Origin of the sequence: Draconibacterium mangrovi, assembly GCF_010586825.1 — a bacterium.
GTDB lineage: Bacteria > Bacteroidota > Bacteroidia > Bacteroidales > Prolixibacteraceae > Draconibacterium > Draconibacterium mangrovi.
The window spans coordinates 57,672-173,014 of record NZ_JAAAGB010000003.1; the positions used below are offsets into that span (position 1 = coordinate 57,672).

At 40.7% G+C, this 115,343-nt stretch carries 92 protein-coding genes (1 of these 92 only partly in view); 29 read left to right on the forward strand and 63 right to left on the reverse strand.

The features are described from left to right. Positions 1–195 precede the first annotated feature (195 nt). The gene (locus G4420_RS09700; RefSeq protein WP_163323454.1) at positions 196–792 is read left to right on the forward strand and encodes a c-type cytochrome; all 597 of its coding nucleotides are present in this window, start codon (positions 196–198) and stop codon (positions 790–792) included. Positions 793–889: 97 nt separating this feature from the next. Here the strand turns inward: G4420_RS09700 and G4420_RS09705 are convergent, their stop codons facing one another. After that, positions 890–2,947, reverse strand: coding sequence for an acetate--CoA ligase family protein (locus tag G4420_RS09705; RefSeq protein ID WP_163323455.1), 2,058 nt, complete (start codon positions 2,945–2,947; stop codon positions 890–892). A gap of 113 nt (positions 2,948–3,060) precedes the next feature. Here G4420_RS09705 and G4420_RS09710 point away from each other — a divergent pair, with 113 nt between their 5' ends. Both G4420_RS09710 and G4420_RS09715 read left to right on the forward strand, forming a co-directional pair. Beyond that, complete coding sequence (locus G4420_RS09710) at positions 3,061–3,873, forward strand: hypothetical protein (protein WP_163323456.1); 813 nt, start codon at positions 3,061–3,063, stop codon at positions 3,871–3,873. Between the two features lie 127 nt (positions 3,874–4,000). Then, positions 4,001–4,978: a hypothetical protein gene (locus G4420_RS09715; RefSeq protein ID WP_163323457.1), complete on the forward strand. Its 978-nt coding sequence runs from the start codon at positions 4,001–4,003 to the stop codon at positions 4,976–4,978. A gap of 28 nt (positions 4,979–5,006) precedes the next feature. Here the strand turns inward: G4420_RS09715 and G4420_RS09720 are convergent, their stop codons facing one another. Both G4420_RS09720 and G4420_RS09725 read right to left on the reverse strand, forming a co-directional pair. After that, positions 5,007–8,366, reverse strand: coding sequence for a sensor histidine kinase (locus tag G4420_RS09720; protein ID WP_163323458.1), 3,360 nt, complete (start codon positions 8,364–8,366; stop codon positions 5,007–5,009). Positions 8,367–8,608: 242 nt separating this feature from the next. Next, entirely contained in the window at positions 8,609–10,756 is a 2,148-nt protein-coding gene (locus G4420_RS09725) for a S46 family peptidase (RefSeq protein ID WP_163323459.1), read from the reverse strand. A gap of 183 nt (positions 10,757–10,939) precedes the next feature. On the opposite strand from G4420_RS09725, the gene G4420_RS09730 reads away from it, so the two are divergent. Further along, the gene (locus G4420_RS09730) at positions 10,940–12,736 is read left to right on the forward strand and encodes a histidine kinase N-terminal 7TM domain-containing protein (protein ID WP_163323460.1); all 1,797 of its coding nucleotides are present in this window, start codon (positions 10,940–10,942) and stop codon (positions 12,734–12,736) included. A gap of 73 nt (positions 12,737–12,809) precedes the next feature. On the opposite strand, the gene G4420_RS09735 is transcribed toward G4420_RS09730, so the two are convergent. Next, complete coding sequence (locus G4420_RS09735) at positions 12,810–13,541, reverse strand: DUF6261 family protein (RefSeq protein ID WP_163323461.1); 732 nt, start codon at positions 13,539–13,541, stop codon at positions 12,810–12,812. A 740-nt stretch (positions 13,542–14,281) separates the two neighbouring features. On the opposite strand from G4420_RS09735, the gene G4420_RS09740 reads away from it, so the two are divergent. After that, complete coding sequence (locus G4420_RS09740; RefSeq protein ID WP_163323462.1) at positions 14,282–15,433, forward strand: hypothetical protein; 1,152 nt, start codon at positions 14,282–14,284, stop codon at positions 15,431–15,433. Positions 15,434–15,553: 120 nt separating this feature from the next. Here the strand turns inward: G4420_RS09740 and G4420_RS09745 are convergent, their stop codons facing one another. The 8 genes from G4420_RS09745 to G4420_RS09780 all read right to left on the reverse strand — a co-directional run bounded on the left by G4420_RS09745 (position 15,554) and on the right by G4420_RS09780 (position 27,429). Next, the gene (locus G4420_RS09745) at positions 15,554–16,789 is read right to left on the reverse strand and encodes a glycerate kinase (protein WP_204273649.1); all 1,236 of its coding nucleotides are present in this window, start codon (positions 16,787–16,789) and stop codon (positions 15,554–15,556) included. A 202-nt stretch (positions 16,790–16,991) separates the two neighbouring features. Continuing rightward, positions 16,992–18,302, reverse strand: coding sequence for a Gfo/Idh/MocA family protein (locus G4420_RS09750; RefSeq protein WP_163323463.1), 1,311 nt, complete (start codon positions 18,300–18,302; stop codon positions 16,992–16,994). 38 nt (positions 18,303–18,340) lie between these two features. Then, on the reverse strand, positions 18,341–19,264 hold the full coding sequence (locus G4420_RS09755) for a DUF6807 domain-containing protein (protein WP_163323464.1): 924 nt from the start codon (positions 19,262–19,264) through the stop codon (positions 18,341–18,343). Continuing rightward, positions 19,261–20,196: an FAD:protein FMN transferase gene (locus G4420_RS09760; RefSeq protein ID WP_163323465.1), complete on the reverse strand. Its 936-nt coding sequence runs from the start codon at positions 20,194–20,196 to the stop codon at positions 19,261–19,263. The genes G4420_RS09755 and G4420_RS09760 overlap by 4 nt, the downstream gene beginning before the upstream one ends. Before the next feature lie 170 nt (positions 20,197–20,366). Further along, complete coding sequence (locus G4420_RS09765) at positions 20,367–21,710, reverse strand: Gfo/Idh/MocA family protein (protein WP_163323466.1); 1,344 nt, start codon at positions 21,708–21,710, stop codon at positions 20,367–20,369. A gap of 3 nt (positions 21,711–21,713) precedes the next feature. After that, positions 21,714–23,060 (reverse strand): 3-keto-disaccharide hydrolase, encoded by a 1,347-nt coding sequence (locus tag G4420_RS09770; RefSeq protein ID WP_163323467.1) that lies wholly within the window; start codon positions 23,058–23,060, stop codon positions 21,714–21,716. A 174-nt stretch (positions 23,061–23,234) separates the two neighbouring features. Beyond that, positions 23,235–25,340 (reverse strand): S9 family peptidase, encoded by a 2,106-nt coding sequence (locus tag G4420_RS09775; protein WP_163323468.1) that lies wholly within the window; start codon positions 25,338–25,340, stop codon positions 23,235–23,237. A gap of 127 nt (positions 25,341–25,467) precedes the next feature. Continuing rightward, complete coding sequence (locus tag G4420_RS09780) at positions 25,468–27,429, reverse strand: GNAT family N-acetyltransferase (protein ID WP_163323469.1); 1,962 nt, start codon at positions 27,427–27,429, stop codon at positions 25,468–25,470. A gap of 186 nt (positions 27,430–27,615) precedes the next feature. Between G4420_RS09780 and G4420_RS09785 the strand changes: the two genes are divergently transcribed. The 4 genes from G4420_RS09785 to G4420_RS09800 all read left to right on the forward strand — a co-directional run bounded on the left by G4420_RS09785 (position 27,616) and on the right by G4420_RS09800 (position 32,154). Then, entirely contained in the window at positions 27,616–28,965 is a 1,350-nt protein-coding gene (locus G4420_RS09785; RefSeq protein WP_163323470.1) for a sodium:solute symporter family protein, read from the forward strand. A 179-nt stretch (positions 28,966–29,144) separates the two neighbouring features. Beyond that, the gene (locus G4420_RS09790; protein ID WP_163323471.1) at positions 29,145–30,557 is read left to right on the forward strand and encodes a PAS domain-containing sensor histidine kinase; all 1,413 of its coding nucleotides are present in this window, start codon (positions 29,145–29,147) and stop codon (positions 30,555–30,557) included. Positions 30,558–30,564: 7 nt separating this feature from the next. Next, entirely contained in the window at positions 30,565–30,972 is a 408-nt protein-coding gene (locus G4420_RS09795) for a response regulator (protein WP_163323472.1), read from the forward strand. Further along, on the forward strand, positions 30,973–32,154 hold the full coding sequence (locus G4420_RS09800; RefSeq protein ID WP_163323473.1) for a hybrid sensor histidine kinase/response regulator: 1,182 nt from the start codon (positions 30,973–30,975) through the stop codon (positions 32,152–32,154). 161 nt (positions 32,155–32,315) lie between these two features. On the opposite strand, the gene G4420_RS09805 is transcribed toward G4420_RS09800, so the two are convergent. The 5 genes from G4420_RS09805 to G4420_RS09825 all read right to left on the reverse strand — a co-directional run bounded on the left by G4420_RS09805 (position 32,316) and on the right by G4420_RS09825 (position 38,758). Next, positions 32,316–34,097: an aminopeptidase P family protein gene (locus tag G4420_RS09805; protein WP_163323474.1), complete on the reverse strand. Its 1,782-nt coding sequence runs from the start codon at positions 34,095–34,097 to the stop codon at positions 32,316–32,318. A gap of 3 nt (positions 34,098–34,100) precedes the next feature. Continuing rightward, the gene (locus G4420_RS09810) at positions 34,101–34,631 is read right to left on the reverse strand and encodes an NUDIX domain-containing protein (RefSeq protein ID WP_163323475.1); all 531 of its coding nucleotides are present in this window, start codon (positions 34,629–34,631) and stop codon (positions 34,101–34,103) included. A 90-nt stretch (positions 34,632–34,721) separates the two neighbouring features. After that, on the reverse strand, positions 34,722–35,624 hold the full coding sequence (locus G4420_RS09815) for an alpha/beta hydrolase (protein ID WP_163323476.1): 903 nt from the start codon (positions 35,622–35,624) through the stop codon (positions 34,722–34,724). Positions 35,625–35,727: 103 nt separating this feature from the next. After that, positions 35,728–36,261: a hypothetical protein gene (locus tag G4420_RS09820; protein WP_163323477.1), complete on the reverse strand. Its 534-nt coding sequence runs from the start codon at positions 36,259–36,261 to the stop codon at positions 35,728–35,730. Between the two features lie 73 nt (positions 36,262–36,334). After that, positions 36,335–38,758 (reverse strand): LysM peptidoglycan-binding domain-containing protein, encoded by a 2,424-nt coding sequence (locus G4420_RS09825; RefSeq protein ID WP_163323478.1) that lies wholly within the window; start codon positions 38,756–38,758, stop codon positions 36,335–36,337. Positions 38,759–38,960: 202 nt separating this feature from the next. Here G4420_RS09825 and guaA point away from each other — a divergent pair, with 202 nt between their 5' ends. From guaA to G4420_RS09855, 6 genes are all read left to right on the forward strand, one after another. After that, positions 38,961–40,490, forward strand: coding sequence for a glutamine-hydrolyzing GMP synthase (gene guaA, locus G4420_RS09830; RefSeq protein ID WP_163323479.1), 1,530 nt, complete (start codon positions 38,961–38,963; stop codon positions 40,488–40,490). A gap of 77 nt (positions 40,491–40,567) precedes the next feature. Further along, complete coding sequence (locus G4420_RS09835; RefSeq protein WP_163323480.1) at positions 40,568–42,193, forward strand: S41 family peptidase; 1,626 nt, start codon at positions 40,568–40,570, stop codon at positions 42,191–42,193. A 4-nt stretch (positions 42,194–42,197) separates the two neighbouring features. Next, positions 42,198–42,803 carry a nicotinamide riboside transporter PnuC gene (gene pnuC / locus G4420_RS09840; RefSeq protein ID WP_163323481.1) on the forward strand — a complete coding sequence of 202 codons (606 nt, stop codon included), beginning with the start codon at positions 42,198–42,200 and terminating at the stop codon, positions 42,801–42,803. Continuing rightward, positions 42,787–43,311, forward strand: coding sequence for an AAA family ATPase (locus G4420_RS09845; protein ID WP_163323482.1), 525 nt, complete (start codon positions 42,787–42,789; stop codon positions 43,309–43,311). The genes pnuC and G4420_RS09845 overlap by 17 nt, the downstream gene beginning before the upstream one ends. A gap of 85 nt (positions 43,312–43,396) precedes the next feature. Next, on the forward strand, positions 43,397–44,323 hold the full coding sequence (epsC, locus tag G4420_RS09850; RefSeq protein WP_163323483.1) for a serine O-acetyltransferase EpsC: 927 nt from the start codon (positions 43,397–43,399) through the stop codon (positions 44,321–44,323). Between the two features lie 19 nt (positions 44,324–44,342). Continuing rightward, on the forward strand, positions 44,343–45,479 hold the full coding sequence (locus G4420_RS09855) for a THUMP domain-containing class I SAM-dependent RNA methyltransferase (RefSeq protein ID WP_163323484.1): 1,137 nt from the start codon (positions 44,343–44,345) through the stop codon (positions 45,477–45,479). A gap of 74 nt (positions 45,480–45,553) precedes the next feature. On the opposite strand, the gene G4420_RS09860 is transcribed toward G4420_RS09855, so the two are convergent. Genes G4420_RS09860 through G4420_RS09870 form a run of 3 tightly spaced genes read right to left on the reverse strand, consistent with a single transcriptional unit; the run spans position 45,554 to position 46,034 of the window. Next, a complete protein-coding gene (locus G4420_RS09860) occupies positions 45,554–45,697 on the reverse strand; it encodes a hypothetical protein (RefSeq protein ID WP_163323485.1) in 144 nt (47 codons plus the stop codon). 18 nt (positions 45,698–45,715) lie between these two features. Next, a complete protein-coding gene (locus G4420_RS09865; protein ID WP_163323486.1) occupies positions 45,716–45,853 on the reverse strand; it encodes a hypothetical protein in 138 nt (45 codons plus the stop codon). A 37-nt stretch (positions 45,854–45,890) separates the two neighbouring features. After that, positions 45,891–46,034 carry a hypothetical protein gene (locus tag G4420_RS09870; RefSeq protein ID WP_163323487.1) on the reverse strand — a complete coding sequence of 48 codons (144 nt, stop codon included), beginning with the start codon at positions 46,032–46,034 and terminating at the stop codon, positions 45,891–45,893. Positions 46,035–46,298: 264 nt separating this feature from the next. Here G4420_RS09870 and G4420_RS09875 point away from each other — a divergent pair, with 264 nt between their 5' ends. Then, a complete protein-coding gene (locus G4420_RS09875; RefSeq protein WP_163323488.1) occupies positions 46,299–49,061 on the forward strand; it encodes a CHAT domain-containing protein in 2,763 nt (920 codons plus the stop codon). 47 nt (positions 49,062–49,108) lie between these two features. On the opposite strand, the gene G4420_RS09880 is transcribed toward G4420_RS09875, so the two are convergent. From G4420_RS09880 to G4420_RS09925, 10 genes are all read right to left on the reverse strand, one after another. Continuing rightward, positions 49,109–50,611: a tetratricopeptide repeat protein gene (locus tag G4420_RS09880; protein ID WP_163323489.1), complete on the reverse strand. Its 1,503-nt coding sequence runs from the start codon at positions 50,609–50,611 to the stop codon at positions 49,109–49,111. Further along, positions 50,601–51,188, reverse strand: coding sequence for an RNA polymerase sigma factor (locus G4420_RS09885; RefSeq protein WP_163323490.1), 588 nt, complete (start codon positions 51,186–51,188; stop codon positions 50,601–50,603). Before G4420_RS09885 ends, G4420_RS09880 begins: the two co-directional genes overlap by 11 nt. Before the next feature lie 364 nt (positions 51,189–51,552). Further along, positions 51,553–52,293, reverse strand: coding sequence for a hypothetical protein (locus tag G4420_RS09890; protein ID WP_163323491.1), 741 nt, complete (start codon positions 52,291–52,293; stop codon positions 51,553–51,555). A 147-nt stretch (positions 52,294–52,440) separates the two neighbouring features. Continuing rightward, positions 52,441–53,277, reverse strand: a complete 837-nt coding sequence (locus G4420_RS09895) for a sugar phosphate isomerase/epimerase family protein (protein ID WP_163323492.1) — start codon at positions 53,275–53,277, stop codon at positions 52,441–52,443. A gap of 176 nt (positions 53,278–53,453) precedes the next feature. Beyond that, positions 53,454–53,654: a hypothetical protein gene (locus tag G4420_RS09900; protein ID WP_163323493.1), complete on the reverse strand. Its 201-nt coding sequence runs from the start codon at positions 53,652–53,654 to the stop codon at positions 53,454–53,456. A gap of 17 nt (positions 53,655–53,671) precedes the next feature. Further along, the gene (locus G4420_RS09905) at positions 53,672–54,337 is read right to left on the reverse strand and encodes a redox-sensing transcriptional repressor Rex (RefSeq protein WP_163323494.1); all 666 of its coding nucleotides are present in this window, start codon (positions 54,335–54,337) and stop codon (positions 53,672–53,674) included. Positions 54,338–54,580: 243 nt separating this feature from the next. Beyond that, on the reverse strand, positions 54,581–55,585 hold the full coding sequence (locus tag G4420_RS09910) for a Gfo/Idh/MocA family protein (RefSeq protein ID WP_163323495.1): 1,005 nt from the start codon (positions 55,583–55,585) through the stop codon (positions 54,581–54,583). A gap of 70 nt (positions 55,586–55,655) precedes the next feature. After that, the gene (locus tag G4420_RS09915) at positions 55,656–56,885 is read right to left on the reverse strand and encodes a hypothetical protein (RefSeq protein ID WP_163323496.1); all 1,230 of its coding nucleotides are present in this window, start codon (positions 56,883–56,885) and stop codon (positions 55,656–55,658) included. A 161-nt stretch (positions 56,886–57,046) separates the two neighbouring features. Beyond that, positions 57,047–57,757 (reverse strand): YebC/PmpR family DNA-binding transcriptional regulator, encoded by a 711-nt coding sequence (locus G4420_RS09920; RefSeq protein ID WP_045029645.1) that lies wholly within the window; start codon positions 57,755–57,757, stop codon positions 57,047–57,049. A 273-nt stretch (positions 57,758–58,030) separates the two neighbouring features. Beyond that, positions 58,031–59,464, reverse strand: coding sequence for a RapZ C-terminal domain-containing protein (locus tag G4420_RS09925; protein ID WP_163323497.1), 1,434 nt, complete (start codon positions 59,462–59,464; stop codon positions 58,031–58,033). Between the two features lie 82 nt (positions 59,465–59,546). On the opposite strand from G4420_RS09925, the gene G4420_RS09930 reads away from it, so the two are divergent. Further along, positions 59,547–60,236 (forward strand): YdcF family protein, encoded by a 690-nt coding sequence (locus G4420_RS09930; protein ID WP_163323498.1) that lies wholly within the window; start codon positions 59,547–59,549, stop codon positions 60,234–60,236. 3 nt (positions 60,237–60,239) lie between these two features. Here G4420_RS09930 and G4420_RS09935 read toward each other — a convergent pair whose 3' ends face one another. Further along, complete coding sequence (locus tag G4420_RS09935; RefSeq protein WP_163323499.1) at positions 60,240–62,003, reverse strand: M28 family peptidase; 1,764 nt, start codon at positions 62,001–62,003, stop codon at positions 60,240–60,242. Between the two features lie 165 nt (positions 62,004–62,168). On the opposite strand from G4420_RS09935, the gene G4420_RS09940 reads away from it, so the two are divergent. From G4420_RS09940 to G4420_RS09955, 4 genes are read left to right on the forward strand one after another with little or no spacing between them, the layout of a single operon-like run. After that, entirely contained in the window at positions 62,169–64,256 is a 2,088-nt protein-coding gene (locus G4420_RS09940; protein ID WP_163323500.1) for a hypothetical protein, read from the forward strand. 17 nt (positions 64,257–64,273) lie between these two features. Further along, the gene (locus G4420_RS09945) at positions 64,274–65,326 is read left to right on the forward strand and encodes a DUF6340 family protein (RefSeq protein ID WP_163323501.1); all 1,053 of its coding nucleotides are present in this window, start codon (positions 64,274–64,276) and stop codon (positions 65,324–65,326) included. Continuing rightward, positions 65,323–66,342, forward strand: a complete 1,020-nt coding sequence (locus G4420_RS09950) for a DUF6340 family protein (protein WP_163323502.1) — start codon at positions 65,323–65,325, stop codon at positions 66,340–66,342. Before G4420_RS09945 ends, G4420_RS09950 begins: the two co-directional genes overlap by 4 nt. A 3-nt stretch (positions 66,343–66,345) precedes the next feature. Next, positions 66,346–67,533 carry a DUF6340 family protein gene (locus G4420_RS09955; protein ID WP_163323503.1) on the forward strand — a complete coding sequence of 396 codons (1,188 nt, stop codon included), beginning with the start codon at positions 66,346–66,348 and terminating at the stop codon, positions 67,531–67,533. A 603-nt stretch (positions 67,534–68,136) separates the two neighbouring features. On the opposite strand, the gene G4420_RS09960 is transcribed toward G4420_RS09955, so the two are convergent. The 6 genes from G4420_RS09960 to G4420_RS09985 form a co-directional block, all read right to left on the reverse strand. Next, positions 68,137–68,973 (reverse strand): CvfB family protein, encoded by an 837-nt coding sequence (locus tag G4420_RS09960; RefSeq protein ID WP_163323504.1) that lies wholly within the window; start codon positions 68,971–68,973, stop codon positions 68,137–68,139. 11 nt (positions 68,974–68,984) lie between these two features. After that, entirely contained in the window at positions 68,985–70,640 is a 1,656-nt protein-coding gene (recN, locus tag G4420_RS09965; protein WP_163323505.1) for a DNA repair protein RecN, read from the reverse strand. A gap of 94 nt (positions 70,641–70,734) precedes the next feature. Then, positions 70,735–71,646: a type IX secretion system protein PorD gene (gene porD / locus G4420_RS09970; RefSeq protein WP_163323506.1), complete on the reverse strand. Its 912-nt coding sequence runs from the start codon at positions 71,644–71,646 to the stop codon at positions 70,735–70,737. Between the two features lie 3 nt (positions 71,647–71,649). Next, positions 71,650–72,852: a bifunctional phosphopantothenoylcysteine decarboxylase/phosphopantothenate--cysteine ligase CoaBC gene (gene coaBC, locus G4420_RS09975; protein ID WP_163323507.1), complete on the reverse strand. Its 1,203-nt coding sequence runs from the start codon at positions 72,850–72,852 to the stop codon at positions 71,650–71,652. 17 nt (positions 72,853–72,869) lie between these two features. Then, positions 72,870–73,205, reverse strand: a complete 336-nt coding sequence (locus G4420_RS09980; RefSeq protein WP_163323508.1) for a DNA-directed RNA polymerase subunit omega — start codon at positions 73,203–73,205, stop codon at positions 72,870–72,872. Between the two features lie 3 nt (positions 73,206–73,208). Then, positions 73,209–74,015, reverse strand: a complete 807-nt coding sequence (locus G4420_RS09985) for an outer membrane protein assembly factor BamD (RefSeq protein WP_394351195.1) — start codon at positions 74,013–74,015, stop codon at positions 73,209–73,211. A gap of 275 nt (positions 74,016–74,290) precedes the next feature. On the opposite strand from G4420_RS09985, the gene G4420_RS09990 reads away from it, so the two are divergent. Next, a complete protein-coding gene (locus G4420_RS09990) occupies positions 74,291–75,553 on the forward strand; it encodes an aminotransferase class I/II-fold pyridoxal phosphate-dependent enzyme (RefSeq protein ID WP_045029674.1) in 1,263 nt (420 codons plus the stop codon). 55 nt (positions 75,554–75,608) lie between these two features. Here the strand turns inward: G4420_RS09990 and G4420_RS09995 are convergent, their stop codons facing one another. The 19 genes from G4420_RS09995 to dacB all read right to left on the reverse strand — a co-directional run bounded on the left by G4420_RS09995 (position 75,609) and on the right by dacB (position 102,459). Continuing rightward, positions 75,609–76,307, reverse strand: coding sequence for a 3-keto-disaccharide hydrolase (locus tag G4420_RS09995; RefSeq protein ID WP_163323509.1), 699 nt, complete (start codon positions 76,305–76,307; stop codon positions 75,609–75,611). 37 nt (positions 76,308–76,344) lie between these two features. Continuing rightward, positions 76,345–77,610: an alpha/beta hydrolase family protein gene (locus tag G4420_RS10000; RefSeq protein ID WP_163323510.1), complete on the reverse strand. Its 1,266-nt coding sequence runs from the start codon at positions 77,608–77,610 to the stop codon at positions 76,345–76,347. Between the two features lie 137 nt (positions 77,611–77,747). Beyond that, entirely contained in the window at positions 77,748–79,061 is a 1,314-nt protein-coding gene (locus G4420_RS10005) for an ATP-binding protein (protein WP_163323511.1), read from the reverse strand. A gap of 20 nt (positions 79,062–79,081) precedes the next feature. Then, the gene (locus tag G4420_RS10010) at positions 79,082–81,079 is read right to left on the reverse strand and encodes an eCIS core domain-containing protein (RefSeq protein ID WP_163323512.1); all 1,998 of its coding nucleotides are present in this window, start codon (positions 81,077–81,079) and stop codon (positions 79,082–79,084) included. A gap of 4 nt (positions 81,080–81,083) precedes the next feature. Further along, positions 81,084–82,595 (reverse strand): contractile injection system tape measure protein, encoded by a 1,512-nt coding sequence (locus G4420_RS10015; RefSeq protein WP_163323513.1) that lies wholly within the window; start codon positions 82,593–82,595, stop codon positions 81,084–81,086. 2 nt (positions 82,596–82,597) lie between these two features. Next, positions 82,598–86,863: a PKD domain-containing protein gene (locus tag G4420_RS10020; RefSeq protein ID WP_163323514.1), complete on the reverse strand. Its 4,266-nt coding sequence runs from the start codon at positions 86,861–86,863 to the stop codon at positions 82,598–82,600. A gap of 11 nt (positions 86,864–86,874) precedes the next feature. Then, complete coding sequence (locus G4420_RS10025) at positions 86,875–89,634, reverse strand: hypothetical protein (protein WP_163323515.1); 2,760 nt, start codon at positions 89,632–89,634, stop codon at positions 86,875–86,877. Further along, positions 89,622–92,906 carry a baseplate J/gp47 family protein gene (locus tag G4420_RS10030; protein ID WP_163323516.1) on the reverse strand — a complete coding sequence of 1,095 codons (3,285 nt, stop codon included), beginning with the start codon at positions 92,904–92,906 and terminating at the stop codon, positions 89,622–89,624. The genes G4420_RS10025 and G4420_RS10030 overlap by 13 nt, the downstream gene beginning before the upstream one ends. An 11-nt stretch (positions 92,907–92,917) precedes the next feature. Beyond that, positions 92,918–93,328: a GPW/gp25 family protein gene (locus G4420_RS10035; RefSeq protein ID WP_163323517.1), complete on the reverse strand. Its 411-nt coding sequence runs from the start codon at positions 93,326–93,328 to the stop codon at positions 92,918–92,920. Between the two features lies 1 nt (position 93,329). After that, positions 93,330–93,623 (reverse strand): PAAR domain-containing protein, encoded by a 294-nt coding sequence (locus G4420_RS10040; RefSeq protein ID WP_163323518.1) that lies wholly within the window; start codon positions 93,621–93,623, stop codon positions 93,330–93,332. Between the two features lies 1 nt (position 93,624). Further along, a complete protein-coding gene (vgrG, locus tag G4420_RS10045; RefSeq protein WP_163323519.1) occupies positions 93,625–95,370 on the reverse strand; it encodes a type VI secretion system tip protein VgrG in 1,746 nt (581 codons plus the stop codon). Positions 95,371–95,372: 2 nt separating this feature from the next. Beyond that, on the reverse strand, positions 95,373–96,092 hold the full coding sequence (locus G4420_RS10050; RefSeq protein ID WP_163323520.1) for a CIS tube protein: 720 nt from the start codon (positions 96,090–96,092) through the stop codon (positions 95,373–95,375). 1 nt (position 96,093) lies between these two features. After that, positions 96,094–96,255 carry a DUF5908 family protein gene (locus G4420_RS23245; RefSeq protein WP_204273650.1) on the reverse strand — a complete coding sequence of 54 codons (162 nt, stop codon included), beginning with the start codon at positions 96,253–96,255 and terminating at the stop codon, positions 96,094–96,096. A gap of 5 nt (positions 96,256–96,260) precedes the next feature. Then, positions 96,261–96,701 (reverse strand): phage tail protein, encoded by a 441-nt coding sequence (locus tag G4420_RS10055; RefSeq protein WP_163323521.1) that lies wholly within the window; start codon positions 96,699–96,701, stop codon positions 96,261–96,263. Beyond that, on the reverse strand, positions 96,698–97,144 hold the full coding sequence (locus tag G4420_RS10060) for a phage tail protein (RefSeq protein ID WP_045029701.1): 447 nt from the start codon (positions 97,142–97,144) through the stop codon (positions 96,698–96,700). The genes G4420_RS10055 and G4420_RS10060 overlap by 4 nt, the downstream gene beginning before the upstream one ends. A gap of 27 nt (positions 97,145–97,171) precedes the next feature. Then, positions 97,172–99,259: a phage tail sheath family protein gene (locus G4420_RS10065; RefSeq protein ID WP_163323522.1), complete on the reverse strand. Its 2,088-nt coding sequence runs from the start codon at positions 99,257–99,259 to the stop codon at positions 97,172–97,174. A 20-nt stretch (positions 99,260–99,279) separates the two neighbouring features. After that, on the reverse strand, positions 99,280–100,155 hold the full coding sequence (locus tag G4420_RS10070) for a hypothetical protein (RefSeq protein WP_163323523.1): 876 nt from the start codon (positions 100,153–100,155) through the stop codon (positions 99,280–99,282). Further along, the gene (locus G4420_RS10075; protein WP_163323524.1) at positions 100,155–100,748 is read right to left on the reverse strand and encodes a DUF4255 domain-containing protein; all 594 of its coding nucleotides are present in this window, start codon (positions 100,746–100,748) and stop codon (positions 100,155–100,157) included. Before G4420_RS10075 ends, G4420_RS10070 begins: the two co-directional genes overlap by 1 nt. A gap of 283 nt (positions 100,749–101,031) precedes the next feature. Then, on the reverse strand, positions 101,032–102,459 hold the full coding sequence (gene dacB / locus G4420_RS10080; RefSeq protein ID WP_163323525.1) for a D-alanyl-D-alanine carboxypeptidase/D-alanyl-D-alanine endopeptidase: 1,428 nt from the start codon (positions 102,457–102,459) through the stop codon (positions 101,032–101,034). 110 nt (positions 102,460–102,569) lie between these two features. On the opposite strand from dacB, the gene crcB reads away from it, so the two are divergent. Beyond that, positions 102,570–102,953 carry a fluoride efflux transporter CrcB gene (gene crcB / locus G4420_RS10085; RefSeq protein WP_163323526.1) on the forward strand — a complete coding sequence of 128 codons (384 nt, stop codon included), beginning with the start codon at positions 102,570–102,572 and terminating at the stop codon, positions 102,951–102,953. A 62-nt stretch (positions 102,954–103,015) separates the two neighbouring features. Here the strand turns inward: crcB and G4420_RS10090 are convergent, their stop codons facing one another. Continuing rightward, positions 103,016–103,885 carry an SDR family oxidoreductase gene (locus G4420_RS10090; protein WP_045029717.1) on the reverse strand — a complete coding sequence of 290 codons (870 nt, stop codon included), beginning with the start codon at positions 103,883–103,885 and terminating at the stop codon, positions 103,016–103,018. Between the two features lie 212 nt (positions 103,886–104,097). Here G4420_RS10090 and G4420_RS10095 point away from each other — a divergent pair, with 212 nt between their 5' ends. From G4420_RS10095 to G4420_RS10120, 6 genes are all read left to right on the forward strand, one after another. Continuing rightward, the gene (locus tag G4420_RS10095; RefSeq protein ID WP_163323527.1) at positions 104,098–104,466 is read left to right on the forward strand and encodes a DUF190 domain-containing protein; all 369 of its coding nucleotides are present in this window, start codon (positions 104,098–104,100) and stop codon (positions 104,464–104,466) included. Between the two features lie 312 nt (positions 104,467–104,778). Further along, complete coding sequence (locus G4420_RS10100; RefSeq protein WP_163323528.1) at positions 104,779–105,471, forward strand: iron-sulfur cluster assembly scaffold protein; 693 nt, start codon at positions 104,779–104,781, stop codon at positions 105,469–105,471. 12 nt (positions 105,472–105,483) lie between these two features. Further along, entirely contained in the window at positions 105,484–106,476 is a 993-nt protein-coding gene (locus tag G4420_RS10105; RefSeq protein ID WP_163323529.1) for a GGGtGRT protein, read from the forward strand. A 99-nt stretch (positions 106,477–106,575) separates the two neighbouring features. Next, positions 106,576–107,043 carry a C-GCAxxG-C-C family protein gene (locus G4420_RS10110; RefSeq protein WP_163323530.1) on the forward strand — a complete coding sequence of 156 codons (468 nt, stop codon included), beginning with the start codon at positions 106,576–106,578 and terminating at the stop codon, positions 107,041–107,043. A gap of 270 nt (positions 107,044–107,313) precedes the next feature. Beyond that, positions 107,314–108,612 carry a phosphopyruvate hydratase gene (gene eno / locus G4420_RS10115; RefSeq protein WP_163323531.1) on the forward strand — a complete coding sequence of 433 codons (1,299 nt, stop codon included), beginning with the start codon at positions 107,314–107,316 and terminating at the stop codon, positions 108,610–108,612. A gap of 158 nt (positions 108,613–108,770) precedes the next feature. Continuing rightward, complete coding sequence (locus G4420_RS10120; protein ID WP_163323532.1) at positions 108,771–108,965, forward strand: adenylosuccinate synthetase; 195 nt, start codon at positions 108,771–108,773, stop codon at positions 108,963–108,965. A gap of 9 nt (positions 108,966–108,974) precedes the next feature. On the opposite strand, the gene G4420_RS10125 is transcribed toward G4420_RS10120, so the two are convergent. The 6 genes from G4420_RS10125 to G4420_RS10150 form a co-directional block, all read right to left on the reverse strand. Further along, positions 108,975–109,742, reverse strand: a complete 768-nt coding sequence (locus G4420_RS10125) for a Mut7-C RNAse domain-containing protein (protein ID WP_204273651.1) — start codon at positions 109,740–109,742, stop codon at positions 108,975–108,977. 374 nt (positions 109,743–110,116) lie between these two features. After that, positions 110,117–112,081, reverse strand: a complete 1,965-nt coding sequence (locus G4420_RS10130; RefSeq protein WP_163323533.1) for a BamA/TamA family outer membrane protein — start codon at positions 112,079–112,081, stop codon at positions 110,117–110,119. A gap of 91 nt (positions 112,082–112,172) precedes the next feature. After that, positions 112,173–113,324 carry a BamA/TamA family outer membrane protein gene (locus G4420_RS10135; RefSeq protein ID WP_163323534.1) on the reverse strand — a complete coding sequence of 384 codons (1,152 nt, stop codon included), beginning with the start codon at positions 113,322–113,324 and terminating at the stop codon, positions 112,173–112,175. A gap of 103 nt (positions 113,325–113,427) precedes the next feature. Further along, positions 113,428–114,024 carry a CDP-alcohol phosphatidyltransferase family protein gene (locus G4420_RS10140; RefSeq protein ID WP_163323535.1) on the reverse strand — a complete coding sequence of 199 codons (597 nt, stop codon included), beginning with the start codon at positions 114,022–114,024 and terminating at the stop codon, positions 113,428–113,430. 60 nt (positions 114,025–114,084) lie between these two features. Continuing rightward, a complete protein-coding gene (locus G4420_RS10145; RefSeq protein WP_163323536.1) occupies positions 114,085–115,194 on the reverse strand; it encodes an SDR family oxidoreductase in 1,110 nt (369 codons plus the stop codon). Between the two features lie 134 nt (positions 115,195–115,328). After that, positions 115,329–115,343 carry the end of a diacylglycerol/polyprenol kinase family protein gene (locus G4420_RS10150; RefSeq protein ID WP_163323537.1) on the reverse strand. Its footprint extends 660 nt past the window's final position, so 15 of the gene's 675 nt are visible here — the last part of the coding sequence; its start codon lies off the right edge, out of view — the gene reads right to left on this strand; it ends in the stop codon at positions 115,329–115,331.

Sequence of the window (115,343 nt, forward strand, 5' to 3'; positions counted from 1 at the left end):
CTGATCAATTTCAAGGATGGACTACCCACATTCCAGTAAATCCTTTTTAACATTTTATTTTGAATTAATCTTAATAAGGTGTAAATTGATTTCCATTATCCCACTACACATTTTTTAAACCAAAAAAACATCCAAAATCAGCTTGCTTTAGTGGAATGGGAAGTTATTTATGAAATATAATTTAAAGTAAGAACTATGAAAAAAAACAACTTTGTCTTGCTGATTTTTGGAGCCATGTGCCTGGCCCTTGTTAATTTTTCGTGCACCAACGGATCGAAACCGGCGGCAGCTGAAGCTCACCCCGCCGAATTATCGGGCGAAGAGTTGGTGGTTCGCGGCGAGTATCTGGTAACAATTATGGGTTGTAACGATTGCCACTCGCCCAAACAAATGGGTGCCAACGGGCCGGAGCTGATTCCCGAGCTGCTATTATCGGGCTACCCCGGAGACCGCCCAATACTTGATTTACAATCAGAAATGACCGGGCAGGGATTTGCCACTTTTTATCCCGACTTAACCGGTAGCGCAGGCCCATGGGGGATGTCGTTTGCCGCCAACCTTACACCCGATGCAACAGGTATTGGTACATGGACGGAAGAACAGTTTAAAAAAGCGATGAAAGAGGGGAAATTTAAAGGCCTTGACGGAACAAGAAAGCTTTTACCACCAATGCCGATAGAGAATTTCAGGGACATAAAAGACGAAGATGTCTCGGCTATTTTTGCCTATCTGAAAAGTCTGCCTCCGGTTAAAAACGTAGTTCCGGCGGCTATTCCTCCCGGTGAGCTATAGACGTATTTAAACTTACATTATAAACCACGAAGTCACGAAGAACACTACGATTTTGCAAAACCTGTTTTTCGTGACTTTGTTTTTTAGTGGCTAAAAACTAATATTCTATCCGGATACGGGCATCAACTGCCATAATTTCCTGTTCGTTACCCAGCAGTGGATTAATGTCGATCTCTTTTATCTCGGTGGCAAAACGCAGTAGCCACGACAGGCGCACAATAATATCAACATACTTATCGATATTCACACCTGCCTGTTTGCGAAATCCCTTTAGTATTTTGTATGATTTCAGACTGGTAACCATCGAACGTGCTTCGCTGTGTGTAAGCGGCGCCAGGCCCGATGCAACATCTTTCATCACTTCCACATAAATACCGCCCATTCCGCACAAAACAACGTGCCCGAAAGTTTCTTCGTAGGTAGCTCCCAAAAACAGTTCGGTTCCTGCTGCCATCTGGGCGATCAAAACTCCTTCGGTTCCTTCAATCTGAAACAGGTGATGAAACTCTTTGCGAACCTGGGTAACATTCCGAACATTCAGGATTACGCCGCCAACTTCGGTTTTATGCACCGGCCCAACTACTTTCATTACCACCGGAAAACCGATGTTCATGCCGGCCAGCACTGCTTCCGACTCCGATTTAGCCACCATTTCTTTCACCCGTGGAATGCCTGCCAAATCAAACAGTTTATGAATTACTTCCGGTGGCTGGTAGCCATTTTTCGTCCCGGCAATTACGGCCTTAACTGCCTCCGGATCAATACCCTGCGGATCTTCTCTTTCCGCAACAGGCTGTGGCGTATTCATAACCTTTGTTAGCGCTCGTCCCAGCAACACTTCGTCGGGAAAATTTACATTGCCGCGCGATAAAAAGTGTGCAACATCGTCTTTTACGTTTATAATCGATGGAAGAATCGGGTAAATTGGTTTTTTGCAAACCTTCATTTTTTCGGAAAGCACATCGTAAACATCGCCAATCGGAAATAATCCGGGGCTTCCGAAAATCACCGCCATTCCGTCAACATCAAAATCATTCTCGCAGGCATCGATAATATGTCCCAGCTGTTCTGCGGTTCCTGTTGCCAGAAAATCGATGGGATTTTCCACCGATGATCCGGGAAACAATTTTTGCAGCAAAGCAGTTTTTGCTTCCGAATCAGCTATCTCCGGAATTTTTAATCCACCGTCTTCCAAGGCATCGGTAAGCATAACACCGGGTCCACCGGCATGTGTTATAATCGCCAGTTTCTCGCCCTGCAACTCTTTGCACATAAACACACTGGCAACGGTTGTTAATTCCTCACGACCATAACAACGCACAATTCCGGCTTTGCGGAACAAGGCCTCCACTGCGGCATCCGAACTCGTAAGTGCACCGGTATGCGATGATGCTGCACGGCTTCCGGCCGATGAACTTCCGGCCTTAATCGCTGCTATTTTGCATCCTTTTTTAATAAGCGAAGTAGCATGATACAACAACTTATCGGGATCGTTTATATTTTCGATATAGAGCAATTTAACGCGCGGACTTTCTCCATCTACATAGTGTTCATCGAGGTAGGCTAAAACATCTTCAACGCCGGTTTGTGCGCTATTCCCGACAGAAAAAACACTGGCAAAACGCAAACCTTTCGGGATTCCCGATTCCATGATAAAAACAGCTGTGGCTCCCGATCCGGAAATAAAATCGCAACCTTCGGAAGTCAGCTCCGGAATAGGCGTAGTGAATACGCTGGCATGCCAGGGCGTCATCACGCCAATACAGTTTGGCCCTATCAAACAAGCATCGTGCTCCTCAACAACCTTTACAATTTGCTGTTCGAGTTCTTTACCCGCTTCACTGGTTTCGCCAAAACCCGCCGAAATGATGATAAATGCTTTGGTGTTGTTTTGCTCCGCCAGGTCGGTAATGGTTTGCAAACAATATTTGGCGGGAATGGCCAAAATAGCCAAATCAACCTCCGGTAGATCCGCCACATCGGGAAAAGCCGGAATTCCCTGAATTTTTGATTCGTTGGGATTGATAGCAAAAAGATCGCCTGCAAAATGGTTATCCAGCAGGTTTTTAATAATCTTTCCACCGGGTTTTGCAATATTGTTTGATGCACCAACCACCACAATACTGTTGGGGCGGAGCAGTTTTTCGTTAATCATAGTTCGCGCTTTAGCAGCATAAAAGTAGGTAAATACATGTTAACCTTTCCTGATTTTTTTCAACATCAAATAAAAGCATGGCTTAAAACCTTATTTTTACGTGAAAAACAAGAATGACCGTTAGCAAAGAGCAGAAAATAGTTGTGTTTACCGAGCTGAAAGATTCGGATCAGGGCCTGATCGTTCATGGATTAAAACTGGCTTCTATTTTCAAAAAAGAGCTTTGTTTACTCTATAACTACCGCCCCAAACAAAAAAAGCAGCACGATGAGTTTAAGCAAAAATTGCAGAATTATGCAGCCATTGTAAAACAGGAAGTAGCGAAACAGAAAGTTTCAACACTTTTGTTATCCGAGAGTCAAACGCAGCTACCCGATCTGCTTGCTGAAGATTATGAAGCGATAATCGTGGTAGTAAATTCGCTGAATTTTAAAGACTATTCAACCGCGCTTGCAGAGACTTCAATTCCATTTTTGTTTGTTCACCCCGAGTCGAAAATTATAGATTACAACCACCTGCTACAACCCATTGACCTGCGCAAAGAAATAAGCGACAGTTCGCTGTGGTGCTCGTATTTTGGCCGGTTTAATGCTGCCCAAATTGTTACCATTTCGGCAAACGACAAAACCCGGGAAGCCAAACAAAATGTATTAAAGAATACAGAACTGACGCGTAAATTGTACGAAAAATTCAAGATCGTACATAAACGTTTTAGAGGAAGCAGATCGAGTTTACGCAATGTTTTTGAAGCACTTGAGCTGGCCCTTGCTTCCGATTGTAACTTGCTGGTAATTTTGGGAAGCTCGAATATTACCCCGCTTGACTTGCTGATTGGATTGCCCGAAAGAAAGGTGATCAAAGCGGCAGGTAAACTTCCGGTAATGGTTATCAATCCACGCAAAGACAACTATATTTTGTGTGACTGAGCTTAGTTAGCAGTCGCAGTTTCCAGTCTCAGATTACAGTTCTTCAGCGAACAGTTTAACAATTTAACCGTTTTTCAATTTATCAATTGACGAAGCTTTTATTACTTTCGCAAACAAACATTTCAGAATGAAAAAAACGCTACTCTTACTACTGATATTTATGGGGTTTTTAGCCCACGCTCAGGAATTTAAATACCAGCTATTATTTGAAGGCATTGGCGATAACCGCGAGTTTTCGCCGCCTTATGCCTACCCGCAAACCATAATGGGAAGCCGCGGTGCCTTTGAGGTAGGTGTTGATATCGACAACCATCAGTTGCGCGGAGGATTAAGCCACTTGCTGGAATTTGGCAGCGATTTGGATGCGCAAAAAACAAAACTGACTTTGTATTACCAGTTTAAAGATCAAAACAAATTGTTTGCATTTGGAGCCTTTCCGCGCCGCGATAAAATTGATTTTCCGCTGGCCATGCTAACGGATACTTTACAATATTATCAACCCAATATCGAAGGTCTGTATGGAAAAATTAGCTGGGACTGGGGCCATCAGAATGGTTTTGTTGACTGGGTTGGCCGCCAAACCGAAACTCAACGCGAGCAGTTTATGGCCGGATTTTCTGGCGAGATCTTTTTTAAAAACCTGTTTTTACAGAATTACCTGTTGATGTTTCACAATGCCCACACACTGCACAACGATCCGCCATTACATATTGAAGATTATATGGGATTTGCCCTTCAGGCAGGAATCCGCACTCCTGAAACCATTGCTGTTCAGGGAGATTTAAAAATGGGAATGCTTACATCGCAATATCGCGAGCGAAATGTTACCGATGGTTACGAAACAGCCACCAGCTTTTTTGCCGAAGCCAATATGCGTTATAAAAACCTTGGAGTAAAATCGGTGATGAGTTTGGGTGCCGGACATAAATTTGCTTATGGCGATCCGTATTACCGGGCAAAAAACTATTCGCGTACCGACCTAATCTGGTATTTTATCAATCACGAAAAGATAAAAGGAAAATTCAACGTGTCGATGCATTTTGTTGACTGGGATACACTTGATCAACAGCAGCAACTTTCCATTATATACATTTTTGGCAATTAACTTACACAAGGAATTCGCAGACTTGATTTTACTGTTCCCCCTTAATTGTAAAAAAGAAGGTACTTCCTTTTCCGGGTGCGCTTTCAACCCAAATGTCGCCGTTATAGTTGGTTATAAAATCTTTACATAAAGAAAGTCCGAGCCCAACCCCTATCTCGCCGTTTGTGCCTTCTGCAACGTTTATATTCATGTCATCACTAAAAATTGCGGCTGCATAGTCGGGCTGCATTCCAACACCAAAATCTTTTACCGAGAACTGTACTGTATTCTTCGCTGTTTGAACCGCATTTATAATTATACTGCTTTCTTTATTGCTAAATTTTATGGCATTCATCAACAGGTTTCGCAAAATAAGCATAATCATGTTCCTGTCGAAGTATATTGCCAGCTCCTGATTCTCAAGCTTATTTTCAACTTTTATTTGTTTTTTCAATGCCGTTGACGAAACTTCAACCATAACATTTGAAAAGATTTCGGCTATGTTTAAACGCTCCGGTTTAAATTCAATTTTTTTGTCCTGGCTTCTGGCCCAGTGCAGCAAACTTTTCAGCAAATCAAAAGCATTGTGCGACGATTCGTGTATATGCTTTATTATCTCCATTCTGTTTTCCTCATCCATGCTTTGGTGCCCTTCTTTTAACACATCCGAGAAACCTAAAATTGCATTAAACGGGTTTATAAGATCATGGGCAATTATGGAGAAAAGTTTGTCTTTTGTAGCATTCGCCGTGGTTAGCTCAGTATTTAATTGAGAGAGGTTTGCTGCCACTTCAGCAATTTTATTTGCCTGTGTTTCAATTTGCTGTTTTTGCTGATTTAGTAAGGTGTTTTTTTCGTGGAGTTTCTCTTTCTGAAGCTCAAGCAAACGGTTTTTATCGTTTAGTACCTTGGTTCTGTTTTGCACTAATTCTTCCAGTTTGTGTTTTTCAGCCTTAAGCATAGCCACTCGATACCTGAAAATTACAATCACCAGAAAAACAAGAAATATAATTACGCCTGAAATAAACCACCAGGAAAACCACCATGGCGGTTGAATTTCCACTTTCACCGATGCTCCCTCGTTATTCCATACACCGTCGTTATTTTCCGCTATAACCCTAAACACATAATTTCCATGTGGCAGGTAATTGTATGTTACATCAGGATGATTGGTTTCAATCCAATCATCTTCAAGACCCTCAAGTTTGTACTTAAATTTATTTTTTACGTTATCCACGTAGTTGGTCGATGAAAATTCAAAACCAATGGTGTTTTGGTTGTGTTTCAGATTTATTTCATCGATGAACAAGGGGCTCTTTTCCAGCATTTCATTTTCTCCAAACTTGTCCACTTTCTTATGCTGAAGGAAAATTCCACTGATATATACATCGGGCACCTCTGTATTTAGTATCAGTTTCTCCGGATCAAAAGCGGCGATTCCTTCATCTCCTCCAAAAAACAGCACATTATCTGCATTTTTGGCACTACACCCCGGTTTAAATCTACCGGGAGGAAGTCCGTCCGCTTCATCAAGGTTGGTGATTAATTTTTCGGTATCAGGATTAAAACCAGTTACTCCGGTAACTGAACCCACCCATAAATTTCCTTTTCTGTCTTCTTCTACAGAACAAATATTCTGAACCGGAAACCCGGGATCGATCAGATAAAAATCGTCAGCTTCCGGGTTGTATTTGCACAATCCCGAGAATGTACCAATCCAGATACGCTTTTTTGAATCTTCGAACAAACAATTGATGTAATCGTTGGGAATTGTATTGGAATTTTCCGCTTCATAATAATAGACTGTAAATTTCTGTGCCCCTTTTTTCAAAACACTAATTCCACTGGGTGTTGCTACCCACAGATTTTCATCCGAATCAAGCAAAAGCTGGAATGGCCAGTCACTCGACAGTCCGTTTTTTCTAACGTTGTAATTATAGAATTTTTGCTCCTTATAATTAAAATAATCAATTCCCTTTCCATGCGTTATCACCCAGAAATTACCATCGGCATCTTCCTGTAGTCCCCTGATGTCGTTATTCGAAATTGACAATGAATCAGACGGATCGTTCATATAAGTGATAAAATTGTCGTTCTCCGGGTCGCAGCACTGCAGGCCTCCGAGGTTGGTACCCACCCACATTCTGTTTTTACTGTCGTTGTATAAACACAGAACGGCTCCCAGCCCCAGGCTGTTGGCATAATTCAGGTTGGAATGATAAACCCTGTGCTGTTTATTCTTAAAATCAAAAACATCAACACCATCATTTCCATTTCCAATCCAGCACATGTTATTCGCATCGAAAGCGATCACAGAAATATTATTATTGATCGTATGCCAGAAATTCGCCCGGTTTTCATCATAAACGCTTATCCCCTTCGCCGGATATCTTAGTCCTACACCGCTGAGCGCATTTACCGTCCAGTAATTTCCCTGTTTGTCCTGAAGTATCTGAGAAGGAAATTCTTCAATCAGTTCTCCTGAACTATTAAGGCTTTCTATTCTCACAAAAGTATCGGATGTTTTATCATACTTTCGCAATCCACCTAAATCGCAAACCCAAACATTTTTTTGATTGTCGATATAGGCCGACAACACATAATCAGAATAGGTATTATCTGTTCCATAACGCTTTATTTCAAGGGTTTTGGTGTTTAAAACATTAATACCGCCTTCATAGGTCGCTATCCACAGTTTCGAAGTTCGATCGTAAGAAATATCGTGAATACTGTTGTTACTTATACTTCTGCTATCTGTTTTTTCGGCAACAAAACTTTTACTTGTCCCATCCGTGGTGTTAAAATAAATCAAACCCCGGTTTTCTGAAGCAATCCAGATGTTATTGTTTTCGTCGAAAAGAAAGTCTGTAATCCTGAGTTCAGGGTTGTGGTATATAATTTTGTGTGTATTTTGCTGCTGATCGATACTGTAAATTGATCTTTCTACTGCTATATAAATCGTGTTCTTTTGATCCTGGTTTATAACCGAAATTTGATGAAACTCATCATCCTCCAATTCAAATCCATTCAGAATTCGGTTAAAGTTATCCAGGTACGGATTGTAAGTACAGACTCCCCTCATTGATATCACCCAAAGCAAACCTGACTGATCGATAAACAGTTTCTGAATACGGTTATCGTATAAACTGGTACTATCAGTTCCTCCCGATAAATAGCTGGTTAAATTGTTTCCTTTAAGGCAATACAATCCGTCGTTGGTTCCAATCCAGATAAAACCATTATCATCCTGCACAATACATGTACTGTTTTTGCTCTTAAATTCTTTATCCGGAATCGGATCTGCAAATATCAGGTCGATGTTTTCGGCAAACGAAACCACAGAAATAATGATTGTACAAAACAGAAGGAGAATTTTAGCCCAATATTTTTTCTTAATCAGTTTTATCATATAAACCCCACTCTTAGCAATGTAAAAGTTAGCTGGTTTCGGCTTCTTTGTTGAAAGTCCCCTTCAAACATCCCGGTAATTTTTATCCCTTCCCGATTGAATAAAAATTTACCATCGATGTACACACAGGTCGAACACAAAAATATTCCATTTTTTAAAAGTCAGGAGGCTAAAACGGATGATATTGCCTTCAAAAAAGATTAAAAATTGGTGTTAGAGTCTAATCCAAAACGACTATTTATTTATTTCACAATCTCCATTTCATCCAGTAAATAACCCGCTCCGGCGAACTTATCGATAATAAAAAGAGCATACCGAATGTCGATTGAAATATTACGGCAGCGCTCCGGGTCGTACATGATGTCGCTCATGGTTCCTTCCCAGCAACGATCGAAGTTCACTCCGATCAACTCGCCATTACCATTTACAACAGGGCTGCCCGAGTTACCACCGGTGGTATGATTTGAGGCTGTAAAACAAACCGGCACATCGCCGTTTACTTCATACTGGCCAAAGTCTTTTGTCTGATAAAGCTCTTTTAAACGATCCGGTACATCGTAGTCGTAAATCTCCGGATTGTCTTTTTCCATTATCCCGGTCAGCGTTGTATAGTATTTGTATTTCACGCCGTCTTTTGGCTCGTAACCTTCCACTTGTCCGTAGGCAACACGCAAGGTAAGGTTGGCATCCGGATAAAAGGCCTGTCCCTTTTTCATTTCCATCAATCCGGCCATGTACACTTTCATGTTGTCGTCGATTGATTTGCTGATCTTCCGCACCTCGGGAATGATATCCTTTTCGTAAATAAAGTTCAGTTGATTGTACATCGCAATCAACGGATCCTTGCGCAATTTCAACAATTGTTTTTCCGATCCGTTTTTCAGCAGGTCTTCCAGCTTTTCGCGATCGGTTAATATCGATTTCTGATAAACTTTTTTAATTAGTTTCTCCCGGTCGTTCTGCTTAATTGTTTCCACCACTTCGGCAGGTAAAAACGAGGCGTCGAGGCCATTAATCAGCTCGGGCATAAGTGCCGCAAACAAATCTTCGTCGGTTGGCTGGTTAAAATCCTTATAAAATCCGGGAAGCCCGTTAAGCATAGCCGAACGAATACTTTCGGCTCTTTCACCCTGGTCGTTCTCAATATTATTAATGATAGAATTGACGGTGCGCGCCTGCTTAAACACCTCTACTCCGCTCATTACGATTTCGCGGTAGTAATCGTATGCTTTTATGTAGGTTGCATAGTCGGTGTACAGCTCTTCAAATGCATTAAAAACCGGTTCGTATGTGTTATCCCAGGTGTTGTTGTGCTGTGCCCATTTTTTGAATTCTTCTTCGTAAGCCAGCTTTTTATTTACGGCATCGAGGCGTTTTAAACCTTTAATTTCGCCCTGCCATTTTTTCCACGAATTGCTTATCGACTGATATTTTGCCGCGTACTGAATACGAATTTTCGGATCCGATTCCATATCGCCGCCAATAATATCAAGCTTTATGTCGCGCAACATTATGCGGTCCGGATCGCGTTGGTTCATGGTTACATCAACCGCCTGGTGTGGCCAGTATTGCATGGTGGTTCCGGGGTTACCAAAAACCATTGTAAAATCGCCGGGCTGGATACCTTTCATCGAAACCGGGAACGATTTTTTGGGTTTAAACGGCACATTATCGGGCGAGTACTCTGCCGGTTCGTTGTTTTCATCGGCATAAATACGGAACAACGAAAAGTCGCCGGTATGGCGCGGCCACGTCCAGTTGTCGGTATCGCCACCAAACTTGCCAATGGCCGATGGTGGTGCACCTACCAAACGCACATCTTTATAAACTTTGTACACGTAAAGGAAATACTGGTTGCCATAAAAAAGCGGCTTTACCGACGCGGTAAATTTCCCGTCGTTGCGGGCTTCTTTAATAATACGATCGGTATTTTCATTTATCTTTTTGTCTGCTGCTTCGCCTTCCAGGTTTTCGGTTCCGGCCAGAACTTTGTCCGTTACATCTTCCATATACTCAAGAAAACTTACCGTTAATCGTTCGTTGGGCAGTTCTTCGTCGCGGCTCATGGCCCAAAAACCGTTGGTAAGGTAATCGTGTTCCACCGTACTGTGCGACTGAATCTGGCGGTATCCGCAGTGATGGTTGGTAATCAGCAAGCCTTCATCCGATATCAGTTCTCCGGTACATCCGCCGCCAAAAATTACTACGGCATCTTTCATGCTCGAGTGGTTTACATCGTAAATATCGTTGGCAGTTAATTTAAAACCCATTTCCTGCATTTCTGCCAGGTTGTATTTTTCCAGCAGAATAGGAATCCACATTCCTTCTTTCGCCGAAAGTTGAAACAGACTTAAACCAAGTATTACAAGCAAAAAACTCTTCTTTATCATTCTTAAAAAATTTTAAAGCGCTAAAGAGAATAAAACCGCAGAAATAAAACAATGATTAATTACATTTTGACCGATGGATTTTTATGAACTTTTCATGGGCAATCCTGTTTGCATAAAGAACCAAAATACCTGCACAATTTATAGAATTTTATAAATTTGTACTACAAGCAACAGACGCTACCTATGATTGACTTTATACCGAGTATCAGCAGTATTCAACTAATAACCGCCTTTACTGCAATCGGAACATGTATCCTTTTATGGAAATTCAGAAAAGCCACTGAGGTGCGCTTCCTTATTTTACTGGAAGTTTTTGTTGCTATCTGGGCTTTTAGTTACGCACTGGAGTTTGGTACTCCCCTGTTGGAAGAAAAAGTTTTCTACTCGCAAATGTCCTATTTAGGCATCGCATTTATCCCGGTTTCGTACTTCTTTTTTACCACCGCTTTTAGTCAGAAATTTCGTTTGGTAAATAAACGTAATATTCTTTTCACGCTGATTGTTCCGATAATTACGCTGTTTCTGGTATTTACCAACGAAAAACACGGACTGATATGGAAAAATTACACTCTAAACAGCAGCACCAACATACTGCATTACCAACATGGTATTTGGTTTTGGATTTTCGACATCTATACTTTTACGCTAATCGCATGGGGGATTTTTAACCTGATTAGTTCGATTTCGACTTTTACCAGTTTTTACAAAAAACAAATTCGCTTATTAATCATTGCCTCGCTTATTCCGGTAATGGCTAACCTGATGTACATTTTTAACATCAATCCGGTTCCGGGATTTGACTGGACTACCGTTTCGTTTGTTTTAACCGGTCTGATCATTGTGTTTGGCATATTCCGATACAAAATATTTGAGCTGATTCCGCTTGCCCGACAGAAACTGCTTGACACCATGAATGAAGGTGTTTTGGTAATAAATACAAATGGGGTAATAGAGGAAGCGAATCCGGCCCTGATAAATACGTTTAGCCTCGATGCAACAACGACCATTCATTCCAACGTTTTTGATACACTTGAGAAATTTCCGAATATTATTGAGTTGCTTCAGTCGGCCGACGACAGTTTTACCGACTTTGAACTTCAAAACAACAAACAAACCGACTATTACCAGATCAGGGTTTCAACACTTTACGACCAGCTGGGAAAACTTAGCGGAAAACTGATGGTTTTAAGCGATGTTTCGTCGATACGCCGAACAAAAAATCAGCTTACCAAAAAGAACGACCTGCTAAAGGAACAAAACAAACGTAACGAGAAACTGATCGACGACCTGGATGCCTATGCCCATACGCTTGCTCACGATCTGAAAAATTCGTTAGGCGTGATCTATTCATCAAGCGACATTATTCTGGAAGCGATTGAAGAGGGTGATATGGATACGATTAAGGAATTTTCGGCGGTAATAAAAGAATCGTCGTCGAAAACCATAAGCGTAACCAACGAGCTGCTTAAAATGGCCACTGCAGGGCACGAAGATGTTGAAATCGCACCGATTGAAATGCAGCAGGTTTATGCGGCGGCTATGGCGCAAATTACAGATATTGTTAGCGATTACAAGGCTACAATTGAAGTAGAAAACGGCTGGATAAATGCGCAGGCCTACGCACCGTGGATTGAGGAAATTTGGATAAACCTGTTATCGAATGCCATGAAATACGGTGGCGTTCCGCCACAAATTAAAGTGGGTTGCGAGCTTAGCGGAAACGGGATGGTGAAATATTGGGTGAAAGACAATGGCGATGGTATTCCGAAAGATCAGCACATAAACGTATTCCGGAAACATACGCGTTTGCAACCCGATAAAGCCGGCGGCTACGGACTTGGGCTATCGATTGTAAAACGTATTATCGAAAAGCTGGGTGGTAAAGTAGGTGTTGAAAGTAGCGGCGAAAAAGGCGGAGGCTCGCTGTTCTATTTTAAACTTCCGGTTGTACGGGTTGAAGCACTTAACGAGGTGCGTTAAAAAACCGGCCCACCCCAAAAAGGGCAGGCCTGAAAACCTCACAAATATCTGCCCACAGGCATTATAGTTTTATTTATTCCGTGTCGTCGTTATTTTCGTCGGCACTGTTATTACTCTGGCTTTGTTTCGCAGCTGCATTGGCTTCGGCAATGTATTGCGACACTTCGGCCACTACCTCGTCGATACCACGTGGGTCTTGCATGGCCTGCATTGTATTCAGAATATTTTGCAATAGTTCGAGCGTTGTTTTCAGCGCTTTAAAAGCCTCGGCGTCGCGTAGGGTATCGTCGCTCGAGCGTTCAGCACTGCGTTGTGCCGATGCCGTTACATATGCCTGGTTATCGTTATACAGCTCGGTAACCCAATCAGCAGTATGAGTAGTTGCCAGGTGCGGGGCGTTTTCAGGTTTGCGCAGGTCGGCCAGCAAACTCTCAGTAGCCGCAGTTTGTTTATCACGAGCGAGATAATACAGCTCCAGGTTGTTTTTTTCAAATTCGGGCCAAAGTGCTTCGCAGGCACTACGATACGCTTCGTTTTGTCGGCGCAACCCTGCTTTAATTGTGTCGCGCAACGAACGAAATGTATTATCCCTTCGTAAATCGGCTGCTGTAACAGTTTGGGTAAGCGGAGTTTTTCTGGAGCTTCCAATAGCCTGAAGAGCTGTTTCAATCTGTGGCTGAATACGGTTAAGCAGTGAAATAACCATTGCATTTTCAGGGAGTTTTGCAGTTAAAAGAGCTACAATTTTTTGAACCAACGCAGTTAAAGCTGCAAGTGTGAAATAGGAGAAAATAATTTTTTTCATGATTAAATATTTTATTGGTGATTAAAATTAGAAATACAAGTTAAGGTCATTTGTTCAAAAAGTCAATAGCTAACATAAATTTATCCAGAAGGATTCGCTAAAGTTTCCACCGCTTTAAATCTGCTAGAACGGCGAAAAACCTTTTTGTTTCTGTTCTCCGGTTTTTCGGAGTTCTGAATTGGAAGCTAATTTTTGGCTCCGGTTTTTCGGAAATAAAAACTGGAGCTTGTTTTTCATCTCCGATTTTTCGGAAGTATAAATCAGCGCCTTTTATTGCCCTCCGGTTTTTCGGAAATCTGAATTGGAAACTAATTTTTATCTCCGGTTTTTCGGAAACAAAAACTAGAGCTTGTTTTTGGTCTCCGGTTTTTCGGAGGTATAAACCAAAGCCGATTTTTGCCTTCCGGTTTTCCGGAGAAACAAATTACCGGTTATTTTAATCATATAATTTATGATGAATTGATTTCCTGTGTTTGTTACCTGAAACATAAAAAATATGTTTAGTTTTAACACCCTAAAACCGGTATTCGTGATGACGCGCCACGAAATAGCCACAATAAAAAGCATTTACAATTTTGAATATTATACGCCTAACTCTGCTCGTGCCGATTTGCAATTGGTGTGCAATTCGATTGAATTGAAATGAGCTTGCAGTCCTGTGTCCGGGGTATGGGTTATCTGCGCCGGCGGTACAAAAATGAACCATTAATAATTAATTATAGCGAATAAATTTTTACATCATGAAAAAACCATTGTTACTAACCATTTTAACCTTTGTTTCACTGTTAACCCTACAGGCTCAAAACGTAGATAAGGAAAAGATCAGTTATACCTATTTGCGTAACCCCATTGAGAAATTGGATGCTTCAATAAAAAAATATAACGTTGAGGTTGATATTTTATGGATACAACACGAACAAGATAAGCTGGCCGAATATGAAATGGAGTTGGCCAAGGCAGAAGAAGAGTACCAGGCAGAGATGGAAACCTACAACAACAAATCGCTGGGAAAAGTATTGGCAGAACGTGCATTGATTGGAGAAGGTAAAAAACCGGAAAAACGTCATGTTAAAAAGCCTGAAACATTAGCTATTCCTGAGCTTAGCATTTTAGAGTCGAAAATCGCGTTAGATGGGTATGATAAAGGAAATGACGATGCGGTTTTAATAAAAGTAACCTATAAAGAAATTGCCTGCAGCGCACCTATTGATGCCCCCAAAGAGAAGAACGGAGAGAACTATAAGTTACGTAAAGTTAAGGTTCAGCAGCCTGTTGAAGTATCGCTTATCACTTCTGATGGAAACGTTCTGTTTACTGAAGTCATAAAAAAGTCGAATTACGAACATGAAATTCTGGCTCCGCAAGGAATTAAAGATTCGGAATGGGATAAATATGTTGAAAATACCTGGCCAGCTTATTTTAATTCGCAACTAAGTGCTTATCTGGAGAGTTTGGCTACGGAAGTGAATGAGCTAATCAATTACAAGTTTGGTTACTCGAATGTAAAGCGCTATACCGAGCTTTACAAAGGTGACGGCAAAAAATATTCTTATGATACACACCTGTTAACCTTAAGAAAAGCTCAGCGTTCCTACGAAGGGCTACTCACCGATAGTCAGGAATCAGTTAACCAACTGAAAGAGTCGATAGCAGAATGGAGTGAGGAATTAAAAGGCGCAGATCAATCGGATAAAAAAGCCCGGATAAACAGCGAGGTCGAACAAGCCTTATTGATCAACATTATTGAAGCGTATATAATGACAGGGAATTATAATGAAGCTACTGATATTTGCGACAAAATTGAGCTAATGCCCGATGCAAAGAAAAAGTATTTAAAGGATGTAGAAAATCTGAGGGATTTTATAAAAGATGAGAAATTAAGAAATAGCTAAACTACACCAGACTTTGTATAAGTAGTGGCAGGTTTTATAATCTGCCATTACTTATACAATTGTTATTTTTACTAAAGTTAACCTTCGGCACAATTCAGGACAACAACAATACTCCGAAAATTATTTAGTTGATTTAATTCTTGCTGCAAATTGAGCTGCGGCTATTTCCAGGTATTCACCCGCATTTTTTATTGAATCTTCAACATCGGCAGCTTGCTCCATCATTTCAGCCAGATAATCGATTTTATGCGCTTTTATTTGTTGTTCGTTTAACTCACTTAAGCCGCAAAAAACAGCCAGTTGCTGGTTGGTTCTTGAATCGAGAACGCCTTTAATTACTTTCCCCGAAAATGTCTGTTCATCAAATTTGCCTTCGCCGGTAACAATCCACTCGGCATCTTTTACCTGCTCATCAAAATCAGCAATTGCTTTTATGAGCTCGGTTCCCGATTTTAATTCGGCATTCAGAAACAACACACAACCTGCTCCCAGTCCACCGGCAGCACCAGCCCCGGCAATGTTTTGCAGGATTTTACCAAATTGTGTTTCTACTTTTTTATTAAAATTTCTCAGACCGGCATCCAGCTCTTCCACTACCCGCTTCGATGCTCCTTTTTGCGGCGCGTAAATATGTGCGGCACCATTTGGCCCATATAAGGGATTATCCACATCGCAGGCCACTTCAAATTTTATATTTCGCAACTCCGCGTTTACCATCGAAGTATCGATGCGCGCCAGCTGGTTTAAATCCTTTCCTTTCCCCTCCAGCAGAATGTCTTTGGCATCAAAAAAACGAAACCCGAGCGCACTGGCCATTCCCATTCCGGCATCGTTGGTTGAGCTGCCGCCAATTCCTAAAAGAATATGTTGGGCACCACGTTTTACGGCATCCAGTATCAATTCACCGGTTCCGTATGTTGAGGTTTCCAGCGGATTCATCTCATCGTTTTCCAGTAAGCGAATTCCTGACGCTTCGGCCATTTCAATAAAAGCCAGCTTTTCTTTTTCGGCATACAAATAATTGGCTTTTATGGGGCGTAGTAAGGGATCGTGCACCTCTGCAGAAATCAACTTCCCACCGGTATAAAATTTCAGGGCATCAACTGTTCCGTCTCCTCCATCGGCAAGCGGCAGTTTTACTATCGTCACATTTTCGATGTGCTTTTTTATGCCACGTTCAACGGCATCGCAAAATTCAATTCCGGTTAACGATCCTTTAAACTTGTCGGGTGCGATTACAATCTTCTTCATTTCCTGATTAATGGTTGATCCCATACAACTTATTGCTGTTAGTTTGCTTACTACAAAACTTATTACCACTAAGAACACAAAGACACAAAGTTGAATCATGTCCATCTTGTGCAAGCTTTGGATCTCTGTAGGTTTTCCTGCGAAATTAATTCGCTTTTTTACTTCTGGATTTTCAGTCCAAAGGTCTTAAGTTCTCTAAAATAAGAATATTTATCAGGAATTGGCAGATAACAAAAAACGGGAAGCCCAAATTGGCCTCCCGCTTTAATTAAATATATAATCAGAAATCGTATCAATTGTATCCCCACTAAACTTTTGGTAATTGCCAGTTTTTATTGTAATTCAACTTCATCAGATCGTTGGCTGCTGCCTCGTTAAACAACTGCGTATCATTATTCCAGTGAATACGCTGCCCCACGCGATAAGCCATGTTTCCCATCTCGGAAACGATAGCCGTTTTTGCGCCAACTTCAACCGGAGCATTTAAGGTGCCGCCTTTTCGGATACACGACAGCAGGTTTTGCACGTGCTCATCCAAACCATCGCCGTAATTTTTCTGGGCCTTAGCTTCAAAGAAAGGACCTTTTAATTCCAGGCTGTGATCGGGTAATATTTCGTAACCGCTTCGTGTAACCACCAAAGTTCCTTTTTGCCCGACAAAAGCAATACCGTGTGCTTTTTGGTACGGTCCGATTCCCGGATTTAAACCACATTCCCAAATCATGGTATGCTTTGGGTATTGATAAATGGCCTGCTGAATGTCGGGTGTTTCAATGGCTCCCGGCTGGTGGTAAAAAATACCGCCACCCGGAGAAATCGACTCGGGCATACCGGCATCCATGGCGTACAATGCAAAATCGAGCAGGTGAACGCCCCAATCAGTCATTGCACCACCTGCATAATCCCACCACCAACGGAAATTATAATGAAAACGATTCATATTAAACGGACGTTTTGGAGCTGGTCCCAGCCACATATCATAATCGACATAATCCGGTGCTGCAGAATCTTCCATTACCGGATACGCCGTATCGTAACCTTTATAAATCCAGGCTTTTACCAGGTGAACTTCACCCAGCATTCCTGACTTTACAATCTCAGACGCTTCAAACCAATGTTTTGAGCTGCGTTGCCACATGCCTACCTGGCAATAAAGTTCAGGGTGTTTTGCCTGGGCAGCCACCATTGCATTACACTCTTCAATGCTATGCCCCATTGGTTTTTCCACGTACACGTGTTTTCCCGCATCCAGCGCCATCATCATCATTAAAGCGTGCCAGTGGTCGGGTGTACCTATAATTACCGCATGTACATCTTTGTTGTCCAGCACATCTCTGAAATCGGCGTAAGTGAGTGGCCGTTTTCCCGTCATTTTTTCAACTTCGGCAGCTTTATCCTCCAATACTCTACTGTCAACATCGCAAAGCGCCACACAGGCTACATTATTTTCCTTGCGCAAAAAACTACGGAGGTTGTTAAATCCCATCGAACGACAACCGATGAGCGCCACATTAACCTGCTCGGCAGGTGATGCACAAGCGTTTAAAAGCCCCGGTGCAACACCAACTGCTGCTGTGGCGATAGCCGATTGTTTTATAAAATTTCTTCGATCAGTCATTGTATTAAAATCTTATGTATTCTGTTTTTACAATCGTTTTATTCATTAATCACTTTTGAAATTCTTTTTGCATTCATTTTGCCGGAATAAACAATAAGCGAATATTTTAAAATCAAAGGTTCGGTAGTTGACAACGCAACCGTTTCAGAGCCCGGCCAGGCGATATTTTGCATGCTGTTCTTTTCTCGTAAGATCAGATTCTGCGGATAACCGGGATTTTCCTTATTATCAAGGATTACAATACCGGCCTGTGAATTTCCTTTTCCCAGCGATCCTGATATGTTAACAAATCCGTGCGACTCAACTGCAGTTTCCATAGGTTTTATATTGCCATTTTTTCCAGAGAACTGAACATCGTCGGGTAAAATCATTCTAACAGAAAAACCACCGTAACCTTTTTCATCTTCGGAGCCTCCAAGTCTTAAATTCTCTTCCAGTGCCAGCAGGCTGATTTCAAAATCAATTCTTCGGTATTTTAGCGCGCTTTTGTGTATGTGAATGGAAACGTTCTCCTGAATATAGGGCTTTGGTTTGCCATTCTTTTTCCACTTGTCGGACGACCAAAGCACCTCACTTTTTAGCCACACCGTTTCATCGGGTTCTTTCACAAATTCGATCTCCGTAACTTCCTGGTCAAAATCCTTTATTTCCCACGGATCGCCAATACGTTCATCGCCAATCCAAACCTGGTGCCAGGCCCAGAAAACGCCGCGATGATGTAAATGATCGGCAGGAAAATCTTCGGTAAGCACCTTGCCGTTAAGTCCCCAAAGCGGGTGAATATAGTTGCAACGCTCGTAAGCGCCATCTTTGTTCAGCGGATGCATCCGGTAAAACAAAACGTTTGAAGAACCATCAACGATTTTAATTCCATCCTGCTGCTTTTTCATGGTTAATTGTCCCCAAACCAATCCGTTGGTTAGCAGAACCAGGAGTAGCGATATTACAAAAGATCTTTTCATGAAAGATCCTCCTTTTCTATTATCGTTGTCTTTGTTTTTACATCATCGTGGGTATATTCAACTTCCAGAATTTCAACATTACTCAGTTGGTTAGAGATGATGGCTTTATCGTTCTCCGGCAGGATGAGCCAAATATTGGCAATAAAGGCCCCCATGGTTGCGGAATCGGCTTTTACCGAAACAGTTCGTTTGCCTTTAACAGGAAGACCGGTGGCCGGACTGATGATCTTTCGGGTTTTCATTCCTTCGCCATCGTCGCGAATGTAAACGGTTCCGGTTGTATAAACGCTTTGCCCCGATACCTCAAAAACATGTGCAAATTCGTTTGGCTGCTGCTGATTCCGGATTCCCAAAGGCCAGTCTGTTCCGGCCGGATGGTTTCCGAGTGCCAACACCACATCTTCCTCAAAACTGATTATGGCATTTTTAACACCCAGATCGAGTAACAGAGGTTTAACCAAATCAAGTGCAAATCCTTTTTCAATGGCACCAAAATCCAACTCAACACCATCCTCTTTAAAACGAAGTCGTTTGTTATCAAGGTCGAGTTCTATTTTATCAAAACCACAATTTTGTCGTGCCTCCTCCAGTTCGTTTTTTTCAACATTTTCCTTTTCAACCCAAAGCGATTGCACCGGAAACATCGTTACATCGAAAGCGCCCTGACTCATTTGGTTAAAATCGTCTGCAATAGTCAGAATTTCCCACAACTCGGCAGGAACTTCTATCCAAACGTCTTTTCCGGTTTGATTGAGCTCATGGATATCAGACAATAAACTGAAACGGCTGATCGTACTTTCCAGCTGTTCAATATCGGCTTTAATCTGTTGAAATATGTTTTTTGCGGTACCGGCCTCAAGGTTTGGCAGCACTACGTCGCAATGACTGCCAAAGGCCAGAAAAGTATCACTAAAAATAGTAGGTTCCGTCATTCTCTTAGTTTTATGGTTCCAGTAGAGCACTAAATTAAAAAAGTAAGTGATATTTACAGGCCTTCGCGCCTACAAATACAAACCCATGGTTAATTTATACTCCTTCTTTTTAAAAAAACGGAAACAAAAAAAGGCAGGGAAATCCCCGCCTTTTCAATATTGTTGTATTTCTATAGTTTTGGCTCCCAATTTTTATCGTACTCTCTGCCCCACAATTTCATGGCGTCGCGGTCGTACATAATTCCGGTTTTATCGCAAATATCAAAACCGTGTCCGATTCGGTATGCAACATTTGAGTAATGCACCATTGTCTGGCTAATTGCGCCTTCCATAATGTGTGAATTCAGTTTGCCCACACCACGAATTGCGCTAAACCAGTTTTGAACGTGAGCGGTTGACGTATCGCCACCACCACCAAGTGCGGTACCGGCTTCCTGCGAACCTGTTACGCTGTCTTTTACAACTTTTCCGTTACGATCGTACACAATATATTTTCCACGGTCGACAAAAACAGTTCCTTCGCTACCGTAAATAATTGTTCCGCGGCCTCCCAAACCATACGTATCCTGACCGGAGCGGCTACGGCCGTCCCATTTAATTACTTTGTCTCCTCCGAAAAGGAAAGTTGCATCCATGGTATCGTACATTTCCCAGCCATCCTCGAAGAAATGACGTTTACCGGCTTCAACATGCACATTGTTTGGTAAACCTACCTGCAGTGCCCAACGCGCTACATCCAGCTCGTGAGTTGCATTGTTTCCGGTTTCTCCGGTTCCGTAATTCCAACCGTACCAGTGCCAGTTGTAATCCCATGTTTCTTCGGTATAGTCGCGGTGAATTGCAGGTCCCTGCCAGATTTCCCAGTCAAGGCCGGCAGGTACTGCAGCTTTTTTCTGCACAGGCACCTCACCTCTGTTGTTGATATAAAAGGCCACTGCCCGATAAGGCACACCAATAATTCCGTTATGAATTTCTTTTATAATCTCGATGGTATGCTCCGACGAACGTTGCTGATTACCCATTTGAACAACCTTGTTGTATTTCTCGGCGGCTTTAACGATCATCTCATTTTCGGCCATGTTATGGCTGCATGGTTTCTCCACATAAACATGTTTTCCGGCCTGCATAGCCATTACCGAACCCGGAGTATGCCAGTGGTCGGGAGTGGCATTGATAATACAATCCACATCCTTGTCATCGAGAATTTTTCGGAAATCGTTCTCAAGTTTAGGTTTGTAATCAATGTGTTTTGCAAACCTCTCGGCAGCACGATTACGCTGATGCTCCATTACATCGCACAGGTATTTTAGCTCAACGTTGCTTTCCTTTTCAGCAATTGGCTCGTAGTAAGCACCCAAACGGCGGCCCAGCCCCATAATGGCGACATTTAGCTTGTCGTTGGCACCTAAAATTTTACTGTAACTCTTTGCCGACATACCCATGGCAGTTCCGCCAACTGCAACACCGGCTGCACCTGCCGACACCTTTTTTAAAAAATCTCTTCTGTTAGTCATTGGTTATAAATTTCTTATTTTTAAACTTCTAAAGTGAACAGTATCGTTGTGATCCTGCAATAAAACAGGCCCCTTTTCAGCCATTCCAAAACCTTCAAACCCGGCATATTTACTGCGTGCCACAAGCGCTTTATAAATATTACTGCCACGCGTGTATTCCACAACTTTTCTTCCGTTTAACCAATGTTGCACTTTTCCGTCTGGGAAAACCACAATCCGACCACGATTCCATTCGTTAGGTCCATTTGAAAAACGTCTTTCTTTGCTTGATGGAATGAGATCGTACAACGATGACATGGTGCGGTTACCTACAACTCCTTGTTTGGCATCAGGATGCTTTTCATCGTCCAGAATCTGATATTCCAAACCGATACCCGGGCCGTTGTTGCCAATTCCGTATTTAACACCACTGTTTGCTCCTTCGGTGTACATAAAATCAAACTTGAACTCAAATGGCCCAAACTCCTCTTTTGTAATAATATCGCCACCTCTTTTACCAGGATCATTTTGACTTGACAATACCGATAAAATTCCATCTTTTACCTGCCAGCCTTTCTCCGGGAATTCACCTGTTTTTGCACTTTTCCAATTGTTGGTTGACTCACCATCAAAAAGCAACCTAAAACCTTGTTTTCTTTCCAGTTCGCTCAAATCGTTAGCCACTAAATTTTCAACATGAATGTCGGTATAGATTGCCGGTTCCAAGTTATCAGTTTTTATGCGGATATTGCGCCATTTAATTTGCTCACCTTCTTTTTCCTTGTTGTTGCCAATTCCATGTACCTGAAGAGCAATAAAACCTTCAGCGGTCATATCGTCGAATACATGAGCAACCGGAATATCATTTAACCATGTACGAATTGAGTTTCCGATACATTCGATGCGGTACTTATTCCACTGCCCCATTTTCAAGGCTTTTCGCGCTTCGGGATTAAGGTCGAGCGGGTACAGCCAGCCGCGTCTTGCTTCATCGTAGATACCGCCGCTCCAGGCTCTTTCCGACGGGTCAACCTCGCACTGGTAGCCATGTACGCGTCCGTTGTTGTATTCGGGCACACTTAAGCTTCTGAACTGAATACCCGAATTCATATTAGGCTCAACCAGCAATTCAACTTCAAAAACAAAATCGCTGTAATTTTTTTCGGTACACAAAAAGGAATTTGGTGTTCCGGCAACCGTTGTTCCAACAATTACCCCATCAACCACGTCGTATTTTGCTTCACCATTACGTTGTATCCACCCATCAAGGTTTTCACCATTAAAAAGGTTTACCCAGCCATCCTGGGCATTTACATTTGTTACTAAACTTAAAGAGATAGTAAGAAATAAGATTGAAATAAAGTTTTTCACTGTATTAGATTTACGTTTTAATTGGTTTATTTTCGACCGTGTACGAACACGGCACCAACAAAATTAATCAAATTTTGGATTTTGCAAGGAAATAATGGTAGAATTCAAAAATAAATTTGAAGGAATAAAAAAGCCCCGGCAAACTAATGCCGGGGCCGATTATTTAGTGCTTCTCTATTCTATTCCTAACTGGTCGAAAATAAATGCATATTCCAATGCCGTTTCTTTTATCCACTCGAAGCGGCCGGATGCCCCTCCATGGCCGTATTCCATATTAATATGGAAGAGTAGCGGATTATCGTCGGTTTTTAACTCGCGCAATTTGGCTACCCACTTGGCGGGCTCCCAATACTGTACCTGCGAATCGTGCAGTCCGGTTGTAACCAGCAATGCCGGGTAATCTTTCGCTTCCACATTATCGTATGGCGAATAGGAAAGCATGTAATGATAATACTTTTCGATTTTTGGATTTCCCCATTCGTCAAATTCGCTCGTGGTAAGCGGAATACTCTCGTCGAGCATTGTAGTTACCACATCAACAAAAGGTACGGCTGCGATTACTCCTTTATACAAGTCGGGGCGAAGATTGATGCAGGCGCCCATTAAAAGTCCGCCGGCACTTCCGCCCATCGCAAATAATTTTTCTGAGTTGGTGTATCCGTCGTCGATCAGGAATTGCGCACAGTCGTTAAAATCGGTAAATGTGTTCATCTTTTTCAAGAGTTTACCGTCTTCGTACCACTGGCGACCATTGATCTGGCTTCCGCGAATGTGTGCAATTGCATACACAAAACCACGATCGAGCAAAGGCAAACGAGCTAACGAAAAGCCTGGATTGTAAGTAATTCCGTATGAACCATAACCGTACAACAAAGTAGGATTATCGCCATTCTTTTCCATTCCTTTTTTGTAAACGATCGATATAGGAATTTTTGTTCCGTCGCTGGCAGTTGCATAAATACGCTTGGTTTCGTAATCGTCTTTGTTAAAACCACCCAACACTTCATCCTGTTTCAATAAGATGCGTTCCTTTGTTTTCAGATTGTAATCAAAAATTGAATTAGGCGTAGTTAGCGAGGTATAGCTAAAACGGAAAACTTCGGTATCAAAATCGAGGTTTACATTCGGATTAACCGTATATACCTCTTCATCAAAATCGATGTAATATTCACCACCATTCCACGAAATAACGCGAAGTTGATTTATACCCTCTATACGTTCGGTAACAACCAGGTAATCTTTTAAAATTTCAAAATTATCGAAGAAAACATCGCTGCGATGTGGAATCACTTCCGTCCAGTTTTCTTTCTCGGTAGCTGTTACCGGAGTTTTCATTAAACGGAAGTTTAATGCATCAAGGTTGGTACGAATATAAAAGTCGTTACCAAAATGATCAACCGAATATTCCAATCCTCTTACACGGGGCTGAATGATCTTAAATTCACCCTCCGGATTATTGGCATCCAGAAACCGATATTCTGAAGTCAGTGTACTTTCACTTCCAATGATCAGATATTCTTGCGACTTGGTTTTAAAGATAAACACTGAGAATGTTTCATCGTCTTCATAAAACACTTCAACATCATCTTCAACCGGTGTTCCCACTACGTGCTTCATAATTTTTTCTGAGCGCAGCGTAACATCGTCTTTCAAAGTATAATACACCGTTTTATTGTCGTTGGCCCAAACTGCACTTCCTGTGGTTAAAGGAATGGCATCTTCCAGTATTTCGCCGGTTTCCAGGTTTTTAAAATGAATGGTGTATTTTCTGCGGCTAACGGTATCAACACCATATGCTATTAGTTTGTTATCGGGGCTTACCGACAGGCCGCCAAGCATAAAGAAATCCTGACCTTCTGCCAACACATTTTCGTCGAGCATAACTTCTTCTTCGGCATCGAGACTTCCCTTTTTCCGGCAATTTACATCGTATTCTTTACCGGGTAGTTGTTTGTAGTAATAGTAGTACCCATTCTTTTTGTACGGAACCGACTTATTTTCCGGCTTAATTTTCGATTTAATCTCCTCAAACAACTTTTCCTGAAGCGGTTCGGTATGTTTCATCACAGCATCTTTGTAGGCATTTTCTGCCTCCAAATGTGCGATCACTTCAGGATTTTCGCGCTCGTTCATCCAGTAATAATTATCAACGCGCGTATGACCATGTATCGTAAGTTCTTTCATTATCTTTTTTGCAACAGGTGGCTCTATCTTCTCTTTCGAAGTACATGCCACTAAAAATAATCCCCAAATAAAACTCAAATAAATTAACTTCTTCATGCTTTTGGTAATTAGTTGATATTCTTAATATTTTTTTCAGGAAGTTTTGAAATTACATTTAAACAACCAGCTTTCAAAATGAAAGTTCATTCTATTATGATCAATCTTATAACCCCAATCAGGCGTTTTACTTATTTCTGAAATTTATCTTCTGAATATTTTTCGAAATTTCAATCCGGTTATAAATCGATTCGATAACCTGATCATACAATTTATCTTTTAAAATGTAATCCTCAATATCCACATCGATGTTCGGATTATCATTCACTTCAACCACATAAACCTTATCGTTTACCAGCTTCAGGTCAACACCATACAATCCGTCGCCAATTAAAGCTGCTGCTTTTAAAGCTGTTTTTACCACTTCTTCAGGCACATCTTCGATGTTTACTGTTTCCGAATCGCCCGAATACTCTTCAGCTTCTCCGGTCCAGTTGTAAATTTGCCAGTGCCCTTTCGACATGTAATATTTGCAGGCAAAAAGCGGCCGGTTATCAAGTATCCCGATTCTCCAGTCGAATTCAGAATAAAGAAACTCCTGGCATACGATCATATCCGATTTTTTGAACAGCTGGTTAATGGCATCAAAAGCTTCTTCCTTATTTTCCACTTTTGTTATTCCCAACGAAAATGCACTGTCGGGTTGTTTTAGCACGAGCGGAAAATTCATATCGTCAAGGTCTTTCTTTTCAAAAATGTTTTTGGTGAAAACAACCGTTTGCGGAGTTAGTATTTTGTGTTTTCTGAAAATCTCGTTCTGAAATATTTTATTGGAGCAACGAAGTATCGACCACGGATCGTCAATAACCACCAACCCTTCGGCGTAGGCCATACGTGAAAATTCATAGGTATGGTCGTTTACATTTGTGGTTTCGCGGATAAAAAGTGCATCGAATTCGTTTATTCTATCAAAATCGTTTTTGGTTATAAACTCGGCATACAAACCTTTACGGTTGGCCGCCGATTTAAACTTTTGAAGCGCCCGTTTGCACGATGGTGGCGTTTCTTCTTCAGGGTCAACCAAAATGGCAATGTCGTATTTATAATTGATAAGCGTGGTTTTATTAAAACGCCTTTTGCTAAAATATTTACGTGCAAACTCGTAAATAACCTCAATTTCACTTTCGGGTAATTTATTTAGAGTTAGAACTTTTATTCCCTTAATGATCCATTTCTCCTGTTTTACAAATTCAATCTCGAAAAGCGGCGTTTCAAACAGCAGGTAAAGCCGGTTGGCAATTGCGTTAAACCCTTTTGTGGCTGTCTGTCCAAAATAGATTTTCAACTGAAATTTATCGTCTTTTACTTTTTGCAGCGCTTTGTTTATCAATTCATCAATATCGTACGATGTGGAATGGATTACCTTCAGCATTTTAAAATCGCGCAGTGTAACCGAACTGGGAATTACACGGTGCCCGCGAGCCGCTGCCAGCAACGACACATAATAACCGTAACTCTGGTATTTGTAAGAACTGCAGAGATTAAAAACACGTATGTCGGCACTGTTCTGGTAAACCGGGTTGCTAATGTATTCTTTTACCGAAATAACTTTAGCGTTTACATCGGTAAAAGTCCATTTGTGCGGTTGGTTGATTACGATAATATTTGTGGTCTTTTTCCGAACCTCTTCCGCTTCCAAACTCAATTCCATTTTTACAGCATCTTCCCCACTCGCGTAATAATCAGCAATGGTATGCGACTCCTTAAATCCCTTTTTTTTATACCACTCAATCAGCTCGTTGTTTTTCGACTGAACCTCGATCAATATTTTTTGAAAATGATTTTCGATTGCCAGGTTCTTCACATAATTCAACATGAAAGTACCTAAACCGAAATTTCGGTATTCTCCCACCACTGCAATCGAATAAATTCGTAATGCATGTTTATACTTAAACAAAGTGAGTGCCCCGGCGGGAGTTACTTTTTTGCCTTCTTTCAACTCTACAATTAAAACATCCTGAAACGCGCTATCCAGGCTGTGTTTGATACTTTTGCGAGAACTTTTTTGAAACTGCGGAAAAGATTCGTTTTCCAGCTTTTCAAGGAAATTAAAATCACCAGGCTGTGATTTTCTGATATTCAAATCCATTTATTGCGTTATAAATCAAAACTAATTGAAACCTAATTAACACTTCAACCCCGTTAAGTTTTTTGTAGCATTAAATGCTATAACTTATTTTCGGGATCAATAAAATGAATACGCTTTCCTATTTTATTTTATTGACAAGCAAAAATACAATATTGAAACATTAATTGCGATATTTGTCTGCGAATTATGCAAACAGAAATAACCATACTTATTTATTTTGTTTTTATAGTTGGGATTGGCGTTTATTCGGCCTTTCGGATCAAAAATCCATCAGATTATTATGTGGCCGGAAAGAAGGCCGGGTTACTGCCTGTATCAGGTAGTTTACTCGCCACAATTCTTGGCGGATCGGCATTAATGGGAACCATTGAATTAAGCCAAACCAGAGGTTGGGCAGCATTGTGGTTTTTGTTCTCGGCAGCAATTGGCTTGTTTCTTCTGGCACCAATTTCAAAATATGTAAGCCGTTACGGAAATTATACTCTCCCTGAATTGTTGGGAAAGTTCTTTGGCCGTAAAGCCGAACGATTTTCAACAATTATCATTCCGTTGGCGTGGTTAGGAATTGTAGCAGCTCAAATAATTGCAGCAGCTCAAATATTGCAGGGGCTTGGCTTTATTTCGTATCAGAACGCGGCCATTTTATCCGGACTGGTTTTTATTGCCTACACCTTATTGGGCGGCCAGTTAAGCATTCTGAAAACAGATACTTTGCAAGCCGTTTTAATTATCAGCGGCTTGGTGGCTCTACTGTTTTTTGCTATTCAGTCACCGGAACATACGCAGGTGGAACCTCTAAAATTTTCAGCGTTGTTTAATTCCAAATTTTCGCTTGTTGATCTGATCGTTCTGTTAATGACTTATTCGGTAACATTTGTTGTGGGGCCTGATATTTACTCGCGCCTGTTTTGTGCCGAAAGTGAAAAAACAGCACGAAGAAGTATAATAATAGTGGCATCAATATTAATCCCTGTTTCATTAGCCCTCACCTATTTAGGTGTTTATTCAGGAAAAGAAAACGAAGGAATTATGGCATTTGCCGGCCACCTGCTTCCGAACTGGGCCTATGGTTTGTTTATTGCTGCATTGCTGTCTGCGGTAATGTCATCGGCCGATACTACATTGCTCACATCAAGTATGATTTTAAGCGAATTATTCAGCGGAAACCTTGAGAAAAAACAGGCGCTTCCTCTCACCCGCTGGCTGGTTGTTGTAATTGGGATTCTTAGTTTACTTATTGCATTGTACATCACCTCGGTAATTCAGGCTTTACTTCTGGCTCTCAGCTTTTTCTCAGGTGCTTTTGTAGTTCCTGTTTTATGCGGATTGCTGGGATTTAAAGTGAACAACAAAAACGTAATTTGGGCTATTGTTTTTGGAGGAGTTACCGCTTTGGCAGGCAAACTGTTAACCTTATTTGATAATCAAAGCCTGGGAAACGGTGTTATTATTCTTAGCTATTTTGTAAACGGCCTTTTTTTGTTTATCGGACGTAAATCAGGAAACACATCCGTATCAACATATCTTAAAGTTTAGCAGATTTTAAATTCTTTATAATTTGATCTGAAATTGCTAATCTATATTCAATCTTCTTACAATTGTTTTTATTTTGTTGCCCATAAATAATTATCGTTACCATACGAAATTATTGTTTTAAACTGTCGGGAGGGGACATTCGACAATTTAAAGATGCTGGACTAAACAAGAGGGGGACTATGAAATACAAGCAGCTTATTGAAAGCCTGGGAAACGAATATTTCTTTTATTCACATAACATAAATGGTGATTACCTTTATATTAGCCCATCGGTTAAAACCATTTTGGGTTACGAAGTTGAAGAGGCAAAACTTGGTCTTGTAAAACACATGACCGACAGCGAATTAAATAAAAAAACCATTGAAGTACTAAAAAAAAGTGCCACTGGTGAAAAGCAAAAAACATTTCAATTTGAATTGTTCACAAAAAGTGGCTCGATTAAAGTAATTGAAATTACCGAATCGCCCTTATACAATGAAAAGGGTGAGCTTATTTCGATTGAAGGCGTTGCCCACGATATTACAAGGCGTATTGAGCGCGAAAAAACCATTAAAGAACAAAACGAAAAACTTAAACAACAAACCGAGGAACTGGAGGCGACCATTGCCGATTTGAAACAAACCCAGTCGCAATTGGTACAGTCGGAAAAAATGCGCGCGCTCGGAAATCTGATTGCAGGTGTGGCACATGAAATAAACACGCCTATTGGAGCGATAAATGCCTCAATCGATAATATTTCGCGTTCTTTGGACGATATTTTGGCGAACATATATACTTTGTTTACACAAATATCGGAGCAACAATTATTGGCATTTCTTACCCTTTTGAAAATGATCCGCCGCGACAAACCACCACTCATTTCGAAAGAAAAACGCTATTATAAAAAACTGGTTAAAGAAAAGCTTGATAACGCCGGTTTTGAAGACACATACACCATTACCGATCACTTGATCTACCTGAACCTTTATGAAGACGCAGACCAGGTTATTCCGATATTACAGATTGAAGATCCCGTATTTATTCTAAAATCGCTTCACAATATCTATTCGGTCAGAAAAAATTCGGAGAACATAAAGATGGCTGTCGAAAAGGCGTCGAAAGTTGTATATGCCCTGAAACGTTTTACGCATAAAGATCAGGGAATGGCAAAAGAACTGAGCAACCTGAAAGAGAATATCGACATGGTGCTAACCTTGCATCATAATCGCATAAAACAAGGTATTGAGGTGGTGCAGAACTACGACGACAATATTCCGTTGATTAACTGTTATCCCGACGAACTGGTTCAGGTGTGGACCAATCTGATATCCAACGCCATCCAGGCAATGGATAACACAGGACAACTTACCATTACCATTAGAAACCTGCAGGAACGTATTCAGGTATCCATTGCCGACACGGGCTGTGGAATTCCTGAAGAGATTCACGAAAAGATTTTTGAACCATTTTTCACCACTAAAAAAGCAGGAGAAGGTACCGGAATTGGACTTGAGCTTGTTTTAAAGATTATTGAAAAACACCAGGGTAATTTAGAGTTCGAAAGCAAAGTTGGAGAAGGAACGACCTTTACCATTACATTACCTGTTAACTAATTCAGTTATGAAAAAGAAGGCAATAGTTTGTGTTGATGATGAAAGCATAATTCTCGACAGTTTAGGCGAGCAGATAAAAAACATTTTCGGAGATGAATATCTGTATGAATCGGCAGAAAATGCAGAGGAAGGGCTGGAAGTAATTGAAGAACTGACGAAGGAAGAAATTGACGTACTTGTAATTGTTTCCGACTGGCTAATGCCAGGTAAAAAAGGCGACGAATTTTTAATAGAGGTCCACAAGAAATTCCCCAGAATAATAAAAGTAATGTTAACCGGACAAGCTGATGAAGTGGCCATTAACAATGCAATTAAAAATGCCGAATTGCATGCTTATATTTCAAAACCATGGTCATCTGAAGATTTAGAAAGAGTAATAAAAACAGGTTTGTCTAAAATTGAAAATAAGGGGTAGATGAAAAAACAAACAATCATTTGTGTTGACGATGAAGAGATAATCCTTGAGGCAATACAGGAACAACTTCAGTCAACTTTTGGTGAAGAATACAATATTGAAACATCAGACAGCGGCGAGGATGCACTGGAATTTTTTAAAGAACTACTGGACGAAGGCCAGCAAATTCCGGTAATTATATCCGACTATATTATGCCGGGAATGAAGGGCGACGAATTATTGAAGGAAATACACAAACTTTCGCCCGAGTCGTTAAAAATACTGTTAACCGGTCAGGCCAGTATCGAAGGAATTAGCAATGCAATAAACAATGCACAACTTTATCGCTACATTGCAAAACCCTGGGATAAAGATGACCTGGTATTAACCGTAAAAGAAGCGGTAAAAAGCTTTCTTCAGGAGATTAAAATTCGTAAGCAAAACAAAGAACTGTTGGAGCTGAATGCTTCGTTAGAGGAGCAGGTTGCCCAGCGAACCGAAGAATTAAGAGAGGCCAATGCCGCCAAAGATAAGTTCTTCTCTATCATAGCTCACGATTTGAAAAGCCCGTTTAATGCACTATTGGGTTTAACAGATGCTATGCTCGAAAACTGGGAGGTATTTGAAGATGAAAACAAGCGCGAGTTTGTTCAGGATATTCACGATACTTCGAAAAATACCTATGCATTGTTGCAAAACCTTTTGGAATGGTCGCGTTCGCAGATCGGATGTTTAAAAATTAATCCTGAAGTTTTTAACCCCGAGAAGTTGGTTAGTGTAAATGTTGAGGTTTTAAAACAACATGCCGATACAAAACAGATCTCCATTACAAATAAAGTAGCTAATGAAGTTCTTTGTCATGCCGACAAAAACATGATTTCAACGGTTTTCCGTAACCTTATTTCAAATGCCATTAAGTTTACTAATATTCAGGGAAATATCGAGATAACCTGTTGTACTCAAAAAGAATTTCATGAATTCTGTATTACCGACAATGGTATTGGTATGAATGAAAAAACAAAGAATGAGCTGTTCAATCTGAATAGTAAAACGCAGCGCGCCGGTACGTCGAAAGAAAGCGGAACAGGCCTGGGGCTTCTTCTTTGTAAAGAATTCGTGGAAAAAAACGGCGGCGAAATATCGGTTACCAGTAAGGAAAATGAAGGCAGTACCTTCTGTTTTACCTTACCGGTAGCAAAATGAACTACCTCCTGACAAGCTACCAAGGTATTAAAAAGGGAATTCTTAAAATTGATCAAGCATCGGAGGATTAACTCATTTATCCCGATACGCCCCTGCTATCGGGATTAGTTCGACTATCTCATTACAGTTCGTTTCTCTCCGGTAATGAGAGTCTCACTGAACTAAATTTCGGCTGTTAATTCATCCAGAAATTTGTGATACTTATCCTCCATCAGTGGCTTTAACTCAGCGTTTACCCACTGATGGTAACCGTTTAGCCATTTGCGTTCCTTATCGCTCAGCAAATCAAATTTTATCAACGAAGTGTCGATAGGGCAAAGTGTAAGCGTATCAAAACCAAGGAAACGCCCGAATTCTGTGGTTTCACGTTCTACACAAACCATCATATTTTCGGTTCGAAGTCCGTATTGCCCTTCGCGGTAAAACGCCGGTTCATTCGATAACACCTGACCGGGCAGCATCAGGTTTTCGTTGTATTCAAGGCGGATTGACATTGGCCCTTCGTGTACATTCAGAAAATGACCAACACCATGTCCGGTACCGTGGTCGTAATTCATTCCGTTTTCCCATAATGCCTGTCGCGCCAGAATATCGAGGTGACAACCCTTTACTCCGTAAGGGAATTTGGCTTGTGTCAAGCCAATCATTCCTTTCAGGGTAAGTGTAAAATCAGTTTTAAACTGATCAGAAACTGCTCCTAAAGCAACTGTGCGGGTAATATCGGTAGTTCCATCGATGTACTGACCACCGGAATCAAAAAGCACTACCCCATCGGCTTCCAACGGCAAAGCATCTTCGGCTCCAATATGAAGGTGAACAAGTGCTCCACGGCTTTTGTATCCAACGATAGGTGGAAAACTTTCGCCTTTAAAATCCTCTTGTTTAGCTCTGAATTCGGCCAGCTTTTTCCCGAATTCGTAATCTGTTATCGTTTCTTTTCCAATTGTCTGTTTTAGCCAGTGCAAACACTCTACCAATGCCACGCCATCTTTTTTCATAGCGCTTCTGAAACCTTCCAGCTCTGTTTCATTTTTTATGGCTTTTTGAATGGCCACCAGCGAAGTCCCTTCAACAAGCTCGTTTTTACCTGACAAGGCACTGTAAGCTGCAAAATTTAAAGTTGACGGATCGATATAAATCGTCTTCCCATTAATTTCGGATAGGTAGTTGTAAAAAGTAGTATAATCTTTCACCTCAACACCATCGGCTTCAAGTTTCGATTTCAGCTCTGAATCGATTTTGGCAGGATCGACAAAAAGAACACTTTCATTCTCGCCAATAACGGCAAAAGCAGTAAAAACCGGATTGTAAGGCACATCCGAACCACGCAAGTTATATAACCATGCCAGTTCGTCTAACATTGAAACGATATGAAAATCTGCGCCAAATTTCGCTAACTCAGCAGCAATTTTTTGTTGTTTTTCAGATCGTGCAACTCCGGCATATTTTACGTCCAACTCAAAAACTTTATCGTTTGGAACAGCTGGACGGTCTTCCCAAATGCCTTCCAATAAATCGGGTGTTTCCACCAGTTCGATATCTTTTTTCAAAAAGCCTTTTTGCAAACTCCTGAAAGCGTCAACTGTCAACGATTGCGCATCGAGCCCCACTTTGCTCCCGGCTGGCAAATTAAGGCTCAGCCAGCTGTCGGGCGATACAGCATCCGTAACGCGCAACTTCTGCATTTCAATGCCGGTACCTTCCAACTCTTCCTTAGCCTGTAAGAAATAACGTGAATCGGTCCATAAAGCTGCTTTGTCAAGCGTTACTGCTACCAAACCATACGAGCCTGTAAATCCCGAAATGTACTCGCGTGTCTCCCATCGTTTGGGTAAATATTCGCTCGAATGCGGATCGGTACCTGAAATGTACCACGCATCAACATCATGCTTTTTCATTTCGGCGCGTAAGGCCGCCAGTCGTTGTTTTATTTCTGTCTTCATTGTTTATGCCTTTGCGCCTTGAAAATAGTCTTTTACAAATTTCTTTATTGAGGGGGCAGGAATATCATCATAATTCAAATCTTCTTCAGCGTAAAACTTATAATCGAGAATATCGTCCATCGGTTTCAGTTCCTCAACCGAATCGGCTGTAACCTGAAATGCCATATCGAGCGTAAATACGCTGTACGCCGAAAAAACATATTCGTTTGGCGCTGAGCCCAGGTATTTTAACGCTTTTACTTTTAAACCCAGCTCCTCTTTTAGTTCGCGTTTTACAGCATCTTCTGCCGATTCCATTGGGTCGATAAATCCGCCTGGCAGATCGAGTTTACCGTAATTAGGTTCAACACCTCGTGTTACCAACATTAATTTTCCTTTATCATCGGTAACTAAAGCAGCCACAGCAGCCGCAGAGTTTATGAAGAAATGAAACCCACAGCCAGCACATTTTAATGAACGCTCGCCTGATTTGTTAAACTCCGCCGAACCACATTTCGGACAATATTCTAAAACTTTTAAAGGATGGGTATTCATTTAATTCGATTTGCGAATGATGATTAACGATTTATGATTTAAGATCTTTCCTTCGTAAATCGTTAATCGTCATTCTACATTCATCATTCATCATTCTATTATTTCTCTTGCTTTCAGCCAGTCGACAAATAAATTTGGCCAGTTATCAGCCGGAATTCCGTTTTTGCGAATACCAAAGCCGTGACCTCCTTTTTGAAAAATATGCATTTCTGCAGGTACGTCAAATTCTTTCAGTTTTGAATAAAAACTGATCGAATTTTTTGGCACCACACCTTTATCGTCGTCGGCCAAAACCAGAAATGTTGGAGGCGTTTCAGCACTTACATTTAACTCGTTCGAATATTTCCGGATCAACTCTTTATCATGTCCTTTGCCGATTAGGTTTCCGCGAGATCCCAAATGAGTAAATTCTTCATCCATGGTAATTACGGGATACAACAACAACATAAAATCGGGCCGACAACTTTGCTGTTCAACCTTATCTGAACTTTCTTTATTTCCATAATCGAAAACGGTTCCGGCAGTTGACGCCAGGTGACCACCCGCGGAAGAACCTGCAATGCCAATCTTTTCGGGATTGATGCCCCACTCATTTGCATTGGCGCGCACAATTCGAATGGCTTGCCGAGCATCGCTCGACGGAACTTCGTGGTTTCCGTAAGGCAGGCGGTATTTTAAAACGATTCCGGTAATTCCTTTGGTCTGCAGAAAACGTGCAATGTCGTATCCCTCGTGGTCCATTGCTTCAACCCAATAACCACCGCCCGGACAAATTACCACGGCAGCGCCGGTATTAATTTCGTCTTCCGGAGAGAAAACATACATTTCTGCTACCGACACTTTTCGTACACGCACTCCGTCGTATTTCTCTTCGGGCTCGGTCATCCCGTTGTCGTTTGGTGCGCCATTTGGCCACACTTTTAATGTTTTATTTTGTGCAATAACAATCACGGTTAGTAATGAAAATAGTAGGATTAGGTTGATTTTTTTCATTTCATTAAAATTGTTTAGTTCATTTGTATTCGATGTAACTCCCGATAAATTTTAATTCTTTCTGTTTGCGATTTGAAGAATTAAATTCATGTTCGTTTCATAATTATTTAGTTTTTGCTCCGACAAAATAATGCTCCTTTTCGCCAAACAATACATTAAAAGTTGTTAGCGAACCATAGGCACGCGTTATATATTGCTGGATATTTACTTTTTCTTCGTCGGTAAGAGATTTGCTGCTGTTGATATTTTGCTCCAAAACACGCAGCCTGTCGCGCAACATTACAATTTTGTGAAAGAATATTTCAATAGGAATTTCTTTTGGCTTAAGCTCAGGATTGGCAGGTTGTAACAATAGGGTTCCACCTTCCCATTTTTCGCCTAAGGGAACTACTTCGTTCAGCGCGGCATGTTTATCCAAAACATAGCTCAAAACCTTTTCAATTTCTCTGATTGATAGTCCTGATTTTGGAGCAGTTTCATTTGCTTTCAAAACGGTAAGGTCGGTATTACGTTTTGTGATTTCTATTTTACCGCCTCGTTCAAAAAATATTTCGTAAGCAGTAAGGTTGTCTTTACTAATTATTCCTTCTCCGTACCGCGGATGTTCAACCCTTGTTCCAACAGTTAAATCTTCCATTTCAGTTTAATTTATTGATCGGTTAAGATAAAATATTTTCAGGTATCAGTTTATGAGAAATGCCACCAACTTATTAATATTCTGAGGCCATAATCAAACGTGGCTGCCCTTTCACACGTTTACGTTTAACTTCGTAATCGCGGGTATACGAAATTACAGAAACCCCTTCGTTCATATAACCACCGAACTGCGTAAGTTGCCCGAAATGATAATTCCCCTGCATCTGGAATGTATGCATGTAAGGCAGACAGCCGGCAAAATCGTTACCGTAAGTTATTAATGCGGTTAAAAAATACATTGTTACATCATAACCCTGAAAACCAAAATTATCAGGTTCCGTTCCGAAGTTGCTCTTATATTTCTCAACGAAATTAATGGTTTGCTGATTCGTATAATCGGTATAATATGGTGCGATGTATTTCAGTTTCAGATTATGAAACTGCTCCAACTGAATGCTCGAATAATTCGGATAACGACTTGACCCAATCAGCGTAATCGAATACTCGTCAGAAAGGTTGTTTAAATTGGAAATGGCCACACTTAACTCACCCTCGTTTTCCGAAGGAATGTAAACCACATTTTCTTTGGTTTTCGACATAATTCGACGTAACCCGAAGCTTCCTTCGTTTTCGAAATCGTAGATCGTAAAGCTAACGCCCTCGCTACTGCTTAACATCCCTGAATTGAAGAATTTTTCGCGCAAAAGTTCGACCAATTCTCCTTCAGGAGTACCCGAATAATCCGAGGTTTTTACAATTATAAAGTTACTGTTGAAATGCTCTTCAGCCACCATTTCTGCCGTTTGACGAGTCAGGTAATCGCGCGACGGATTTACCTGGAAGTAATTGGAATTCGATTGTGTAATCGAAGTCTGCGAAGCCAATGGGGAAACTATCGGAATCCTATTCTTCGCTGCGTATGCTGCAATTTCCTGCTGCACCCTGGGGAAAATTGGTCCGATGATTAAATCCGTCATGAAAAAATCGTTAGCCATAAAATACTGGCGAATCGAATCTTTGTTTCGCTGTGTATCAAAAACATTGAGTTTTACATTAAAACCAATATTCTGCAAGGAATCGACAGCTAAAAGTACACCTTCATAAAACTGCACGAAGTTTTCACTTCCGCCGTAAAACTGTTTAAACAATTCCTTACGCTCTTCCAGTTCAATGGTTGTATCCTGAGCAATTTCTGTTTCCTCACTTGTAAAAAGTGCTGTTGAATCAATTACCAGATCTTCACGGTTCAGCGTATCATTTGCTTCGTAATAAAATGGCAAAAACAGGGCTACGTTGTATGTTTTCCCCGAAAACGAACCTGAAAAATCAGGCACACACGACTCGGGAATTTCTACCGGCATTTCTACCGCATAAAAATCTTCCAGCATATTCGCCGAATCAATGTCTTCAAATACAATATTGTCACTTTCCGGCTGGGCAAAAACTTCCTCAGGCTTTTTAGGAATTAAAATGATTTCGCCGTAAGCCAGATTTCGACGATCGAGTATCGGGTTATATTTTATAATATCGGGAATACTTACATTGTATTTTTTCGATAAACCGTATAAAGTCTCGCCCTTTTCCACCAAATGCTGATCAAAAGCTTCATCGTTTACCGGTTTAGCCATTGGTTCGCTGGCTTCAGCAACCGGAATTTTAATTACTGCTCCTGCCGGAAATCCCGTATTCAAAATCGGGTTAATCACTTTAAGTTCCTCTTCCGAAACATTGTATTTGCGCGTTAATCCCCACATGGTTTCACCCGATTCAATAATGTGTTCAATGTAATTTCGGTTACCTGCAAATTCAATTGGCTGAGGCTTATTTACATCCCCCTCCGATGCGCCGGTTTTTATTTTCAGGGTCATTCCTGTTTTTAGCTGCCTTGCTTCGGGATTTAAAGCGAGAATCTCCTGCTCGGTTGTTCCATATTTCCGGGCAAGCGAATACAAAGTTTCTCCTGAAACCACCTGATGTAATATTGTCTGTTCCCCCGTTCCGGTTTTATTAGCTAAATCACCGGCTTCCGAAGATATCTCTTTTTCCCAGTATGGAATATTCAGTTCTGTCCGCTTTTTAAATTTCCTAACAGTTGGGTTGTAAGCATAAAGTTCCTCCACGGTTATTCCAAACTTTTTGGCAACGGAATAAGCCGTTTCTTTTTTCGATTCGATTTTGTATTTAGTAAATCCTGAGGGGTCTCCCTTTTGGTCTGTTGTTGAATTCGGCATTATAATGCCTTCAACATAAGGAATTTTCAACATCTGCCCTATTGTTAGTCCTTTATCAATTCCCGGATTGTTTTCCTCAAGTGCAGCTTGAGTTACGCCAAACTTCTTGCTCAACGAGTAAATTGTTTCGCCTGTGCGCACCTGGTGCATAACGAACTTTTTGCCTTGAACAACAACAACCTCATTATCAGCAAAATTCTGCCCGAAAACCTGTTCGCTTGGTAACAACAGTAAAAATGCCATGCATAGCAGCAAAAGACTTCTCATTAAAAGTGGATTTAAAAATTCGCTCAAATTTAGTAATTCTGAAAGAACACTTAAATCTTAACGCATAGTTTCGGAATTAATTTTAATATTTTGGGGTAAACACAATCCTAATATTAACACGAACCTTAATTTCATTCACATTTGAAAAGATTTTGACACGTTATTAGTACTTTTGTGCTTTCATTAACAAAAGAAATTTTTCATGCAGGAAAAGATTTTAATCCTTGATTTTGGTTCTCAATACACACAATTGATTGGACGTAAGGTCCGCGAACTAAATGTTTATTGCGAAATTCATCCGTTCAACCACTTTCCGGAAATTGATGAAAGTGTAAAAGGAGTGATACTTTCGGGTAGTCCTTTTTCGGTTCGCGACGAAGATGCACCACGTCCTGATCTATCAGAAATTAAAGGCAAACTTCCGGTATTGGGTGTTTGTTACGGAGCACAGTATATGGCTCATTTTTATGGTGGAGAAGTGGCTCCTTCGAATACACGCGAATACGGAAGAGCAAATCTGGGATTTATCGATCACGATAGTATTCTGTTTGAAAACATCAGTCTGCACTCGCAGGTTTGGATGTCGCATGGTGATACCATCGTAAAACTTCCGAAAAATTATAAGGTAATTGCATCAACCGAAGATGTAAACTTTGCAGCTTACAAAGTTGATGACGAAAAAACCTGGGCAATACAGTTCCACCCCGAGGTTTACCACACCACAGAAGGAAAGCAGTTGCTGCAGAATTTTGTTACCACAATTTGTGGATGCGAACAAAACTGGACTCCGGATTCGTTTGTTGAAACAACGGTTCAGGAATTAAAGGATCAACTGGGTAACGACAAAGTTGTGCTTGGTCTTTCAGGTGGTGTTGATTCATCGGTTGCCGGCGTATTATTACATAAAGCCATTGGAAAAAATCTTACCTGCATTTTTGTTGACAACGGTCTGCTTCGCAAAAACGAATTTGAGGATGTTTTGCATTCGTACGAAGACATGGGACTAAATGTAATTGGTGTTGATGCCCGCAAAAAATTCTGGGACGATTTGGCCGGAGTTACTGATCCGGAACAAAAACGAAAAATTATCGGTCGCAACTTTATCGAAGTTTTTGATGAAGAAGCGCACAAAATACAAGATGTAAAATGGTTGGCGCAAGGAACAATTTATCCCGATGTAATTGAATCGGTATCGGTAAACGGACCTTCTGCAACTATCAAATCACACCACAATGTTGGCGGACTTCCTGAAAAAATGAAGTTAAAAGTGGTTGAGCCGCTTAAGCTTTTATTTAAAGATGAAGTGCGTCGAGTAGGTGCTGCTTTAAACATTAAAAAAGAATTGCTGGGCCGTCACCCATTCCCGGGACCAGGATTGGGAATTCGTATTCTTGGCGATGTAACTCCTGAAAAAGTTAGTATGCTACAGGAAGCTGATGCCATTTTTATTAACGGCCTAAAAAGCTGGGGGTTGTACGACGAAGTTTGGCAGGCTGGCGTAATGTTGCTTCCCGTTCAATCGGTAGGCGTTATGGGCGACGAACGTACCTATGAAAACACTGTTGCATTACGTGCGGTTACTTCAACCGATGGAATGACAGCCGACTGGGTACACCTTCCCTACGATTTTATGGCAAAAATGTCGAACGAAATCATAAATAAAGTTCGTGGAATTAACCGGGTAGTTTACGATATTAGTTCGAAGCCACCTGCAACAATTGAGTGGGAATAGTTGTTGCAGAATGTAACGAAATCAAATTTGGCAGACTTATTGCGTGATTGTTTCGTTATTAATCAAAAATGAGAATTATGGCTGTAACAAAAATTCAACATATTAAAACAATTGGGTTAGGTATCTTTTTAGCATTCTTCCTGATTGAACCAGTTGCTACGCAGGCACAAAACGATGTGCAGGAAAATCAGGTAAAATTTGCCCGTTTACTGCGTTTAGTTGATGGTTACTATGTAGACTCATCGGATATTAGCGACTTAACAGAAAAAGCGATTGTGCATTTGCTTGAGGAGCTTGATCCGCACTCTACATATATTTCAAAGGAGGAAGTGGATAAAATGAACGAACCGCTTAAAGGAAACTTTGAGGGGATCGGCATTTCATTCAATATTTATAAAGATACCTTGCTGGTGACTACGATAATTGCCGAAGGTCCTTCTGAAAAAGTTGGGTTACGTGCCGGTGACCGGATTATTGAGGTTGACGGTGAAAACATAGCCGGAATTGGTTTAAAAAATTCGGATGTTTTTGATTTGTTACGGGGCGAAAAAGGAAGTAAAGTCGATTTAACAGTTGCAAGAAAAGGTGAAACCGATCCCCTGGATTTTACAATTGAAAGAGATAAAATTCCAATTTTCAGTCTGGATGCATCGTACATGTTAGATGAATCTACTGGTTATATCAAGCTAAATAAATTTTCGGCAACAACAACCGATGAGTTTTTAGAGGCCATGTCGGATTTAAAAAAGGAAGGAATACAAAACCTGGTTCTCGATTTACGAAACAATGGTGGCGGTTATCTAAAATCGGCCATTGAGTTAGCCGACCAATTTTTAACTGATGACCAGTTGATTGTTTACACCGATGGCACCAACGATCCGAAAAGAGACTATAAAGCAACAGCAAAAGGTTCCTTTGAAGACGGGAAAGTGGTTGTTTTGGTAAACGAAGGTTCAGCCTCTGCAAGTGAAATTGTTTCGGGTGCCGTTCAGGATTGGGACCGTGGAGTAATAATTGGCCGTCGCTCGTTTGGAAAAGGGTTAGTCCAAAAACCATTCTTCCTGAATGATGGGTCGATGATTCGTTTGACAACGGCACACTATTACACGCCAAGTGGCAGATGTATTCAAAAACCTTATGAGGAAGGCATTAGCGAATACCGTAAAGATTACTCCAACAGAATTAGTAATGGGGAGATGTTTAGTGCCGACAGCATTCATTTTGATGATGAGTTAAAACACAAAACACTGGTTAGCGGCCGCGATGTTTATGGTGGTGGCGGTGTAATGCCTGATATTTTTGTTCCCATGGACACCTCTTCGCATTATGCCTACATCAATAAACTAAGAAGAAAGCAGGTTACCTATAATTTTGTTTTGGATTATGTTGATCTTCACCGTGAAGACATCGCGAAACAATATCCGAAATTTGAAAAATTCAATGAGAAATTTGAGATTTCGGATGAGAATATTGAGCAGGTAGTTGCCAAAGGTATTGAAGAAGGTATTGAAAAAGACGAAGAAAGTTTGTCAATACTAAAAGATGACCTTAAACGGGAACTTAAAGCTTTGATAGCCCGAGACGTGTACTCACGTAACGACATGTACAAAGTTTTAAACGAAAATGACGATGCCATTTTAAAAGCTCTTGAAGTTTTTGATAATCAAGACAAATATGCAGCGCTTTTAGTTACAACTGATTAATTTTATGACTGATATAGTTTCGGAATGGCTCTTAGGTAATTATATTGAAATACTGGGAGCCATTCTTGGTTTAGCCTACATTTTCTTATCCATTAAACAACACATCTTAACGTGGCCAACAGGTTTATTAACCTCGGCACTTTATGTGCTTGTATTTTTCAATACCCGGTTATATGCCGACATGGGGCTTCAGGTCTATTATGTGGTAATTAGTATTTATGGCTGGTATTTCTGGATTACCGGAAAAAAACAAAACGAAAAGAAAGTTGCCGTAAAAACCACCCGAAAAATATTGTGGCTAAAACTGGCAGTGGTTTCAATTGCTCTTTATGCCCTGATCCTTTTTATCCTGAGGAATTATACCAATTCCGACGTTCCGCACATGGATTCAGTAACAACAGCACTCAGCATTGTTGCCACATGGATGCTTGCAAGAAAATACATAGAACACTGGCTGCTATGGATATTTATCGATGCATTTAGCGCAGGTTTGTATGTATACAAAGGTTTATGGGCAACCGTAATTTTATTTATCGTTTACACCGTTATGGCTTTATTGGGCTATATTGAGTGGAAAAAAGATCTGAAAAGTATTGAAACAAACAACTAAAATAATTGCCATTACCGGAGCCGAATCAACCGGAAAAAGTACACTTGCCAAAGCCTTGGCAACGCATTATAAGGTACCGTTCGTACCCGAATTCGCAAGAAATTACGTAGAACAACTACATCGTTCGTACACTTATAACGATGTTATTCTGATAGCACAAAAGCAAGTTGAACAATACAACGAAATGGTTTTGCAGCAACCACCTCTGATTATTTTAGATACCTGGCTTCTCATTACAAAAATCTGGCTGGATGTTGTTTTCGGGAAAGTTCCTGCATGGATTGAAGAAACAATCAAAGAAACTCGTATTGACACTTTTTTGGTTTGTGATACTGATTTGCCCTGGGTCCCTGATAATGTTCGTGAGAATGGTGGAACTAATCGCGAAAAACTTCAGAAAACTTACATAGAGGAAATAAAAAATTACCGATTCTCCTATCATTTAATAAAAGGGAATTACGAAGAGCGAAAAAAAGCTGCAATTCAAGTCATCTCAAGTTTAGATTAAAACCTTCAACAAGAAACTTCTTTTATATGTTATATGTTACAATTCTTAAATGAATGTAATTAGTTTTGTAATATAAATCAACGATATGACAAATAATACCGTAGACCAAAAAATTTTAGATACAGTAAGCAAACTGAGTAACCCTGAATCATACAAATTAGTTTGTCATAAACATATGATGGGAGATCCATTGCCATCAAATAAACAATTGAAACGAATTATTAATCTGGTTCGCGAGATTCTTTTCCCCGGCTATTTTGGAACAACTACTTTAAAAACCACCATAACTCCACATTATATGGGAGTTTATGTTGATGAGTTGCTTGAAATGCTTACCCGTGAGATTTTGGCCGGACTGTGTTTTGAGTGTACCGACGAATCGGAACAAAGAGTTGAAAAACACAGAACAGGAGCCCAGGAAAAAGCGGTTGCTTTTATAGAGTTTCTGCCGGAGATCAGGCGCAGATTAGGTGCTGATGTTGAGGCTACATTTTTGAATGATCCGGCAGCAAAAAACTTTGGCGAAGTTATTTTTAGTTATCCGGGAATCCGGGCTATTACAAATTACCGTATTGCCCACAAACTTCTGGAACTGGATGTTCCTCTTATCCCGCGTTTTATTACCGAAATGGCGCACAGCGAAACCGGAATAGATATCCATCCGCGTGCTCAAATTGGCGAAAGTTTTACAATCGACCACGGTACTGGAGTTGTTATTGGATCGACATGTATTATTGGCGACAATGTAAAAATATACCAGGGCGTTACCTTAGGGGCAAAAAGTTTTCCTCTTGATGATAATGGCAACCCAATTAAAGGAATTCCACGCCACCCGATTTTGGAAAACAACGTAGTTATTTATGCAGGTGCAACTATTCTTGGCCGCGTAACAATTGGCGAAAACTCCGTTATTGGAGGTAATGTTTGGGTAACCAACGATCTTCCCGCCAATTCTCGTGTGGTGCAAAAACGCCCGAGAGATATTCCGTTTATGGACGGAGCAGGTATTTAAGAAACAAAAAATCAAATCATTGAAAGAGTATAAATTGATCGCTAAAACCTTTTCCGGTTTGGAAGATGTTTTGGCCAAAGAAGTGAAGCGTATTGGTGGTAAAAACGTACGACGCGGAAAACGTGCTGTATTTTATGACGGTGACCTTGAAATCATCTATAAGTCAAACTATAACCTTCGTACAGCTTTACGTATTTTAAAAGAGATTGAACATTTTAATTTTAAAACTGTCGATCAGTTTTACTTAAAATGTAAAAGAATAAAATGGCAAAACTATTTTAATGTCGATCAGAATTTTGTGATTAACAGTGTTGTCATAGACTCACGAGATTTTAGAAACTCGATGTTTGCATCGCTTAAAGTGAAAGATGCCATAGCCGATTATTTTCGTGAGAATTTCGGGAAACGCCCAAGTGTTGACACCGATAATCCGGATATTATTATAAATGTTCATATTTTTCAGGATAACTGTACTTTGTCGATTGACAGCTCGGGTGAATCGTTACACAAAAGAGGATATCGTGTAAAACAGGGAGACGCACCTTTAAACGAAGTACTTGCTGCCGGTATGATCTATCTCACAGGCTGGCTTGGAAATTCGGATTTTATGGATCCAATGTGTGGTTCGGGCACTATCCCCATTGAAGCGGCTATGATTGCCCAGAATATTCCTGCTGCCAAATTCCGAAAAGAATTTGCCTTTCAGCTCTGGAATGATTTTGATCCTTTGCTTTGGGAAAAAGTTACAGAACCGGTTGAAAAACGAGAGTTCAGGCATAAAATCTATGCATCGGATATTTCGGGAAGTAATTTGTTAAATGCACAAACCAATGCACGACGTGCTTTAGTATTTAATAAAATACAATTTGCCTGTACCGATTTTAAAAATCTGGATATTGAATTGAATAACGCAACCATCGTAACAAATCCACCTTACGGAGAGAGGCTAAAGGAAAATGATCTGGATGGTCTTTATTCAATGATTGGAGAGCGTTTAAAACACCAGTATGCAGGAAACAGTGCCTGGATCTTAAGCTCTTCGATAGATAGCTTAAAATTTGTTGGGCTAAAACCGTCGCAACGAATCGATTTATTTAACGGGGCTTTAAAATGTAAGTATAATAATTACAGGCTATTTGAGGGAAAGGAAAAATAAGGACATAAAAAAAGGGTTAAAACCGTCCTTGTTTTAACCCCTGTACTAACAACTCAATTGGTTCTGTATATAGGCTATTCTTCTTCAAAATCATAAATATCTTTATCTCTTGAATTTGGTGTTCCTCCACCTCTAACTTCATTTAGTTCTTCTTGAGATAGAACTTCAAAATCAAAATTGTCTGAATTGTATTGTGATATCATAGTTATAGCTTTCATTGTTTAAATTTTTTAGGCTTATTCTTCTTCGAAATCGTAAATATCTTTATCTCTTGATTTTGGTGTTCCTCCGCCGCGAACCTCGTTCATCGCGTCATTAGATAATACTTCAAAATCACTATTGCTCTCTGTGAAAAAATTTGCTATAACTTTCATATCTTATAATCTTAACAGTAAATACTTTTTTTAATGATTATTCATCAAAATCATAAATGTCTTTATCTCTTGAATTTGGAGTTCCACCACCACGAACTTCGCTCATTGCTTTTTCGTTGATTACTTCAAAACCAAAAACTTCGAAAGTATTTTCTGTTGATTCAAACTGTACTCTTTTCATCGTATAATAAATTAATTCGTTAAACTTTTAAACACACATTCACTAATATATTCTGATAAGTAGAAAAAGGTAACCCCCCTTTTTTGAAAAAAATTGAAAAAAGTTCTATTTTGGTGGAATAATTCACAACATCAGATGACAATTTTCAAGCGGATAATCTTTGTTTTTTACCTACTATTCTTACCTAATTTTTTACTTAGTCAAGAAGTCAACACAGACTCGTTAAGACTACTAACCAACAAGTTAGGACAAAATGGGGCCAGATTGGGCAACGAAGGTAAATACACTGAAGCTTTAGAGGCTTTTAAACTGTTTCTGCATGAACGAAAAAAAATTTACGGAGAAAAAGATTATTTTTTAACTCAGCCATATATGATGTTAGGTATTACCTACAAAAATTTAGGTGAAAACGATATGGCACTTAGAAGTTATGAGCTTGCTGAAACAAATTATTATTTGCGTTCAGACCCTCCGCAAGGTCTATTGGGAAGCATATATTTAAATCTTGGCAATGTATATCGAGCCAAATTGGATTATAAAAATGCCATAACCTATTTTAGTCAAGCTTTAAACGTATACCAAAATCAAGATCCTATTGATATTTATGATATTACAAATGCATATTATTCCATTGCGGAGGTTGAATTTGTTAGCAAAAACTACCAATCCGTTATTGACATTGCAGAAAAATGCTATGCTTCGGCTGATACATCCAATCAAATATATTTTGATAACGTTATGGGAGGTAGTTACTATAACCTTAATGAAATCGAAAAAGCAGATTATCATTTTAAACATGCCATTTCATTGTCAGAAGATTATTATGGTAAAGGTATAGACCTCGCCTACGCATACATGAGTTACGCAGAATTTCTTTCAGGTATAAATAATTTTGAAAAAGCAGTAGAAAATTTATCAGAAGCTTATAATATTTTAGAGTATTTCCAAAAAGATTTTGGCCCAGTACTCTCCAATTATTATGAATATGAAGGAAATATTTACAGAAACCGTACAATAAAGACCCAGGAAATAAACCGGTTTAAAAGGGAAAAAAGGCAAAACCTACTCAAATCAATTGATTCCTACAAAAAAGGACTAGCTGCATTGGAAGTAAGCCAAATTGATCCTGAAAGTTCCGATATTAAAATCCGACAAACACGTTCGCTAATGGATTGCCTTGACCTGATAAAAGCAATTGGTGATGTATATCTTGAAATAGCCCTGCTTGATAATGAAAATAAAGGCATCGATTACAGCGAAAACCTTGATTATGCACTAAGCTGCTATAACAATACGAGTAACCTTATTCAACAGGCGCGAAAAGAAATTTCAAACGATGAAAGTAAAATTCAGCTGTCGAACCTGCAATATCAGACTATAAGTAAAATTATTGAGACAGCCTATCTTGCCTATAGTTATTCGGGAAATCAGGAATTCCTTGATATTGCTTTTAATAATTCAGAGCAACTAAAAAGTAGTGCGTTATTCGATAAAATTGCCAATGAACTAGCGCAGGAAAATAGTTTAATCCCTGACAGCCTGCTGGAACTGGAGCGTAAATTAAATAATACTATTGCCAACTATTCCGAATTACAATACGAGGAATTAAGCTACGATGAACCAGATAGTTCGTTATTGGACGAATTTAATGATAAGATTTTTAATGCATCGCGGCAAAGAGATGAGCTGAATCGGTTTATGGAAGAAAGTTACCCCGACTACTACCAATTAAAATATTCCAACTCGTCGCTTAGTTTAAATGAAATACAAGATAGGATTGACCGAAAGGAAGCAATTGTTGAGTATTTTTTAGCTGAACCATCAACGGAAAACATTAAAAATAGTAGTGATGCCGATACATTAACTTCGTTGTATACGTTTTTTATTACCAACGACAATATTGAATTTCACAAAAAAACGCTCGACAACGGAGAAATACAGGCTTTGGAAGAAACCTTTCGGTTTATTTCATCTACCGACTACATGTTTACACACAACGAAGATGCAAAACAATACTGCGTTTCTTCGCACCGTTTATACAACATGCTGCTTGCCCCTTACGAGCAAGACATTACTGAAAAACACCTGACAATAATACCTGACGGAAAACTAAATTACATTGCATTCGACGGACTATTAAAAACGCTGCCCGACACAAGTGAAACCATCCGTTTTAACGAATTGAACTATCTGGTAAAAGATGTAAATATTAACTACGCTAATTCGGTAAATATTTTCCTTAAAAACAAAGCTGCGAAACCCAAGCTGCGAAACCACACTCTGGCATTTGCTCCAGAATACAATTCGGAAGAATTCAAAATGACGGGAACAAGCTATAAACTTGCACCACTACCGGGCGTACAAAAAGAAGTTGATGATATAGCTAAATCAGTTAGTACTACTATTTTTAGAAGCAAAGATGCAACCGAGCAAAATTTCAGAGAAGAGAGTGGCAATTTTGATATTCTTCACCTGGCAATGCACGCGTACATAAACGATTCGTTACCGGCGTATTCCCGTCTGGCATTTAGTCAAAATACAGATACAACGACTTTGGATAATGATGGCTGGCTAAATACCGCAGATATCTACAATCTCGAATTAAATGCCAGCATGACGGTTCTAAGTGCATGTAACACAGGAGTTGGGAAACTTCAAAAAGGAGAAGGACTGATGAGTTTGGCAAGAGGTTTTTTATATGCCGGATGTCCATCGGTAATAATGTCGCTTTGGGAAGTTGAAGATGCTGCAGGCACAAAAATTATGACCTCCTTTTATAAATACTTAAAAGCAGGAAAAACAAAAGATGAAGCGCTTCGGCTTGCTAAACTGAAATACCTTGAAGAATCGAATTCAAGACTTGCTCACCCGCATTATTGGATGAGCTTTAAATGTATTGGAGATAATTCTCCGGTATATACCAGTTATGATCTTTACTTTTTTGCAATTCTTATTCTTTTGATCATCGCTTTTTCAATCGACCAGGGAATTCGCATAAAAAAAGCCCGTCGTAACCGACAGGCTTAATTGAATGTGTATATGTTTTCGAATTAATCTATTGGACGATTCTTCGATTATTTGAAAGAGTACTTGAGCTTTCTTAGGATTGCCTTGGCATCTTTTTGGTAATGACCCTTACGATCAATAACTGCCAGCAATTCTTTCTTAGCCTCTGCTCTTTTATTCATTTTCAGGTAACAAAGTGCTTTATACCACTCGGCTTCCTCTATGAACATATTATTTCCGTGATCAATAACTTTAGTATACTCAGTTACCGCTTTCGGATATTTATTCAAATTCTGATAACTCAAACCTTTATAAAACTGCGGAACAAATTGCTCATCAGCTTTAACTGTTACATTATTCAGCAAATCAATAGTCTTTTGGTACTCATTCTGCTGAAAATACATTTGAGCCTGATGTATTACACTCACATCGCTGTCAACCGAACGTTCAGATGCCCAGGTTGTCGACTCAAAGTACTTGTCGTACGAATTGTCCATTGTATTGGTATTCATTTGCATTGCACCAAGTAAACCTACCAATACCAAAACAACGGCTACGCTGCTGCGCCAGAATTTTGTGGTACCAATCTCTATACGAGGCATTATAATCGATTTCACCTCTTTCTTCTCGGATTCTTCTCTTGCGTCTTTTAGTTTCTGGCGTAAGCCCATGATATCCATCTCTGAGACGGCAGAGTTTATATTCTCGCGAAGTGCCACTTCCGCCATCAGATCGGTATTTTCTTTTAATTCGGCACTGAATTCTTCTAATAAACTTTCCTCCAGTACTCCATCAATAAAGTCTTCAATGGCCTGTTCACTAACGTTCCACGATGTTTCAGACTCCATGATATTTCTCAATTCACTTCTCAGATCCATTACATCGGTTTCTGCAACAGCCATTTCAAGCTCTTTATGCAAACTAACTTCTGATTGTAACAGTTCATTTTGGTTCAACTCAACTTCAAATTCGGCCAAAATATCGTCACCCATTTCTCCCTCAAGATATGAGTCGATATCTTCAACTGAATACTGCGGTTCAACCGATTTTGCCACTTGCTGCAATGTTTCGCGCAAGTTCAGGATATCTGTTTCCAAAACAGCTTCTTCCAGGCCTTCCAGACCTTCCATATCAAAACCGTTCAGGTCATCTTCAATAACGACTTGCTCAGAACCGTTTTGCTCTTTGTAATAATGGTGAATGTTTTCGTTGCTGGTTCGTTCATGCTGATACACATGAACTTTTGGGAGCGATTCGAAACTTTCAATAAGTTCTTCGGGTGTTAACTCTGCAGTGGCTTCTTCAAATTCGCTGAAGTTGTCCAACAGCTCGAAAGAGCCATTTAACCTGCCATTTTTTGTACTGTTTGTTTGAATTTTTTCGAGTTTCCCTTTAAGATCAAGAATATCCATTTCCAAAACGGCTGACTGGATATTTTTGTGAAGTTCAACTTCATCTCTTAATTCCTGGTTTAATTCTAACTCTTTTTCAAATTCTTCTCTCTCTTGTTTGTTTAAAAGATCTAAACAGTAATCTTCAATGCGTCCAAATAATTCTGCTTTAGGTGTCATCTTCAAGTATCTTTTTAAATTCTGTATCTTGCTTAATGCGCTTTATCAACAGTTCTTTACATTTATACTTTCTTGTTTTAGCGTATTTTTCAGTTTTGTAGCCCATAATTCTCGCAATTTCTTTTAGCGGGACCTTTTCAAAAAACATCTGTAATAGCTTCTGACAATCTGTACTCAAGGTTTTGAAATGCTTTTGATACAATCCGTATTTCTGGTTTTTATCGACCAATTCTACCAGGTTGTCATCGTAAACGTCTTCCTGGAACGGCAATGAATCGTTCAGCTTTTCTTTCTCAATCCGTCGTTTCTCTAATTGCTTTAACCACAAAAAACGACACACTGAGAATAAATATCCTTGAAAAGAACTCTTTTCGAAAATTAAATCGTTTTCTTTTAATTTCCTGTAAATTACGATAATAGCTTCCTGAAAAACATCACTGGCATCGTCCTCACTTCCTTGGTTTTTCTTAATGAAATAATTTACTTTATAGTAGTACTGTTTGTATATGTACTGCAAAATTAAATTATCGTGCCTTAAGATTCCTTTCAGGATTTGCGCATCCGTATAATTTATCATCTTCTAATATATTATTCGATTATTGGTCAAAAGGTAACCCTCTATTTAAATTTATTCTATACACAACTTAATAACCGCCTTGTTGGCAAACGTGTAATTTCGCTTATTAACAAGCCGTTACAAGATTTGATAAAGATAAAAATTTAATTAAAAAAAGAAGAAAACTTTTGGATTTAATGTTGGGGAGGGTCTATAAAAACAAAAAGGACAGGTTCAACAACCCATCCTTTTCTCATTAAACTAACTAACCTAACTAAACCTAAACTTATGAAAATAAACGTACCACAAAGATAAAGGCATATTGTAAATCCGACAAGAAAAAGATGTTAAATGGTGTTAAACCTTTCAACAATTAACATTTTATTTACTGTGCTACGAATGTGTATTGGATTGTTCCTTTTTGGCGGGTGGGCGCTGAGTTGTCGCTGTTAAAAACAGTACGGCTTGCAGCTTCTTTGGCATAGGCAAAAAGTTGCTTATCGCGGATAGAACTATCGTCGCGAGGTTCTGCTTCAACAACCCTGCCCTGCCGGTTAACAGCAATATCCACGATAACAGTTCCTCCGCCCTGACTCAGATACACCGGCACGGGCAAACTTATGTGGTAACGATTTTCCAGGTAGTAAACGATATTACTTTCACCGACATATATTACGTTCTTTATCGAGTCGCGATCCATGCCTTCAGTAGTTTCAACCGGCATTTCTATATCACTCAAATCAACTATTTCCTTAGCAAGATTTTTATTTACATTGGATACAAGTTGCTGGGCAGCTTCCACTTCCTTTAAATAGTCATCGTCAAAAAACTCGTCGGTTGAAGTGGTGGTGTTTTCTGTAGCAGATTGATTCGAAGCAACATTTGTTCGAGTATTGGTAGTTTGTTCGATATTGGGTTGATCTGTACTTTCTTCCTCCACCGTTTCGGGTTCATTAATTTCGGGTTCCAGCATTTCTGCCGGAAATTCAATTAAGATTTCCTCTTCTTTTACATTGCCTTTCATATCTACATCGGCCAGTAAAAACGCAGAAAATAACAGAATATGAAATACCAGCGTACCGATTACTCCATAAACATTTCTTCTGTATAACTCTCCTATCTTCATTTGCAGCAAAAATATAAAATTAGCAACGATATAAGCCCGAAATCAAAGAGAATACTAATTTATTTATGTTGAACATTATCCGGGATATGCACATAAAAAAAGAGTTTCCCAATCATGGAAAACTCTTTTCTGTATACTGTCTTAAATCTATTTTGTTGCTGCGACCATTGCCCTGAAATAACCTATTGATTCGGCAATTCCCATAAACGGATCATCCATATTTCGTTCGTGTTCCAAACTTACGGTTCCGGTATAATTCACTTCGCGAAGCATATTTACAAAAGCCGGAAAATCAATTATTCCTCTTCCAACTTCAACCGAATAACCTTCTTTGCTGGGACCTGTAACATCTTTTAAATGAATATCAAAAACCCTCGATTTGTATTTTTTCAAATCGGCAACCGGATCTTTCCCATTTCTGGTATCGTGGCCAATATCGAGACACATGCCAATTCGCGGATCAAGATCTTTTGTATGTTCCCAAACATCTTCAGCATCCGGATATACTGCGATATCCGGGCCATGTAAGTGAATGGCAAAAAATAAACCTGTTTCAGCTACTTTTTCATTTACATATGGAAGCAGTTCGTAATCGGGCACACCTACAATCGTGTTAACTCCAACTCGTTTTGCATAATCGAAATATTTATCAATATCCTCTTTACTTTTCATATAAAGCGGTCCAACCGCATAACCGGTAACACCATACTCGGCACACTTTTTATGAAATGCCTCTATTTCTTCAGCAGTACTGTTAACAGGTAAATGGAAATCTTTTATACAAAGGTAATGTACATCACACCGTTTCATGGTTTCCAGCGTGGTTTGTAAATCGAAACGTACAAAAGTATATCCGGCCATCCCGAGCTTAAAAGATTCATTTGTTTCAGGTGCCGGCTGAGGATCGGGGCGTTTTACATCTTGCGCCGTTAGCGTAAACGTCAACAATAGTAATAACAGAATAGAAAGCGTTGATTTGTTCATCGTATTAAATTTAGTTGATATAGAAAAACAAATGTAACAATTAAACTAATACGTAACTGACCTTACACGCGCGTGTTTGAGTAATTCTCAAGTTTAAATTCCGGGTAGCGATTTACAACCGCTAAACTAAAAAATAAACAATACAGCTTAAAATTGAAGTAGAAGGTTGAAAGTAATTATACCGTTTGCCAGCGGGTTGTTATATTATAATTCTGAGCATATTCTTCCCGCTCCTTCTCATCTGCGGTTAGTTTGCTTTCTGCTTCCAGATTTTGCAGCTCAACACATGCATGACTAATGTCATCCTTCTCCGCTTTAAAGAATTTTTTCTTTATTTTATCAGCCGCACATCTAAAGAATAAATTAACCTTTTTCATGTTTTTGTTATTTTGAGTTATTTCTTTGAATCGTTCAACCGTTGCAACAAAACAGCGGCAAATGAACTCATCGATGTATTCTGAATAATTACATCATCCGGCAAATCAAGTATTTCATGGGTAAAATTCCAGATCGCCTTTACACCACAGTTCACCAGGTCTTCAGCTACTTCTTGTGCCACATCATTGGGTGTAGTCAATATGGCAATCTCAACATCCAACCGGTTCGACAGATGAAACAGCTTGTTATATTCCAAAACCGGAGTATTTCCAATGTGTTGCCCGATCTTCTTTTCATCTACATCAAATGCTGCTATTACTTTCAAACCCAGCGTTTGATGCTCCTGATAAGCCATTAATGCAGAACCTAAATTACCGGCGCCAACCAAAAAAGCTTCGTTTACATGATTGAATCCCAAAAATTCTTCCAGTGCATGGCACAGCTCATAAGTATTGTACCCCACCCTGGGTTTTCCTTTAACACCGGTAAATGCCAAATCTTTTACCACTTGTGTAGGATCGCATTTTAGTTCCTTTCCAATTGATGGTGCTGAAATATTCATTACACCCTTTTCACGAACTTTTTCAAGAAAAAATAAATAGCCCGGCAACCTTCTTAAAGTTGGTTCCGGAACTTGTTTTGTATTTTTCCTCACTGCGATCACTTTTGTAGTTTTTGCCATTTAGTTCACTTTAAAAATACGAATAACTCAAATTAGAGAATTTTTTCTTTATTGCTGTTATATGAATATTCACTAAAAGTTAACATATAAATCCTACTGATTTTCAATTGCAAAGAGCAGTTTACAATTTGCCAACAATGGTGCAAAATTCATTATACAGAATCTTCTAATCGCTGACAGGATAAGTAGACAACTAAAAATTATGCAGAAACAAAAGATTAGCAAATTCCCAAACTACAGACTTTAGAAAAATAATTTCTCATCATGGTCCGGAAAGAAAATTCCTGCATCGATACGGATCCTGTCAAGCGTTTGTATTAAATCCTCACTCATTTTCCAGGTCATCTTCGGGCTTTCTATCAACCCGGCATCTAAACACTCCATAACGTGTTTGGCTTCGTATTGGTATCCCGCTCCTTCTTTCGTTTCATTTGGAATTAACTTTCGCTCTTCGTCGCCTTTCCAAACCGTTAAATCGGTTGGAGTAAACCAGCGCGGATGCAAAATAACATAACCCTTCTCGCAACTAAATTCGGATTGTACCGGCGAATGCACCGCAAAACTTGAGGACAAACTGGCCATCTCTCCACCTTTGTATTTAAATATCATTTGGATGCTTTCCTCGCTTCCGGTGGAACTAAAATCGGCAGAAGTTTTTATGAGGTCAGGAACGCCAAGTGTTGACAGCGCCGCAAATACCGGGTAAATACCAATATCCAAAAGTGAGCCGCCCCCCAATTTAACATTGTACAGGCGCTTTTCCTCATTGAACTCGGCATTAAAAGCAAAATCCGACCGCACCATTTTCAATTTCCCCAATTCTCCGGAATAGATAATCTCAAGCGCTTTTTGAAAACTTGGCTGAAACATGGTCCAGAAAGCTTCCATAAGGAAAGTGTTGTTTTCCTTTGCACATTGTATCATTTGCGCCACTTCGTGCTGATTCATAGCAAAAGCCTTCTCACAAAGTACTGCCTTTTTATGCTCAAGACACAACATCGTATGCTCAAAATGGTGCGAGTGTGGCGTTGCAATATAAACTACATCAACGTTTGGGTCTTTAACCATTTCCGTATAACTGCCATAAGCCTTTTCAAATCCCAGTTCGTTGGCAAAATCCTGCGCACGGTTTAAGTCGCGCGATGCGGCTGCATACAGTTTCGCATTTGGCAACAATTTTAGGTCGTTAACAAACTTATTGGCAATTTTACCACATCCTAATACTGCCCAATTGTATATTTTACTCATGAATTCTCGATTTAGATTGAAGGCTAAATGTACAAACTAAATAAAGATTCAGAAAGCCTGAAGGTAGAATTTACACTGCCATTTGCTTCGATTTTGGCATATCGAAATATTTTTGAAACAGTGCAAAGCGTTGCGACTTGCTTTGTGTACGCTTCTTTCGCAAATAAGAGAAATGCAAGGGCGATATTTTTTCTATCTCTTCTAAATACTCGCTACTATACCATGTTTCATTTAACCCTACCGATTCAACAACCATCATTTCAATGCTCCGGTTCATCAAACCTAAAAAATCGTCGCTTTTTACGCCATTAAAACAGCGCATTTCTTCCAGTGCCATGCGCCCAAAATGAATGGTTTTATTTACAAACCGGCCCAAATCTTTTTCAGGCAAACAAGAGAAAATGGTTTTGGTAGATGCTAACGAATCCTCTTTTACATCCTGAATATCGTCGAGCAGCTGCAAATAAATTCCGTAGCCAAAAAGCGCTTGTTCCTGTTCTCCGGTCATATCTCCGGCCACAAGGTAACCATCGGCTAAAACCGATGCCCCGCCTTTTTCAAAACAAATGTTGCAGATCTCATCATCAGAGATTCCGTTCTGGGTTATCATTTTCAAACTATTGGTTTGCCCCTGCTGAATGGCATATAAACTTTCATACACCCTTGGGAATTTGTGGCGTGGAAACTCTCCTTCAAACATACTTATTAAGTGGAACAGCTGTTTTTCCGTGTGATTCAAAGGAATCTCCAGGATGCCGTGTAAACGACGATCGAAACGCGTTGAGAAGATTTGTTTTTGTTCGTTACTTATTTCAGGATTGTCCAGTAAATTATCGCTGTAGGGATAGATCATGGAATATGCGAAGACCGATGGTGTAATTTTCACCGGTTTTTCAATCATCAGCTGCAGGCCATTCATTATCCACACATTTCGCATTCCCTGGTATATATCTTCCGGATCTAGTTCTGGACCGAATGCACGTGCCCGATAGAAAAAATCTTTTGAAACATCTTTGAAATCTTCCGAGAGGATAATTTCGAGGTGACCGGGATCAAAATCAAAAACAGTCTCCAGAAACGACCTGAACATGGGAAAAAACGACTTTGCGGGATCACTCTTCACCTGTTGTACTTTCCGAACATTTTGCAGCTCTTTTAACTTATTTTGAAAACCGTCGAAATTATGTTCGTGCGCAAATTTTTCTTCTGATGAATACGTTTTATGAAAATGCGGAAAAGAATCGGGGCTCCGCTCCCACATTTCTTTAAAATGGTTGATGTAATCCTGAACAGGTAGCATAAATCTTTGTTTTCCCCGAAAATAGGTGAAACAAAGCAAATGCATACAATTTATTAGATAATCGTGGGAATTTTGAGGGTTAAATGGGTTTTTAAAACTGTAAGTATCATTTCAAACGCTGAATTGGATTCAGTACCGCCTGAAATGATACTTGTAGTTTATTATGCAATGTTGGTGTAAACAGCCTGAACGTCTTCGTCCTCTTCCATTTTATCCAACATCTTCTCAATTTCTTCCATTTGTTCTTCGGTAAACTCTACCGGAGTAGTAGGGATACGCTGAAGTTCTGCTTTTTTAACGTTAATTTCCAGCTCTTCAAATTTATGCGCCATGTCGCTAAAGCTGGTGTATTCGCCATAAGCGTAATATGTTCCTTCGTTCTCTTCAATTTCATCCAAACCGGCATCAATCAGCTCTAGTTCAATATCTTCCATCTCCATTCCTTCCGGCATATCAAACTCGAAAACAGCTTTTCGTGAAAACATAAATTCCAGCGAACCATTAGGCACCTGGCCTCCACCTGCCTTGTTAAAATAACTTTTAACATTAGCCACTGTACGGGTTGTATTATCGGTTGCTGCTTCAACAAAAACCAATACGCCATGCGGGCCTTTTCCTTCGTAGGTGGTTTCAATATATGCCGCTGCATCTTTTCCCGATGCACGTTTAATCGCTGCTTCAATATTCGCCTTAGGCATGTTTTGTGCCTTCGCGTTCATGATAGCGGTGCGTAGTGCAGGATTCAAATCCGCTTCAGGGCCACCTTCTTTAGCTGCAATGGTTATTTTCTTCGAAAGTTTTGGAAAAACTCTCGACATTTTATCCCAGCGTTTCTCCTTCGCTGCCCTCCGGTATTCAAATGCTCTTCCCATGAATAAGTCTGTTTTGAAAATTTGTGCGAAAATAAATACAGAAAACTTAATTACCAAAAACAGAGCTAGTGTTTTTACCTTTATATCACTACTGTTAGAATTTTCTGTAAGAAATGTGCAATATTAATGTAGCCGGTTATTCCACCTTCTGGATTGAAATTTTCTTCGGTTTACAAACCTTGTCTTCCTTCTTTACTTTGGCTCCACATTTTTTGCAACTGTATTTTGGATCTTCTTTATCCTGAAAATCCTTTTTTTTACATGCCTTTTTACTCATCTCCAATTTTCCTGTTCACGATGTACTACAACAACATTCACAGGATAATTGTTTTGCAAATACTCTCCAATTTTCTCGGCCGAATATACCGACCGGTGCTGTCCGCCGGTACAACCAAAACCAAGCGAAAGATGCGTAAATCCACGTTCAAGATAAACTTTCACCGATTGATCGACCAGCACTTTTACGGCATCGATAAAAAGCCTGATCTCTGATTTTTGCTCCAGGAATTCCTGCACCGACATGTCCTTTCCACTTAACTTTTTGTACTCCTCGTAACGACCGGGGTTATTTATAGCACGGCAATCAAATACATGGCCGCCACCATTACCCGAAGGATCTTCTGGGTAGCCTTTTTTATATGAAAAACTGGTAATTCGTACGGTAAGGTTCGATTTTTTCTGTCCAATTTCCTTTAAAACCTCGGAATGAGTAAGCTGCTTTAATACGCTGGTTAGTTCAGGTAAATCAACCGGTAATCTTAAATCGGCAAGTAATACTTCCAGGTTTTTTAGCGCGTAAGGAATACTTTTCAGGAAATGTTCCTTTTTCTCGTAAAAGCCACGGAATCCGTAGGCGCCCATCGCCTGCATAATACGAATGAGAACAAAACCTTTAAAGTAAGCTGAGAACTTCTCTTCATCAACTTTCATGTACTTCTTCAGTTCCGAAATGTAAAAGTCGTAAAGCTGAGCGCGTACACTTTCCGGGATATCGGCTTTTCCATCATATAGTAACGATGCCAAATCGTATTGCAATGCGCCTAAACGCCCACCCTGATAGTCGATGAAATACACATCATCATCTTTTAGCATTACGTTTCGCGACTGGAAATCGCGGTATAGAAAATAATTGGAACTCGCACTCAACAGGTAATTACTAAACAGCTGAAAATCATCTTCAAGTGCCTGCTCGTCAAAATGTATTTTTGCCAACTTCAAGAAATAGTATTTGAAATAATTCAAATCCCACATCATCGACTGTTTATCGAATGCTTCGCGCGGATAACACACCGAATAATCCATTTCTTTTCCGGCAATGATCTGGATTTTAGGAAGCGCCTGGAGCACCTTTTTGTATACTGAAATTATATTTTCCGAAAATCCTTCCTCTTCGCGAGTTTTAGTAAGAAATTCAAAAAGTGTGGTGTTGCCCAGATCCTCCAGCAAATACTTTTTCAAATCGGAACTAACAGCGTACACTTTCGGCACTTTTATACCTTTATTATAAAAATGATTACTGAACGAAAGAAAAGCCGTATTCTCTTTTACATCGTTATTGATAGCGCCAATTACGGTTCGGTGTTCGTTGCCCAAACGGCAATACTGGCGGTATGATCCCGACGGAGGCAGCAACTCAAAACGTTCAACTTTTTCGTTAAAATGACTCTCAAAGAGTTGGACTATTTCGTTTTTTTCTGTAGTCTTCAATGATCTGATTTTTAAATTAAACTTACATTTATGGTCTTAAACGTGAGCTATGTTTAAAACAAAATTCAAAAGTATCCTTTTTTTGAGATTACTACGAAAATTCTTGGTACTGATTGGTATTTTCTTTGTTGTTTGCCTCGTATTTTCTTTTACCGAACAACCTTACCGGGCTTACCACTGGCTGGGAACAAGCAAATCGGAACTAAAATGGGAACCTATGACTATTATTTTGCTGGGAGGCGGAGGTATGCCCAGCCAAAGTAACCTGATGCGCAGCTGGTACACCGAAAAAGCGGCAAAATCTTTTCCCAAAACAAGAGTGGTTGTTGCCATGCCCGGCACGCTAAGCGACAGTTTAAGCACGCCTCAGTTAATGAAATCGGAACTCGAATTGAGAGGTATTTCTGCTGAACGCATAGCATTTGAAGCTGAGGGAACAAACACACGCTCGCAGGCATTGAAGTGCCAGGGAATAATAAAAATGCAGGATCCAATTTTATTGGTTACTTCTCCCGAGCATATGCGTCGTGCGGTTTTGGCGTTCAAAAAAGTTGGCTTTGAAAAAGTGAACGCCCTACCTGCTTTTGAAAATGCTGCCGAAGCTGATTTTTCGTTTACCGACGACGAACTGGGTGGCAACTCCATCCTGATTCCCGATGTTGGCCATAACATTAATATGCGCTACCAAATGTGGAACCACTTAAAATATGAGATTCTGATTGCCCGCGAAATGGTTGCACTTACTTACTACAAACTTCGGGGTTGGGTTTAATTACTACAACTGTACAATTAAAACAGTAGGTTTTTCGTCTCGTAAAATATCAACAGAGATGGTTGCACCGGCTTCTAAATTTTGCAGACGATCCATGTACTCGTAAATATTACCCACCTTTTTACCGTCGATTGCGATAATAATGTCTCCCTTTTTCATTCCGGCAGCATACGCCGGTTTACCTTTTGAAACGGCATCAACGCGCATTCCACGTTTTTCCGCACCTGCAAAATCAGGCATCACGCCCAGCGTAACTTTAAATCGTCCTCCCCTGCTGCGCTGAAATTTACTTCCGGCTTCCTGAAACGTTAATTTCTCAGCACGGTTAACCACATCATCAAGCAAGGCAGCCGAATAGCTCATTACTTTTTGTGCGCCTTCAAAGTTGATCAGTTCGGCATCATCCTGCGGGGTGTGATAATCGGGGTGTGCACCGGTAGAAATATAAATTACAGGGATATTCTGCAGGTAAAACGAAGCATGATCCGATGGACCGATTCCTTCGCCTGTAAATGCCAGGGTAAAATCCGGATTCAGATCATTTAACAAGTCTTCAGTTTCTTCAGCGGTTTTTGTTCCGCCGATACTCACGCTATTATCATCTTTTAAGCGGCCAATCATATCAAAATTGAACATAGCAACCATTTTGTCGGTTTCAACCGGAGATTTCATTGTGAACTCTTTCGAGCCCAGCAATCCCATTTCTTCGGCACCAAAGGCCACAAATAGCACACTGCGTTTGTTGCTTTTATCTCCTGCCAATTTCTCTGCCAGCTGAATAACTGCAGAAACTCCCGAGGCATTGTCATCCGCACCGTTGTGCACCGCAACAGTATCAATTGCACGCGATCCGGAACCGGGTCCACCCATACCCAAATGATCGAAATGGGCACCTACAACTACATATTCATCCTTTAAGTTTTCGTCGTTGCCGGGTAACATTGCAACCACATTTCTTGTAGTTGTTTCCTTCAACCCAACATTTACAGCAGCACTAACCGTTACCGGAACCTCCAGGTTTAAACCGGCATTTTGCTCCAGTATTTCAGCTTCCAGTTTTTCTATCGTCTGCTCTGTTCCTTTTAACATCTCATTGGCCACCTTTCGCGTTACCTGGATAACAGGAATAGAAAAACGGCTGCTGTTTTTATCAAAAAACAATGACGACAATTCATCCGCTTCACTAAATTTTGTGCCGGCCACAAAAATTATCCCCGCAGCGCCTTTATCCGATGCTTTTAATGCTTTTGCACGTTCGCTCGAAAATTCGAGGTAAGGACTGTTTGGATTATCCAAATCCGGATCGCCCTGAAGCACCAACATCCATTTTCCAGTTACATCTGCGCCATCAAAATCGTTCCATTTTAACGAATCGCGGTTTACTTCAATACCAAAACCGGTAAAAACAACTTCGGCCGCTACTGTTGTGTTCGCAGAAAAAGCATAAGGCAAAAAGTCGGTTTCAACTTCGTATTCCGTATCGTTAACCTGTAACTGATTTCCTTCGGCAATTTCTGCTGATGTCACCAAATTAAATTCCTGAAAACCGTTATCAAACAACAACTCCAAACCTGCAGCCTCAAATTTGCCGGCAATGTATTGTGCTGCCAACAAATCGCCCTGTTCGCCCGATTTTCGTCCTTTTAACGAATCGGAAGCCAGGTAGTCGATATTCTCACGAATATCATCAAGCGTTATTTCTTTATCGAATTTTGGCCCACAAGCCGCCACAAGAATTACAAGCGTAGCAAATACGAAATTCTTCATAAACACGAAATTTATTTTTGGTTTTGAAAACATCGAGGAATATTTTTGGTTTTATGTTTTGTACACACTTCAACAGAGTTGACAAATGGATAGCAATAATAACCATAAAACGCGATATAAAAAAAGGAGATGTGTATATTTACCACTTCGTAAAAAACAAACAATTTGATCTCATTTGGCATAAAATACTGGTTTATACTGTTGCTCTCCATCACCGTTGCATCGGTAGGTGTTGCAGTTTTACTTTACTACAAAAATAAAGCACTTAAAGAACTTTCGAAATTTCAGCGCAGCCTGTTAATAGCACTAAGGTTTCTGGCTTTCTTTCTTATTGCCTTTTTGCTTTTATCGCCTTTTATCCGAAACATGAAGAAGATTACTCAAAATCCTGTAATCATTGCTGCGTGGGATAATTCGGGATCGGTTGTATCGCATGCCGACTCCTTACAACTGGCCCAAACAATTAGCGATGAAAAAGCGCAGATAGAACGGCAATTGGAAGCCGATTTTGAGCTGGTGAGCTACACTTTTGGCGAAGAAACCCAAAACGGTAACGATTTAAATTTTTCCGAAAAAGGATCGAACTACAGTGAATTAATTGCCACGATAACCAATAATCATTTTAACCAAAACATCGGAGCGCTGATCGTTGCCGGAGACGGTATTTATAACCAGGGAAAAAATCCGCTCAACATGCTCGAACAGGTGAGCTTCCCGATTTACACCATCGGACTTGGCGATACCACCGTAATTGCCGATGCCCGTGTTCAAAACATTCGCGTTAACCGCACGGCATTTTCGGGAAATAAATTTCCGGTTGAGGTGGATCTGCTATTTTCGAAACTAAAAAACACGCCGCTTAAACTTTCGCTTTTGCAGGATGATGAAGAGTTACAAAGCGTGATGATCACCCCATCGAATGATAACTATTTCGATACAAAAGAATTTGTTTTGGAGGCAGGTTCTGCAGGATTAAAACATTACACATTGCAGATTCAGGTTGCAGCCAACGAGCGAAATACCAAAAACAACAGCGCCGGTTTTGTGATCAACGTGCTGGAGAACAAACAAAAGATACTGATCATTTCCAATGGCTCACACCCCGATGTTGGTGCCATAAAAAATACACTCGATCAGCAAAAAACATACGAGGTTTCGGTATTTACCGACGAACCTTATCCCAATGATCTGAGCGATTACAACCTGCTTATTTTAAACCAGCTGCCAAGTACCGGGAAGTCGATGGCCGAAGTCATGGAAAAAGCAGATAACAACCGTTTGCCGATCCTTTTTATCGTGGGAAACCAAACATTTTTACCGCAGCTGAATATTTTAAGCCCGGGAGCAAGCGTTGAACCACTGGCCGGAAGCGGAGAAGAAGCGCAACCGGTTTTTAATTCGAATTATGCAACGTTTAATTTGTCGGAAGAACTAATTGAAATTATTCCACAATTTCCTCCGGTACAGGTTCCGTTTGCCAATTACGAGTTGAATCCGGAATTCTCGCCACTGTTGTATCAAAAACTTAAAGGTATTACAACCGGAAAACCACTAATCGCCACCGGAAAACTGGAAGGCCGGAAACGAGGTTATATTTTCGGCGAAGGAATTTGGCGCTGGCGGCTGTTCGATTATTACCAAAACCAGGAACATACCCATTTTAACGAGTTGATCAATCAGATGGTACAATACCTTGCTTTGCGCGAAAACGAGGATAACTTTATTGTTGAATTCACCCCGGTTTACACCGAAGTAAATGACGTGGTTTTAACAGCCGAAGTATATAACGATGCTTTTGAGCGAATTGGTTCGGAAGAGGTAACCATTAAATTGCAAAACGAAAACAACGAGGAATACAACCTGACTTTCGATGTGCAGGATAAAAATTATTACCTCAACGCGGGGCATTTGCCACTGGGCGATTATACGTTTACTGCCGAAGTAAGTATTGGTAACGAAACCTTTACCGAAACAGGCAGTTTTACAGTGGTTCCGGTTAATGTTGAGAATATTATTACGCAAGCCAACCACACCCTGTTATACCAAATGGCCAACTTAAGCGGTGGAAAATTCTACCCGTCATCGCAAGCCAGCAATTTGGTTAACGAGCTGCAACAAACCAGTAAATTAAAAGCAACAACATACTTTCAGGAGATGGTAAATCAACTCATAAACCTTCGTTGGTTATTTGTTGTTTTACTTGTGCTGTTAAGTACGGAATGGTTTTTGAGAAAGTACTGGGGAATTTACTAAACAACATTCATTTTACGATGAGCATTTTCAAACAAACAAATTACATACTACTTGTTAGCCTTGTTCTTTTGTCGTATGCTTGTAGCCCAACAAAGCGGATTATGGTTGAGTTTCCGCAAAAACCAAAAAACGAGATTTCGCAGGATATACAGAGCCTGCTTTTGGTTAACCGCACTGTTGATGTTAGATACAACGATCTGCCCGCCGATTCGCTGCAAAAATTATTTTATCAAAAGGATTTTAAACTCGATACGACCATATACGACCTCACGGCAGTTGACACTTCGCTAAAAGCCTTGGGCGAATTACTTTTCGAATCCGGCAGGTTTGATTATGTAATTCCCGAAGACCGTTTCCTGAACGCCGAAAAAAATGCATTCTTTGCCAGTTCAATGAGCTGGCAGGAGGCGAAGGAACTTTGCGACCTGTATCAAACCGATGCTGTTCTATCAATGGATCTGTTTAATACACATGTGGCAACCGAACTCTCTGAAGAATCAGTTTTCGATCCGAATGAAGGATTTTTCAGAACGGCCGTTGGTGCAAAAATGGTTGTTGTTTACGACGCCCTGTTTCGTATTTACGATCCGCAACAGGAGAAAATTCTGGCACGCGAAGTATTTCAGGACACCCTGCTTTGGGAAAATTATGCACTGAGCATAAGAAATCTGTTCGAGGATTTTACACCCGTAAAACAAGCCCTTACTGAAGCCGGAATTGCCGTGGCACTTGATTTTTCGGAAACAATAAGTACCGGCTGGCAGAGTGAATACCGGATAATATTTGATAAAGGAAGTACAACATTAAAAGAAACAGCCATACTTACCGATAGCGGAGATTGGGCAACAGCCATTGAAGCATGGCAAAAAATTGCCGCCGAATCGGGATCGAAAAGCGAAAAAAGCAAAGCATTATTTAATCTCGCCACCGCTTGCGAAATACAGGGAGATATCGACTGTGCGATACAATATGCACTCGAATCGTATAATACAGCCTACCACCCCATCACTTATCAGTACCTCGAATTGCTTAAAAGCAAGAAAAAACAACCGAAAAACAACTTGAAATGAACCGATTAATCTCATGGACTTTACTACTACTAAGCACGGTATCGTGCACCGTTTATAAAGATTACCCCATAGAAATTTATACACCCGGAGAAATTGCTTATCCGGCAAATGCAGAAAATGTAGCTATTGTTTACAGGAATTTCAAATACAGCAATGACACGCTGGTTCACTATTATCAAGACGATTTCCGCCTGAAAAAAGCCAGGAACGATCCGAAAAACCTCGACAGTATTTTGGTAAATATGTGCATGAGCGAACTGGCAGGGAAATTAAAAGAAAAAAATACGTTTAAAGAAATAAGAATAATTCCCGAACTTTTCGAACCACATACGGGCGACAAACTTCCGGCATTAAATATGGAGATGGTTCAGCAACTCGCCCGGAAAACCAATACCGACCTGGTAATTTCGCTGGAGACCTATTCCAGTTTTTACTCCGAATATTCAACAACGGCCGAAATGCCAACAAAATCAAACGAAGTGATAACCGCCGCTGTCTGGGCCGTATACAGTCCTTTCGAACAGCGACTGATTGAGCGCAAAACAATGATCGATACCATTTTCTGGAACGGTTACGATGCAAACGGGAATTATAATCGGAAAGCCAAGTTGCCACCGCGTATCACTGCGCTGAAGATTGCTTCGCAAATGGTTGGCGAAAATTATTCAAAACGCTTTTTTGCCTCGTGGGAAAATGTGAACAGGATGTATTCTGTTCCGCCATTACCCGACTTTGCCATGGCCGACGAATACGTACAAAAAGGCGATTGGGACAATGCCATTATGCTTTGGAAACGTTATGCCGACGACAGTAACGGTAAAATGGCCATTAACGCACGATACAATCTGGCACTGGGTTACGAGATGAAAGACGATTTTGAAATGGCCGAAAAATGGTTAAATGCAGCCTTCCAAATTGCCACCGCCTACAACAGCAAGGAAGAACTGAAAATGATTTTTCAATACCGGCAGTTACTTGCTAAAAGAAAAAAAGATATCTTGCGTTTAAACCAATAGCAAATGAAGAACCGTGCTGTTTTTTTGTTGGGCGTTTTAACACTTTTTGTTTTAGCAAGTTGTAATACGCTGTACAATACAAAAACCATTGATATTGAAATTGTTGAACCTTCAACAATGACTATCGCGCCGAAATTCAAAAATATTGCGATCCAGTACAATAACGTTAATTGCTCGCCAAACGAGTACTTAAACCAGTACGAAGAATTTGGGACGCAAAAAACAGAAAACGAAAACTCGGATAGTATTGCCTCGCATGTTTATTTCGAAAACTTTATTTCGGAGCTTAACAACCAGGCATTTTTCGATACCGTAATTACCTTAAACGAGCGTAATTATTCAACCATCCGAATTGTTGACACAATTGATTATACACCTTATTTTCGCGAAGATTCGGCCACCCGTGTATCAATGACGGCTGAACAGATTAATGTATTGAATTCGGGCTATTTTCTGCAGGCCAATACATCGTCGGTTCGTCCGAAAAGCGATACGCTGATTATACATCCGCAATTCGGGTTATATAGACCTGATCAACTCGAAAATATTCGGAATAACACCGGTACCGACCTCTTACTTTCGCTCGATTATTTTGGAGCCAGCGATGGACGCTACTACCATCGTGAGCTTGAAATTGGCAGCGAACAGGCGATCAACTGGACACAATGGAGCTTTTATGACCTTATTGACATGAAATATTTGTTGGCCTATTCGAAACTCGACACGGTGAAGTGGATGGAGTACTCCCCGGGCATTAAGAACGCGGATGACGTTTTACCTCCGCGAACCGATGCCATATACAATGCAGCCGAAATATCAGCTGAAAATTTTGCGCTAACAATTGTCCCTCATTGGGTGCAGGTACAACGAATGTACTACTCCTCGGGGCATGTGGAACTGCAGCAAGCCGATGAGCTTATTCAGAATGCCCAGTGGTTGGATGTGGCCGAATTGTGGCGCAAACAGCTTTATAACAAGAACAAGAAAATTGTTGCAAAATGTATGTATAATCTTGGTTTGGCTTGTGAAATGGGAGGAGATCTTGAGGCAGCTTTGGCCTGGGTGGTAAAATCGTATCATATTTTCGGCCCCAAGAATGAACTTCATGCAGAAAATTGTATGGAATACATCAGGCTGCTGAGTACCCGGCAAGCCGATATGAAACTTCTGGAGAAACAATTTGGCCGGTAGTGCCCGGGTATCGCTTATACACAACCAGCATTTTACTTTTTGCCTGTATAAGCGTTGTACTTTTTAGGAAAAAGTACATTTTCATTAAATATCAATTTCAACTTTTTAGAAAAATGTACATTTTGATTAAATATCAGTTTCAACATTTTAGGAAAAGGGGATGTTTCATTAAATATGACAGTCGATATTTTAGGAAAATGAAACTTTTCATTAAATATAGTAGTTGACATTTTAGGATAATGTAACTTTTCATTAAATATAGTAGTTGACATTTTAGGAATATGTAACTTTTCATTAAATATTCGTTTGTATATTTTAGCAAAATATACCTTTTCCTAAAATTAACACCGCATTATTAATGCACCATTCCGATTTTCATACAATTGTTGGCCAACAATTGCATGACCCGTCTTCGTTTTCCCTGAGAATCGAAACTTACGTGGCCTGAGATAATGTAAATGGAAGCTTGTTAAAAGAAAAGAGGGAAACCACTGTCTCCCTCCATATTTAACCAAAAATCACAACATGAAAATATTGTTGTTTTAAATTTAGAACTTTTAGTTGTAAAGTTCCAAATTCAAACCTATGTTTTAAAAAAGGAATTTAGCTTTTTAACATTTTAATCCCGTCAGAAACGAAAGTAATCAGTCGCTTTTTATACAATCCGCCAATTGCTTTCTTAAAATTTTTCTTGCTGATACCAAACATCGCTTTAATTATTTCGGGTGATGATTTATCCGATACGGCCATAAAGCCACCACTGGCCTCCAGTTCCGCCAAAATCTTTTCCGATATGGAATCAACTTTTTCGTATCCCGGCTCTTCCAGTATTAAATCGATCTTTTCATCGCTTCGTACTTTAGCAATGTAGCCTTTTGTTTGGCTGCCTATTTCCAGCTTTCGAAACACCTGGTTTTTATAGAGCATTCCGGTATGCTCCAGGTTAACAATGGCTTTATAACCCAAATCTGTTTCTTCCAGAATAATCAGGCTAACTTCCTGCCCGTTGGTATATTCCGGCGGCGTATTATCCAGAAACTTATGCAGCTTTGCCGAAGCCACAACACGATTCGTCAACAAATCGAGATAAACGTATACCCAATAGCTGCCTCCTTCCTGCATTTTACTGCGCTGTTCGCTAAACGGAACCAGCAGATCTTTAGCAAGTCCCCAGTCGAGAAAAGCGCCATATTTGGCGGTGGCTTTAACCGTTAAACGGGCAAACTCGCCCACCGTTGCCAAAGGTTTTTCGGTGGTGGCAACCAAACGGTCTTCCGAGTCGGTATAAACAAAAACCTCAGCAGTTCCCCGTTCTTTCATTTCCTCCTCAACATATTTTCGCGGCATTAAAATCTCGCCGTGTTCTCCACCATCGAGGTATACACCGTTGTCTGTTTCCCGGAGAATTTCCAGGGTATTAAATTTTCCTATTTCTGCCATGAGTGAATTTGTCAAATGCGCAACAGTTCTTCTGCTGCTTTAATTGTTGTTTCCGTAAGGTTTTCGCCACCCACCATTTTTGCCAGCTCTTCCACGCGTTCGGTGGCATCCAATGCTTTTATAGAAGTAAAAGTTTTTCCCTTTTCTTCGAATTTATACACCCTGAAATGTGTATCGCCTTTAGCAGCAATTTGTGGCAGGTGCGTAATATTTATAATCTGCGTATTGGCCGAGAATGATTTGATTATGGCACCCATTTTTAATGCAATCTCGCCTGAAACGCCGGTGTCAATTTCATCAAATACAATTGTTGGCAATGCTTTCGAGTTGCGAAGCAGATTTTTAATGGCCAGCATCAATCGTGACATCTCACCACCCGATGCAATCTTAGATATTTCATCAGGTTCCGAATCAGGGTTGGCGCTAAACAGGATTGCAATCTCATCTTTGCCATCCGGCTGAAAATCTTCTAGGTAATTATGTACCACCTGTAGTTTGGCTTTCGTCATTCCCAGCTGGTTCAAATCGCCAACTACCGAACCTTCGATCTTTTTAAAAGCCTTTTGCCGCGTATTACTTAAACTTTCAGCCAACTTTTCCAGTTCGGCTTTCTGGTCTTCCAGTTTATTTTTCAGGGTTTCGATTTCATCATCGTAACCTACTGCTTTATTTATTTTCTGGTCAAACTCATTGCGCAAAACAATTAATTCGGCTACGGTAGCCACATGATGTTTTTGCTGCAGCGAATACAGTAAATTCAACCGGTCGTTCACCTCTTCAATACGAGACGGATTAAATTCCACTCGCTCAGCCAGCATTTCCAGTTCCTGGTGAATATCGCTCAACTCAATTGCGGCACTTTCCAAACGCTCTGCAAAACTTTCGGCATCTTTCAGGTAGCCCGTAACTTTTTTCAACGTACGATGGCCGTCTTTTACGCCCTGTAACACCGAAAATGTTTCGTTATCTAATAAAGCCACCGTTTCAGTAAGTGCTGTTTTAATTTCTTCGGCGTGGTTTAACTGCTCCAGTTCTGCTTCCAGGTCTTCCTGTTCCGTTTCTTCCAACCTGGCTTCTTCCAGCTGTGTAAACTGAAACTGATAATAATCCAGATCGGCCTGCGCCTGCTCCGCATTTTCCTGCAGTTGCTGAAGCTCCTTTTTTGTGCTTTTGTATGCTGAGAACTGTGCCTTGTACTTTGTTAAGGCATCACTGGCACCAGCAACCGAATCAACCAGATTCAACTGAAACTTCTGGTTGCTGAGCTCCAGGTTTTGGTGTTGCGAGTGAATATCGATTAACTGCAATCCCAGTTCTCGCATTACTTTCAGGTTAACCGGAGTATCATTTATAAAAGCTCTCGATTTCCCTGACGGCGTAATTTCGCGACGTAAAATCGTGGAAGTATCGTAATCCAAATCGTTGGTTTCAAAAAAGCGTTTTAAAGGATAGTTACTCACTTCAAACTGCCCTTCAACAATGCACTTTTTATCCTTCTCTTTCAGTACCGAAAGATCGGCACGATTACCCAGAATTAAGCTTAAAGCCCCCAGAATAATCGACTTACCGGCACCGGTTTCACCCGTCATGGTGTTTAAATTGGCATGGAAATTAACCTGCAATTTATTGATGAGTGCGTAATTCGAAATGGATAATCTGGATAGCATAATGACAATAGATCTTCATTAATAATTTCTTTGGCTAAAATAGCCAAAATGAGGACACGTAATTACTTTCTGGAAAAAATGGGGATATCTTTTGCTAAAAGCCTTCGTTTTCGGCAATCTTCTCGTACTTGTTGCCGTTTGAAGGATCAACCTCATTCAAAATAGCCATAACACGATTTCGTTCATCCGGGAATGATTTTGAAAAAATGTTGACCAATTCATCGGCTTTAGCATCAAAAAACATCTGAAGAATATATGTAGATGGTCGACGTCGAAATACCTTCTGAATATCGCGTAGAGCATCGGCAATATTTGCACGACCTTCCTCTACCTTTTCCGACATTAAATCGAGGCCATTACGATGATAGTTGTACATGCAGGTGCGGAACGATGAGTATGATTTATTTAATACATTCTCGATTAACCAGTAGCGATTCCTTTCACTCTCGAAAGCCTTCCATCCACGTTCGCGTGCATTCTGCGAATTATTTACAATAGCCTGTGCTTTCTGAAAATATTCTGTTCCACCTTCTTCCGAAAAAGTATCGTAATCAAAACCCAGAATCACATAGGCATAAAACGCCATAATGTTGGTCAGGTTATCGCGGTTCGACGTTTCGTTAAATTCCAGCGGCTGAAACTCAACATACTTACAATGAAAATCATTGTCCTTAATATTAAGCACAGTTGACGTATAACTGGTATTAAAAATCGGGCGTGTTAGCTGCACCTGGATAGATCCTTTAAACTCGTCGGCAGAAATTTGCTCGTCGAGACGGATTAGAATATTGCATCTGATTTTTTCATCGTAACTGTACACATGATCGGTCCATTTGCGGTTGTTCATAAAATCATACAGATCCGACTGCATGGTTCGGAACAGGTTTTGGTTGGCCCCCTGAATACCTCGTGCCGAAACAGTTACGTTGCAACGAAGTTCCTGAGCTTCAACATTTCCCACGAAAATAAACAGAAATAAAAGTGCTGTTACGATTTGCTTTATCATATGCTAATTATTCAGTTCTATAATTTTTGCTACGATATCTTTTGCTACCTCAGCTTTATCTTTTAACTCAAAATCGGTTTGTTTATTGCCTTTTTCGATGATCGTTATTTTATTGGTATCAACACCAAATCCGGCTCCCTTGTCTTTTAATGAATTCAGCACAATAAAGTCGAGGTTCTTTTTCAACAATTTACCCTCAGCATTAGCCAGTTCGTTGTTGGTTTCCAGGGCAAATCCCACTAAAAGCTGCTTGTCGGTTTTCAATTTTCCTAATTCAGCAGCAATATCTTTTGTTGGTTGCAACTCAATATGCCAGTTTTCTTTGCCGCGTTTTGTTTTTTCATCCTCCTTTTTTGCGGGAGTAAAATCGGCCACGGCGGCGCACATTATTGCCCCATCAACACTTTTAAAATGCTCAACCGATGCCAAGTACATTTCTTCCGCCGATTCAACCGGAACTACGGTTACACCGGCCTTTTGGGTAGAAACAGAAACAGGACCGGATACCAAAGTTACTTCGGCACCCTGTTCGGCCAGTTCTTCGGCAATGGCATAACCCATTTTACCTGAAGAGTAGTTACCAATAAAACGAACGGGATCGATTTTTTCGAAAGTAGGACCGGCAGTTACCAGGTAGGATTTATTCAGAAGTTTTTTTTTTACTCCAAGCTGTTGAATAACTGCTTCGAGTATTTTTTCAGGTTCTTCCATACGGCCCTTGCCGGTTAAACCGCTGGCTAATTCTCCTTCGCCGGGTTCAACAATACTATTTCCATACTCTTTCAGAATGGAAATATTTCGTTGTGTTGAAGGATGTGCAAACATATCGAGGTCCATTGCTGGTGCTACCATAACCGGGCATTTAGCCGAAAGATATGTTGTTATCAACATATTATCGGCAATACCGTTGGCCATTTTTCCCATGGTAGATGCGGTTGCCGGGGCAATAACCATTACATCGGCCCACAATCCGAGGTCAACATGGCTATTCCACGTACCATCGTTTGCACCAAAAAACTCGCTAATAACAGGTTTGTCCGACAATGCTGATAAAGTTACGGGTGTAATAAATTCTTTTCCGGCAGGTGTTATTACCACCTGCACTTCGGCACCCTCCTTTATAAAAAGCCGAAGAAGCATTGCTGCCTTATAAGCTGCAATACTTCCTGTTATTCCTAGTATGATATTTTTTCCTTTGAGCCTCATGTAAGGGCATCAAAAAATTAGATACGTTTTTTGTTCTCGCGCGTTGGATTACGGTGATAAATTTCACCTTCTTTTAATTCTTCAAACGCAATAAGAGTTGGCTTTGGCAAACGCTCGTAAAATTTAGAAATCTCGATTTGTTCTCTGTTTTCAAAGATTTCCTCCAGATTGTCGGTATACGAAGCAAATTCCTGTAATTTCTGGTTAAGCTCTTCTTTTAATTCCGACGAAATCTGATTTGCTCTTTTAGCAAGAATCATTACGGTTTCGTAAATATTTCCGGTTTCCAGAGTTAAAACTTCAAGGTCGCGGGAAATAGTTGACGGAGCGGCTTTTGTTTTCTTGTAATCCATATTCTAATTAATGTTTAAATCTTTTTCTTCTTTATAATTCAATATCTCAGAGGCTTTTTCGTAAAATTTCTCTACCTCTTTTTTGTGCTCACTGTCGGGATATTCATCGATAAATGAAAAATATTCGTCGAGCGCATTTGTATATCGTTCGTTTTGTTTGTCAGCAATACTTTTTTCAGCCAGCAAATACTTTGATTTTAACAACATAAATTTCAAATCTTCCCGGTATTTACTTTCAGGATATTTATCAAGACTATTACCCAAGGCAATTACTGCGGCTTTGTATTGTTCAAAATCGTAGTACAATTTAGCACTTAAATACGATTTATATACCAATTTATCTACCAATTCGTCGATTAAGCGGTTAGCTTCTTCAACACGGTCGCTAAACGGATACAAGTTAATGTATAGTTGTAAGGCATCAATAGCCTCTTGAGTTACCTGCTGATCGAGCCTTGCTTTCGGTGACAATAAATAAGAGCAGTAGCCAATCATAAATTGCGCCTCTTCAATATATTCGCTTGTTGGAAACTCTTTTACCAACGACTTAAAATAATGACCCGCCATTAAATAGTCTTTCTGACCGATCATACTTTTAGCATAGTAATAATAAATTTTGTCGGCTCGCGAGGTGCCGCGGTAAATGTTCACCAATTCTCTAAACAGCGTTGCTGAACGAACATATTCGCCGTCTTCGTAATACTCAACAGCTTTTTTGTATTTAAACTCGTAATCGGTACTTTTTACAATCTTGTTATAGTCTCCGCACGAAGCTGTGATCAATAAAATTGCTAGTAGTCCGATCCCCAAAAATCTCATTTTCATAAACATGGCGCAAAAATATACTTTTTTTAATTAATTGAAACGAATTAACCCTCAAAATTTAAGGAATTTACAGCTTTTACCAAATATGTTATTTCACTCATTAACAAATGCATAGCTATAATACCTCGAATTATGGTCTGTGAAAATAAGGCAAATTCATTACGTTAAGTTGATGTGTTAGTATTATTTAACACATTTGCTGAGATTTTAAAAAAGATTACATTTGCATCCTTATAATTTAAACTTAAAAACAAATCATCGTGGATATATTTGATAAATTCAGAAATAATAAAGGTGATATTGGCAAGTGGATGGACCAAATTCACGGGTATTTTGCGTTTCCAAAACTGGAAGGCGAGATTTCAGCCAGAATGAATTTCCGTGGCAAAGAAGTATTGACATGGAGTTTGAACAACTACCTGGGATTGGGCAACCACCCGGAGGTTAGAAAAGCTGATGCTGAAGCTGCAGCACAGTACGGTATGGCTTACCCAATGGGCGCCAGAATGATGTCGGGACAAACAGTTAAACACGAACAACTGGAGCGTGAATTGGCTGCTTTTGTTAGCAAACCTGATGCATTCTTGTTGAACTTCGGTTACCAGGGAATGGTTTCTGCAATCGATGTGCTTGCCAGCCGTAACGATGTAATTGTTTACGACTCGGAATCGCACGCTTGTATTATGGACGGCGTTTTCCTTCATAAAGCAAAAGGTGGAAAAAGTTTTGTGTTCCAACACAACGATATGGAGAAATGTCGCAAAATGTTAGGTTTCGCCACAAAACGCGCTGCCGAAACAGGTGGTGGTATTTTATTAATTACTGAAGGTGTTTTTGGTATGACCGGTCAGGTTGGTAAACTTGATGAGATTGTTGCACTGAAAAAAGAATTCGATTTCCGTTTGTTTGTTGACGATGCACACGGTTTTGGAACAATGGGACCAACAGGTGCCGGTTCGGGTGAGCATTTTGGCGTACAGGATGGAATTGATATTTACTTCGGAACTTTTGCAAAAGCAATGGCCGGAATTGGTGGTTTTATTGCCTGCGAAACTGATATCTGCTACATTTTACGTTACAACATGCGTTCGCAAACTTTTGCGAAATCGTTGCCAATGGCAATGACAATCGGTGCTTTGAAACGTTTGGACATGATTCGTACAATGCCTGAGTTGCGCGAAAAACTATGGACAATTGTTAATGCGCTGCAAAGCGGATTAAAAGAAGCCGGTTTCGATCTTGGAAAAACCAATACGCAGGTTACTCCGGTTTATATGAAAGGTGGCGAGGAAGAAGCAACTCAAATGATTTACGATCTTCGCGAGAATTATGGAATTTTCTGCTCAATGGTAGTTTACCCGGTAATTCCAAAAGGTGAGATCCTTCTGCGTTTGATACCGACTGCAATGCATTCTTTAGAGGATGTAGAAATTACATTGAAAGCCTTTAAAGAAACCCGTAAAAAACTGGTTGCCGGCGAATACCGTACCGGTGAAATTGCAAAGGTTGAAGTGGATATGTAATCCAATAAATCGAATATAATTGCAAGGGCTGTATCAAATTGATGCAGCCCTTTTTTTATTCAATTGAAGAAATTTGATTTATTTGGGTCAAATCCAGTTTCCGAAACTCAACCACGGCACCTTCTGCCTGAACGGCAATTTTTCCTTTACGGGCAGTGCATTTGAATCCATAATTTACCAAATCATTATTCACCCAAACTTTAATTGTATCCGCGAAACATTCAATTACCATATTGTTCCATTCGCCCAAAGGTTTTTCCGAATCGTCTGTCAGGTTCGGTATTCTTCGTTTTTTACCTTCAGTAATCCCCCACTCATCTTTTGGTCCGCGTCTAACAACCATATTCGGCACTTCAATATCTTCAACAATACACCAAAAATCGCCGGCATCGCCATGCTGCATTTGTACCTCCAAAGATTTAGGAAACATATCATACAAAGCCCGCGGTGTTGAAGCATGAACCAAAACGCCGCAGTTCCCCGGCTCTCCGGCAAAGCGATATTCCACCTCCAGCCGGTAGTTCTGATAAACCGAATCGGTAATTAAATGGCCTCTCGGTTCGCCCATACTCACCAATAACGAGTCGCGTACCACAAACGAAGGATCAATTTCAGGATTATTATCAGCTTCGGGAACATCAGCATACCAACCGCTTAAATCTTTCCCGTTAAACAGTTGAATGGTATCGTCAGTTCCTGTATTACACGATGAAATAAGAAACAACAAGACTAAAAAAACAATCGCATTTCTCATGATGATATTTTTACTTTTTATGTCCCGATGTCGGATGCTATTTTACAAATTCAGATGCCCATTTCAAATACTGTTCCCAATCGTATTCAGTCACATCATGCTCACCTGTTCTGATGTGATAGGCAACCGTGTTTTGTATGGGCTGATTAACTGCCGGCATTTCTGTTTGTTCTATTCCTTTTTTTCCGTAAAGCTCATACACCGGAGTAGCGTACAAGGCGCCAAGAAATTCACCTTTTGGATCCGACCACCGATCCTCTTCAGCACTTGCAATATAAACCGGACGCGGAGCAATCAAAGCAATCAGTTCGTGCTGATCAACCGGCAAGGCCTCCTCGTTTTTACTGTAATTTCTGAAGTTTTTACAAAACCAGTGCGGAAAACGATTATTGATTCGCCACAATGTTTCGCCAAAGCGTCGTTTCGATAACGCGGCGCCGCCACATCCTGATTCATTTGAAATGACACCGGCAAAACGCTCGTCGGTTGCACCGGCCCATAAGGCAGTTTTTCCCAATCGCGAATGGCCAAACACAACTACCCTTGATTCGTCGATAGCCTCATCCTGTTCAAAATAATCCATCGCTCGGCTTAATCCCCACGACCATGCTGCTATCGCTCCCCATTCGTTGGCAGCCGGTTGCTGCTGATCGTCGATATACAATAAAGGATGAATACCATCCGAAAAATCATCTTTGTCGGGATCTACTTCACCGTAATAAATTACAGCCAGACCAAATCCTGCCTCAATTATCTTATCAACGCACCACCGGTTGGTTCTCACCCCTCTCGACTGTTCGGTTAACTGGTTGTTTATTATCCCGAACGAAGGATTGTTGTTTGCCCAGGCTTCAGAAATGATAACTTCTACGTCCTCGGTTATGGTATGATTTCCGTAAAAATTATAGCCCACAAATAATGGTACCCGCTCTTCGGTTTTTGGCAGATATATTAAGATGGTAAAATCAAGTGTTTTGCCTCGGTTTTTAAATACCAGGTCAACTTGTTTTCGTACCGCTTTACCATTCAGGGCATTATTGCTTTCTTCCAAAATATCAACGGATGCAATTTCCAGCTCACCGGGCACTTCGCCAAACATATTTTCGGTGAAAAAATTCAGCAGTTCCGGGCGTCGTTTACTCTCCCACTTTTTAGAATTTCGAATCTTCTGCCCATTAAACGTTTTTAGCGGATCGGGTAACTTAAATTCGGGAACTTTACTTTCGTCGTAGTTGGCATCAAACTGGGCCGACACATTAAACAGGAAAGCAAAAAATAAAAGGCACAAGATGAATTTTTTCATTGTCGATAACTGTGAATTGAATCAATACTGCTTAAAATTGGGAAATTGCGATTGTTATGCCAAAGGATTCCGTGAATTTTTATTGTCTCAATGCAATTCTTCCGGAATCCAGCGAACAGAAAAGTCATCAAATGAGATTATTGCTGCAAAATTCTTCCCTCTTTTTTGTACTCTTTGCGGATTCCGGCCATTAGAGTTTCCTTATTCAACAGAGAATCTCCTTTTTGTATGGATAGCAATCCGGCATAATGAATACAATTAACGATGTTGGCACCTGTTAACTCGTAATTTTTAGCCAGCTCCTTTAAATCAATGTCTTTATGCACTTTGTTTTTTTGGGGCATGTATAATTGCCAAAGTTTCAAACGTTCAGCAACCGTAGGAGGATCAAACTCAACAAAAGCATTAAAACGGCGGGTAAAAGCGCTATCGATATTTCCTTTCATGTTCGATGCCAAAATCACCAATCCGTTGTGGGCTTCAATACGCTGCAAGAGGTACGAAACTTCCTGGTTGGCGTATTTATCGTGTGCATCGCGCACGTTGGTGCGTTTACCAAATAGCGAGTCGGCCTCATCAAAAAACAATATCCAGTTTTTGTGTTCTGCCTTGTTAAATAATCCCGACAGATTTTTCTCCGTCTCACCAATGTATTTCGAAATTACCATCGACAAATCAACCCGATATACATCCCTTCCGGTATATTTTCCCAGCAAACAAGTGGTCATCGTTTTTCCGGTTCCCGACGGGCCATAAAACAGAACCCGAAATCCCGGTTTAATTTTATCGCGCATGCCCCATTCATCCATCAACTGCTCGTTATAATTTAACCAGGTTTCCAATTCTTTAATTTCTTCCAATGTCTTTTCTTTTAATACCAAATCATTCCATTCCTGCTTAGTGGTGATCCGTTGCGCCGGGAAATCGCTGCTTAATTTGGGCTTCGATACTTTTCCTGAAGTAAACAGATCAACATATTCATCATCGAGAACAAGGCGGCCACTCATTTTGGGTTCGCCTGTAGGAACCGGCTCGATATTCAACACATTTTTTTGGAAAAACAAATGTTCCTCTTCAAACAGTTTTGCTGCTTCCATACGTTTCTCAATGTCTCGCCCGGCAAGAATGTACAAAACGGTTTCGCCGGTTGGCAATATTCCGCGGTGGTTCTTTCCCTTAACACCACCAAACTCGGGGAAATCGCCACCATTTGGAAGATATTCAGCTATGATAATATTGAAGAATTCGGGCGAAAGGTGCGGAACCAATGCTATAAAAAAAACAATTGTTTCTGCTACACTTAATTCATTTTCGTGAATAAAATGTTTTAAAGAATTGTTAGCATGACCGACAGGGACAAACTCAGGAATTACAGACTTATTTCCTTTTATTTCATCATCAAACCGAAGTCGAACAACTTTGTCCAGATAATCTAAAACAGCTTTTATCATTATTGTAGCACAATTAACTGTTATGGTTTAAATGTTAGCCTACCGAAAGCTTTCCGCAATTGCGCCGGAGAAACCAATCCCGGATGCAGAATTGACCACGGATTTGAAGTTTGTGCGCCGGCTGCCGACAACGATGTGATAGAATAAATATGAGCCGGAGCCAGTAATAATCCCTGCCCCAGACAGATTGTCGACAATGTTCCACTTATAATTGCTCCCGGCGTGGCCGATGCATTAATAATTGCCTGAATCCAATTCGGGTGGTCTGCTTTTGTTGTTAGAACAGGCCTTCCGTTAAGCGGGCCAAATGGATCCAGAATTACAAAATCGGAAATGTAATTTACAATCTCTCTCCAGGGAATCCACGCTGTAGTTACTCCATCGTTTCCGATCAAACGAATACCTCTTCTTCTTTCAGCAGAATCAACAACAAAACTTGTGTTATAAATCGTATTCAGGGTGTCATAGGTCCACGATGTTACAATGGTATCATTGTCAGTCGCATTATTCAAAATGGTTAAAACATTAGCAAGCTGAGCCAGGCTATATGAGGTTAAGTCGAAAACCTGGAAAGGAATTTCGCCGGTTAATGCCATTATTGGCAATGCCGAAAAACCTCCTTCAATACGATTAAAACCACCTGCCACCGCTGCATAGGCACGTTCAATGGCCCATGGCCAAACAATTCGTTTCGTCCAGTTCACATCAAAAGAATCTCCTGCCTGAACTTGCGATCCATAACTGCTATTCTGCACCAACTCACGCGCCTGTGCCTGAGTCATTGTTCCAGTTTTTTCCCGTAATTCAACTCCATTCGGGTTATGATTTCGGCTTAACGAAACACGAATTCTAGAGTTTGGATCAACGAGTGCTTTGTTGCCAACTATTTTTATTCGATAAAATTCGACATTAAAACCATTCCCTGATTCACTAACAGCGTTTACCAGCTGTGTGCGCCCTCCGCCTCGGGAGGCCATACTCTGCAGGGTAGCCAGCAAATAACAATCTCCAATAGCATTTTGAATCACATCGGCTAATGCCGGTTGTGGATCAAACAATTCATGTGTGGTTAAATCGATAGTCCATTGTCGCGGACCGCTCGCGGCAGGTCCGGCAATTTGCTCGGTATCATCCAGCCTTTGACCGCCTGTTAGCCCACGGTCATTTACATCTATTATCGTTTGCCCCCCTTCTTCATGTGTCGAACGATTGCTCAGCCGCTGAAACGACCTCACTTGTCGTCCAACATCTCGCCCACCCTGGTCTGTACCGGGCTGATGTCCGGGATAAACATAGGCGTCCCAGAATTCTCCCAGCCAATCACTCCCACTTTCAACAGCAAACTGAACAGATCCCGAACTGGCGTTGGCACCTCCCGGAATAGTTGATAAAATCGATTCCGCACTTTTTCCCTGCACCACTCTATCGGCTACCGCATCGGCATGCTGTTCATACGAATCACCGGGTTTGCCAATACCCGATTTTAGGTTTACCCCTTTTCGCTGCTGCACTACATGCGCCGCTTCGTGAGCAGCGGTATGCAGTGTTGGTGAATTACGAAATGCAACTTTGTTTCCTGCAGCGTAAGCCAGAGAACCCATTTTTCGGTTTGCATTCCCGGCATTAGAGTCTCGGTAAGATTGTATGCCTGATATATCATGTTTTCCAAAGGACGATTGAATTTGATGGAAAAATGGATAAGTTACCGGACTTCCCATAAATCCTGAACGCGCAGTTTGTTGTATTTGATGGCCGGGTTTTGCACTTTGCATCTTTGGTTGAACCGCTTCTTCCTCCTCCTCGGATTGGGACTGAACGACTTCCTCTTCTTCCTGAAACTGAACATTTCCATTTCGTTGAGTTTGAACGGGTTCTTCTTCTTCAGACTGCATTTGAACCGACATTTCAGTGTTTAAATCCGACGACGCAAAAAACGAATCAGCCTTTGCATTCGAAAAAAAGGGAGCACGGTTCCCGCTACTCTTTACTGCATCTTGTTTTACTGCATTTGCTTTCATAGGCTTACCATTCTACAAATATTAATTCCTTCTTCCACGGCAGTTTAATTATGGAAATGTTCCATTGTAATTTCTCCAACAGGATGTCCTGTGTTTTTCGTTCTACAATCAGTTTAAAATTCCGGTCGTTTTGTATCAGCTTTCCACTTCGTTTTATAAACATGTCCCGCAAGCCACCGGACGAAGTATTTTTTAAGGCCGGCCAGTTTTTGATGAGTTCACGGAGCATGTTATCGCCCTCTTTTTTTATGCTCTCATTGAGAAAACTGGTGGCCGGGACTGTTTTTTGCAGTGGTACTCCACACAGAAATTTTTCCAGCACCAGGTCGCCTTCAAAAAACTGTTCATTTCCGGTGGCGCAATAATGCAGTGCCTGCACAGCCTGAAATCGATAATCATCTTTGATTCTCCCATCTTCATCAAGCCAATCAAATTGCTGAAAAAATAGTTTCAAAAAGGGGTGAAAAAGAACCTGCCCTGCATTTTGAACGGCAATATCGCCAGCCTCTTTCTCAAAAAACAGCGGTTCTTTTTCCTCATTATAGCTATCCCTATGTGAAATAATGGTTGGGCTATCTTCAATGTTTCCCCTTTTCTGATTTGTTACTCCCTTTTTAAAGAACTGATTCTGTTCATGCTCTTTTAACAGAACCAAAACCTCATCGCAATCTTGTTGCGAAAGCACTAAACTTGTGTGTAGAGAAATATTTTTAAGCTGTTGAATTTGTTCGTGTATTGATTTTTTGGAGTAATTATCCGTTAAGTAAGCTGCGTAAAAATTCAGCAGATCAGGTTTCCAATTTATTTCAGGCTGTTGTAAAACTCTCTTAAGCAGAATGGAAAGGAACTGATTTCGGAGCGCATAATTCAGGCTTTCAACAAAAGTGTTTCTTTTGCGAATATCAAACAGATCAACTGTTTCAAGTGAGTTAATGAACTGAAATACATTTTGAACCGGTAATTGTAAAACAAACCTATTCAAGGCCATTTCATCCGATTTCAGCAACTTTTTTAGTTCTGTCGAAAAACGTTCCGATTGTACACTTTTCAACCACTCCTTTTCTGAGAACAGCTTATCGATATCAGATTTATGGCCGAACCAAGGCAAATGACCATTTTTGAGAAAGAATAAAAATATACTTTGTTGATTCTGCTCACCTGATATTTTATTGACCTGATGGTATTCTGAAATACGGTTTGATCGATGTTTCTCACCATTTACCGGATAACGTTTTTCAATGGCCGCGATTGCTAGTTTTTCTTTAAGTTGGTTTTCGATTTCCAATCGCAGGGCATCGGGACTATTCCAGTTATCAAGCGAGATTTCCAGATCGATCCTTTCAAAACGTGATATAATGTCACCGGTATCCATATAAGTAAAAAGTTGTTCGAGACCCGGAAAAATCTGGTCGTTCAGAAACAAACTGATATGATCTTTTAACCAGTAAGCTTCTTTCTCGTTAATCGCATCGATATCGAGAAAAACCTTGTCAATGATATGTCGGTCGGCATTCAAAATCAGATGAATTTATTTTCGATGATCAATTTCATGTGTTCGCCCAGAAATAGCATATCGGCCACCTTTTTGGCGTAAACCTCAACGAACTTTTTCATGGTGTCACTGAAGATGATTCGCATACCCTGCAGCCTTTTCAGCATATTCAGTATTTGATTGAGTATGCTGTCGATGAGGTCGCCAAACTTTTTGATCACTTCATTGTCCTGACACCCCAGGATGTTGTAGAAGAGTCGCAATTGCAATTCGAGCAAGGTCAATGCCTGTTTCTGCAATTCCTGATTATTTGCCAGCTCCATTACCATTCCTGATGTATCATTCAACAGTTTCGGGAACATAACCTCCAGTTCGGCGTTGGCTTCACCATTTAAGAACTCGTCGATTTGGTTGAGAACACCTTTATTGAAATCGCCGGAACCGCCATAAACAATGCGAGTTCGCTTAAGTATATCAGCCAAAATTCCGTCAGGATCCGGTTTAATAGTTGATAATATCTTCGCATCGCCCAGTATTGCAGCTTTTGTTTCTTCAACACAGGTATTTACCGGCGTTTCCTCAATGTACTTTGTTGTTACCGTTGTGCTCATGCGCGATACAGGACACACATCTGCACCTCTTGCAACCAGGGTTATCTTCCATTCCGAAGGATCATTCGGTTTAATAGTAATCGTTAATGGATCGAGATTCGACGTAGTCCGCAACGAACCATTTATCGTCCATTCAAAAGTTGAAGCGTTTTTAGATTCGTTGGTTATAACCAGCAGATTTTGATTTTCGACTTGTTTAGGCGAACAAGCCGCTACCGGTGCTGCGTGAACAGTTACCGACAATCCTGAGTTATCTCCGTTTAACAAGAAGGTAATCGTTCCGGGTTTTGCTGCCGCCGGAACAAAACTAAATCCTCCGGTATTATTCGGAATTACGCCATCACCTGAAATCTCTACTTTGGAGCCTTCGGGTGTCACTTTAAACGGATATTCCGTTTTATCGCTGGCACAGAATGTATCGGGATCAAGACTGATCTCCGGCTGTATTTCTTCAAAAACAATATCGTGCTCAACTGTTGTTTTGCAAATGCCGTTAGCTGCAGTGGCCGTTAAGCGCACCGTAACTTTGTTCTCGTCGTTAACCGGCAATTTATAGGTGTGTGAAGGATTTTGTTCAGTAGCAGTTGCTCCATCTCCAAACTCCCAGAAAAAGCCTGTTCCTTCCAAATCGCCGGTAGGAACAAACCGATGGGTAGCCTCGGTAGTTGGTTCGGCAGGCACGCCAAAATCTACCTGGATTCCCCGGTACACCGTCAGTACAGCATCAGTTACCTGGTTATCGACTGTAAATTTAATCGCCTGACCCAACATTTCTTCAGGGAAATTATTAGTAACGATGGTAATTTTGCCGTTCTCAATGCTCACTCCTGCAACCTGAGGATTCATTCCAATTTTACCGTCGGTTGGCGAAACTTCAAATAGAATCGGATCGGTATCCGCTAGCAGGCAATACGTGTTGCGGGAAAGCCGTAAAGTTGCCGGTGGTTTTGAAATGATGTAATTGATCGGTGCACAATCAGAGCAACACATGTAGGGCAATGCAAAATCGGCTACCACTGTGTTATCGGCAATTTGAGAAGTTGGAATCAGCCGGTCGAGAATATTAATTTCTCTTAATCGCGAAGTATAATCTTCGTATTTTATCAGTTCCGTGGCACTTTTTAACACGGTTGACCGCTCCGATAATGACAAATTCTCCAGGTTCATAATCCTATCTGAGATCATCGCCTTTGAAATATTAAAATTATCAGCAGAAACCTTTGGTCCGGAAAGCACGGCATCGGAAAGTACATTACTTACATCGCGCGTAGTTTCGCTGTTTTTATATACCAGCACCAGCGTTCCACCCGGCTCAACTCCGGATTTATGCTCCAGTCCCGGATGTTTCTCAATAAATTTCGAAAGCTGCAAACGTAAAAGGATCTGTTCCTTTCGCGCATTTACCTCGTCCAGTAAAACTTCCAGTTTTTTGCCCGAACAACAAACTGTCGACAACTGGTTAATCAGCAAACCTGTAAACGACTGCAACCCAACCGAAAGTTTCGTTGACTGATATTTCGCTTTAAGTTTTTTTACCAGGCTGCACAACTGCGATAACGACAATCTATAATCATTCACCCGGCTTACATCAACGAGGTTAACAGCTAACGGCATTCGCTGCGTTAACACGTAAGTGTGTGCCATCAGTTCAACCGATTTATTCACCACAAATTCTTTTAATTCGGGCTCGGCATTCCATTCTTCGGTATTTACCTTCGCCTCCAGTTTTTTGCTGGCGTTGGCAATAATATCGTTTACCGATCCTCCTTTGGTCTCTTCTATCGCCTTAATCATTTCTACGCCAATGGTATCTGCAACGGTCGTGATATTATCTTCCACTGCCTTTCCTTTTACGACTTCCTCGTACAATGCTTTTGTTGCAGTTCCTACCGACGATTTATAATAAACAGGTTGATAAGCCATTGCGGCAGTATAATTAACATCGAAATTGGCATTGACAGCAGTCGCCTTTTTCAGATCGAGTTCGGATTCGCGAATATTTGCCCCCGGTATCTTGGTACTAAAAGCAGAAAAGAAACTTGCCACTTCGGCAAGAATACAATCCTGCTCTTTTGTCCAGGCTTTCAGCATAACTTTCAAATCCTCAAATTCGCACTCGTAATCGTCGATATCGAGATTATCCGTTCTGAGATTAACTGACAAAGCTTTTACGTCGAACGACAAGCCATATTTTTTTTTCTGATCGTCCAGCTCTTCCAGTACATCACGGTAATCTTTTCCCTGATGACCTTCTATCCGGTAAAAATCGGAGTTGTCCAAGTTGTAGTTGAGCGGATCCTGCACTTGCGGTCCCGAAGCCAGATTTTCTATCCGGTAACCAAGGTTGTAATTGTGTTTAAACAATTTTGTTTTCGAATAATTCCAGGCCTTTAAAAAGTTGGTATCGAGCTTGTAATAAAATGGAATACTTCGCTGGCTCAATTCAGGCAATTTATTCGAAGGAGTGATCCTGATCTCTCCCGATTTGATGTTATAATTATTAATCAACTCAAATAATTTCAGCAAAAGACTTTTGGCTTTTTTTATCTCTTTACAATCGCAGCCGGATGCAGACGAAGGGTAAAAATCGTGACGCAAATCTTTGGGTTCACTGTTAACTTCCGACAACAAACCCAGCATCAGGTGTTTTGGGAAAGCTGTGATATCGGGTAGGCAAAGCTGTTTGAGCTGAAGCAGCAAATCTTTTAATTCATCGTAAGTATCCACTAAATCTTTGAGCAGATCGTAACGGTACTGAATATCAAAAGGCACGCCATACGGACTAAAGGCATAATAGCTATTTAGTTTTGAAAGCGCCGAATTCAGCGAAGTTTTGGAAATACTTAACTGTAACAATTTGCCAAAGTTTTTGACGATCAGACTTATGCCTTGTCCGAGTTGCGTAACCGTATTGTTTTTACTTAGTGTGCTGCCTTTTATCGCATCGTAATAAGCCCGTTTCAACTCTTCGTATTTCGAGGTATTGATTCTATTAAGCACCACACGTTTTACCGCCGGTTCAGGCAGGTTGAAATACTGTTCAAATCGGTCGTGATTGGTATAAATTACATCGTTGGAAGCAATAAATTCGGCATCGGACTTCGAAACCAGCAACACCCGAAGGCGATTGATCTGGGCAACTCCCTGGTTATCGCAATCAATGGCCGTGCACAGGTCGCCATCATCGGCAAACGATTCCAGGTAAAGCAAAACCACCATATTATTCAAATCAGGCAATTCACTCAACGGTGTTACATCTTCAACTTCGGTGTCTTCAGGATGAAGTTCAAACAGATCAAGCACTTCGAAAGCCATTTCATCACCTCCCGTAAGTTTTCGGAAACGTGAATAGGAAGCGGCATCATCCTTAAATTTTTTGTACATGGAAAACGTCAGCGAGCCTGTCGCTAATTTCTTTAAAGGCGACTTTTTAACTGCTTTCTGTAATTGAATTAAATCGCCGTCGGTAGTTACACCAACACCTTGCGAAATAGAAATTTTGGTTCCGCTTCTGCTGACCTTAAATCCGCAAACAAGTCCAACCCCGTTCAGGAAAACACGCGTTAAACGGTCCTGATCGTCGAAGTAAGTAATAAACTCATTCAACTGTTTTTCAGTCAATACCTGGTTTTCGACAAAAGTATGATACTTGGTTGTGATTTCTGTTAATTTCGATGCCATCACTTCTGTAATTAAAGGTTTCCAATATTTGTTCGGCCCAGAATAATCCGGCCTTTCAACGAATCTTCTTCATCATCGCAATCGATCAACCGGCCTTCGGGGTAAATCGAATTCAGTTGTTCGAGTGCTTCTATCAGCTTTTTCAGTTTTGTTTCCACTTGTTTCTGCCCCGATTTTGTTTTCGTGAGCAGAAAATCTTTGTATGCTTTTTCAAACTGAACCATGTCGTTTTTGTCGTCATCAACCCAGCCTTTGGGTTCGCCAATCCAGCAAACTCGCGCCAAAACATGAGCCGGCAATTCCCGGCGTATCAGGTCTTCCATAAAGTTCCTGAAATCCATGTTTCCAAATCGGTACGTCCAGCCGGGTAAAATCACCGTTACACGATACGAATACGGATCGATGGGCTCGCAGCTTTCGCAATTATCGGTACATACCGACATAAACTGCTCTTTTAATCCCTCTTCGGCAGTTATATCGGGGCGCAGCAGAATGTGCTCAACAATGTACATTCCCTCTTCTTTAAAATCATTGCGTAGGAAAAGGATCAAATCCAGGATCGCCTGTTTCAGTTCTTCCTGTGTATCGTAATAAAGAAATTGCCGGGCAATAATACGGTCGGTGCTGCCGGGATCGGCATTCAGGTTGATTACATCAAACGAATACTTGCCGCTCTCTGCTTTTTGTATTTCAAAATTGCCAACTTCAGCCTCGTCATTAATCGTTTTCTCAAAACCTTTATTAATGATCTCTGGATCGGTCTCCACCACTTTTACAATCGACTGGTACATTTCTTCGCGGGCGGCCCCCGGCGTTTTGTAGTTTACGGTTGCCGAAAGCACTGCTTCGTTTTCATCGTTCCTTATCCGCCAGCGATAAACTGTTCTTTCATCGGCATCTTGCAATTCATAAATCTCGGCAAACGAACCGGACAAATCGCGCCGGCTAAAATCCTGAACACCACACAGGCGGGCTATTCGTTTTTGCGCACCAGCTACATTATTGGTATTCCAAAGTTGAGCGGATTTCTGATTTAAATAATTGACTGCGCTGCCCCGCCAGTTACTGATCCCTTTATTTTTAAGTTCTTTTACACCGTTTTGCACCTTTACGATCTCTCCATATTCCGAAAGAAATTTCTGTTTGGCATCAATCACCGCTTGTCCGGAATAAGCTCCGTACAGTTGTTTCATTAAAAAAGAATACTGACTGAAGTTTTCGGCAAAGCGCGCCAGTAAATGATCGAGCAATTGATTTTTGCGGGCAATATTATCATCGAGATCCGCCAACAATTTTTTAGTCAGGAGCTCGTCATTTGATTTTGGGTAGTCTTCTACCAAATCGGAAAAACCTTTAATGTCTTTTACCGCCTGCGTAAAATAAGTGCTGCTCAAACTGTTGTCCACCGATAGCACTTCTTTTACCTTATCCAAATGTGAAAAGTAAGTGGCAAAAATCTGATCGAAAAACAAAAGGTAAGCTTTTAACTGTTTAGCCTGCGCTTTGCGTGTTACCGATGCTCTTGAATTTAACCCGACCTGCCCGATTCCATAAGTCTCCGGAAAATCATTCTGAATAGTTGTTGTTTCACCGGTTCCCAAATACTCGCCTTCGGGCACGGAAATAGCTTTATCGAGTGCTGAAAATTCCTGCCGGTCGTCTTCTTCGGCTTCCAGTTCAGCAATGTATTCTTTTACTTTTTTGCTGTTTACATTTACCGGCAGAACGCCTTTATAATAGCTGAATGCACTAAGGTGACAGCGAACAGGTTTCTTGCCCTCATCCACACAAACCAGCCAAACATCCTTTTCTTCCTCCGGGTTATTGCAATCGTTTATCGAAATGTCTTTGATGAGTTTTACCCCGTCAATTTTCATGATCAGCTGCACGATGTCAGATAAGCGAATTTCTTTTCGCAAGCGGGCATTTTCCAACTCTTCAGGATCGATAAAACCATGACTCAGAAGCGGTCCTTCAAAAATCTGGTCGCTCGAATACCCTTTGTCGAATAGTTGCTGCAAGGAATAAAACCAGAGCTTTGGTGAAAAATACACATCAATGGCGCGTAAAACCTGCGCATGAACTTTTTCCTCGTCCATCTCGGGGTTGAGTTCAATACTGGCGCACACCTGAATTGGGTGCGTTTCCACCTTTTCTACTTTTACCAGATCTTCGCAAAGGTTACGATTGGCATGGTATGTAGTAATTATTTTCTGATCAATTTCCTCAATTTTGGCTTCCTCATCATCCGCTTCTTTAAGAACGCGTTCGTCATAATCCACAATAATTTTGTACAATCCGTTTATTATGAACTGCTTTTGTTCCTCTTTATCAAGGGCCTCAAAATCTTTTGGATCGTAGCTTAGTAAATCGTTCTTACAATCTACATGTACGGTTTTTTCATATTTCTTCAACCAGCAGTTTTTTACCCCGTCAATATCAATAAATAACTTCCGGTAGTCGGCTTCGGTTACCGGTTTTGAAGGCAAAATCTGTTGGGCATCAAAAAACTGATCGTTAAGCGAGCCCGGGCCTGAAGGTGTTAAAATGTTTTCGAGCGGCATTGAAATGCGTGCCCCCAAATCGGTAATGGCATAACTCAGCATTTCCAGGATCGTGATTCCGGGATCGTGTTCGTTGTAGTCTGTCCAGATATTTCCGGCGAGCTTTTCGATGTATTCCTGTCCTTTTTGGCGCAGGAAAGCATAATCCAGGTCATCGCCTGTTGCCACACTTTTCGGAATGGTAATATGTTCGTTTAACTCTGACATGGTTCTGCAGGTTCGATTTTAATATTTGAACAATAGTTTTCAGCGTCGCCAATATTGTGTCGTTTTGATGACACCAAAATGGCTTCCGGACTGTTTGGACTCGCTATTTTCACTTCTGTTTCGTTGCCTGTTGCGGCATTGGTTTGAAACAGTTTTAAATCGCTGACAAAGTCCACATATTTTAGTTTTTCGACATAATCGATAACAGTGCTTTTGTGCAACGAAATACCAAACTGAATAAGTGCTATGCTATCGAAAGCCCAGGGTGAAAGCAGTCGCGTAAGATCTTCGTTTAGTACTGATTTGTAATAAACCTCGTCGTATCCCTCGTGAAATTGTACTTTCAGATTAACACGTACTTCCTCGTATTCCGGATTGATAACTTTTGTATTAACCTGAGGAGCGTTAAGTTCCCTGAGGTAATTTTCAATACGATTTAATGTTGCCTTGCTAACCCGGGGCTTGTATATATCAAAAACATTTCTGTTTATAATATCGGGAATGACCACCAGCACCACATTCCCGGGTGCCAGATAGCTTGTTTTTCTTTTACCTTTTTCAACTTTCGTTGAGGTATGATTCAGGCACTTCACTTTATGTATTTCAGGAAATTCCTGAAGCACCAAATGCTCGTAATCCCACAAGGTAATGGCCCGGTTTTTATGCCGTAAGCGTTCACTAACACGACGATAAAAAGCTGAATCACTTTCTGTTGGCTGGCCTCCAAATGAATTGTAAGGTTGCGAAAGCGACTTAATTTTTGGCGGCCTCACTACCATTTTCGAAATGGTATTGGAAGTCAATCCATCAGACAAATGATCCAGCTTGTTATCGTTGTTGTCAAATTTGGCTTCTACTGCTTGAGCATGAATTCCTATAACTTTTGAAACCGCATTGTATTTTTTGTGCATCCGCGCTTTTAACCACATTAGTCCGCCAGGAAGCAAAGTATTGTTGGTTGTGGCTTCTTTTGGAATTTTGAACTTAAAAATGCCCGATTTTAACAGATTATCAGTTTGGTTGGAGATTATGGAAGAACGCTCCAGCCGTTTCCATTCGTTGCGACACAACATCCACCACTCCACTTTTTGTTTGCCTACAAAGGATTCTGCTTCCGGGTTTTCACTGCCTTCAAGCACCTGTATCAGCAGAGACACATTTTGCTGTGGCTGCGCGTTTTCAAGCCCGACATAGAGTTCACCGCCATTACAATAGGTGGGTACAGCATGCTGTGTTTTTGCTTCGTTTGCAGGTAAAATCTTATTGGCAATTTTTTGCTCAATATCCTCTTCAGCCTGACCAAAAGGATGCTCGTGGTACAACTCAAAATCTTTAAACTCGTAACTGCTCTCTTCCGGTTTAAGTTGTGCAGAAGCAAAGTAGTCCAGCGTTAGTTTTTCGACAAACGGCGTGTAGGGTTCGTTCGGAATCAGTACATTTTTGTCTTCATTGCTCATCGCGACAGCATATAAACGCGGGTACATCTCATGTAGAAAAGTACGGTTTAGCGACAAACGCACCGGACCATTTTTTTCGGAAGACGAAACAGGATTTGAGACACTAAAATCAAGGGTGTAGAAAATTTCATCATCACGCGTTTGTTTGTCAAACAGTGCCAGATTTTTCAAACCTCCAACCGTTTCCCAATCCTCTTGTTTACTGATTTCTACTTTTGCATTAAAATCACTTAAATCATCAATAATACGATCGTCAAATTTATACTTCTCAATTTTCGTTTCAGCATTAGTTCTGCCCGGCAATTCAATCTTCCTTGCCTTTATCGTGGGTAAATCTTCCAAACTTAATTTGTATTCTTTGCTAAATATCAAATCCGAATAATCCAATACACTTAACTGTGTAAGAAATGGCTTTCGATATGCGGCGTACCAACTTAAAAAGTCGTCCGGCGTATTTTTCCACTCCACATTAATGTTCAGCTTGTTCCATTTCTTTTTGTACAACTCGGCATAATCCACATAGAATTTCGACTTTTTTACGGGCTGTGTACCAAAGAGATAAAAGGGTTTTGAGGCATTAATTGCACCAATATCGTTGTAAAGATTCAGGCTTTCAACGCCAATTGCTGCCACATCGATTGAGAGTCCGTTAAGTTTTTTATCCACCAAATCGCGGTAGAGTTCGTGTCCAGTTTCATCGCCCGTGTTTATAAGCACACGGCAAACCGGGAATTCAGTTTTGAAATTTTCGGCATGTATTTTTTTATCGTAAGCCACAACGGCTTTTTCGTCTTTTGGAATCTGGAAAAGAATATGAAGCAAACTCAAGTCAGTGGCATCGGAGCCCGATGAAAAATTAGCTCCGATAGCGTTGTTGTCAAATGTTCCGATGATTTCTGCGGATTCTAGCCAGCCTTTTTCGCCCGTAAATAGAATTTCAAGGTTGGCTTTTAAATCATCAGACGAATAGGATTTTGAAAGTGCTGTTTCGAAATCGAGTGTCAATTGCACATAGCGCTCACCTTCCTGCAACTCCAGAATTTCGCCCGAAACCGCAAAACCAATTTTGGCATTCGGTAATTCAGGAAACTCGCGTAAATCGGGTTCATCGCCTTCGGGGGGCAATTCGTAGTAGGCAAAAGGCCACCATTTTACATTTTTATCCGGGAAATCTGCGCCTGCACCGTCGTAGGAATTGGCAACTTCGGCAGCTATTATTTTTCGGTATTCGTGATCGTTGTAAACACTTTTTAGCGCCGCCACTTTGGCCTGATTGGCTACAAGCTCTTCCTCTGTTTTGTATATGAGTTTTTTACCTCCCGAGTCTTTCCCTGCATCCAACGTCGTTGATTCAGTTATTATTTCCGATTCAGCGTTTTTTGCCAGTTCAAATAAAACATGAACGGTATCGGGTGTTGCCGCTTGTTTTTCAAGTTTTAATACCCTTTGGTAATAGAAATCGAGGTGCCGCTTTGTTAAACGGTTAAAATGATTTTTAGTAGTATCGAGCAGTTTTATAAAAGTGACAAACAAAGCCAGATGCGGTGTGATTTCCGAGCCGGTTTCAAGCTCTTTCAGAAAATCTGTCAGTTCATCTTTTGCGATAAAAAAGTCTTGCCAGTTATCGGCCGGAACCTGATCGTTTTTGGTATCGAAATACTTAACATGAAGCGCAAAATCCCAGGCAAACTTCATCCACTCATCCAGGCCAAAATCGTTCAGTTTCACCCATGCGGGATTGAGCGCTTCAATAAACCTCGATTGTTGTTCCGTTCCCTCACGTGGAAGTAATATGTCTTTTCCGCAATTTGCCATTTAAGTTTCGTTTATGTTTCGCTGCCTTCGGTTTTATAGAATGGGAATACCATATTTTTTCGCGAGTTGGTCGACCGGATGGTATAATCAATATTGATCAGCAGTTCGCCCTCCAGTTCATTGATTGGATCGATGGCGATTTTATTCACGTCAATCCGCGGTTCATGATACAGAATGGCCCTTTTTATCAGGTCGATCACATAGGTTTTCAGCGTAAGATTCAAAGGTTTAAAAAGCAGTTCATCAAGGTTACATCCGTAATCGGGAACCATAATACGTTCGCCCAGACGGGTCGACAATAATATCTCCAGACTGCTTTTAATGTCCTCCTCGTTTTCCAGAAGTTTCACACTTTTTGTCCCCTTTTTGAATTCAGGCGGAAAACTCCATCCGCGTCCTAAAAATGAGTTGTATTTCTGCATGTTAGCCTCCAATTATTACTGTTGAACTTCCCATTATTATTGATCCGCCATGTGCAGTAAGATCGCCTACACGGGCGGCCGGCATTCCGCCAATTAATACGGTTCCCGATCCCATAATAATCGTATCGGGCGGACCGGAACAGGTGGCCATATCGCCTACACGGGCTGCGGGTAATCCTTCAATTAAAACCGTTGGGCTTCCCGGAGGTAAAACCGGCCCTCCAACATGTGGTGCCCCGCCCGGATTTACCATCGGGCAGGTGTGCATATCATTTATTCTTGCTGCTGGTGGCATATCAATTTATTTGTACTAATGATCCTGTAACTTTTGTTATCGCCGGAGATGCCAGTTCAGATCCGGCACTGCCTTCGGCTTTAAATTCAGCATTGGCGGTAATGCCAACATTCATTCCTTCGATGTTTACATCGCCCGTAGCTTTTATCGAAATATCACCGCTACTCTCGAGGGTAATCCCATTGGAATCGAAAGTGCTTACATTTCCTGATTCGTCTTCGATTTTTATGGTTCCTGCATCATCATCAACCGTAATGATTTTGCCGCCGGGCGTTTCAAGAAGTACCGACTTTTTCTCGTCGTTAAACAAAAATTTTAACTCGCTGCGGGTTACAAATCCCTTTTCGTTGTTGGATTCTTCGGGTTCAAGTGGCGAAGGCAATGCGCTACTGTGCAACATGCCCAGAACCACCGGATCGTTTGGATCGTCATTCAGAAAGCCAACGATCACCTCATCATCCGGTTCGGGGCGGAAAAACGATCCGCGATTGTCGCCTGCATCGAGTGTTGCCACACGTGCCCAAACGCCTTGTTCGTCGTTGTTGATAATGGGCATACGCACCATCACGCGATACTCGCCGTTTGGGTCGTCGTGAATTTGCGTGACCTTTGCCACATGCAAACCACTTACGGCACCATGCAATCCGGCCGCCGGCATTTCATTGATATCAACTGTTTCGGAAAACCATTTTGGATTGATTCCGAATTGGGTATCAATGGTCCAGTTGCCTTCGGTAATTTGATGACGAACAGCCGAAACATACACTTTGCCATTAAATCGATCGCCTACGCCCGATAATACAACTGTTGTATTTGGCTTCACATCGGGAACGCCTTGAAAACGCACCCGCCCGCGTGTTTTCGACAGTTGATTAAACAACTTTTTGGCATTGGCCCACTCCTGTAATCCGGCATCGCTACTGGCACTCCCATCGCGTAATTCCAGTTTATCCAGTTCAATTACTGAAGCCAGTTCATTGGGCGAAATATTTCCGTTTAATTCTACGTCGGCATTATTGGCTTCCTTCTCCACGATCTCCTGATTCGCCACATCCCAACCAAAACTGGTTACATTGGCAAACTGATTTCTTGCATCCATCTCCGCATCAAAATCAAGAATAGTAGCGCCGTAAACGAGTGTCATTTTTTCTTCCTGCGAATAATCGGGAGCCAGCACCGAAAACTTACCATCGTCGATCACACAAACTTTACCGTTTGCCTGGGCACGAGTCACGCAAAAATCCCAGTCGCTTACCCGATACTGAACCATTTCAGGATACGTTACACCCGTTTCTTCAACGTCAGATTCCAAACCATGTGTACCGATTATTTCTTCCAGAATATCGCTGTCTTTACTGTCGTAGAAATATTTGCTTTTACGGCCAATGCTCATTTTAACGGCCTTGTCTTTGCATTCAATTTCCAGCTGTGCTTTGTCGGAGCGGATCTTCAAATTATGCCGGATTACAATCCCTTTAAAAATGGTTTCTTCCTCGGAATGATAACCACTTTTTATCTCAATTTCCTTTCCTGGAACAAAGAAACTTTCGTTGCTCAGCACAAAATCCTGTGCCGCAGGATCGCCGTCAAGCAATATGATTTTTGCCCAGGGAATCCGGTTGATCTCCTTTTGCACCGTGATGCTTAAAACCTGGTTAACAGAGGATAATTCTTCCCCTTCAACCAGAATTTTAAAGGTTACCAGATCGGCTGACCGTACAGTTGGTATGACTCGCGTTTCAGGCATATTTATGAGACTTTATCGATTGGCGGAAAGAATATTTTCTGCCCAACCTTTAGTTTTCTAAAATTTGTTATGCGGTTTGCTTTTGCCACTTCGAGGTAATATTTCGTGTCGCCGTAAATCCGGTGGGTCATCAAAGGCAAGGTATCACCTTCTTTCACTTCCCGAATGTGGGTAAGATCGGGCGAATTATTGTTCTCGGTAGCCACCCGCAACGTATCCTCAACAAAACCTTTAAATTTTGCGTTGGCCGTTGCACGCAGCGGCGTACCGTCGGCTTTAAACAGTTTAAACGTAATATCAACTTCGGTTAAAACACCTTTAAACAAAAGTGTTCCCCACAAAATAACCAGGTAATTGGGTCGGTGCTCGTCGCCGTTGTAATCAAAAACCACCCGTTTAAACTGATCGATATCTTCCTTAATGCCATTTCCTTTATCCGCCGATAGCTCATTATCATTCGCGGTTGCAGGATTACCGTAATTCACCAAAACTCCCGTTCGGTCGAAAATAAACTCCAGTTCCAGATTTTCTGGCGGTGTGCGGTTATAGCGCGGCGAAGAAGAACTTGTACCAGAGGCCTGCTGGTTGTTTTGTTCCACCTTGTACTTAAAAACATACTTCTCCGGGTTCAATAAAGTTTGAAATTCGCCATTGGCAACCTCGTTATTGAACTGTTCGTCGCGGTATGCTTTTATCTGCAGTTTTGTAAGTTCTCCCGACATATCAGCGTTCCTCTTTTTTCGATAATATTTCCATCACCTGTTCCACACAGGCTTCTATGATCTTCTCTTTTGAGCTTTCCTCATTACTACCACCGCTTCGTGGTTGTCCCGAATCGCCGGAAACATTGATCTTGATGTGTAATTCCTTAATTTCTATTGGCATAATAATTATATTACGTTGAAATAGTTATAAGTCAATTCCAGTGTTTCGATGGCCAGTTTGCTTTCTTCGGCATTAAAATCGCTCATGCTCCATTTTACCGGATAGGCATGAACGACATTCCAGCTCATCAGCGGCTCATGTTTTTCATTCAGCAGTTTCACGATAAGGTTGGTGGGCTTAAAGCTGAAGTTTTCAACCGCATTGCGACACCATTTTATCACCTCCGAATCCACCAGCAGTCCGCGTTTCAAAACCAGGTTTGGGTATTTGGTCCGAACCGGAACTTTGTGTTTAAACCGGTTTTCTCCTCCTTCGCCAATTTCTTCAGTGTCCACGTCAACAGTTAGTCCTGAAACTGACTGAAAACGCTGATCGCCGCTACTGGAAGAGATATCCGGAAACTCAACGCTGAAATGAAATCCTATGGGTGGATGGAATTCGCTCATTCTATCATTGTGAGTTTTTCATGTACAAACTCGGCGGTTTCAATCGCAATTTCGTTTCCATCGGCTTTAAAATCGGTTGCCTGAATTTTGGTGATGTAGGCATTGATTGCCTTCCAACTTACCACCGGTTCATGGCTTTCATTCAATAAACTAATTACCAGATCACCGCGATATTTCTCACCTTCTTCTTGGAAATAAACGGTTTTCACCCATTTCTCGTAGAACTCGCGTCCTTTGCCGGCGAAGGTTCCGCGTTTTAATGTAATGTTGCTGTATTTCGATAAACCGGGTTGTTTGCCTTTGTGGTATTCGGCATCGGCACCGGCGCGGTACTCAATCACTTCGCGTTCGAAGTCGAGGCCTGAAACTTCGGTACAGTTAAACTCTGTGTCGCCAAAGCTCACTTTAAAATGAAACTTTGGTAATGGATATGTAGTTGCCATAATTTATTCTTTTAAAGTTTTATTGATTTAAACCTCCTGCATTTTGTGTGAGAATTGCAGTACAATGAATTCGGCAGGACGAACCGCTGCCATACCGATCTCAATGATCATATAACCGTTGAGAATGTCTTGCGCTGTCATTGTTTCTCCTAAACCAACTTTCACATAAAAAGCCTGCTCGGGAGTTGTACCTGCCAATGCACCAGCTTTCCACTGGTTAATCAGGTAATTGTCGATCATGGCTTTTACTTTTACCCAGGTATTAGCATCGTTGGGTTCGAAAACGAAAACACCGGTTGCTTTTTGTACCGACTCTTCCACCATATTAAAGAAACGACGGACAGAAATGTAGCGCCATTCGTTGTCGTTACCCGCCAGTGTTCGTGCTCCCCAAACGAGTATTCCTTTGCCGGTGAAAGCACGAATCGCATTAATGGATTTCCCTCCTTGTGTATGCACATTCAGATCGTCCTGGATATCGTTGGTGACTTTAACTGTTAATCCCGAAACATAATTCAGGCTCACATTTGCAGGTGCTTTCCAAACACCACGTTCGCCATCAACGCGGGCATAAACGCCGGCCATGGCAGCACTTGGCGGTAATTCGAGCGGAAGGTTTCCAATCTCGGTAAGTATTTTATTGTACGTGGCATCGTCTACCTGTTGAACGGCATTCAAACTCCGTCCGTTCATGGCACCGTTATTCTTGTCTTTACCTTCTACTTTTCTGATCTCGGTAATCAAATCGTTCATGTTTGTAAGCACATTTGCAAAAGCATCGAAGTTTGATGTAATGCCAGTTTGTGTATTCAGTGGCGTATAATCTTCAAGCTTTTTCAGCTCAGCATCGAAGTTTACAGCGTTTACATCCAAGAGGTTTTTGATTTTTGTAGAGGTATCAGCGTTTTGCATTTTTACAAATAACTCCTGCAGGTTACTGTATACCTCATCGATTTTTCCTGCACCTTCAAAATCGGCGTTAAACGTAGCCAAAGCCGCATCAATTCCGTCGGCAATTGTCTGATCCTCATCAGAGATGGTATCTGAAGCCGCTTTGGCTTCGGTGTTCAGTTTTGTTTTAAAATCATTGAGCTCGCCGAGTGATCCGAGCAATGCTTCCACTGCATTGAGGAACGCCGTCTTTTTGGTACTGTCGCTCGAAAATGTTCCCCCCAGATCGAAGCCGCTGGCACTGTACATTTGCAACAGTACATCGCTCACTGCTCCTGAAATATCTCCGGGCGTGGTTGTCAGATCCACCAAATCGGCCACAGTTGCCGGCAATCCAGATGCAGGACTTTCAATAGCAGTTACATTGGCATCGATAGTTTCATAGGCTGTTGCATCGTACGAATAATGCGAAACGATAATCTTCTTTGCGTCAAACTGATAATTCATAATTGTTTTCAGAAACGGATAATAAGCCGCACCGTATTTCAGGTAAGCTTTATCGGCGCTGATAAACTTTCGTAAATCCGCAATGTTCGAATCGGTCGGGCTGGCTGCATCGTAACTCAGCGTATCGATAATTGTAAACCGATCCTGAAGTTTGTTGCATTGCGCCAAAGCATCGTTGTACAGACTATAAAATTCTGATGGAGTTGACAGTGCGGTTGCATCAGGAAAAACAAGCAAAGTAACCTCATCCACTTTGCCCACCTCGGCCAATCCGTCGTTAAAATCATCCGAATTGTTTATTGATGTTACCTGAGTATCTGTGTCATCCAAATCGGTTCCGTAGCGGCCAACTGAAACAATGTAACAAGGCCCGCCGCCGTTTGCAAAATAAAGTTGCAATGAATAATACATCAGGAAAGGTTCCCTTGATGCGGGCTGTGTTACCACCAAATCGCGTTTTGTTACACCATTCAGAAGGGTATCGTTAATCGTAATTCCAATGGAAGTTTCAGGTTTTGCAGCGCCAAAATATGTTTCGTATTCCAGCATCGAGGTAATCCTTGTGGGAACACCTTTAAGATCGCCTTTTATTTTATTGGTCGCTTTTTCAGTATAACCAATAAAAGCAGGGATAGCTGTTTCAACTTGCGCTACCGATGGAGGCAATTTGGAAATTTCCTCGATGTAAACGCCCGGTGTTTTGTAAGTTGTTGCCATAACTGTTTTGATTTAATGTGTTACATGTATATTTCTGAGTATATTTTTGTGAATGTGCTGTTTGCATTTATTTGCTGCACATCGGGATTAGGCAATTCCTGGTCTCCCAATTTTATGCTGATAAAGCCTTTTGCGGTAAGCGGATGTTCTGTTTTTGTTACCAGCTGGCGGGCATTTCCGTTTTCCTTTTTAACATCGTCGCTGTTATGCGTTTGCTGGTTGGTGTTAAAAAAATAGCGCCAGGTTGTTTTCCGGTTGGCAAAAACAATGTTGAATTCGCGCGGATCGTTATGCAAGGTACCGTTTGGTTTAATGACATGATACGAGCCGTTTTCGCCCATCATTCCAATTCGGATAATACCAATAAGGTTGTTTTGTTCGTTACGCGTTAGTTGCTCCAGTTCATTTTTGATACTTTCTGAATTTAATCGGTAAGTGTCATCGATTTCAGCATTGCTATTCGATTTTTTAATTAAAGGAAAACCCGGATCTTCAGTCGACAAACGATTATTGGAAAAGAAAAACAATTGACCGGCATTTGACAGCCCGACTTGTGTAAAGTGATTGAATGTGCTGTTTAAAGTTTTCAGCAGAAAAGTGAAGTGCAGAGAGTCGTTTAATGGAATGAAGGGACTGTTAGAATCGCTCTCTGATACTTTTGTCCAGACCATAAAACCCCGGTTGGTGTTTTTGAGGATTAGTTTATGACCGCGAAGTTTTTGACTGGTAGTTGCTGAAGGAACGATAGAAAAGAGGTCGGAAAGTGGATAGCCGGCCAACTGTTTTTCTTTTCCAACATCAGACATACTGAAATAATCTTCAGTTCCTTTATTCAGGAAGTATTTGTGTAAAATATTTACACCGAATAAAGGCTTATATATGGATGAAAAGCTCATTAATTAATATCCTTTAGGGTTCCTTTTACTTTTGTTATTAGTTCTGTGCTTGCTTGTTTCTTGCGTCGGTCTACCTGTAGCAGTTGTACTTTATAGATTACTGAGGGTAACTGGCGTCCACCGTGAGTTCCCCATATGTGATTCCACACCTCGAAACCCGGGGTATAAAGATCTACAACGAACTTAAAATCGTCGAGTTCCTGCATCGATACGTTCGAGCGATTATACGCTGTATTTTGAGCGGTAAACACTTTTTTCCCCTGGAAATACTCCAGTGTTTTTGTAATGCTGATCAATGAATTGGAATACATATCGCAATTGGCACTAACCATAAAAAAGAGGTTAATATTTACGGCCGGATTATAATATTCGGCTTTATTATTAACCACATGACTTGTAGGAAGATTTTTTAGCGTTGATTCTTCCTGAACACTCAGCAAAGAGATAATCACCTTGCCTTCAAGGTTCTTGGCCTTATCGCTTCCGGAATCCAACAGCGCCAGATTTTCCAGAACGACAATTTTTCCCAATCCGGCATCGTCCAGATAATTGTCCAGTTGTTCTTTGAGAATTTGAAGAGTTTCGTAAACCATAATCACCTTTTCAGTTTATGTCCACTTACAAGTAAAACATAGTTATTTGCGTCCTTAAAAAAGGAAATCCTATACGAAAAGGGCTGTGGTTATTATCTTCTGTATTTTATTGAAACTTTTAGGAGCTTCAATCATTTAATGGTGATTACAAGTTACGACAATAAGAGTTATAAGTCAACACTTAAACTAATTCTAAATAAGTAACCGATCCTTAAATATTACTAATCAGACACTTACAAAATCCATATTCCAGAAAGAGATGATTATTAAGAAAGGTATTATGCTAATAGTTTTCCTTTAGCAGGATAAAAAGTTGTTCAATTTCCTTGATCAATGCACTGTGCGAACCACCAAAATGGTTAAACATAAACGAGAATACCAGTTTGTGTCCCTTATCGGTCGTAAGGTAGCCCGAATAACAACGTACACGAGTCATTGAGCCGCTTTTTGCCTGCAAAGTTTTCCCGGGAAGTTTTTCGGTATCGAAACGTTTAAAAGTTCCCTTGCCCGCAACAGGTAACGACTCAACAAAAGCATCGTTTGCTGCCATTTGTGTTAAAAAACGGGTAAAGAATACGGGAGACACCGCATTAAAGTGCGACAGTCCGCTGCCGTCTTCCATAAAAATGTTTTCCATACTTAGTCCCTGCTCTTCCCAATAGGTTTTTACAAGATCAATGGCGGCTGTTCGGTTTGCTAGTCCGTTTCTCTCAATAGCAATCTGTTTCAAAAAATGCTCGGCAAACAGGTTTACACTTTCATAGTTCAGGACCTCTGCAATTTCTGCCAATGTTGGCGATTCCTGGGTATAAATCAACGTTGTTTTATCGCTCACATTTTTCCCAAAGCGTGTTTCGCCATCCACAAAAACACCTTCAGCTAAAAGATTTTGTAAGAATGCGGCAGCCAAAATCTCTTCAGGAGCAGGGACAGATGCTTTAATTGTGAAAGCTTTACGGTTCCGTGGAATGGTACCACGAATTATTCGATGCTTATCAAAAGGGCCGCCAAAAACATAAGCGTTATCGCTGTTATTATCAGCCGAAAGTACTTCGTTATCGATTTGCAGACCATCAATCTTCGGATAGGTTTGAATCACCTTTGTTAGTTTTCCTTCCTTTTTTGGCGATGAAAATGTTATTCGGTACATATTATCAAATACAGTAAAAGCATTGGGTCCGGCGCCGTAATAATTGCCAATATCGCCCCATACCCAGCTGTCAGGAATTCGTTCGGTGTCGTAAATTCCACCGTCGAGAATTAAATTGCCTTTTACTTTTTTTATGCCCGAAGCTTTTACCTGTTTGGCCCAGTTTTTCAGAAACTCAAAATAATGATCCTGAAAATATTCCGATCCCAAAGCCGGATCTGCCCCGCCAATCAATACTAAATCGCCATCTAAAACGCCATTTTTATCGATTTTTCCGGTGTACGATATTTTTGTTTTAAAACGGTAATCAGCACCTAAAATTTCCAAAGCAGTTCCCGAAGTGATCATCTTCATGGTTGAAGCGGGAACCAACAATTTTTCAGAATTCAGGCTATAAACCCTTTCGTCCGAATTGAGGTCGACCACATTAATTCCAACCGAAGCATTTTTGTAATCTTCTTGCTGAAGAAGTGTTTCAATTGCTGATTTAAAACTGTTCTGAGCGAGGATCTGCCCGCTAAAAATCAGAAGAAAAAGTAGAGAAAAATATCGTACCTGCATTTTTTACTATTTTTGAAAGCTTAAAAATAACAGATTGTTTGGCTTGGCTGTACAAATCGAAATTAATTTGTATGACAAATTCAATCAATTAATATCAAAAAAACAAAAACATGCTGCGAACAATATTACTGGTTGGCACCGGAGGTTTTATCGGAAGTGTTTTACGTTACCTTGTTCAGATTTTTGTTGAGAAAGGGATGAGTACCACTTTTCCATGGGGAACATTTATTGCCAACATGGCCGGAAGTTTTATTATTGGAATTGTGTTCGCCCTGGCGCAAAAAGGCAACCTGCTGAACGCCGAGTGGCGTATGTTTTTGGCCGTAGGATTTTGCGGTGGATTTACCACTTTTTCATCGTTTGCCTACAATAACCTCACGATGTTAAAAGAACAAACCTACGGACAATTTTTCCTGAACGTGGGCGGAAGTTTGTTTTTTGGATTGCTGGCGGTTTACCTGGGAATGATTTTGGTACGGGCAGTAATTCATTAAAAAGTAAAATCCGGATCACAACAATGTAACCCGGATCTGTTCCTTATTAATTTTCTATACGATTACTTTTTTACCCCATCCAGTTCGGCAATCCCCATTCCTTCAAGCAATTCTTTTCTGATTGGATCAACCACATCATTTAATTTTTGCAGTCCAAAATCGAGGCCTCCAATGGTTCGTAACGGTCTTGTTCCTGGTTCCGCATTAATCAGATCTTCAAAAATCCGAACAATAATCATTGGATCTGTTGGCGCATTCTCATCGGCAAATAAATTCATTACATTCTGTGCAAAACCATCAGCAAACTCTTTTACATGCTGATAAGCCTGAGCCACTTCTTCGTTTTCGGCCTGAACAAGGTTTCCAAAAAATTTCGTTTCAAAAGGCCCGGGTTCTACAATGGCAACATCAATTCCAAAGGGCGCCAATTCATAACGCATGGCTTCGCTCAACCCTTCTACGCCCCATTTACTGGCATTATAAACGCCAAATGCGGGAAATGCACCACGCCCGGCCACGGAACTCAGCTGAATGATAAGTCCTGACTTTTGCGCACGCATACCCGGCAGAACCGCCTGAGCCACGCGAATATTCCCAACAATGTTTAAATCAAGTTGGGCCAGTACAGCATCAGGAGAAAAGGCTTCCATTGCACCGCCATAACCTAAACCGGCATTATTGATTAAAACATCGATAGTTGGCAGTTTTGCAGCTGCCGCCTTAACACTTTCATCCGAGGTAACATCCATTTCGAGCACCTCCATTTTGTAATTATTTGTTTTGGCAAATTCCTTAAGCTCAGCTGCCGGTTTCAAGTTTTTACTATCAACGTTACGCATTGTGGCAATAACATGATGTCCTTTTTCAGCCAAATATTTAGCCGCTAAATAACCGAAACCCGAACTGCAACCTGTAATTAAAATCTTTTTCATCTTGTAGTTTTTGGTGAGAAAATAGTCCTATTAAAATACCTTATGGTATTATTTTAAAACATTCACTTCCAGACAATTGTTCAGCCATTATAATTGTAATTTGAAAGAATAACAACTTAAAGATCCTGAGTGCCATAAATCCATTCAATTTGAAACTAATTAGCTCTGTTTTCTGTAAAACCTTGTAGTGAAAACCTAAAATTAACAACGCTATGAAAACAACAGAAAAAACAGGAATCCTGAAGATCTACATTGGAGAATCGGATAAAATAAATGGCCGGGTGTTGTTTGAAGAAATTGTGTTTGAAGCACGAAATGCCGGTTTGGCCGGCGCCACCGTTTATAAAGGTATAATGTCGTTTGGTGCCAGCCACAGTATACATACCATGAAAATTTTTGCCTTGTCGAGCGATTTGCCCGTTACCATTGAAATTATTGACAACATTGATAAGATCGACCAGTTTATTGAAAAGCTAAACAAAATACTGGACAATAGCCAACGCGGTGGGCTGGTAACTTTCCAGGAGCTGGATGTGGTTCGTTACGAAAAAGGGCTAAAATACCGCGAAGAATATCATTGATCAGCCGCTATCACCCCCTTCCTCATTTTACTCGCCGGAAACAGAAAGTTTGTTCAATTTCCGAATTTCAACTTTTGTAGTTAACTATAAGAAGCTCAAACAACAATAAGCAATTCAAGACCTTTTAATCCTTTACTGTCAATACTTTAACTAAACGTTAATAAACAAAATGTAGTTTCCAATAAGCATTTTAAGGGGGTACTGTAGAACAATTATTTAATATTTTCACGCCGCAGTAAAGACAGACCAAAAAGCTCGAAATAAGGAGCTCTTTTTAACTGTTTCAGCAAAAAACCGAAAATATATATTAATATGAGTTTTACACACGAAGTTGAAGGTATGATTTGTGTTGCACAAGGTGCAAATCATGGCCCGGCTCCAATTCCGGAAGAAGGAAAATGGGTAAAAGCCAAACAAGTTTCAGACATTTCGGGTTTAACCCACGGCGTAGGTTGGTGTGCTCCACAGCAAGGTGCATGTAAACTGACCCTGAATGTTAAAGATGGTATTATTGAAGAAGCATTGGTTGAAACTATCGGTTGTACCGGTATGACACACTCAGCAGCAATGGCTTCTGAAATTCTTCCCGGAAAAACAATCCTTGAAGCATTAAATACCGACCTTGTTTGCGATGCAATCAACACTGCAATGCGCGAACTTTTCTTACAAATTGTATACGGTCGTACACAAAGTGCTTTCTCTGAAGGTGGTCTTCCAATTGGCGCCGGTCTTGAAGATTTAGGAAAAGGTCTTCGTGGTGTAACCGGTACTTTGTACGGAACTACAGCTAAAGGTCCTCGTTACCTTGAAATGGCTGAAGGATACATTACAAAAATCGGTTTGGACGCTGACAGCGAAATTATCGGTTACGAATTTGTAAACCTCGGTCGTATGATGGATATGATCAAAACAGGTATGGACGCTAACGAAGCAATTCAAAAAGCTTCCGGTAAATATGGCCGTATCGATGATGCAGTTAAAGTTATTGACCCACGTAAAGAATAGGAGAAAATTATTATGCCATTATTTGAAAGTTACGACAGAAGAATCAAGCAAATTGATGCATTCTTAAACGCGAACGGCATTTCTTCTATCGAAGAGGCCAAAAAAATATGTGATGAAAAAGGTGTTGACGTTTACGAAATCGTAAAAGGCATTCAGCCTATCGCGTTCGAAAACGCAATGTGGTCATACATTGTAGGTGCTGCAGTTGCCATTAAACGTGGACAAACTGCTGCTGCAGATATCGCCTCTACCTTAGGTGAAGGTTTACAGTCATTCTGTATTCCGGGATCGGTTGCCGATGATCGTAAAGTAGGTTTAGGTCACGGTAATTTGGCTGCTATGCTTTTGAAAGAAGAAACAAAATGTTTCGCTTTCCTGGCAGGACACGAATCTTTCGCTGCTGCTGAAGGTGCAATTGGTATTGCTAAATCGGCTAACCGTGTTCGTAAAGAGCCTTTACGTGTAATCCTTAACGGATTAGGAAAAGACGCTGCAAAAGTTATCGCACGTATCAATGGTTTTACATACGTTCAAACTGATTTTGATTATGCTACAGGCGAATTGGAAGAAGTACAACGTAAAGCTTACTCAGAAGGTGATCGCGCAAAAGTAAACTGCTACGGTGCCAACGATGTACGCGAAGGTGTTGCCATTCTTCACAGCGAAGGTGTTGACGTTTCTATTACAGGTAACTCAACTAACCCAACTCGTTTCCAACACCCTGTTGCAGGTACATACAAAAAAGAATGTATCGAGCAAGGTAAAAAATACTTCTCTGTTGCATCTGGTGGTGGTACTGGTCGTACTTTACACCCAGACAACATGGCTGCCGGTCCTGCTTCTTACGGTATGACTGACACTATGGGACGTATGCACTCTGACGCTCAATTTGCAGGTTCTTCTTCAGTTCCGGCTCACGTTGAGATGATGGGATTGATTGGAATGGGTAACAACCCTATGGTTGGTGCTTCTGTTGCTGTTGCTGTTGCAATTTCGCAAGCTTAAGACTTACAACATTCGCAACAGTTTGTTGTGAGAAAGATATAGTTTAAGGCACAAAGTTTAGGAGAAATCCATAGCTTTGTGCCTTTCTTTATTAATCATATGTGCGCGACTAAGAATACTACAAAAGAATATGTCATTGCAGAGGCACTAAAACATTTTGATGAAGGTTATGCCTGCTCACAGTCGGTATTGCTTGCTTTTGCCGATCATTTTAAGCTTGATAAAACCATGGCTAAGCGTATTTCTTCCACATTTGGAGGAGGAATGGGGCGTTTGCGCGAAACCTGTGGAGCTGTAACCGGCGGTTTCATGGTTATTGGCCTGGCGTTCGGTAACGAAGAACCGAAAGACATGGACACCAAACTGAACAGCTACAAAAAAGTTCGCGAATTAAATAACCTGGTGGAAGATATTCACGGAACTACAAATTGCCGCCAGCTATTAATTAAACACGCTACCGAAGCTGAGGTACAAGACCGGAAACACCACAAAATTATTTGCAGGAAAGTTGTTGGCGATGCCACTGCTCTTGTTTATGATATTCTGAAAGAAAATAACGAAATTTAGTTAATAACACACCTCCGGATTCGTGCTATAATTTATACCACAGGAGAATAGTAATTCCTGTGAGAAACTGGTCTCAAACCACTCAGCTCCCCTCGCCCACTTAACACATGATCTTGTAAACCAATTTAATGATCTTAAATTCACATTAAAAAGGAGCAAACTATTTATCAATCTTCGTAATTTCGTGAAACAATTTAAGCGCCTCAGCGTTTACAATCCTGTAATTGCACTAGCAATCTTGAAAAGTTAAATAAATAAAAACTACTTACAATGTTAATTAGCGACGTAAAAGCAAGAGAGATTATCGATTCTCGTGGTAACCCAACTGTTGAAGTTGATGTAACACTCGAAAGTGGTGCATTCGGCCGTGCGGCTGTTCCGTCAGGAGCGTCAACCGGCGAAAACGAAGCACTTGAATTACGTGATGGCGACAAAAGCCGTTACTTAGGAAAAGGCTGTTTAAAAGCTGTAGCAAACGTTAACGACGTTATTGCAAAAGAAATTATTGGTATGGATGCTACCGACCAGGTAGCTATCGATAGCAAACTATTGGAACTCGACGGTACTAAAACAAAATCTAACCTGGGTGCAAACGCTATGTTAGGTGTTTCGTTGGCGGTTGCAAAAGCAGCTGCTGAGTACTCTGAGCTTCCATTATACAAATACATTGGCGGAACTAACGCAAAAACATTGCCTGTTCCGATGATGAACATTATTAACGGTGGTTCTCACTCTGATGCAACTATCGCTTTCCAGGAATTTATGATCCGCCCAATTGGTGCGCCTACTTTCCGCGAAGGTTTGCGTATGGGGGCTGAAGTTTTCCACGCACTTAAAAAAGTATTGGCGGCTAAAAACCTTTCAACTGCTGTTGGCGACGAAGGTGGTTTTGCACCGGCTTTAGGTGGAACTGAAGAAGCTATCGAATCAATTCTTACTGCCATTAAAGATGCCGGTTACAAAGCTGGTCGTGCTGAAGACGGTGGCGATGTTTCTATTGCCATGGATTGTGCTTCATCAGAGTTTTACAAAGGTGGTGTTTACGATTACAGCATTTTCGAGCCAAACGGTGTAAAACGCACTTCGGAAGAGCAAGCTGCTTATTTAGCTGTATTGATTGAAAAATATCCGATCGATTCAATCGAAGATGGTATGGACGAAGGCGACTGGGATGGATGGGTAAAACTGAACGCTGCAATTGGCGACAAATGCCAGTTGGTTGGCGACGACCTATTCGTAACCAACGTTGAATACCTGAAAAAAGGTATCGAGTTGGGAGCTGCTAACTCAATCCTTATTAAAGTAAACCAAATTGGTACATTAACTGAAACGTTAGACGCAATTGAAATGGCACACCGTGCCGGTTACACTTCAGTAACTTCTCACCGCTCGGGTGAAACTGAAGATTCAACAATTGCCGACATTGCAGTGGCTACCAACTCTGGTCAGATTAAAACAGGTTCTATGAGCCGTTCAGACCGTATGGCTAAATACAACCAACTGCTTCGCATTGAAGAAGAATTGGGTGCAAGCGCTATCTACGGATACAAAAAAATCTACAAGAAGTAAGCATACTTTACGCTAAATATGAAAACCGTCTTTCGTTTGAAGGGCGGTTTTTTTTGTGTTATAAAATCCCGGTCTCAAATTCAGAATTAGTTGAATACTCTTGAACAAACCACCATACTTACTTGCTTTAGTAGTAAGAATAATAAACTTTACAGCGCATGATAAAAAAAGCAGGCATATTCACATTTTTACTTTTTGTTACAGCAGTGGCAATGGCACAGGCTCCCAGTGGAATTCCTACGGGCACTCCCGAGCCTTTGGAATTGACCCTGACAAATATTATCGTTTATATTGTGCTGCCGGTTATAATCGTTATTCTGTATATTTACTGGAGACGCAAAAGGCGAAAGTAATTAAGAAAGCTACTTTAATCCTTCAATCCACTTCAGAATCTTGCGGTAGTGTGTTCCTTCCCAGTAAATCTGTCCGCATCCGGTACACTTCCAGAATTCGTTACACATTGAAAATGTATCATCAGGAACTTTGCCTTTTACCTCTGTGGAATCAACAGCTGTTAAACTTCCATTGCAAATGGAACAGCGCGAAAATGGCCGAAAACTGTTTTGAAGTTGCAAGCGTTCCACCACCTCGCGAAGTTGTTTTTGCGGGTCGCTATTCCGCACCCAGTAACCGTGTGTTGCTGCAGTATGTTTCAAAACGCCTTTATCGCGGGTTAAAATAATGCGCTTTTCAGCCACCGATATTTGCACAATCTCATCATCTTCCAGGTTATTGCGAAAAAGTGTGTCGAATCCCAACAAACGTAACTTATAAGCCAGTTTCCCCAGGTTAACATCTACAACAAACCGTGTTTCACGCAAAGGTAAGGGGCGTAAGCGAACCAGTGGAGAAATATCCAGCGACTCAAAAACCGGGTAGACAGAAACCTGCTCGCCGCCTTTAAGCAAAGCCTCAAAATCCACAGAAACACCGTCAATCAAAATTAAATCCACTTCGGTGTGCGGTATACCAATGGCTTCAATGCTGTTCTTCACCGATGGCGTACCTGTAAAAGCATATTCAAACGCTTTTTTACGCTGATGAACAGGCAGAAATTCATTCAATTCCTCATAGAACCGAAAAATGGACATACGTTGAAGTGCCTCATGATTTATGGCAAACTCTTTCACTCCTGTTCGTTTTTATGATACTTAATTTACGACTATTCCTTCAAGAAATAGTTCTGCAACAACAATCGACTCATAAGTAGTCCTACTTTTTTACCGGTTCTTAGTCTTAAACTAAAGTTTAAAGCCAAGGAACTTGCCGCTGAACGTTTAAACTAAAGTTTAAAGCCCAAAAGGAACACCCGACAAGGTTTAAACAAACGTTTAAGCCTTAAAAGGAACGCCCGACGCCGTTTAAACTTAAGTTTAAGCGCCAAAAGGAAGACCGGAAGCGGTTAAACAAACGTTTAAAGGTTCACCGGAGCTCCGCCAGCGTTTAAACAAAAGTTTAAGCCTCAGAATTGTTTTTTGCTTTAAACTTTTGTTTAAGCCAATTTTTAATCTTTTTGGTTAAACAGTTGCGCCGGATGAACAACCTCCGGTTTCAACGAAGTAAAATCCTTAAACACTTTAATGTCTTTGAAAACTACGGTAAACACAAAACGCGGTTCCTGTTCCAACCGATTTGGGAAATACCCGAATTGCAGGTGCATAGCCGGAAAAATCAAACTCTCGTTTTTTGTGCTGGCCCAAATGCCTATTTCTGAATAACGATCGACTTCGCTTGTTGCTGCATTCGATTTTAACAACCACCCAACATTTACGTACGGATTAAACGAAAATCGAAACCCCCAAATCTGGTAATTCGAATAAAATACCGGCCGGTAATAGACCGACAGGTTTGAATAGTTTTTATAGCCGGTTAAGTATTCGTTTGCAAAAGTACGGGTTGAGTAGTATGGAATAAAATACCGAGGATTGCGAACAGTGCTTAACTTCAGTTCGAAGATATTCCTGACTTCGTAATTTCCCAGTTTCCCCAGCGGACTTAAATAATCGAAACGCAGTCCGGCCAAACCGTCTTCCAGCTTCGAGTCGTTTATATAACCACCGGCCTCGGTATATGCCGTAAAAATACCGGCATTGTTAAAATATAGCGAATAATTGCCACGCATCCCCGAGTACGGACGCTCGTAAAAACTGGTTTTCTCCCACCCCGCCGTTATATTTAAATTGTAGCCAATTGGTACATCTTCAACCGTCCCGTATTGCAACAGGCGACTGGTTTTTATGTACGATACCTGCTGCAACGACAAACCCGCCAAATACAACTGCCGGTTATGAAACTCGTAGTTGGTAGTTTCATCCACCAGAGGTTGATTTTCATATTTATATGAAACGTAACGCGCTGCAACATTCAAAAATGGTCGGGTAATATCGCTGTAAAAGAAGAACGAATGTCCCAGCCACAAATCGAAATACGACAGTTTATACCTGCTGTTATCATTCTCCAGCGAATCGCTTACATATGGGTGCTCCGACACTTTTTCGCGCAATTGATCGTAAATTATCTCGCCCCCGTTTTTGGTAAGTGTAGTTAAAAAAGGCTTCTCAAATTGTATCCTGAAATTCTCGCGGTCAACACCATTTTGGTAACGGATTTCGCTGTCGAAAAAAGTACCCCACATATTATTTATGCCATACGAAGCACCATAACCGAACTTCTCTTCCGTGTCGGCATCAAACTCGCCAATTATCCCTATGCTGTGTCCTAACCCGGCAAAATTTCGCGAGTAAGGTTCCACCTCAAAAGCATTGTAATTGTTTACATCGCCACTAACACCAATCGGATACCGGTCTTTAACCATAACGGTTACATTTACCGAATCGCTTGAATTCCCTACCGGTGAAATTTTAATAAAAGCATCTTCGATGTACGAAAGCTCACGAAACAGGCGCTCGTTATCCGAAAAAATACGGGCATTCACCCGTTCGTTTTCCTTAAAATGAAGGTTTTTACGAATCACACGTTCGCGCGTCGGACTGTATGTTTTATTCAGAAAACGGCCAAATCCGGAGAGGTCAACGTTGGTCGTATCAAAAAGATTACCGTCGAGCACCGCTACCCGTTCAATCGTAATGTTTTTAATTACCCGGTTTTTATAGAATGAAAAATACTGGTCGGACGGGTTGAAATCCTTAGGCAGCTGTTCTTCCCTGCTTCTTATCGAGCCCATCAACAAACCCCCGTAACGACTATTCAGACGGGTAACCGATTCTATTTTCTCGGGATGTTTTTCGTAATACGAAGGTTTTCGCACCAGGAAATTTTTGATAATGTCGTACTCAGTATCCGCTTCAAGAACCACCACCGAATCATTAACACCATAATAAATGGTGTCTTTCAGCATTAACAACTGATCGAAACGAATGCGAATGGTATCATGCTTTTGCGCATTTGCAACAAATACCAATCCCACCAGACTCAGAAATAATAAAATGTGTTTAATGTGTTTCTGCATCGAACTGGTTGTACTTCAATTCGGTATTCAATGTTGATTAAAGATAAGAATTTAAGATAGATAACGAGCAAGGAGAAATTACAATTTATGATTAAAATGCTTCCACAAAATTGAAGTATACGCCTTGAGAATCGCGCCCTACGCCAAAATCAACACATACATTCATTCGTGGCTGCAATTCAAGCCGGTAACCAACGCCGCCATTCGGTACCCATTTTGATAAACTTACTACATCAGGTGCAATACTTCCTGCACCAAGCCAAATTACCATTCCGCTTTTACTTAAGCCACCATTTGCCCTTTGAAAAGTGTAGCGCCACTCGCCAAGCATAAAAGCAGTGGTATTATCGCGGTAATGGCCCATTAAATAGCCACGCAGGTTTTTTCCTCCCGAGAAATCAGATAGTTCGGTTATGGGCACATCGCCATAAGTGCTTCTGGTAAAAAACCGAAACGCCAACACATTGCCCGGCCGCGTTAAGGTTTTATAGTGCCGCATATCCAGCGTATATTCCTGGTAATCGTACTTGCTTCCCCATATATTATCGTAAAACATAGCTGATAAATGGAAATAAACACCTTTCCACGCATTAACAACAATGTCGCGGGTATCGTAGGCAAACAGGGCTCCAATTCCGTTCAGAAAGTAAACATCTCCGAACTGCGACCGGTAAGGATCGTTTTCAACCGGCTGAGCAAAGTCTTTTGTAACAACGTATGCCGGCCGTAAACTGGCACCGATATAAACCGATGGTCTTAATTTGTAAATAAAGTCGACGTCGAAAGATGAATTGGTTTCGTGATACAAAGTGGTTGTATCCGACTGTTGAGTGGCATCGATCTGATTAAATCCTTTTCCGTAGTAATTGTTGTCTTTATCGCGAATAACAAGGCTGGCATTTATTCGAAATTTATCCTCCATCCAAAACGTTTTCAGATGCGCCTGAATTCCAAAATTGCCTTTGGTACTGTAAAATATGGTGGCCGGAAGTGATGAACGTTGCGAAATGCTATCGTTTTCGTTTGCCCGAAAAGAGTAAAGCATTCCTCCGGAAATCAACAAGCCGGCATCGGCAGTATACGCAGGAGCAAACATTGGCGACATCCATGGTTCGCCAGCTTTTATAACAGCCTCTTTTCGTGCATTGCGTTCATTCCAGGCATCCTTTAATTTTCCCTGAGCTTTTGAATTACCAAAGCTAAAAAGCAGGAGAAAAAGAAGTATAAATGTAGCTGATTTCAAGAGTCAGGTGTATTTTGATTTAATCAAAGGTACGACTTTACACCTGTTAAAATCAAATACTTTGGGCAACAAAAAAGCCACATCCGAAGAATGTGGCTTATAATTATTTAGCTTCTTTTTGAGCTTTCATTAACCAGTAGAGTCCCTTTACCCCGATCTTTATATCGTCGAGTTTAAAGAGCACAAATATCTTTTCGGTGTAGGCTATAACTCCCCAACCTACTGCGAGGTAGAAAAACCATGTGTAGAACCCGAATACAAACAACACGAAAAAGAATATACTCTGTACATATCCGGCCGAAACAGCAGAATACAAGTGTAAACCCGGTATTTTACCGAAGCGTGCAAACGATATAATGTAACTGACTACAAATAATCCCAAAAACAGGAATAAGAACCAACTGTGCGGTTCAATGTCGGCCCATTTAAATACAAACAGACCTAAAATGGCCATTGCATACGTACAAATATCGGCCAGGTTATCGAGCGCTGCTCCAAAATGTGTCTGCTGTTTGAGGTATCGTGCCAGGTTTCCATCTGCAACATCGCTTACCAAACTTATACAAAGCAACCATACAAACAACGATTCGTTACCAACAAGAGCGGCATAAAAAATTACAGGAAACGCTAACAAGCGGTATAAACTGATCGCATTTGGCAGATTTACAATATTCTCGCCACGTACAAAAATTTTCTTCATAATCCTCGATTAAACTTAATTGGTGTAAACCTAAAATTTAGTTGGTAAAAATCCAATGATTTATACGGCAGCTTTTATTTCGGTTACCTGCTGATCGGTACCACTGTTCAGGAAATAGCTAAGCATACGATGTATCGATTCGGCCGTTACCGCACTCACTTCTTCTTCAACAATCGAATCGAGATTGGTAGTATCGAAAGCAATATTGGTATCGATGTAGGCACCCGTAAACGACATTCCGATTGCCATAATCCGCTCGAGCGAATTCATTTGCTCCTTTTCCAAAGTCATGTCGGGAACAAGGCTAATCGGCATTAAGCTGCTGATACTTCCCAAAATGTCGGCATTTTTCACCGAGCTTTTGGCTATTAAATTCAGAATAACCGGCACCTGCTCGGCTTTTACCGCACTCATCAGGTAAGTTACTGCAGTATCAATTGGAATAAGATTTTGAGTTGAATCCGGATCAACTTTTAAGCGAATCACACTTTCAGGATATTTTTTTGCCAGGTTCTGTACCCGTTTTGAGAAATCGAAAATACCATAATCGGTTTTTGTTACGCCTGTTTTATTGTTTCCAACCACCTGAGATAGACGTAAAATACAAGCGTTTAATCCTTTATTGTCGATGTAATCTTTAATTACATTTTCGGCATAACGTTTCGATTGCTCGTAGTAATTACGAAATGCATCAATCTCAGCATTATCGTAGAATTTTTCTTTAAACGGCTCGTAAATACGGCCGCAAGAGTAGGCCGTACTCACAAAATAGAAACGCGATTCTTTTGCCGAATATTTCTGAAAAGTATTAACCGAATTGGTTACTCCCTGTAGATTTGTTCCAAATATCTCTTCTTTCGATTTTATATCAAATTTTAAACTTGCCGCAAAATGAAAGTAATCTACATTTCCCCCGAAAATGGTTTTCAGCTCACTTTCCTGCAGTGCAAAATCCGCTTCAAATAACGAATAATCGTGAACTTCAAGATTTGTAAAATCAACATCCTCCCCACCTTTCATCTCCTTTAATGCAGCTTTTACCCGCTCTTCGGCAGTAAACTTTTTATTACTGCGTACGAGCGCAACTACCTTGTAGTTCTCTAACAATAACTCGTTTATAAAATTTGAAGCAACATAACCGTTTGCTCCGTTTATAACAATTTTCTTCATGACGTAATATTTGATTCAGTGACCTTAAAAAGTCCCCACTTAGCTATTTCAGTTTTCTCCAGTTTCTGTTTTACTATATACAAATTACTCCTTTTTTGGCAGAAATACCAGCATCGGCTCTACATTTTACATATTTACATTAAAAGTAA

Excerpts from the sequence above, each read along its gene's own strand:
- G4420_RS10035 (WP_163323517.1), bottom strand. The coding sequence starts at position 93,328 with ATGCAGAAATACAACTCATTTTTAGGACGCGGATGGAGTTTTCCGCCT.
- G4420_RS09900 (WP_163323493.1), bottom strand. The coding sequence starts at position 53,654 with ATGAAAAAGGTTAATTTATTCTTTAGATGTGCGGCTGATAAAATAAAG.
- G4420_RS09825 (WP_163323478.1), bottom strand. The coding sequence starts at position 38,758 with ATGAGAAGTCTTTTGCTGCTATGCATGGCATTTTTACTGTTGTTACCA.
- G4420_RS09945 (WP_163323501.1), top strand. The coding sequence starts at position 64,274 with ATGAGCATTTTCAAACAAACAAATTACATACTACTTGTTAGCCTTGTT.
- G4420_RS09815 (WP_163323476.1), bottom strand. The coding sequence starts at position 35,624 with ATGAAAAAAATCAACCTAATCCTACTATTTTCATTACTAACCGTGATT.
- G4420_RS09880 (WP_163323489.1), bottom strand. The coding sequence starts at position 50,611 with ATGACACCTAAAGCAGAATTATTTGGACGCATTGAAGATTACTGTTTA.
- G4420_RS09960 (WP_163323504.1), bottom strand. The coding sequence starts at position 68,973 with ATGGCAGAAATAGGAAAATTTAATACCCTGGAAATTCTCCGGGAAACA.
- G4420_RS09860 (WP_163323485.1), bottom strand. The coding sequence starts at position 45,697 with ATGAAAGCTATAACTATGATATCACAATACAATTCAGACAATTTTGAT.
- G4420_RS10140 (WP_163323535.1), bottom strand. The coding sequence starts at position 114,024 with ATGAAGAAAATTTTTGTACGTGGCGAGAATATTGTAAATCTGCCAAAT.
- G4420_RS10060 (WP_045029701.1), bottom strand. The coding sequence starts at position 97,144 with ATGGCAACTACATATCCATTACCAAAGTTTCATTTTAAAGTGAGCTTT.
- G4420_RS09720 (WP_163323458.1), bottom strand. The coding sequence starts at position 8,366 with ATGATAAAACTGATTAAGAAAAAATATTGGGCTAAAATTCTCCTTCTG.
- G4420_RS09835 (WP_163323480.1), top strand. The coding sequence starts at position 40,568 with ATGGCTGTAACAAAAATTCAACATATTAAAACAATTGGGTTAGGTATC.
- G4420_RS09915 (WP_163323496.1), bottom strand. The coding sequence starts at position 56,885 with ATGCTACCTGTTCAGGATTACATCAACCATTTTAAAGAAATGTGGGAG.
- G4420_RS10130 (WP_163323533.1), bottom strand. The coding sequence starts at position 112,081 with ATGCAGAAACACATTAAACACATTTTATTATTTCTGAGTCTGGTGGGA.
- G4420_RS09705 (WP_163323455.1), bottom strand. The coding sequence starts at position 2,947 with ATGATTAACGAAAAACTGCTCCGCCCCAACAGTATTGTGGTGGTTGGT.
- G4420_RS10070 (WP_163323523.1), bottom strand. The coding sequence starts at position 100,155 with ATGAGCTTTTCATCCATATATAAGCCTTTATTCGGTGTAAATATTTTA.
- G4420_RS10110 (WP_163323530.1), top strand. The coding sequence starts at position 106,576 with ATGTGCGCGACTAAGAATACTACAAAAGAATATGTCATTGCAGAGGCA.
- G4420_RS10105 (WP_163323529.1), top strand. The coding sequence starts at position 105,484 with ATGCCATTATTTGAAAGTTACGACAGAAGAATCAAGCAAATTGATGCA.
- G4420_RS10100 (WP_163323528.1), top strand. The coding sequence starts at position 104,779 with ATGAGTTTTACACACGAAGTTGAAGGTATGATTTGTGTTGCACAAGGT.
- G4420_RS10025 (WP_163323515.1), bottom strand. The coding sequence starts at position 89,634 with ATGTCAGAGTTAAACGAACATATTACCATTCCGAAAAGTGTGGCAACA.
- G4420_RS10000 (WP_163323510.1), bottom strand. The coding sequence starts at position 77,610 with ATGAAAAAATTCATCTTGTGCCTTTTATTTTTTGCTTTCCTGTTTAAT.
- G4420_RS09890 (WP_163323491.1), bottom strand. The coding sequence starts at position 52,293 with ATGAAGATAGGAGAGTTATACAGAAGAAATGTTTATGGAGTAATCGGT.
- G4420_RS09910 (WP_163323495.1), bottom strand. The coding sequence starts at position 55,585 with ATGAGTAAAATATACAATTGGGCAGTATTAGGATGTGGTAAAATTGCC.
- G4420_RS09905 (WP_163323494.1), bottom strand. The coding sequence starts at position 54,337 with ATGGCAAAAACTACAAAAGTGATCGCAGTGAGGAAAAATACAAAACAA.
- G4420_RS10095 (WP_163323527.1), top strand. The coding sequence starts at position 104,098 with ATGAAAACAACAGAAAAAACAGGAATCCTGAAGATCTACATTGGAGAA.
- G4420_RS09995 (WP_163323509.1), bottom strand. The coding sequence starts at position 76,307 with ATGAGAAATGCGATTGTTTTTTTAGTCTTGTTGTTTCTTATTTCATCG.
- G4420_RS09785 (WP_163323470.1), top strand. The coding sequence starts at position 27,616 with ATGCAAACAGAAATAACCATACTTATTTATTTTGTTTTTATAGTTGGG.
- G4420_RS09745 (WP_204273649.1), bottom strand. The coding sequence starts at position 16,789 with ATGGACATGATTCAACTTTGTGTCTTTGTGTTCTTAGTGGTAATAAGT.
- G4420_RS09735 (WP_163323461.1), bottom strand. The coding sequence starts at position 13,541 with ATGAAAAAAATTATTTTCTCCTATTTCACACTTGCAGCTTTAACTGCG.
- pnuC (WP_163323481.1), top strand. The coding sequence starts at position 42,198 with ATGACTGATATAGTTTCGGAATGGCTCTTAGGTAATTATATTGAAATA.
- G4420_RS09870 (WP_163323487.1), bottom strand. The coding sequence starts at position 46,034 with ATGAAAAGAGTACAGTTTGAATCAACAGAAAATACTTTCGAAGTTTTT.
- G4420_RS10145 (WP_163323536.1), bottom strand. The coding sequence starts at position 115,194 with ATGAAGAAAATTGTTATAAACGGAGCAAACGGTTATGTTGCTTCAAAT.
- G4420_RS10030 (WP_163323516.1), bottom strand. The coding sequence starts at position 92,906 with ATGGCAAATTGCGGAAAAGACATATTACTTCCACGTGAGGGAACGGAA.
- G4420_RS09740 (WP_163323462.1), top strand. The coding sequence starts at position 14,282 with ATGAAAAAACCATTGTTACTAACCATTTTAACCTTTGTTTCACTGTTA.
- G4420_RS10010 (WP_163323512.1), bottom strand. The coding sequence starts at position 81,079 with ATGAAAGCAAATGCAGTAAAACAAGATGCAGTAAAGAGTAGCGGGAAC.
- G4420_RS09780 (WP_163323469.1), bottom strand. The coding sequence starts at position 27,429 with ATGGATTTGAATATCAGAAAATCACAGCCTGGTGATTTTAATTTCCTT.
- G4420_RS09800 (WP_163323473.1), top strand. The coding sequence starts at position 30,973 with ATGAAAAAACAAACAATCATTTGTGTTGACGATGAAGAGATAATCCTT.
- G4420_RS10005 (WP_163323511.1), bottom strand. The coding sequence starts at position 79,061 with ATGATAAAAGCTGTTTTAGATTATCTGGACAAAGTTGTTCGACTTCGG.
- G4420_RS09765 (WP_163323466.1), bottom strand. The coding sequence starts at position 21,710 with ATGACTAACAGAAGAGATTTTTTAAAAAAGGTGTCGGCAGGTGCAGCC.
- G4420_RS09725 (WP_163323459.1), bottom strand. The coding sequence starts at position 10,756 with ATGATAAAGAAGAGTTTTTTGCTTGTAATACTTGGTTTAAGTCTGTTT.
- G4420_RS09715 (WP_163323457.1), top strand. The coding sequence starts at position 4,001 with ATGAAAAAAACGCTACTCTTACTACTGATATTTATGGGGTTTTTAGCC.
- coaBC (WP_163323507.1), bottom strand. The coding sequence starts at position 72,852 with ATGAGGCTCAAAGGAAAAAATATCATACTAGGAATAACAGGAAGTATT.
- G4420_RS09950 (WP_163323502.1), top strand. The coding sequence starts at position 65,323 with ATGAACCGATTAATCTCATGGACTTTACTACTACTAAGCACGGTATCG.
- G4420_RS09710 (WP_163323456.1), top strand. The coding sequence starts at position 3,061 with ATGACCGTTAGCAAAGAGCAGAAAATAGTTGTGTTTACCGAGCTGAAA.
- G4420_RS09935 (WP_163323499.1), bottom strand. The coding sequence starts at position 62,003 with ATGAAGAATTTCGTATTTGCTACGCTTGTAATTCTTGTGGCGGCTTGT.
- dacB (WP_163323525.1), bottom strand. The coding sequence starts at position 102,459 with ATGCAGGTACGATATTTTTCTCTACTTTTTCTTCTGATTTTTAGCGGG.
- G4420_RS10020 (WP_163323514.1), bottom strand. The coding sequence starts at position 86,863 with ATGGCATCGAAATTAACAGAAATCACAACCAAGTATCATACTTTTGTC.
- crcB (WP_163323526.1), top strand. The coding sequence starts at position 102,570 with ATGCTGCGAACAATATTACTGGTTGGCACCGGAGGTTTTATCGGAAGT.
- G4420_RS09885 (WP_163323490.1), bottom strand. The coding sequence starts at position 51,188 with ATGATAAATTATACGGATGCGCAAATCCTGAAAGGAATCTTAAGGCAC.
- G4420_RS09805 (WP_163323474.1), bottom strand. The coding sequence starts at position 34,097 with ATGAAGACAGAAATAAAACAACGACTGGCGGCCTTACGCGCCGAAATG.
- G4420_RS09980 (WP_163323508.1), bottom strand. The coding sequence starts at position 73,205 with ATGGATTACAAGAAAACAAAAGCCGCTCCGTCAACTATTTCCCGCGAC.
- G4420_RS09920 (WP_045029645.1), bottom strand. The coding sequence starts at position 57,757 with ATGGGAAGAGCATTTGAATACCGGAGGGCAGCGAAGGAGAAACGCTGG.
- G4420_RS23245 (WP_204273650.1), bottom strand. The coding sequence starts at position 96,255 with ATGCCAATAGAAATTAAGGAATTACACATCAAGATCAATGTTTCCGGC.
- G4420_RS09820 (WP_163323477.1), bottom strand. The coding sequence starts at position 36,261 with ATGGAAGATTTAACTGTTGGAACAAGGGTTGAACATCCGCGGTACGGA.
- G4420_RS09795 (WP_163323472.1), top strand. The coding sequence starts at position 30,565 with ATGAAAAAGAAGGCAATAGTTTGTGTTGATGATGAAAGCATAATTCTC.
- G4420_RS09955 (WP_163323503.1), top strand. The coding sequence starts at position 66,346 with ATGAAGAACCGTGCTGTTTTTTTGTTGGGCGTTTTAACACTTTTTGTT.
- G4420_RS10040 (WP_163323518.1), bottom strand. The coding sequence starts at position 93,623 with ATGCCACCAGCAGCAAGAATAAATGATATGCACACCTGCCCGATGGTA.
- porD (WP_163323506.1), bottom strand. The coding sequence starts at position 71,646 with ATGATAAAGCAAATCGTAACAGCACTTTTATTTCTGTTTATTTTCGTG.
- G4420_RS10120 (WP_163323532.1), top strand. The coding sequence starts at position 108,771 with ATGATAAAAAAAGCAGGCATATTCACATTTTTACTTTTTGTTACAGCA.
- G4420_RS10055 (WP_163323521.1), bottom strand. The coding sequence starts at position 96,701 with ATGAGCGAATTCCATCCACCCATAGGATTTCATTTCAGCGTTGAGTTT.
- G4420_RS09895 (WP_163323492.1), bottom strand. The coding sequence starts at position 53,277 with ATGAACAAATCAACGCTTTCTATTCTGTTATTACTATTGTTGACGTTT.
- G4420_RS10075 (WP_163323524.1), bottom strand. The coding sequence starts at position 100,748 with ATGGTTTACGAAACTCTTCAAATTCTCAAAGAACAACTGGACAATTAT.
- vgrG (WP_163323519.1), bottom strand. The coding sequence starts at position 95,370 with ATGCCTGAAACGCGAGTCATACCAACTGTACGGTCAGCCGATCTGGTA.
- G4420_RS09810 (WP_163323475.1), bottom strand. The coding sequence starts at position 34,631 with ATGAATACCCATCCTTTAAAAGTTTTAGAATATTGTCCGAAATGTGGT.
- epsC (WP_163323483.1), top strand. The coding sequence starts at position 43,397 with ATGACAAATAATACCGTAGACCAAAAAATTTTAGATACAGTAAGCAAA.
- G4420_RS09750 (WP_163323463.1), bottom strand. The coding sequence starts at position 18,302 with ATGACTGATCGAAGAAATTTTATAAAACAATCGGCTATCGCCACAGCA.
- G4420_RS09760 (WP_163323465.1), bottom strand. The coding sequence starts at position 20,196 with ATGACGGAACCTACTATTTTTAGTGATACTTTTCTGGCCTTTGGCAGT.
- G4420_RS09775 (WP_163323468.1), bottom strand. The coding sequence starts at position 25,340 with ATGAAGAAGTTAATTTATTTGAGTTTTATTTGGGGATTATTTTTAGTG.
- G4420_RS09790 (WP_163323471.1), top strand. The coding sequence starts at position 29,145 with ATGAAATACAAGCAGCTTATTGAAAGCCTGGGAAACGAATATTTCTTT.
- guaA (WP_163323479.1), top strand. The coding sequence starts at position 38,961 with ATGCAGGAAAAGATTTTAATCCTTGATTTTGGTTCTCAATACACACAA.
- recN (WP_163323505.1), bottom strand. The coding sequence starts at position 70,640 with ATGCTATCCAGATTATCCATTTCGAATTACGCACTCATCAATAAATTG.
- G4420_RS09755 (WP_163323464.1), bottom strand. The coding sequence starts at position 19,264 with ATGAAAAGATCTTTTGTAATATCGCTACTCCTGGTTCTGCTAACCAAC.
- G4420_RS09865 (WP_163323486.1), bottom strand. The coding sequence starts at position 45,853 with ATGAAAGTTATAGCAAATTTTTTCACAGAGAGCAATAGTGATTTTGAA.
- G4420_RS09730 (WP_163323460.1), top strand. The coding sequence starts at position 10,940 with ATGATTGACTTTATACCGAGTATCAGCAGTATTCAACTAATAACCGCC.
- G4420_RS10065 (WP_163323522.1), bottom strand. The coding sequence starts at position 99,259 with ATGGCAACAACTTACAAAACACCGGGCGTTTACATCGAGGAAATTTCC.
- G4420_RS10050 (WP_163323520.1), bottom strand. The coding sequence starts at position 96,092 with ATGTCGGGAGAACTTACAAAACTGCAGATAAAAGCATACCGCGACGAA.
- G4420_RS09700 (WP_163323454.1), top strand. The coding sequence starts at position 196 with ATGAAAAAAAACAACTTTGTCTTGCTGATTTTTGGAGCCATGTGCCTG.
- G4420_RS10090 (WP_045029717.1), bottom strand. The coding sequence starts at position 103,885 with ATGAAAAAGATTTTAATTACAGGTTGCAGTTCGGGTTTCGGTTATTTA.
- eno (WP_163323531.1), top strand. The coding sequence starts at position 107,314 with ATGTTAATTAGCGACGTAAAAGCAAGAGAGATTATCGATTCTCGTGGT.